This window comes from Streptomyces paludis, assembly GCF_003344965.1.
GTDB classification, from domain to species: domain Bacteria; phylum Actinomycetota; class Actinomycetes; order Streptomycetales; family Streptomycetaceae; genus Streptomyces; species Streptomyces paludis.
Window position 1 is genome coordinate 1543651 of sequence record NZ_CP031194.1, and the last position, 114303, is coordinate 1657953.

Annotated in this window: 96 protein-coding genes and 1 pseudogene (1 of these 97 only partly in view); 54 read left to right on the forward strand and 43 right to left on the reverse strand. The window is 71.8% G+C overall.

Annotated features, from left to right (window positions below):
* On the reverse strand, positions 1 to 2086 hold the 5' portion of the coding sequence (locus DVK44_RS06720; RefSeq protein ID WP_114658804.1) for a S8 family serine peptidase. The gene continues 1418 nt to the left of window position 1, outside the view; the window shows 2086 of its 3504 coding nt (coding positions 1-2086); its start codon is at positions 2084 to 2086; its stop codon lies beyond the left edge, outside the window.
* A gap of 591 nt (positions 2087 to 2677) precedes the next feature.
* Between DVK44_RS06720 and DVK44_RS06725 the strand changes: the two genes are divergently transcribed.
* Complete coding sequence (locus tag DVK44_RS06725) at positions 2678 to 3358, forward strand: phosphotransferase (RefSeq protein WP_114658805.1); 681 nt, start codon at positions 2678 to 2680, stop codon at positions 3356 to 3358.
* 443 nt (positions 3359 to 3801) lie between these two features.
* Here DVK44_RS06725 and DVK44_RS06730 read toward each other — a convergent pair whose 3' ends face one another.
* Positions 3802 to 5022, reverse strand: a complete 1221-nt coding sequence (locus DVK44_RS06730; protein ID WP_114658806.1) for a methyltransferase domain-containing protein — start codon at positions 5020 to 5022, stop codon at positions 3802 to 3804.
* Positions 5023 to 5131: 109 nt separating this feature from the next.
* Between DVK44_RS06730 and DVK44_RS06735 the strand changes: the two genes are divergently transcribed.
* Complete coding sequence (locus tag DVK44_RS06735) at positions 5132 to 6313, forward strand: epoxide hydrolase family protein (RefSeq protein ID WP_228447017.1); 1182 nt, start codon at positions 5132 to 5134, stop codon at positions 6311 to 6313.
* A gap of 5 nt (positions 6314 to 6318) precedes the next feature.
* On the opposite strand, the gene DVK44_RS06740 is transcribed toward DVK44_RS06735, so the two are convergent.
* Positions 6319 to 6969, reverse strand: coding sequence for a TetR/AcrR family transcriptional regulator (locus DVK44_RS06740; RefSeq protein WP_114658807.1), 651 nt, complete (start codon positions 6967 to 6969; stop codon positions 6319 to 6321).
* A 127-nt stretch (positions 6970 to 7096) separates the two neighbouring features.
* Between DVK44_RS06740 and DVK44_RS06745 the strand changes: the two genes are divergently transcribed.
* Together DVK44_RS06745 and murJ are read left to right on the forward strand one after the other, a co-directional pair.
* Positions 7097 to 7675, forward strand: coding sequence for a cysteine hydrolase family protein (locus DVK44_RS06745; RefSeq protein WP_181957414.1), 579 nt, complete (start codon positions 7097 to 7099; stop codon positions 7673 to 7675).
* Between the two features lie 64 nt (positions 7676 to 7739).
* A complete protein-coding gene (gene murJ, locus DVK44_RS06750) occupies positions 7740 to 9539 on the forward strand; it encodes a murein biosynthesis integral membrane protein MurJ (RefSeq protein ID WP_408055294.1) in 1800 nt (599 codons plus the stop codon).
* Positions 9540 to 9661: 122 nt separating this feature from the next.
* Here the strand turns inward: murJ and DVK44_RS06755 are convergent, their stop codons facing one another.
* The 5 genes from DVK44_RS06755 to DVK44_RS06775 all read right to left on the reverse strand — a co-directional run bounded on the left by DVK44_RS06755 (position 9662) and on the right by DVK44_RS06775 (position 16260).
* Positions 9662 to 12829, reverse strand: a complete 3168-nt coding sequence (locus DVK44_RS06755) for an efflux RND transporter permease subunit (protein WP_114658810.1) — start codon at positions 12827 to 12829, stop codon at positions 9662 to 9664.
* A gap of 178 nt (positions 12830 to 13007) precedes the next feature.
* Complete coding sequence (locus DVK44_RS06760) at positions 13008 to 13694, reverse strand: response regulator (protein ID WP_114658811.1); 687 nt, start codon at positions 13692 to 13694, stop codon at positions 13008 to 13010.
* Positions 13691 to 14989, reverse strand: a complete 1299-nt coding sequence (locus DVK44_RS06765) for a sensor histidine kinase (protein WP_181957415.1) — start codon at positions 14987 to 14989, stop codon at positions 13691 to 13693. The genes DVK44_RS06760 and DVK44_RS06765 overlap by 4 nt, the downstream gene beginning before the upstream one ends.
* Positions 14990 to 15177: 188 nt before the next feature.
* Positions 15178 to 15459: a PspA-associated protein PspAA gene (pspAA, locus tag DVK44_RS06770; protein ID WP_114658813.1), complete on the reverse strand. Its 282-nt coding sequence runs from the start codon at positions 15457 to 15459 to the stop codon at positions 15178 to 15180.
* A gap of 9 nt (positions 15460 to 15468) precedes the next feature.
* Positions 15469 to 16260, reverse strand: a complete 792-nt coding sequence (locus DVK44_RS06775; RefSeq protein ID WP_181957416.1) for a PspA/IM30 family protein — start codon at positions 16258 to 16260, stop codon at positions 15469 to 15471.
* Positions 16261 to 16566: 306 nt separating this feature from the next.
* Between DVK44_RS06775 and DVK44_RS06780 the strand changes: the two genes are divergently transcribed.
* From DVK44_RS06780 to DVK44_RS06795, 4 genes are all read left to right on the forward strand, one after another.
* Positions 16567 to 17163, forward strand: coding sequence for a DUF3043 domain-containing protein (locus DVK44_RS06780; protein ID WP_114658814.1), 597 nt, complete (start codon positions 16567 to 16569; stop codon positions 17161 to 17163).
* Between the two features lie 50 nt (positions 17164 to 17213).
* A complete protein-coding gene (locus DVK44_RS06785) occupies positions 17214 to 17957 on the forward strand; it encodes a class I SAM-dependent methyltransferase (RefSeq protein ID WP_408055389.1) in 744 nt (247 codons plus the stop codon).
* Positions 17958 to 18047: 90 nt separating this feature from the next.
* Complete coding sequence (locus tag DVK44_RS06790) at positions 18048 to 19889, forward strand: ABC transporter ATP-binding protein (RefSeq protein ID WP_114658815.1); 1842 nt, start codon at positions 18048 to 18050, stop codon at positions 19887 to 19889.
* A 293-nt stretch (positions 19890 to 20182) separates the two neighbouring features.
* On the forward strand, positions 20183 to 21271 hold the full coding sequence (locus DVK44_RS06795) for a S1C family serine protease (RefSeq protein WP_114658816.1): 1089 nt from the start codon (positions 20183 to 20185) through the stop codon (positions 21269 to 21271).
* Positions 21272 to 21365: 94 nt separating this feature from the next.
* On the opposite strand, the gene DVK44_RS06800 is transcribed toward DVK44_RS06795, so the two are convergent.
* A complete protein-coding gene (locus tag DVK44_RS06800) occupies positions 21366 to 21575 on the reverse strand; it encodes a hypothetical protein (RefSeq protein ID WP_114658817.1) in 210 nt (69 codons plus the stop codon).
* A 93-nt stretch (positions 21576 to 21668) separates the two neighbouring features.
* On the opposite strand from DVK44_RS06800, the gene DVK44_RS06805 reads away from it, so the two are divergent.
* The 4 genes from DVK44_RS06805 to DVK44_RS36265 all read left to right on the forward strand — a co-directional run bounded on the left by DVK44_RS06805 (position 21669) and on the right by DVK44_RS36265 (position 26717).
* A complete protein-coding gene (locus DVK44_RS06805) occupies positions 21669 to 22925 on the forward strand; it encodes a bifunctional adenosylcobinamide kinase/adenosylcobinamide-phosphate guanylyltransferase (protein ID WP_114658818.1) in 1257 nt (418 codons plus the stop codon).
* Between the two features lie 93 nt (positions 22926 to 23018).
* Complete coding sequence (gene cobT / locus DVK44_RS06810) at positions 23019 to 24110, forward strand: nicotinate-nucleotide--dimethylbenzimidazole phosphoribosyltransferase (RefSeq protein WP_114658819.1); 1092 nt, start codon at positions 23019 to 23021, stop codon at positions 24108 to 24110.
* A gap of 82 nt (positions 24111 to 24192) precedes the next feature.
* Entirely contained in the window at positions 24193 to 26022 is a 1830-nt protein-coding gene (locus DVK44_RS06815; protein ID WP_114658820.1) for a phosphatidylglycerol lysyltransferase domain-containing protein, read from the forward strand.
* A 44-nt stretch (positions 26023 to 26066) separates the two neighbouring features.
* Positions 26067 to 26717 carry a hypothetical protein gene (locus DVK44_RS36265; RefSeq protein ID WP_181957614.1) on the forward strand — a complete coding sequence of 217 codons (651 nt, stop codon included), beginning with the start codon at positions 26067 to 26069 and terminating at the stop codon, positions 26715 to 26717.
* Here DVK44_RS36265 and DVK44_RS06825 read toward each other — a convergent pair.
* Entirely contained in the window at positions 26681 to 27421 is a 741-nt protein-coding gene (locus DVK44_RS06825) for a hypothetical protein (protein WP_114658821.1), read from the reverse strand. The genes DVK44_RS36265 and DVK44_RS06825 overlap by 37 nt on opposite strands.
* Positions 27422 to 27544: 123 nt before the next feature.
* Between DVK44_RS06825 and DVK44_RS06830 the strand changes: the two genes are divergently transcribed.
* The 8 genes from DVK44_RS06830 to DVK44_RS06870 all read left to right on the forward strand — a co-directional run bounded on the left by DVK44_RS06830 (position 27545) and on the right by DVK44_RS06870 (position 39076).
* Positions 27545 to 28318, forward strand: coding sequence for an adenosylcobinamide-GDP ribazoletransferase (locus tag DVK44_RS06830; protein ID WP_114658822.1), 774 nt, complete (start codon positions 27545 to 27547; stop codon positions 28316 to 28318).
* A gap of 220 nt (positions 28319 to 28538) precedes the next feature.
* Positions 28539 to 30056: a leucyl aminopeptidase gene (locus tag DVK44_RS06835; protein WP_114658823.1), complete on the forward strand. Its 1518-nt coding sequence runs from the start codon at positions 28539 to 28541 to the stop codon at positions 30054 to 30056.
* Positions 30057 to 30455: 399 nt separating this feature from the next.
* Positions 30456 to 31844, forward strand: coding sequence for a dihydrolipoyl dehydrogenase (gene lpdA, locus DVK44_RS06845; protein WP_114658825.1), 1389 nt, complete (start codon positions 30456 to 30458; stop codon positions 31842 to 31844).
* A gap of 57 nt (positions 31845 to 31901) precedes the next feature.
* Positions 31902 to 33701 (forward strand): 2-oxoglutarate dehydrogenase, E2 component, dihydrolipoamide succinyltransferase, encoded by a 1800-nt coding sequence (sucB, locus tag DVK44_RS06850; RefSeq protein ID WP_114658826.1) that lies wholly within the window; start codon positions 31902 to 31904, stop codon positions 33699 to 33701.
* Positions 33702 to 33822: 121 nt separating this feature from the next.
* Positions 33823 to 34446: a GntR family transcriptional regulator gene (locus tag DVK44_RS06855; RefSeq protein WP_114658827.1), complete on the forward strand. Its 624-nt coding sequence runs from the start codon at positions 33823 to 33825 to the stop codon at positions 34444 to 34446.
* Between the two features lie 222 nt (positions 34447 to 34668).
* On the forward strand, positions 34669 to 37338 hold the full coding sequence (gene aceE, locus DVK44_RS06860; protein ID WP_114658828.1) for a pyruvate dehydrogenase (acetyl-transferring), homodimeric type: 2670 nt from the start codon (positions 34669 to 34671) through the stop codon (positions 37336 to 37338).
* A 135-nt stretch (positions 37339 to 37473) separates the two neighbouring features.
* On the forward strand, positions 37474 to 38445 hold the full coding sequence (locus DVK44_RS06865; RefSeq protein WP_114658829.1) for a helix-turn-helix transcriptional regulator: 972 nt from the start codon (positions 37474 to 37476) through the stop codon (positions 38443 to 38445).
* A 97-nt stretch (positions 38446 to 38542) separates the two neighbouring features.
* The gene (locus DVK44_RS06870) at positions 38543 to 39076 is read left to right on the forward strand and encodes a DUF4240 domain-containing protein (RefSeq protein WP_114658830.1); all 534 of its coding nucleotides are present in this window, start codon (positions 38543 to 38545) and stop codon (positions 39074 to 39076) included.
* A gap of 5 nt (positions 39077 to 39081) precedes the next feature.
* On the opposite strand, the gene DVK44_RS06875 is transcribed toward DVK44_RS06870, so the two are convergent.
* Positions 39082 to 39588: a GNAT family N-acetyltransferase gene (locus tag DVK44_RS06875; RefSeq protein ID WP_114658831.1), complete on the reverse strand. Its 507-nt coding sequence runs from the start codon at positions 39586 to 39588 to the stop codon at positions 39082 to 39084.
* A 35-nt stretch (positions 39589 to 39623) separates the two neighbouring features.
* On the opposite strand from DVK44_RS06875, the gene DVK44_RS06880 reads away from it, so the two are divergent.
* Positions 39624 to 40520, forward strand: coding sequence for a TIGR01777 family oxidoreductase (locus DVK44_RS06880; RefSeq protein WP_114658832.1), 897 nt, complete (start codon positions 39624 to 39626; stop codon positions 40518 to 40520).
* 447 nt (positions 40521 to 40967) lie between these two features.
* Positions 40968 to 42320 carry an NAD(P)/FAD-dependent oxidoreductase gene (locus tag DVK44_RS06885; protein ID WP_114664954.1) on the forward strand — a complete coding sequence of 451 codons (1353 nt, stop codon included), beginning with the start codon at positions 40968 to 40970 and terminating at the stop codon, positions 42318 to 42320.
* A 122-nt stretch (positions 42321 to 42442) separates the two neighbouring features.
* Here DVK44_RS06885 and DVK44_RS06890 read toward each other — a convergent pair whose 3' ends face one another.
* Entirely contained in the window at positions 42443 to 43969 is a 1527-nt protein-coding gene (locus DVK44_RS06890; protein WP_114658833.1) for a regulator, read from the reverse strand.
* A gap of 271 nt (positions 43970 to 44240) precedes the next feature.
* Between DVK44_RS06890 and lipB the strand changes: the two genes are divergently transcribed.
* The 4 genes from lipB (at position 44241) to DVK44_RS06910 (ending at position 47477) form a co-directional block, all read left to right on the forward strand.
* Positions 44241 to 45065, forward strand: coding sequence for a lipoyl(octanoyl) transferase LipB (gene lipB / locus DVK44_RS06895; RefSeq protein ID WP_114658834.1), 825 nt, complete (start codon positions 44241 to 44243; stop codon positions 45063 to 45065).
* Positions 45066 to 45190: 125 nt separating this feature from the next.
* Complete coding sequence (lipA, locus tag DVK44_RS06900; protein WP_114664955.1) at positions 45191 to 46156, forward strand: lipoyl synthase; 966 nt, start codon at positions 45191 to 45193, stop codon at positions 46154 to 46156.
* A 375-nt stretch (positions 46157 to 46531) separates the two neighbouring features.
* A complete protein-coding gene (locus tag DVK44_RS06905) occupies positions 46532 to 46768 on the forward strand; it encodes an SCO2195 family GlnR-regulated protein (protein ID WP_114658835.1) in 237 nt (78 codons plus the stop codon).
* A gap of 10 nt (positions 46769 to 46778) precedes the next feature.
* On the forward strand, positions 46779 to 47477 hold the full coding sequence (locus DVK44_RS06910) for a DUF4191 domain-containing protein (RefSeq protein ID WP_114658836.1): 699 nt from the start codon (positions 46779 to 46781) through the stop codon (positions 47475 to 47477).
* A 137-nt stretch (positions 47478 to 47614) separates the two neighbouring features.
* Here the strand turns inward: DVK44_RS06910 and DVK44_RS06915 are convergent, their stop codons facing one another.
* Positions 47615 to 48082, reverse strand: coding sequence for an RDD family protein (locus DVK44_RS06915; RefSeq protein ID WP_114658837.1), 468 nt, complete (start codon positions 48080 to 48082; stop codon positions 47615 to 47617).
* Positions 48083 to 48289: 207 nt separating this feature from the next.
* Between DVK44_RS06915 and glnA the strand changes: the two genes are divergently transcribed.
* Positions 48290 to 49699 (forward strand): type I glutamate--ammonia ligase, encoded by a 1410-nt coding sequence (glnA, locus tag DVK44_RS06920; RefSeq protein ID WP_114658838.1) that lies wholly within the window; start codon positions 48290 to 48292, stop codon positions 49697 to 49699.
* Positions 49700 to 49838: 139 nt separating this feature from the next.
* On the opposite strand, the pseudogene DVK44_RS06925 reads toward glnA, so the two are convergent.
* Positions 49839 to 50237: pseudogene (locus tag DVK44_RS06925) on the reverse strand (nitroreductase family deazaflavin-dependent oxidoreductase); the annotation flags it as partial.
* A gap of 295 nt (positions 50238 to 50532) precedes the next feature.
* Here DVK44_RS06925 and DVK44_RS06930 point away from each other — a divergent pair.
* Both DVK44_RS06930 and eno read left to right on the forward strand, forming a co-directional pair.
* Positions 50533 to 51120, forward strand: a complete 588-nt coding sequence (locus DVK44_RS06930) for an inorganic diphosphatase (RefSeq protein WP_114658840.1) — start codon at positions 50533 to 50535, stop codon at positions 51118 to 51120.
* A 3-nt stretch (positions 51121 to 51123) separates the two neighbouring features.
* Positions 51124 to 52422 (forward strand): phosphopyruvate hydratase, encoded by a 1299-nt coding sequence (gene eno, locus DVK44_RS06935; RefSeq protein ID WP_114658841.1) that lies wholly within the window; start codon positions 51124 to 51126, stop codon positions 52420 to 52422.
* A gap of 21 nt (positions 52423 to 52443) precedes the next feature.
* Here eno and crcB (DVK44_RS06940) read toward each other — a convergent pair whose 3' ends face one another.
* Genes crcB (DVK44_RS06940) through crcB (DVK44_RS06950) form a run of 3 tightly spaced genes read right to left on the reverse strand, consistent with a single transcriptional unit; the run spans position 52444 to position 53614 of the window.
* A complete protein-coding gene (gene crcB / locus DVK44_RS06940) occupies positions 52444 to 52818 on the reverse strand; it encodes a fluoride efflux transporter CrcB (RefSeq protein ID WP_114664956.1) in 375 nt (124 codons plus the stop codon).
* Positions 52819 to 52826: 8 nt separating this feature from the next.
* On the reverse strand, positions 52827 to 53183 hold the full coding sequence (locus tag DVK44_RS06945; protein WP_114658842.1) for a DUF190 domain-containing protein: 357 nt from the start codon (positions 53181 to 53183) through the stop codon (positions 52827 to 52829).
* Positions 53180 to 53614 carry a fluoride efflux transporter CrcB gene (gene crcB / locus DVK44_RS06950; RefSeq protein WP_114658843.1) on the reverse strand — a complete coding sequence of 145 codons (435 nt, stop codon included), beginning with the start codon at positions 53612 to 53614 and terminating at the stop codon, positions 53180 to 53182. The genes DVK44_RS06945 and crcB (DVK44_RS06950) overlap by 4 nt, the downstream gene beginning before the upstream one ends.
* Before the next feature lie 220 nt (positions 53615 to 53834).
* Between crcB (DVK44_RS06950) and DVK44_RS06955 the strand changes: the two genes are divergently transcribed.
* Both DVK44_RS06955 and DVK44_RS06960 read left to right on the forward strand, forming a co-directional pair.
* Positions 53835 to 55673, forward strand: a complete 1839-nt coding sequence (locus tag DVK44_RS06955; RefSeq protein WP_114658844.1) for an SMI1/KNR4 family protein — start codon at positions 53835 to 53837, stop codon at positions 55671 to 55673.
* An 11-nt stretch (positions 55674 to 55684) separates the two neighbouring features.
* Entirely contained in the window at positions 55685 to 56281 is a 597-nt protein-coding gene (locus DVK44_RS06960; protein WP_408055390.1) for a GNAT family N-acetyltransferase, read from the forward strand.
* A gap of 162 nt (positions 56282 to 56443) precedes the next feature.
* On the opposite strand, the gene DVK44_RS06965 is transcribed toward DVK44_RS06960, so the two are convergent.
* A complete protein-coding gene (locus DVK44_RS06965) occupies positions 56444 to 56758 on the reverse strand; it encodes a hypothetical protein (protein WP_181957417.1) in 315 nt (104 codons plus the stop codon).
* Between the two features lie 207 nt (positions 56759 to 56965).
* Here DVK44_RS06965 and DVK44_RS06970 point away from each other — a divergent pair, with 207 nt between their 5' ends.
* A complete protein-coding gene (locus tag DVK44_RS06970; RefSeq protein ID WP_114658845.1) occupies positions 56966 to 57655 on the forward strand; it encodes an RlpA-like double-psi beta-barrel domain-containing protein in 690 nt (229 codons plus the stop codon).
* 63 nt (positions 57656 to 57718) lie between these two features.
* Here DVK44_RS06970 and DVK44_RS06975 read toward each other — a convergent pair whose 3' ends face one another.
* Positions 57719 to 58636, reverse strand: coding sequence for a Gfo/Idh/MocA family protein (locus DVK44_RS06975; RefSeq protein ID WP_114658846.1), 918 nt, complete (start codon positions 58634 to 58636; stop codon positions 57719 to 57721).
* A gap of 232 nt (positions 58637 to 58868) precedes the next feature.
* Between DVK44_RS06975 and DVK44_RS06980 the strand changes: the two genes are divergently transcribed.
* The 4 genes from DVK44_RS06980 (at position 58869) to DVK44_RS06995 (ending at position 63792) form a co-directional block, all read left to right on the forward strand.
* The gene (locus tag DVK44_RS06980; protein WP_114658847.1) at positions 58869 to 60386 is read left to right on the forward strand and encodes a hypothetical protein; all 1518 of its coding nucleotides are present in this window, start codon (positions 58869 to 58871) and stop codon (positions 60384 to 60386) included.
* Positions 60359 to 61597: an ARPP-2 domain-containing protein gene (locus tag DVK44_RS06985; RefSeq protein WP_114658848.1), complete on the forward strand. Its 1239-nt coding sequence runs from the start codon at positions 60359 to 60361 to the stop codon at positions 61595 to 61597. Before DVK44_RS06980 ends, DVK44_RS06985 begins: the two co-directional genes overlap by 28 nt.
* 144 nt (positions 61598 to 61741) lie before the next feature.
* On the forward strand, positions 61742 to 62761 hold the full coding sequence (gene glnII, locus DVK44_RS06990; RefSeq protein ID WP_114658849.1) for a glutamine synthetase: 1020 nt from the start codon (positions 61742 to 61744) through the stop codon (positions 62759 to 62761).
* A 392-nt stretch (positions 62762 to 63153) separates the two neighbouring features.
* Entirely contained in the window at positions 63154 to 63792 is a 639-nt protein-coding gene (locus DVK44_RS06995; RefSeq protein WP_114658850.1) for a winged helix-turn-helix domain-containing protein, read from the forward strand.
* 75 nt (positions 63793 to 63867) lie between these two features.
* On the opposite strand, the gene DVK44_RS07000 is transcribed toward DVK44_RS06995, so the two are convergent.
* The gene (locus DVK44_RS07000) at positions 63868 to 65442 is read right to left on the reverse strand and encodes a PepSY-associated TM helix domain-containing protein (protein ID WP_114658851.1); all 1575 of its coding nucleotides are present in this window, start codon (positions 65440 to 65442) and stop codon (positions 63868 to 63870) included.
* A gap of 57 nt (positions 65443 to 65499) precedes the next feature.
* A complete protein-coding gene (locus DVK44_RS07005) occupies positions 65500 to 66195 on the reverse strand; it encodes a hypothetical protein (RefSeq protein WP_114658852.1) in 696 nt (231 codons plus the stop codon).
* A gap of 278 nt (positions 66196 to 66473) precedes the next feature.
* Here DVK44_RS07005 and DVK44_RS07010 point away from each other — a divergent pair, with 278 nt between their 5' ends.
* Entirely contained in the window at positions 66474 to 68087 is a 1614-nt protein-coding gene (locus DVK44_RS07010) for a DUF1996 domain-containing protein (RefSeq protein WP_114658853.1), read from the forward strand.
* 166 nt (positions 68088 to 68253) lie between these two features.
* On the opposite strand, the gene DVK44_RS07015 is transcribed toward DVK44_RS07010, so the two are convergent.
* Together DVK44_RS07015 and DVK44_RS07020 are read right to left on the reverse strand one after the other, a co-directional pair.
* A complete protein-coding gene (locus tag DVK44_RS07015; RefSeq protein ID WP_228447021.1) occupies positions 68254 to 68700 on the reverse strand; it encodes a hypothetical protein in 447 nt (148 codons plus the stop codon).
* A gap of 104 nt (positions 68701 to 68804) precedes the next feature.
* Positions 68805 to 69209, reverse strand: a complete 405-nt coding sequence (locus DVK44_RS07020; protein ID WP_181957418.1) for a hypothetical protein — start codon at positions 69207 to 69209, stop codon at positions 68805 to 68807.
* Between the two features lie 52 nt (positions 69210 to 69261).
* Between DVK44_RS07020 and DVK44_RS07025 the strand changes: the two genes are divergently transcribed.
* Positions 69262 to 70008, forward strand: a complete 747-nt coding sequence (locus tag DVK44_RS07025; protein WP_114658854.1) for a TetR/AcrR family transcriptional regulator — start codon at positions 69262 to 69264, stop codon at positions 70006 to 70008.
* Here the strand turns inward: DVK44_RS07025 and DVK44_RS07030 are convergent.
* The 7 genes from DVK44_RS07030 to DVK44_RS07060 all read right to left on the reverse strand — a co-directional run bounded on the left by DVK44_RS07030 (position 69999) and on the right by DVK44_RS07060 (position 79837).
* Positions 69999 to 70682, reverse strand: coding sequence for a DUF4230 domain-containing protein (locus DVK44_RS07030; protein WP_114658855.1), 684 nt, complete (start codon positions 70680 to 70682; stop codon positions 69999 to 70001). The two genes, DVK44_RS07025 and DVK44_RS07030, sit on opposite strands and share 10 nt — an antisense overlap.
* Positions 70683 to 70823: 141 nt before the next feature.
* On the reverse strand, positions 70824 to 72887 hold the full coding sequence (locus DVK44_RS07035; RefSeq protein ID WP_114664961.1) for an ATP-binding protein: 2064 nt from the start codon (positions 72885 to 72887) through the stop codon (positions 70824 to 70826).
* 179 nt (positions 72888 to 73066) lie between these two features.
* Positions 73067 to 74776 carry a carbohydrate-binding module family 20 domain-containing protein gene (locus tag DVK44_RS07040; protein ID WP_114658856.1) on the reverse strand — a complete coding sequence of 570 codons (1710 nt, stop codon included), beginning with the start codon at positions 74774 to 74776 and terminating at the stop codon, positions 73067 to 73069.
* A 113-nt stretch (positions 74777 to 74889) separates the two neighbouring features.
* Positions 74890 to 76575: a glycoside hydrolase family 13 protein gene (locus tag DVK44_RS07045; protein ID WP_114658857.1), complete on the reverse strand. Its 1686-nt coding sequence runs from the start codon at positions 76573 to 76575 to the stop codon at positions 74890 to 74892.
* Positions 76576 to 76636: 61 nt separating this feature from the next.
* Complete coding sequence (locus DVK44_RS07050; RefSeq protein WP_228447574.1) at positions 76637 to 77488, reverse strand: sugar ABC transporter permease; 852 nt, start codon at positions 77486 to 77488, stop codon at positions 76637 to 76639.
* A gap of 44 nt (positions 77489 to 77532) precedes the next feature.
* A complete protein-coding gene (locus tag DVK44_RS07055; protein ID WP_114658859.1) occupies positions 77533 to 78561 on the reverse strand; it encodes a carbohydrate ABC transporter permease in 1029 nt (342 codons plus the stop codon).
* Between the two features lies 1 nt (position 78562).
* On the reverse strand, positions 78563 to 79837 hold the full coding sequence (locus DVK44_RS07060; protein WP_114658860.1) for an extracellular solute-binding protein: 1275 nt from the start codon (positions 79835 to 79837) through the stop codon (positions 78563 to 78565).
* A gap of 295 nt (positions 79838 to 80132) precedes the next feature.
* Here DVK44_RS07060 and DVK44_RS07065 point away from each other — a divergent pair, with 295 nt between their 5' ends.
* From DVK44_RS07065 to DVK44_RS07075, 3 genes are all read left to right on the forward strand, one after another.
* Positions 80133 to 81185, forward strand: a complete 1053-nt coding sequence (locus tag DVK44_RS07065) for a LacI family DNA-binding transcriptional regulator (RefSeq protein WP_114658861.1) — start codon at positions 80133 to 80135, stop codon at positions 81183 to 81185.
* A gap of 96 nt (positions 81186 to 81281) precedes the next feature.
* A complete protein-coding gene (locus tag DVK44_RS07070) occupies positions 81282 to 82220 on the forward strand; it encodes a phosphatase PAP2 family protein (RefSeq protein WP_114658862.1) in 939 nt (312 codons plus the stop codon).
* Positions 82221 to 82242: 22 nt separating this feature from the next.
* Positions 82243 to 82839 carry a hypothetical protein gene (locus DVK44_RS07075; RefSeq protein ID WP_114658863.1) on the forward strand — a complete coding sequence of 199 codons (597 nt, stop codon included), beginning with the start codon at positions 82243 to 82245 and terminating at the stop codon, positions 82837 to 82839.
* 138 nt (positions 82840 to 82977) lie between these two features.
* On the opposite strand, the gene DVK44_RS07080 is transcribed toward DVK44_RS07075, so the two are convergent.
* A complete protein-coding gene (locus tag DVK44_RS07080) occupies positions 82978 to 86025 on the reverse strand; it encodes a bifunctional [glutamine synthetase] adenylyltransferase/[glutamine synthetase]-adenylyl-L-tyrosine phosphorylase (RefSeq protein ID WP_114658864.1) in 3048 nt (1015 codons plus the stop codon).
* A gap of 164 nt (positions 86026 to 86189) precedes the next feature.
* Here DVK44_RS07080 and DVK44_RS07085 point away from each other — a divergent pair, with 164 nt between their 5' ends.
* Positions 86190 to 86732, forward strand: coding sequence for a pyridoxamine 5'-phosphate oxidase family protein (locus tag DVK44_RS07085; protein ID WP_114658865.1), 543 nt, complete (start codon positions 86190 to 86192; stop codon positions 86730 to 86732).
* Positions 86733 to 86868: 136 nt separating this feature from the next.
* On the opposite strand, the gene DVK44_RS07090 is transcribed toward DVK44_RS07085, so the two are convergent.
* The gene (locus tag DVK44_RS07090; protein WP_114658866.1) at positions 86869 to 87222 is read right to left on the reverse strand and encodes a hypothetical protein; all 354 of its coding nucleotides are present in this window, start codon (positions 87220 to 87222) and stop codon (positions 86869 to 86871) included.
* A gap of 87 nt (positions 87223 to 87309) precedes the next feature.
* Between DVK44_RS07090 and DVK44_RS07095 the strand changes: the two genes are divergently transcribed.
* Both DVK44_RS07095 and DVK44_RS07100 read left to right on the forward strand, forming a co-directional pair.
* Entirely contained in the window at positions 87310 to 87762 is a 453-nt protein-coding gene (locus DVK44_RS07095) for a GntR family transcriptional regulator (protein ID WP_114658867.1), read from the forward strand.
* Positions 87759 to 88892, forward strand: coding sequence for a DUF1648 domain-containing protein (locus tag DVK44_RS07100; protein WP_162793686.1), 1134 nt, complete (start codon positions 87759 to 87761; stop codon positions 88890 to 88892). The genes DVK44_RS07095 and DVK44_RS07100 overlap by 4 nt, the downstream gene beginning before the upstream one ends.
* An 84-nt stretch (positions 88893 to 88976) precedes the next feature.
* On the opposite strand, the gene DVK44_RS07105 is transcribed toward DVK44_RS07100, so the two are convergent.
* Complete coding sequence (locus DVK44_RS07105) at positions 88977 to 90338, reverse strand: glutamine synthetase family protein (protein ID WP_114658869.1); 1362 nt, start codon at positions 90336 to 90338, stop codon at positions 88977 to 88979.
* 263 nt (positions 90339 to 90601) lie between these two features.
* Positions 90602 to 91183 (reverse strand): MarR family winged helix-turn-helix transcriptional regulator, encoded by a 582-nt coding sequence (locus DVK44_RS07110; protein WP_114658870.1) that lies wholly within the window; start codon positions 91181 to 91183, stop codon positions 90602 to 90604.
* Between the two features lie 176 nt (positions 91184 to 91359).
* Here DVK44_RS07110 and DVK44_RS07115 point away from each other — a divergent pair, with 176 nt between their 5' ends.
* The 4 genes from DVK44_RS07115 (at position 91360) to DVK44_RS07130 (ending at position 95097) form a co-directional block, all read left to right on the forward strand.
* Positions 91360 to 91737, forward strand: a complete 378-nt coding sequence (locus DVK44_RS07115; protein WP_228447022.1) for a hypothetical protein — start codon at positions 91360 to 91362, stop codon at positions 91735 to 91737.
* Between the two features lie 72 nt (positions 91738 to 91809).
* Positions 91810 to 92457 carry a DUF3105 domain-containing protein gene (locus tag DVK44_RS07120; RefSeq protein WP_114658872.1) on the forward strand — a complete coding sequence of 216 codons (648 nt, stop codon included), beginning with the start codon at positions 91810 to 91812 and terminating at the stop codon, positions 92455 to 92457.
* 65 nt (positions 92458 to 92522) lie between these two features.
* A complete protein-coding gene (locus DVK44_RS07125; RefSeq protein WP_114664962.1) occupies positions 92523 to 93248 on the forward strand; it encodes a DUF305 domain-containing protein in 726 nt (241 codons plus the stop codon).
* Between the two features lie 91 nt (positions 93249 to 93339).
* On the forward strand, positions 93340 to 95097 hold the full coding sequence (locus tag DVK44_RS07130) for an NAD+ synthase (protein ID WP_114658873.1): 1758 nt from the start codon (positions 93340 to 93342) through the stop codon (positions 95095 to 95097).
* 84 nt (positions 95098 to 95181) lie between these two features.
* On the opposite strand, the gene DVK44_RS07135 is transcribed toward DVK44_RS07130, so the two are convergent.
* The 4 genes from DVK44_RS07135 to DVK44_RS07150 all read right to left on the reverse strand — a co-directional run bounded on the left by DVK44_RS07135 (position 95182) and on the right by DVK44_RS07150 (position 100538).
* The gene (locus DVK44_RS07135) at positions 95182 to 96417 is read right to left on the reverse strand and encodes an MFS transporter (RefSeq protein WP_114658874.1); all 1236 of its coding nucleotides are present in this window, start codon (positions 96415 to 96417) and stop codon (positions 95182 to 95184) included.
* 234 nt (positions 96418 to 96651) lie between these two features.
* Positions 96652 to 97773: an endonuclease/exonuclease/phosphatase family protein gene (locus tag DVK44_RS07140; protein ID WP_228447023.1), complete on the reverse strand. Its 1122-nt coding sequence runs from the start codon at positions 97771 to 97773 to the stop codon at positions 96652 to 96654.
* 256 nt (positions 97774 to 98029) lie between these two features.
* A complete protein-coding gene (locus tag DVK44_RS07145) occupies positions 98030 to 98713 on the reverse strand; it encodes a TetR/AcrR family transcriptional regulator (protein ID WP_228447024.1) in 684 nt (227 codons plus the stop codon).
* A gap of 133 nt (positions 98714 to 98846) precedes the next feature.
* Entirely contained in the window at positions 98847 to 100538 is a 1692-nt protein-coding gene (locus DVK44_RS07150) for an MFS transporter (RefSeq protein WP_114658876.1), read from the reverse strand.
* A 188-nt stretch (positions 100539 to 100726) separates the two neighbouring features.
* On the opposite strand from DVK44_RS07150, the gene panB reads away from it, so the two are divergent.
* From panB to DVK44_RS07165, 3 genes are all read left to right on the forward strand, one after another.
* Positions 100727 to 101641: a 3-methyl-2-oxobutanoate hydroxymethyltransferase gene (gene panB, locus DVK44_RS07155; protein WP_408055295.1), complete on the forward strand. Its 915-nt coding sequence runs from the start codon at positions 100727 to 100729 to the stop codon at positions 101639 to 101641.
* Between the two features lie 176 nt (positions 101642 to 101817).
* Positions 101818 to 102837 (forward strand): ATP-binding cassette domain-containing protein, encoded by a 1020-nt coding sequence (locus DVK44_RS07160; RefSeq protein WP_114658878.1) that lies wholly within the window; start codon positions 101818 to 101820, stop codon positions 102835 to 102837.
* A 122-nt stretch (positions 102838 to 102959) separates the two neighbouring features.
* Positions 102960 to 103769 (forward strand): ABC transporter permease, encoded by an 810-nt coding sequence (locus tag DVK44_RS07165; protein WP_228447575.1) that lies wholly within the window; start codon positions 102960 to 102962, stop codon positions 103767 to 103769.
* 26 nt (positions 103770 to 103795) lie between these two features.
* Here the strand turns inward: DVK44_RS07165 and DVK44_RS07170 are convergent, their stop codons facing one another.
* Positions 103796 to 107332 (reverse strand): AfsR/SARP family transcriptional regulator, encoded by a 3537-nt coding sequence (locus tag DVK44_RS07170; RefSeq protein ID WP_114658880.1) that lies wholly within the window; start codon positions 107330 to 107332, stop codon positions 103796 to 103798.
* Positions 107333 to 107677: 345 nt separating this feature from the next.
* On the opposite strand from DVK44_RS07170, the gene DVK44_RS07175 reads away from it, so the two are divergent.
* Positions 107678 to 108481 (forward strand): site-2 protease family protein, encoded by an 804-nt coding sequence (locus tag DVK44_RS07175; RefSeq protein WP_114658881.1) that lies wholly within the window; start codon positions 107678 to 107680, stop codon positions 108479 to 108481.
* Positions 108482 to 108516: 35 nt separating this feature from the next.
* On the opposite strand, the gene DVK44_RS07180 is transcribed toward DVK44_RS07175, so the two are convergent.
* The 3 genes from DVK44_RS07180 to npdG form a co-directional block, all read right to left on the reverse strand.
* A complete protein-coding gene (locus tag DVK44_RS07180; protein WP_114658882.1) occupies positions 108517 to 109479 on the reverse strand; it encodes an SDR family oxidoreductase in 963 nt (320 codons plus the stop codon).
* Positions 109480 to 110588: 1109 nt separating this feature from the next.
* Complete coding sequence (locus tag DVK44_RS07185) at positions 110589 to 110768, reverse strand: hypothetical protein (protein WP_114658883.1); 180 nt, start codon at positions 110766 to 110768, stop codon at positions 110589 to 110591.
* Positions 110769 to 110946: 178 nt separating this feature from the next.
* The gene (gene npdG, locus DVK44_RS07190) at positions 110947 to 111753 is read right to left on the reverse strand and encodes an NADPH-dependent F420 reductase (RefSeq protein ID WP_114658884.1); all 807 of its coding nucleotides are present in this window, start codon (positions 111751 to 111753) and stop codon (positions 110947 to 110949) included.
* A 93-nt stretch (positions 111754 to 111846) separates the two neighbouring features.
* Here npdG and DVK44_RS07195 point away from each other — a divergent pair, with 93 nt between their 5' ends.
* Both DVK44_RS07195 and DVK44_RS07200 read left to right on the forward strand, forming a co-directional pair.
* Positions 111847 to 112503 (forward strand): hypothetical protein, encoded by a 657-nt coding sequence (locus tag DVK44_RS07195; protein ID WP_114658885.1) that lies wholly within the window; start codon positions 111847 to 111849, stop codon positions 112501 to 112503.
* A 140-nt stretch (positions 112504 to 112643) separates the two neighbouring features.
* A complete protein-coding gene (locus tag DVK44_RS07200) occupies positions 112644 to 113951 on the forward strand; it encodes an MFS transporter (RefSeq protein WP_114658886.1) in 1308 nt (435 codons plus the stop codon).
* Between the two features lie 11 nt (positions 113952 to 113962).
* Here the strand turns inward: DVK44_RS07200 and DVK44_RS07205 are convergent, their stop codons facing one another.
* Positions 113963 to 114250, reverse strand: coding sequence for a hypothetical protein (locus DVK44_RS07205; protein ID WP_114658887.1), 288 nt, complete (start codon positions 114248 to 114250; stop codon positions 113963 to 113965).
* Between the last annotated feature and the right edge of the window lie 53 nt (positions 114251 to 114303).

Genomic DNA, 114303 nt, shown 5'->3' on the forward strand with positions numbered 1-114303 from the left:
GCATCGCCTGGGCCGGCGCGCCGTTCTCGTCGATCAGGTCCATCGTGACGTCGTAGGACTCCTCTTCGCGGATGACGCCGAAGGCGGTCCGCACGCTCTGGCCGCTCGTGGCGGCCTTCGCGCCCGAGGTGGCCTCCGCGCCTTCGGTGGCCGTCGCGCCCGAGGTGGCCTCCGCGCCTTCGGTGGCCGTCGCGCCCGAGGTGGCCGTCGCCACCACCGCGCCGGAGAAGTCGCCGTACCCGTCGGCGGCCCGGGTGTTCGCGGTCAGCGCGACGCGCGCGGTGGCGCCGGGCTGGACGGTGATCCGCTCGGCGCCGACCGTGAACATCCCGTCCGGCGCGGGCTTGCCGTCCGGCCCGAGCGCCTCCGGCCGCAGATCGAGGGTGACCGCCTCGGTGCCGTCGTTGCGGTAGGTGATGCTCTTCGTCACCGGGTCGGAACCGGCCGGCGACCAGCGCTGCAACCCGAAGTCGACCGACGTCTGTTCGGTCACGACCGTCTGCGCGAGGGCCTTCGCCACATCCGCCCGGCCGTTGCCCTGCTGGTAGGCCCGCAGCCCGGGGTTGCCGACGGCGGAGGAGGTGAGCGCCTGCTTGATCCGCTCACCGCTCCAGTCCGGGTGCCGCTGCGCGACGATGGCCGCCGCGCCCGCGACATGCGGCGCCGCCATTGACGTACCGCTCATGGAGAGATAGCCGTCCGATGCCGGGGTGCCGATGGCCGCGTGGGCGGCCCTGGCCGCGACGATGTCCACGCCGGGCGCGGTGATGTCCGGCTTCAGGGCGTTGACGGCGGTCGGGCCGGTGCTGGAGAAACCGGCGATGCTGTCGTCACGGTCCACCGCGCCGACCGTGAGCGCGGCGGGCGCGCTGCCGGGCGACCCGATGGTCCTGGCGCCGGGCCCGTCGTTGCCCGCCGAGACGACGAACAGGATGCCGCTGCTCGCGGAGAGCGACTCGACCGCCTCTTCCAGCGGGTCGGTCTCCGGGGTGTCGTACGAGCCCAGGCTCATGTTCGCCACCTTGGCGCCCCGGTCGGCCGCCCACTGCATGGCGGCGAGGATGCCCGAGTCGCTGGCGTACCCGTCGGAGTCGAAGACCTTGGCGTCGAGGATCTTCGCCCCTGGCGCGACGCCCTTGTAGACGCCGCTGGCCTTGGCGCCACTGGCCCTGGCGCCGCTGCCCGCGATGGTGGAGGCGACGTGGGTGCCGTGCCCGATGTAGTCGACGACGTCGCCCTCGTCGGAGAAGTCCTTCTCCTCGATCTCGGCGCCCGCCAGGTCCGGGTGGGTCTCGTCCACCCCGGTGTCGATGACCGCGACCTTCACACCGTCGCCGTCGTAACCGGCCTCCCAGGCCGCGGGCGCGCCGATCTGGGCCGTACTCCTGTCCAGGTTCACCTGGCGGCGGCCGTCCAGCCATACGCGGCTGATGCCGGGGGCGGCGGCGCGGAACTGCGCGGTGTCGGGCTGTGTCGTCTCTGCGGTGAGCGCGTCCCACACCTCCGAGGCGTCGTCCTTCGGTACGGAGACGGCTTCGCCGTTCAGCGCGGGGAGGTTGCGCTCCACCGTCGCCCCGGCCTCCACGACGTCCGACTTCGCCGCGGCCTTCAACTTCGCCCGCGCGGCGCCCTTGGGGTGGGCGACGATCAGCGGCAGCTTCTCGCGGGCGGCGTCGTCGAGGCCGTCCTCGATCAGCCGGGTCACATCGAACAGGCGCCGGTCGACCGTGCCGTTGCCGACCAGCCGCACGGCGTCGGCGGGGATCACGTACGTACGGTCGCCAAGGCTCCGCACCGACACGGGGATGTGCTCACGGCCCGCGCCGGGCCGTACGGAGGTCACCCGCCCCTTCGCGTCCACGTCGACGCGGTCACCGGTGATCAGGGTGACGGTGGCCTTGCGCGAGCCGGACATCTGACCGGCCTCGCCCGCCTTTCCCGCACCGGCCCCCTGCTGCCCTAAGCCGCGGACACCATCGGGCGGCGCGGCAACGGCTCCGGTCACCGTTCCAGCGGCGAGCGCCACCGCGACGGCGATAACACTCGCGCGGTATCCGCCCGCGCGGTATCCAGTGGGTCTGCGCATCAAAGCTGCACCAGCCTTCTCGTTGGGTGTGGGACGAAGGCTGATGCGGGAATGTGATCATCACTGGCCCAGCCGGTCACGGTTGGATAACGCGGCGGTGGCGGGCGTTGTGCGGAGTGGGGCCGCCCCTCCTGGTGTGAGTGTCGCGTCTCCAGGTCAGGAGTAAAGGGCGCTCCTTCGTCGCGTCGGCTGCGCCGATTCCGCTTCGCTGCACCCTTGACACCTGCCCCGGAGTCGCAAGTGCGGCTTATCGGGAGGGGCGGCCGGGTGGGAGGGGGTTGCCCGGGGGGTGCGCCGCTCTTCTGGCCGGTTCAGGGTCCGGCGGGCCGGTGGGCCCTGCGGGGCGACGCGGCAGAGGAGTGGGGGCGACTCGGCCCCGGCTCAGCGGCAGACCGTCCGTCGCTGGTTGCGACTCATGACCCGCTGGGCGCCGTGGGGTGGGAGGAGGGGCTGGTGGGACTCGTGTGGCGGCAAGTGGGGCGCTGAAGGCCGCCCATGCGTCCGGGAGTGCCGCTAACGCACCTGAGGACACATGTGCCTTAACAGGCAACCCTGTTGGCAGGTAACGGGCGCCAAGACAGACTGCTCGGCATGGAGTTGATCGCACGGGGGCGGGACGCTGATGTGTTTGCTCTGGATGCGTCCAGGGTGCTGCGACGGTATCGGCACGAGGGGCGGCCAACGCATCTGGAATCGCGCTTGATGACTCACCTGACTGCGTGCGGGTATCCGGTGCCGAAGGTGTACGAGGTCACCGATACCGACATGGTTCTTGAGCGGCTGACCGGACCGACGCTGCTGGAACTGCTGGCCCAGCGCCCGTGGCGGGTGCGTGACCTCGGTCGCGTGCTGGGTGGCCTCCACGATCGACTTCATGAGGTGCCGGCACCGGCGTGGCTGCCCAAGCGGTTCGGCACCGCAGATGATGACCGGGTGCTGCACTTGGACTTGCATCCGGGCAACATCATTCTGACCGGGCGCGGCCCGGTGGTGATCGACTGGAGCAATGCGGGCGCCGGTGATCCCGCTGCCGATGTGGCGATGACCATGGTGACCGTCGGCAGCGCAGATGTCCCCGGGCTCGCCGCGCGTCTGGGGCGGGGCCTGCTGCTACGAGCCATCCGGGGCGGCTGCGGGACGGATCCCACCCCACGGGTTCAGGAGGCGATCGACGTCAAGCTGGCCGACCCGTATCTCACCACCACAGAGGCGGCATGGCTGCGGAACCGTGCCGCCGACACGGACACGGACGGTCGCCGAGTCCGGCGCTGACGCGATGGCTTGCCCCGGAGGCTTGGCGGCAGCACATGTGTCCTGAGGTGCATAAGACGCCCTCCTCAACGCAAAGCCTCCCTTCGGGAGCCCACTTGCCGCCACACGAGTCCCACCAGTCCCTCCCCCACCCCACGGCGACCAGCGGGGCATGAGTCGCGACCAACAGCAGACGGTCGGCCGCTGAGCCGGTGTCGGGCCGCCCCACTCCTCTGCCGCGTGCCCCGCAGGGCCCACCGGGCCGCCGGCCCCTGAGCCGAGTGGCAGGACAGCGGGCCCCCCGGGCAACCCCCTCCCACCCGGCCGCCCCTCCCGCACCTGCACTTGCGGCTCCGTGTCAGGTGTCAAGGGTGGGCGCAGCCCATCGCGCAGCGACGCGACGAAGGAGCGCCCTTTACACCTGACACGGAGACGCGACACTCACACCAGGAGGGGCGGCCCCATCACCCCGCAATCCCCGCCACCGACCCACCCCACTCGGCTTCGCACTGACCCGAGGCGGCTGTCCAGCGGGGGCCGGTGTCCTTGTCGCCGGTCCAGATGAACTGCTGGTCAGGGGTGCGGGTCATGCCGAAGTCGTAGAGGCTCGGCTCCCCGGCGGTCAGCCATTTCTCCATCGTCCGGCTGGTCTCATCGGCCAGGCGACGGGGGCCGCCCTGGCACGCCACGGCCGGGTCTCCCGCCCGCGCGTCGAGGGTGGCCCACGACGCACGGCCGTCGTGCAGCCAGGCGCTCACACCGTCGTCGTACGCCCGCGTGGTGATCCGGACGTCAGGGAGCACGACGCGCAGGGCGAACAGCAGGCTCACCTCGTCGTGCAGGCGTCGCAGGGGTTGCTGGAAAGGGCCCGCCGTCCCGGCCGGGACGGTGCCACGAATCCGGTCCCAGGGCAGGCCCTGGCCGGTGCCGCGACTCGGCATGAACGTCGCCAGTCCCTGCATCCAGCCGCTGGCCGAACGGCCATCGTCCGCCACCGTGAGCGCCACATGCCCGAGCCGGCCCCAGGGAGTGACGATCCGGCCGCCGGGCCGGGTCTGCTCCACCCATGCCCACGGCACCTCGTCGACCGCGTACGTCGCGATAAGGCGGTCGAACGGCGCGCTCTCGGCCCAGCCGTGGGCGCCGTCGCCGGTGACCACGTTCACCTCTGCCCCTGCCGCGCCAAGACGCGCTCGCGCCGCCTCCGCGAGCCCGGGGTCGACCTCCACGCTGGTGACCCGCCCGGGACCGGCCCGGGCCGCCAGCAGAGCGGCGTTCCAGCCGGCCCCGGTGCCCAGTTCCAGTACGCGGTGGCCCGGCTCGGGCATCAGCGAGTCGAGCATGTCCACCACGACGGCCTGACAGGACAGGCTGGAGGTGGCCAGCCCGTCCGTGACCTGTGTGACCGTGGCCTCGTCCGGCTGCGGATAGACGAGTTCGGCCCAGCGTCCGGGATCCGCCGTACGGTCCACCGGAACATAGGTGGAGCCGTCCCAGACCCATACCCGGTCCGGGGCGAAGAGGTGCCTCGGCAGATCCTCAACTGCCCTGCGAACCCATGGCGAGTCGGCCGGCCAACCGCGCTCAGCTTCCAGGGCGCGATCGAGCCGGTGCCGGAGTTCGGGGTTTCCGGGCGGCGGCTTCGCCTCGCCCACATCCGGTTCCGGCTTGCGATGATCACCCATGGGGAAATCCCTTCCCTCAACCGACAGATCGGACAGAGCGGTTCAAGAGTGCCGCATCGCCGTCCGGCGTGTGAGCCGCCTCCGCCCCAACAGAATCTGCGAGCATCCCGTGACCCACCGGACCTACGCGGCGCCCGCCGCGTCATCCCCGCCCCTGATCGCCGTCAGCGACGCCGAGCTGAGCGAGCTGCGCTCCCGGCTGCTCGCCACCCGGTGGCCGGCGCCCTGGCCCTCCGGCGGACGGGGCGCCGGGGAGTGGGACGCCGGCACCGACCCCGGTGAGCTGCGTCGTCTCGTAGACCGCTGGGCCTCCGGCTACGACTGGCGCGCCCAGGAGGCCGCCATCAACGCGCTCCCGTCCCGCTTCGCGGACATCGACGGAACGCCCGTCCACTACCTGCGTTTCGACGGGGAACACCCCGGCGCCCTGCCCATCGTCCTGACCAACGGGTGGCCCAGCTCCTTCCTCGAACTGACGGCCCTCGCCGACCGGTTGGCCACACCGTCGCGGTACGGGGGTGACGCCGTCGACGCGTTCACCGTCATCGTCCCCTCGCTGCCCGGGTTCGCCTTCTCGCCTCAGCGGCCCTCGCTCTCGGAGCCGCCCCAGACCCACGAGATCTGGCACCGGCTCATGCGCGACGAACTCGGTTTCGCGCGCTACGCGGCCCACGGCGGCGACCTCGGCGCCGGGATCACCTCGCGGCTGGCCGAGGCCCACCCCGAGGCCCTGGTGGGCATCCACCTGATGGCGGTCGCCCAGCCGGTCGCGTACGACGCCGCCGGTGTGACGCCCGAGGAGCGGGCGTACCTCGATTCCGTGGCGGCGTGGTCGGCCGAGGAGGGCGGATACATGCACGAACAGAGCACCCGTCCGCTGACGTTGAGCTACGGGCTGGCCGACTCACCGACCGGGCTGCTCGCCTGGATCGTCGAGAAGTACCGGGCGTGGAGCGACTGCGGGGGCGATCTGTCGTCGCGCTTCAGCGACGACTTCCTTCTGACGCAGGCGTCGCTCTACTGGTTCACCGGGACCATCTCGACCTCGTTCCGGCCGTACTACGAGTACGGCCGGGGGCTGACCCGGCGGGTGGAGCGCGTGACCGTGCCCACGGCCGTGGCCCTGTTCCCGGCCGATCTCACGCAGCCGCCCCGCAGTTGGGCCGAGCGTACGTACAACGTCACGCGGTACACGCGGATGGCGCGCGGCGGGCACTTCGCCGCGCACGAGGAGCCCGCGCTGCTGGCCGGCGACCTCACCGCGTTCTTCCGTACCCTGCGCGAGCGATGAGCCGATCAGGGCTGGGACGGGGGCGGGGGCTGGGGCGGCAGTAGCGCGTTCACGATGTCCTGGAGTGGGGCGAGCAGGTCGTCGGGGGTCGCGTCGCGCAGGGGCTGGAGGCCGACGGAGGAGCGTACGACGGCGACGCCGACGCCCAGCGCGACCAGGAGCTGAGCCCTCAGCAGGCGTTCGGTGTCCTCCTCCCCCGCCGGGCCGGCCGGAGACGAGGACGCCTCCCGTACGCGACGGCTGAAGTCCTCCAGCGCCCGTCTGCGCAGGGCGTCGGTCTGCTCGTCGCCGGAGGGGCGCAGCAGCATCAGGACCGGGTGCTCGCCGAACTCGGGCCAGGCGTCGGCCGACAGCTGGCGGCTGAGCGCGCCCGCGAGGGCCTCGCGGCCCTCGGGGAAGTCGCCCTCCCGCCCCAGGAACCGGGGCGTGGAGGTCAGCGCCGCCTTGAACAGGCCCTCTTTCGAGTCGAAGTACCGCTTGATGAGCGCCAGGTTGACCCCGACGTCGCCCGCGACGTCCCGGAGTGTCGTGCGCTCGTACCCGAGGCGGATGAAGCGGCTGTGCGCGGCTTCCAGGAGCGCCTGGCGGGTCGCCGCCGCGTCCCGTCGCCGGGGTGCCCCGGTCTCGTCCCCCTCGCGGGTCTCTCCCGTTGCCACGCCGACCCCTAAGTAATCACTCGTTGACTTAGCTCTGAAGCACGGTTACGTTACCAAGCAACAAGTAATCAACTGTTGACTTGTTCTTCTCGCGGTACGGCCGTACCGCCGTACGGAAGGAATGACCGTGGCCCAGCACGCTCTCCTCGTCATGGATGTCCAGCGCGCCGTCGTCGACCGCTACCCCGATCCCGCCTACCTCCCGCGCCTGCGCGAGGCCGTCGACGCCGCGCGGGCGGGCGGTGTTCCCGTGATCCACGCCGTCGTCGGGTTCCGCCCCGGGTATCCGGAGGTCAGCGCCCGCAACCGGATGTTCGGCGGCCTCCTGCGCGCCGGGGCCCCGGCCGGTGCCGACGCCACCGCCACCGCCGCCGCCGAACGGGCCACCGCGATCCATCCCGACATCGCGCCCGAACCCGGCGAGACCGTCGTCACCAAGCGCCGCGTCAGCGCCTTCGCCGGGAGCGATCTGGACATGGTGCTGCGGGCGGGCGGGATCGACCACCTCGTCCTCACCGGTATCGCCACGAGCGGTGTTGTGCTGTCGACCCTGCGCCAGGCGGCGGACCTCGACTTCGGTCTCACCGTCCTGTCCGACGGCTGCCTCGACGCCGACCCGGAGGTGCACCGGGTGCTGACGGAGAAGGTGTTCCCGCAGCAGGCGGAGGTCACCACCGTGGCCGACTGGGCGGCGAAGATACGCTGACGGGCCGTCCTGCCCCGCCGCCGTACGCACCCGCACGCGGTCTCGTACCCGCTCACTCAATGGCATGGTGTGTCGGCACAAACGATCACGCGTGAGCGAGCGAGCGAGGCAGGAAATGAGCACGTCCAGCACACCCGGCGCAGCCGGCACGGCCAGCACGGCCAGCACGGCCCACGATCAGAACAGCGCGCAACCGGGCGGGGCCTTACGCTCCGACAGCGCCGGCAAAGGATCCTCCAGCCTCCTGAAGTCCAGCGCCCTCATGGCCGCCGGCACGATCGTCTCCCGTATCACCGGGTTCCTGCGCACCCTCGTGATGGCCACCGCCATCGGTGTCGGCGCGCTCAACGACTCGTACCAGGTCGCCAATGTCCTGCCCACCATGATCTACGTGCTGGTCGGCGGCGGCGCGCTCAACGCCGTGTTCGTGCCGCAGCTCGTACGGGCCATGAAGCGGGACGACGACGGGGGCGAGGCGTACGCCAACCGGCTCTTCACGCTGGTCATCACCGGGCTGGCGGTGGTCACGGCGCTCGGGGTGCTGGCGGCCCCGCTGCTCGTGCGGATGATGTCGCCGGACATCGCCTCCGATCCGGAGCGCATGGCCATCACGGTGACCTTCGCGCGGTACTGCCTGCCCACCATGTTCTTCATGGGCGCGCATGTGGTGCTCGGGCAGATCCTGAACGCCCGGGGCCGGTTCGGCGCGATGATGTGGACCCCGGTCCTCAACAACCTCGTGACGATCGCCACGTTCGCCGGATTCATCTGGGCCTTCGGCGCCTTCACCGAGTCCGGCGTCGGCCCCTCGACCGTCACCCCCGGGGCCGTGCGGCTGCTCGGGCTCGGCACACTGCTCGGGCTCGCCGTGCAGGCGCTGGCGATGCTGCCGTATCTGCGCGGTGCCGGTTTCCGGCTCCGGCCGCGCTTCGACTTCCGGGGGCACGGGCTCGGCAAGGCCATGGGGCTGGCGAAGTGGACGCTGGCCTTTGTGCTGGCCAACCAGGCCGGTCTGGTGGTGGTCACCCAACTGGCCACCGAGGCGGGCTCGCTGGCCGAGCGGGCCGGTTACCCGGGGTCGGGGATCACGGCATACAACTACGCGCTGCTGCTCTGGCAGATGCCGCAGGCCATCATCACCGTGTCGGTGATGACCGCCGTACTGCCCCGGATCTCGCGCGCCGCCCACGACGACGACACGGCGGCCATACGGGACGACATCTCGTCCGGGCTGCGGACCTCCGCCGTCGCCATCGTGCCGTGCGCGTTCGCCTTCCTGGCGCTGGGCGTACCGATGGCGACGCTGCTGTACGCGGGGTCCGGCGCGGAGGGGGCGCGGGGGATCGGGTACGTCCTGATGGCCTTCGGCCTCGGGCTCGTTCCGTACTCGGTGCAGTACGTGGTGCTGCGCGGTTTCTACGCGTACGAGGACACCCGCACGCCCTTCTACAACACGGTGATCGTCGCCGTGGTCAACGCGTCCGCCTCCGCCCTGTGCTTCGTCCTCCTGCCGGCGCGCTGGGCCGTCGCCGGGATGGCCGCCTCGTACGGTCTGGCCTTCGCGGTCGGGGTCGGGGTCGCCTGGCGGCGGCTGCGCAAGCGGCTGGGCGGGGATCTGGACGGCTCGCGCGTCGTACGTACGTATGTACGGCTGATCGTGGCGTCGGCGCCCGCGGCCTTCGCCGCCTGGAGCGCGGCCCGCGCGGTGACCGGCGAGCTGGGCGACGGCGCCGGGGGTTCGGCCGTGGCGCTGGCGGCGGGCGGGGCGGTACTGGCGGTGGTCTTCCTGGGGCTCGCCCGGCTGATGCGGCTGCCGGAACTCGACGCGCTGATGGGCGCGGTACGCGGCCGCCTGGGGCGCTGAGCCCCCGCTCCACGCCAACGCCCCGGTACGGACCTCGCTTTCGGTCCGTACCGGGGCGTTCGGCTTCCGCTTCGGCTTCGGCTCAGCCTTCGGCCTCCGCTTCCGCTTCCGCCGGGTGGCGGTTACGCGTTGACCGGCTCCTGGTCCGGCTCCGTCGCGGGGGCCCCGGCGGCCGGGGTCTCCTTGGCGGCGCGCTTCGCGGCCTTCTTGTCGGCGCGGCGCTCCTTGCGGAGTTCGACCATCGCGTAGAGCGTCGGTACGAGCAGCAGCGTCAGGACCGTGGAGGTCGTGAGGCCGCCGATGACGACCACCGCCAGGGGCTGGCCGATGAAGCCGCCCTCACCGGTGACGCCGAGGGCCATCGGCACCAGCGCGCAGATGGTGGCCAGGGCGGTCATCAGGATCGGGCGCAGCCGGTGCCGGCCGCCCTCGATGACGGCTTCGACGATGCCGAAGCCCTGGGCCCGGTACTGGTTGATCAGGTCGATCAGCACGATCGCGTTGGTCACGACGATGCCGATGAGCATCAGCATGCCGATCATCGCCGGGACGCCCATCGCGGTGCCCGTGATCAGCAGCAGTCCGATCGCGCCGGTCGCCGCGAACGGGACCGAGACGAGCAGGATCAGCGGCTGGATCAGCGAGCGGAAGGTGGCGACGAGGAGCATGAAGACGATCGCGATGGCGGCCAGCATGGCGAGGCCGAGCTTCACGAAGGCGTCGTTCTGGTCCTCGGAGACACCGCCGATGGAGGCGCTCGCGCCGTCCGGGAGCTTCAGCGAGTCGATCTTCGAGGCCAGCGCGGTGGAGACCGCGCCGGTGTTGTCGCTGGTCGGCCGGGCCGTGATGGTGGCTGCGCGGGCACCGTCGATCCGGGTCATGGAGACGGGTCCGGGGACCAGCTCCACATCGGCGATCTGGCCGAGCTTCACGGGGCCGAGCGGCAGGGCCTTCAGCTCGGCCATGGTGGTGGCCGGCTCGGCGGAGGTGATGACGACATTGCGCTCGGTGTCGTCCAGCATCGCGCGGGCGGCGGTGGTGCCGCGTACGGCCTGGCCGACGGCCGCGCCGAGGGTGGCGTCGTTGAATCCGGCGTCCGCGGCCTTGGAGTTGGCCGTGACGGAGATACGCGGGACGGACTGCGACAGGTCGCTCTGGACGTCGGTGACGTCGTCGAGCTTCTTCACGGCGGCCTGGACCTGGTCGGCGGCCTCGCGCAGGGTGTCCGGGTCGGACGCCTTGACGACGACGCTGAGGTCCTGGCTGCCGAAGCCGTCACCGGCGGCGATGGTGGTGTCGCCGATGCCGTCGAGACCGGCCAGCTTCTTCTCGATCTCGTGCTGGGCGGACTCGTAGTCCTTGGCGTCCTTCAGGGTGATCTGGTACGACGCCTGGTTGGCGCCCGTACCGCCGCCGAAGGCCGCCATGAAGCCGGAGGAGCCGATGGTGACCTGGTAGTCCTTGATGGCCGGGACGGTCTTGAGGACCTCCTCGACCTTTCCGGCGGCGGCGTCGGCCGCGTCCAGGCTGGTGCCCGGCTCCAGCTTCTGCTTGATGGTGAGGACTTCCTGCTCGCCCTGGTCGAAGAAGTTGGTCTTCAGGAAGGGCACCATGCCGAAGGTGCCGAGCAGAACGGCGACCGCGATACCGGCGCTCATGAGGCGGCGGCGGGTGGCGAACTGGAGCACCGGCACGTAGAAGCGCTGGAGACGGCTCTGCGTCTCCTTCTCCTCGGCCAGCCGGCGCGCCTCCTCGGCGTCGACGCCGTCCGTGTCCGCCGGGGCCCGCAGGAACCAGAAGGAGAGGACGGGGACGACGGTCAGCGAGACGAGCAGCGAGGCGAGCAGCGCCGCCGTGACGGTCAGCGAGAAGGAGCCGAAGAGCGCGCCGACCATGCCGCCGACGAGACCGATCGGCAGGAACACCGCGACGGTGGTCAGGGTGGAGGCGGTGATCGCGCCCGCGACCTCCTTGACGGCGGTGAGGATGGCGGCCTCGCGCTCCTCGCCGTAGCCGAGGTGCCGCTTGATGTTCTCCAGGACGACGATCGAGTCGTCCACGACGCGGCCGATCGCGATGGTCAGCGCGCCGAGGGTGAGCATGTTGAGCGACAGGTCGCGCGTCCACAGCACGATCAGCGCCAGCAGGATGGAGAGCGGGATGGAGACCGCGGTGACGATCGTGGAGCGGATCGAGGCCAGGAAGACCAGGATCACGAGGACCGCGAAGACCAGGCCGAGCGCGCCCTCGGTGGTGAGCCCGGAGATGGCCTTGGAGACGGCGGGGCCCTGGTCGCTGACGACGGTGAGGGTGGCGCCGGAGCCGAGGTCCTTGCGCAGCTCGGGCAGCTTGTCCTTGACGGCGTCGGAGATGGCGACGGCGCTGCCGTCCTTGTCCATCGTGGCCATGACGGCGAGGCTGGGCTTGCCGTTCGTCCGGGTCAGGGACGTCGCGGGGGCCGGCTGCTGCTCGACGGTGGCGATGTCCGCGAGACGGACGGCCTTGGGGGCGTCGGTCTGACCCGCGCCGCCCGCGCCCGCGCCGGCCGGGGGCGCGATACGCAGGTCCTTGATCTGCTGGAGCGAGGTGAACCCGCCGCCGACCTGGACCGTACGGCTCTTGCCGTCCTCGGTGAACGAACCGGCGGGCAGTGCGGCGCCGCCGGCCCGGAGCGCCTCGGCGAGCGTCATGGTGTTGAGGCCCGCGGCGGCGAGCTTCCTGTCGTCCGGGGTGACGGCGACCTGGAGTTCACGGACGCCGTCGACGGTGACCTGGCCGACGCCGGAGATGTCCTGGAGCGCGGGGACGACCGTACGGTCCAGCTGTGCGGCGAGCGCCTGCTGGTCCTTGTCGGAGGTGACGGCGAGGACGACGGTCGGGATGTCGTCCGTCGAGCCGGCGATGACCTGCGGGTCGACCTCGCTCGGGAGCTGGGACCTGGCGCGGTTCACGGCCTGCTGGACATCGGCGACGAGCTGCTTGGTGTTCTCACCGCCGAAGTCGAAGCTGGCCATGATGATGGCGCTGCCCTCGCTGGCCGTCGAGGTGATGCTCTCAAGGCCGTCGACGGCCTTGAGGGAGTTCTCCAGCGGCTCGATGACCTGCTTCTCGACCACATCGGGGGAGGCGCCCTGGTAGGGGGCGAGCACCGACACCATCGGCAGTTCGATGGAGGGCAGCAGCTGCTGCTTGAGCTGGGGTATCGCGATCGCGCCGAACACGATCGCGACGATCGACATCAGCCCTATCAGGGCCCGTTGCGCGAGGCTGAATTTGGACAGCCAGGACATTGGGGTCTCTCTTCTGTGGTGTACGCGGCAGGCAGAGGAGCGCTGCGCCTCTGGAAGCGACCGGCACATGGGGACGGTGCTGCTTATACGATCAGCCATCCGCGAGCCGGATCCGTCGCCCCCAGGTCCCCATTCTTTATCTGCCGCATACCGCGCCTGGAGTACGGCTCAGGTGCGCTCAGTCCACCCTCGGGCGTACCAGTCCCGACTCGTAGGCGATGACGACGAGTTGGGCGCGGTCCCGGGCGCCGAGCTTCGCCATGGCCCGGTTGACGTGCGTCTTTACGGTCAGTGGGCTGACCTGGAGGCGGCCCGCGATCTCGTCGTTGGACAGGCCGCCGGCGACCTGGACCAGCACTTCGCGCTCGCGCCCGGTCAGCGCGCTCAGCCGCTCGGTGTGGCCGCCGGGGTCGCGTTCGGCGGTGGCGCCGCCGCCCTGCGCGAGGAAGGTCGCGATCAGGCCCTTGGTCGCGGCCGGGGACAGCAGGGCGTCGCCCGCCGCCGCGATCCGGATGGCGCTGAGCAGCTCCTCGGGTTCGGCGCCCTTGCCGAGGAAGCCGGAGGCGCCGGCGCGCAGCGACTGCACCACGTACTCGTCGACCTCGAAGGTCGTCAGCATGACGACCCGTACACCGGCGAGGTCGGGGTCGGCGCTGATCGTACGAGTGGCGGCGAGGCCGTCCGTGCCGGGCATCCGGATGTCCATCAGGACGACGTCCGGGCGGGCGGAGCGGGCGAGGGCGACGGCCTCGGCGCCGTCGGCGGCCTCCCCGACGACCTCCATGTCGGGCTCGGAGTCCACCAGGACATGGAACGCGCTGCGCAGCAGCGTCTGGTCGTCGGCGAGCAGCACCCTGATCGTCATCTGGTCCCCCCGTGTGCCGCGCGGTCCGCGCGGTGGTCCGCGCGGTCGTCCACGCGGCCTTCGACGGGCAGTATCGCCTGGGTGCGGAAGCCGCCGCCGAAGCGGGGTCCGGCGGTGAGGGTGCCGCCGAGGGCGGTGACGCGCTCGCGCATGCCGATGAGACCGTGGCCGCCGCTGTCGGGGGCGGGCGTCCTCAGGTCGCCACCCACACCCCCGCCCGCGCCACCGTCGCCGCCGTTGTCGAGCACGGTGATCTCGACGGTGGATCCGATCCGTACGACGCTGACCTCGGCCTTCGCACCCGCACCCGCGTGCTTCCGCACGTTGGTCAGCGCCTCCTGGATGATCCGGTACGCGGCGAGATCGACGGCGGCGGGCAGTTCACGGCGCGGGCCGGGGCCGTCGACCAGGAACTCCACGGGCAGGCCCGCGTTGCGGAAGGTGTCGAGGAGCCCGTCGAGATGGGCGAGTCCGGGGGCGGGCTCGGTGGGGGCCGTGGGGTCGCCGGACTGGCGGAGCAGACCGACGGTGGCGCGCAGCTCGTTGAGCGCGGAGCGGCTCGCCTCCCGTACGTGCGCGAGCGCCTCCTTGGCCTGGTCGGGGCGCCGGTCCATGACATGCGAGGCGACACCGGCCTGCACATTGACCAGGGCGATGTGATGGGCGACGACATCGTGCAGGTCACGGGCGATACGCAGCCGCTCCTCGGCGACACGGCGGCGCGCCTCCTCCTCGCGGGTGCGTTCGGCGCGTTCGGCGCGCTCGCGGATGGCGTCGACAAAGGCGCGGCGGCTGCGGACGGCGTCCCCGGCGGCGCCGGCCATGCCGGCCCAGGCGAAGATCGCCAGATTCTCCTGGGCGTACCAGGGGGCGCTGCTGACGGCCATCGCGACCGCCGTGAGGACGGTCATGGTGGCGAGGCCGACCCGCCAGGTGGTGGGGCGGTCGGTGTGCGCGCCGACGGTGTAGAGCGCGATGACGGCGGTGATGACGGCGGGCGCGGGCGGGTGGAGGACGACCAGCCCGAGCAGGGTCAGCCCGGCGGTGCCCAGCAGTACGGGCATGGGCGCGCGGCGCCGGAAGACCAGCACGGCGGCGCTGAGCACCATGAGGAGCACCCCGAAGGGCTCGGGCGTACGGTTCCCGAAGACGGGTCCCTCGGGCCCGCCGTGGTCGGCGAACGACCCCACGATCATGCAGCAGAGCGCCCCGGCCGCCAGCACGGCGTCCGAAGCGAGGGGATGCGCGTGCGCCCGGTCCCGTGAGCGGGCGTACACCTCTCCGAGAGTCGTCACGTCTCGCAACGGTACGCGCCCCCCGCGCGGGCGTCCCCCGTACGAGTGCCCTGTGTGCCCGTGCCCCATGGGGGCCGGACGCGCGCGTGCCCCGCACCGGTGGGTGCGGGGCACGCGGAGTCGCTGGAGTGGAGTCCGGGTCCGCCCGGGCTTTCGGCCGCGGGTGTCCACGGGGTGTCTACGGGTGTCTACGGGGAGGGGATCAGGCCCTCGTCGTCGAGCATCTCGCGGACCTCTTCCATCGTCGCGCCGGGCGCCGGGAGGATCAGCTCGGACGGCTCCAGGGAGTCGTCCGGCAGCGGCTCGCCGAGTTCGCGGACCTTGTCCAGGAGCGCGTGCAGCGTGCGGCGGAAGCCGTCCGCGTCACCGTCCCTGACCTCGGCCAGCAGCTCGTCGTCCAGCTTGTCCAGCTCGGCGAAGTGGCTGTCCGCCAGCCTGACCTGGCCCTCCCCCATGATCCGTACGATCATGACGCGCCCCTACTGCTTGTCGAATTTGTTGGTCGACGGCTGGGCGTCCTGCGTGCCCGTACCGCCGGTGCCGCCCTCGATCGCCTGGGTCGACGAGCCGCCGGCCAGCTCCGCCTTCATGCGCTGAAGCTCCAGCTCGACGTCCGAGCCGCCGGAGATACGGTCCAGCTCGGCGGCGATGTCGTCCTTGGCCATGCCGGACTGGTCGTCCAGCGCGCCGGAGGCGAGCAGTTCGTCGATCGCGCCGGCCCGCGCCTGGAGCTGCGCGGTCTTGTCCTCGGCACGCTGGATGGCGAGGCCGACGTCGCCCATCTCCTCGGAGATACCGGAGAACGCCTCCCCGATCCGGGTCTGCGCCTGCGCGGCGGTGTAGGTCGCCTTGATGGTCTCCTTCTTCGTACGGAAGGCGTCGACCTTGGCCTGGAGGCGCTGGGCGGCGAGCGTCAGCTTCTCCTCCTCGCCCTGGAGCGTCTGGTGCTGTGTCTCCAGGTCGGTGACCTGCTGCTGGAGCGAGGCACGGCGAGACAGCGCCTCACGCGCCAGATCCTCCCGGCCGAGCGCCAGCGCCTTGCGGCCCTGGTCCTCCAGCTTGGACGACTGGCCCTGCAACTGGTTCAGCTGCAATTCGAGCCGCTTGCGGGACGTGGCCACATCGGCGACGCCCCGGCGCACCTTCTGAAGCAGCTCCAGCTGCTTCTGGTACGAGTAATCGAGGGTCTCGCGCGGATCCTCGGCCCGGTCAAGGGCCTTGTTGGCTTTCGCGCGGAAGATCATCCCCATACGCTTCATGACACCGCTCATGGGCTTCGCGCGCCCCCTTCTGACGGACTCCGGACTACAGCACTCCAACAGAACCCACAGTACGGGCCCTGCCTCTATTACCGCACTGTTCCAGCGCGGATGCGCTCCTCCCCAAGGACGAGTGACCTCCGCCGGACTCGGGCGGAGGGAGTAGACGACCACGGAGGACGATCAGGAAATACCGGGCGAATTCTGATCTTTCACCCGCGCTTTCCCTGTCTTCTTCCCGGAAGAGACGCAGGACGTTGCGGGATCGTTCCCCGCGGGGGTGGGGCCGAACCACGTCACCCCGTACCCTTGGGTTTTGTGTTCCGAAGCCGCTCCAAGGAAGAGAAGGCCACCGCCACCAAGGTGACGGCGGACCTCTCCACGCAGCCCCGCGACCCGCAGGCCCCCAAAGGCCGCCCGACCCCCAAGCGCAGTGAGGCCCAGTCGCAACGACGGCGCGCCTCGACGACGCCGACCGACCGCAAGACGGCCATGAAGCGCCAGCGCGAGGCCCGCCGGGAGGACCTGGCGCGCCAGCGCGAGGCACTGGCCAGCGGCGACGAGCGTTATCTGCCGGCCCGCGACAAGGGCCCGGTGCGCCGTTTCGTCCGCGACTTCGTGGACTCCCGGTTCGCCATCGCCGAGTTCTTCCTGCCGCTCGCCGTGGTGATCCTCGTGCTGAGCATGGTGCGGGTCGGCGCCCTCCAGAACATCGCGCTGCTGCTGTGGCTCGGTGTGATCGTGCTGATCATCATCGACTCGATCGGTATCTGGCTGCGGCTGAAGAAGCAGCTCGCCGAGCGCTTCCCGGACACCCCCAAGCGCGGCGCGGTGGCCTACGGCCTGATGCGTACGCTCCAGATGCGCCGACTGCGGCTGCCGAAGCCGCAGGTCAAGCGCGGAGAGCGGCTCTGAGCACGGAGGTCTCCGGCTTCTCGGCGGCCCGGGTCAACTGGCTGGCCGGGCTGGGCGGGCTCCGTAACGTCGTACGTCAGGAGCTGGTCGCGCGCCAGCTCGACGAGCAGATCGCCGCCCGCTTCCCGGTGGGACAGCGGCTGCGGGTGCTCGACGTCGGGATGGGTCAGGGCACCCAGGCCCTGCGTCTCGCCCGCGCCGGACACACCGTGACCGGCCTGGAGTCCGATCCCGGGATGCTGGCCACGGCACAGGCGGCGTTCGCCGACGAGCCCGCGGGCATACGCGAGCGGGTGCGGCTGATCGAGGGCGACGGCCTGGAGACCGGGGTCCACTTCCTGCCGGGCAGCTTCGACGTGGTGCTCTGCCACGGCGTGCTGATGTACGTCAACGAGCCGGACGCGATGCTGGCCGGGCTGGCCCGGATGCTGGCGCCGGGCGGACTGCTGTCCCTGCTCGTACGGAACGGTGACGCGCTGTCCCTGCGGCCGGGGCTGGCCGGGGACTGGCCTCAGGCGCTGGAGGCGTTCGACTCCGCCACGTACACCAACCGGCTGGGCCTGCGGGTCCGGGCGGACCGGCTGGAGTCGCTCACGGCGACCCTCGCGGGGATCGCCGCGCCGCTGCACGCCTGGTACGGCGTACGGGTCTTCACGGACGGCGCCGCGGGAGACGTGGAGCCGCCGACGGGCGAGGAGCTGGAGCGGTTGCTGACGGCGGAGGACCGGGCGGGCCGGCTGGAGCCGTACCGCAGGGTGGCGGCGCTGCTGCATCTGTGCGGAGTCCGTGGCTGAGAGCGTTAAAGCGGAGTCCGTGGCTGAGATCGCCGGAAACCGGGCCGGTTCTCTGTCAGGCGCGGGGCGCTTTTCCGCGTCCTCACTGAAATGAGCGGCACAGAAGCGGTCGGCGTCGACGCCGGCCCGAACGAGACAAGCGCGCCCGCGGCCGGCGCGCGGGAGACACCTCAGCTGCCCGCCCGGGAGACCTGGGCGGCCCTCTACCGGCACTTCCGGCCGCACCGCGGGACGGTGGCCCTCGGCGCGCTGCTGGCGCTGATCGGCACGGCGACCGGACTGGCCCAGCCGCTCGCGGCGAAGGCCCTGGTCGACCGGCTCGGCGACGACGGCTCGATCACCGGGGTCCTGCTGCTGCTCACCGGGCTGGTGGTGTTCGGTACGGCGGTCCAGGCGCTGGGCTCGTATCTGCTGGAGCGGACCGCCGAGTCCGTGGTGCTGGCCGCCCGGCGCACCCTGATAGGGCGGCTGCTGCGGCTGCGGCTCCCCGAGGTGGAGCGGACGCAGCCCGGCGATCTGATGTCCCGGGTCACCTCGGACACCACCCTGCTGCGCGCGGTGACGACCCAGTCGATCGTCTCGGCGGCGACCGGCAGTCTGGCCTTCCTGGCGACGATCACCCTGATGGGGCTGATGGATCCGGTGCTGCTGGGCGTCACGCTCGGGGTGATCGTGGTGATCGGCGCCGCCGTGGCGCTGGTGATGCCGAGGATCTCGCGGGCGGCGAAGCGGTCCCAGGAGGCGGTCGGCCATATCTCCGCGGTGCTGGAACGGGCCTTCGGGGCGTTCCGTACGGTCAAGGCGTCGGGCGCGGAGGACCGCGAGACGGCGGTGGTGGAGACGGCGGCCCGGGACGCCTGGCTGCACGGGGTGACGGCGGCCAAGTGGCAGACGGTGGCCGGGGCTTCGGTCGGGCTGGCCGTGCAGGTGTCGTTCCTGGCGGTGCTGGGAGTGGGCGGGGCGCGGGTGGCGTCGGGGGCGATCTCCGTGTCGACGCTGGTGGCCTTCCTGCTGTTCCTGTTCTATCTGATCGACCCGGTGTCGAGTCTGGTGGGCGCGGTGACGCAGTACCAGGTGGGTACGGCGGCGGTGGCCAGGATCGTGGAGGCGGAGCGGCTGGAGACCGAGGCGCTGGAGACCGGGACGCTGGAGACCGGGACGGCGGACGCCCGGCCGCAGGCCTCCCGTAAACCCGCTTCGATCGTCTTCGACGACGTCTCCTTCCGCTACCGCGACGATCTCCCGTACGTCCACAGCGGTGTCTCCTTCGAGGTGCCCGGCCCCGGTATGACGGCCTTCGTCGGCCCGTCCGGCGCGGGCAAGACGACGGTCTTCGGGCTGGTGGAGCGGTTCTACGAGCCGGCCGGCGGCCGGATCCTGATCGACGGGCGGGACATCCGCGAACTGCCGCTCGCCGAACTGCGCGCCGCCATCGGCTATGTCGAACAGGACTCCCCCGTGCTGGCCGGGACGCTGCGCGAGAACCTCGTCTTCGCCGCGCCGGACGCCTCCGACGACGAGATCCGGCAGGTGCTCGTACGCGCCAGGCTCGACACGCTGGTCGAACGGCTGCCCGACGGGCTCGACACGCTCGTCGGCCACCGCGGCTCCAAGCTATCGGGCGGCGAGCGGCAGCGGGTGGCGATCGCGCGGGCGCTGCTGCGCCGGCCCCGGCTGCTGCTCCTCGACGAGGCGACGTCACAGCTGGACGCGGTCAACGAGATGGCGCTGCGGGACGTGGTCGCGGAGGTGGCCCAGGAGGTCACCGTGCTGGTGGTGGCGCACCGGCTGTCGACGGTGACGCTGGCGGACCGGATCGTGGTGATGGACGCGGGGCGGGTCCGGGCCGTGGGCACGCACGAGGAGCTGGTGGCGGGGGACGCGCTGTACGGGGAGCTGGCGGCGACGCAGTTCCTGGCGGCGGCGCGCTGAGGCGGCGCGGGGGCGAGGGCGTGTTTCGAAAGTAGCGCCGTCCGCCCGCAGGGCGGGCCTGGCGGCGTCTGGTGCGTGCGATCGCAAGGCGGAGGGTCGCCCCAGTACTGGACGTACTGGGGTGATCCCGACAACGCGGCGAGCGTGCGTGCCAGGCGTCGCCAGGCAGGCGGGACTTTCGAAACACGCCCTAGGCGTCGCTGAACGTCCCGCCTCCGCGCCGGCCCGTCCCGACCCCCTGATCGGCGGCGTACCGCAGGCCACCCCATGGGGACAAACGGGATACTCCGGGCATGACTGCTTCTCTTCGCCGCCGCGCGCTCCGGATCCCGTCGGCCCTGACCGCCGCGGCCTGTCTGGCCGCACTGGTGGGCGGCTGCTCCGGCTCCGCCGCCCCGGGCTCCGGTACGTCGCTGTCCCACGCCGTTCCGAAGGCCGCCGGGGTCGAGCGGCGCGCGGGCGACGATCTCCAGACGTCCTACGAGACGGTGATCAAGGACGTACTGCCGTCGGTCGTGCAGATCGAGTCGGGGGACAGCCTGGGCTCGGGCATCGTCTACGACGCGCGGGGCCATATCGTCACCAACGCCCATGTGGTGGACCGGCAGCGGACGTTCACGGTGACCGTGGCCAACAGTGAGCAGCCGCTGCGGGCGACGCTCGTCTCCAGCTATCCGCAGCAGGATCTCGCCGTGATCAAGCTCGACTCCGTGCCGAGCGGGCTGCGGGCCGCGAAGTTCGGGGACACGTCGAAGGTCGCGGTGGGGCAGATCGTGCTGGCGATGGGGTCACCGCTGGGGCTCTCCGGCAGCGTCACCCAGGGCATCGTCTCGGCCGTCGGACGGACCGTCAGCGAGGGCTCGACGGGCGGCGGTACGGGCGCCACGATCCCCAACATGGTGCAGACCTCGGCCGCCATCAACCCGGGCAACAGCGGGGGCGCGCTGGTCGATCTGGACGGGCAGGTCATCGGCATCCCGACCCTCGCGGCGGCCGACCCCCAGCTGGGCAGCGGCGCGGCGCCCGGGATCGGCTTCGCCATCCCGGTCTCCATGGTGCGGACGGTCGCCGACCAGATCATCAAGAACGGCCGGGTCACCGACTCGGGCCGGGCCGCCCTGGGCATCACGGGCCGTACGGTCCTGGGCGCCGACCTCCAGCCGTCCGGCGTCGCGGTCGTCGAGACCGTCCCGGGCGGCGCGGCGGCCGGGGCGGGGATCCGGTCCGGCGACATCATCACGAAGGTGGACGGCGCGGCGGTGACTTCGATCGAATCGCTCTCGGAGCTGCTCGCGGCGGACCGGCCGGGGCAGCGGGTCAAGGTGACGTTCAGCCGGTCCGGGACGGCGAAGACGGTCGAGGCGACACTCGGTGAGATGTGAAACGGGGCGCCGGCCCGGAGCGCGGAACGGCGCCCGCGTACCCCTCGTACGAGAGAGTGCGCGGGCGCCGTTCCGTTCTCGGGGGCCGGACCCGTCAGTCCCCCTCGGCGCGCAGGCTCATCGGGCCGTAGATCTTGCTGCCGTCCTCGAAGAGCGTGACCTGTTCGGCGCCCCCGCCGAGCAGGTCCTTCCACGCCTCACCGACCCATGACTCGGCGTCCCCCTGCGTGGTGAACTCCTCCGGCTCCACCGCCGGGGGGACCTCCGTCCCGTCGGCCTTCTCGAACCGCCACGTCCACGCCATGTGCGCCTCCCGGATCCCGCGGAACTGATCGATTTCCTGCCCGCAGCGTAGCCGGGCGCGCACCGTGAGCGGTGACGCGGGAGGATCGTCTCCGTGGAACTGACTCTGCTCGGCACCGGAGCCCCCGCCGGGCTCCCCCGCCCCGACTGCCCGTGCGCCGCGTGCGCGACCGCCCGCGGTACCCGGGCCCGCGCCGCCACCTCGCTGCTGGTGGACGGCGTCCTGCTGCTGGACCTGACCCCGGGGGCGCCGCTCGCCGCCGCCCGCGCCGGGCATTCGCTGGCCGGGGTGCGGCAGGTGCTGCTCACCCATCCGCACGACGGGCCCGCCGTGGAGCTGCCCGCCGGGCTGCCGGCCGCAGGCCGGGTGGCGGACGGCCGGGTGCTAACGCTGCTGGGCGGGCACCGGGTGCGGGCCGTGCCGATGGACGCGCCGGGCACCGGGTACGAGGTGACGGCGCCCGGCGGCGAGCGGCTGCTCTACCTGCCGCCGGGCGGCGCGCCCGCCGGGGTGCCGGCCGGGGTGCCGGCCGGGGCCAACGGCCATGGCCGGGGCGCTCCGCCGCCGGCCGTGACCGCCGCGTACGACATGGTCGCCGCGGATGTCACCGGGCGGCCCGACGCGGTGGCCCGGCTGCGCGCGGCCGGGGCGATCGGGCCCGCGACCGATCTCGTCGCCGTCCATCTGGACCACGATGTGCCGCCCGGCGCCGAGCTGGACCGGCGCCTCGCGGCGGCGGGCGCGCGGGCGGTGCCGGACGGGACGACGCTGACGGTGGGCGCGTACCACCCCGTACCGGAGGTGCCGCGCCGCACGCTGGTGACCGGAGGGGCGCGTTCCGGGAAGTCCTGGGAGGCCGAGCGGCGGCTCGCCGCGTTCCCCGACGTGCTGTACGTGGCGACGGGCGGCGGGCGCGACGGCGACCCGGAGTGGGACGCGCGGGTCCGGCTGCACCGCGAGCGCCGGCCGGCGTCCTGGCGTACGACGGAGACGTGCGACCTCGTACCGCTGCTGCGCGTGGACGGGCCGCCGCTGCTGATCGACTGTCTGTCGCTGTGGCTGACGGACGCCATGGACCGGGCGAACGCGTGGTCGGCCGACTCGACCGCGTGGGCGGCGGGCGGTGAGAAGGCGCTGCGCGAGCGGACGGCCGAACTGGCGCGCGCGGTACGGGAGACCGGCCGCACGGTCGTCGCGGTGACCAACGAGGTGGGCGGCGGGGTGGTCCCGGCGACGCTCTCGGGCCGCCGCTTCCGCGACGAACTGGGCCGGCTGAACGCGGCGGTGGCGGCGGAGTGCGAGCAGGTGCTGCTGGTGGTCGCGGGACAGGCGCTGCCGCTGCGGGGGTGAGGGTGGCCGGAAGCCGACAGGGCCCGGCGCGACGGCCGCCCTCTCCCGGGAGGACCCGGGAGAACACCGGGAACGGGACGGTACTGTCGGCGGATGAGTTCGCTTAATCTCGACGACTTCTCCGATCTGATCGAGCGCCCCGACAGCGGTACGCGGCGTGACGCCGAGGAACGCCGGGAGCGGCTGACCGTGCCGCCCGGGTCGCTCGGGCGCCTCGACGAGCTGGGCGAGTGGCTGGCCGCCGCCCAGGGCGCCGTACCGGTCAAGGCCCTGAAGCAGCCGCGGGTGGTGCTGTTCGCCGGGGACCACGGGGTGGCCTCGCTCGATGTGTCGGGCCGCCCCGCGGGCTCCGCGCACCGGCTGGTGCGTGCCGCGCTGGAGGGCGAGAGCCCCGTCGCGGTGCTGGCCCGGCTGGCGGATGTGCCCGTACGGATCGTGGACGCCGGGCTGGACTGCGATCCCTCGCTCCTGCCCGACGAGGTCGTACGCCACCGGGTGCGGCGCGGCAGCGGGCGGATCGACATCGAGGACGCGCTGACCGCCACGGAGGCGGAGATGGCCGTCCGGCTGGGGATGGCGATCGCGGACGAGGAGGCCGACTCCGGTACGGATCTGGTCGTCCTGGGCGATCTGAGCGTCGGCGGCACCACGGCGGCGGCCACCCTGATCGCCGCGCTCTGCGGTACGGACGCCTCGGTGGTCACCGGGCGCGGCGGCGCGGGCATCGACGATCTGGCGTGGATGCGCAAGTGCGCGGCGGTACGGGACGCGCTGCGCCGGGCCCGGCCGGTCCTCGGTGACCAGCTGGAGCTGCTGGCGACGGTCGGCGGCGCGGATCTGGCCGCGATGACGGGCTTCCTGCTCCAGAGCGCGGTGCGGCGGATGCCGGTGATCCTGGACGGGGTGGTCTCGGCGGCGTGCGCGCTGGTGGGGCAGCGGGCGGCGTTCCGGGCGCCCGACTGGTGGCTGGCGGGCCAGCTGAGCGGTGAGCCGGCACAGGCGAAGGCGCTGGACCGGATGGCGCTCAACCCGCTGCTCGACCAGGGCGTCACTGTGGGGGAAGGGTCCGGGGCGCTCCTCGCGCTGCCGCTCGTACGGGCCGCCGCCGCGCTGGCGGCGGAGCTGCCGGAGAAGGCGGCGGAAGCGGCGGAGGAGGAGCCCGCGGAGCCGGTCACCACGGAGTGAGGCATCGGACGTGGCCACGCGGTGCGCGGCCACGTCATCCGTCGCCCAGTACGGAGCACGATGCCCCATATGATCGTGTTTCATGGGAGATGTTCAGGTGCCTGCCGACCGACCGAGCCGGGGTCCCGCCCCGGTACAGGCCAGCGTTCCCGCCCGGGGTCCCGCCCCGGGCGGCAGCACGGTCCGTTCGCGGCGCTGCGCGGCGTTCGCCGTCTGGTATCTGCGCGCCGTCGCGTTCCTGAACTTCCTGGGCGCCGTCTGGGTCTCCTTCGGCCAGGACGTACGGCGGCACAACGTCAACAACTTCTTCACCCCGTACCTGCTCACGGCGGGCTTCGCGTCGGGCGCCTTCACGCTCTTCCTGGCGATCACCATGCGGCGCCGCAAGCGCGCGGCGTGGATCCTCAACATGGTCATGTCGGGGCTCTTCCTGCTGCTGCTCTGTCTGGTGATGCTCCTTCCGGAGATCCGGCACTATCCGCAGAACTGGGTCTCGTTCGCGCTGACGGCCGCCTTCGTGGCCGCGCTGGCGGCGGGCCGCCGGGAGTTCTACGCGAAGGGCGACCGGTCGAATCCGAAGCTGGCCGCCGCCGTGGCCGCCGGCGGGCTGCTGGCCGCCTCGCTGCTGGCCGGGCTGCTCGTCACGGTCACCAACACCGGGCACGGCGCCACGACCTTCCTGGAGCGCTGGCAGTACGGCGCGCTGCGGCTGATCTGGCTGACCGACAGCGACCGGTTCCCGCACATCTCCACGCCGGGCTGGGCCAATGTCTCCATCAACGTGCTCTCCACCCTGCTGCTGCTCGCCGTGCTGTACGCGGCCTTCCGCTCGCGCCGGGCGGTCGATCCGCTGACCGAGGAGGACGAGTCGCGGCTGCGCGTCCTGCTCGACAAGTACGGCGAGCGCGACTCCCTCGGCTACTTCGCGCTGCGCCGCGAGAAGAGCGCCATGTGGTCGCCGAGCGGCAAGTCCGCCGTCACCTACCGGGTGGTCGGCGGGGTCTCGCTGGCGTCCGGCGATCCGATCGGTGATCCGGAGGCGTGGCCGGGCGCGATCGACGCCTGGCTGGCCGAGGCCCGGGAGCACGGCTGGACGCCGGCCGTGATGGGCGCGAGCGAGGAGGCCGGCACGGTCTACGCCCGGCACGGCCTGGACGCGCTGGAGCTGGGGGACGAGGCGATCGTGGAGACCGCCGAGTTCACCCTGGAGGGGCGGGCGATGCGGACCGTGCGCCAGGCGTACAACCGGGTCGCGCGGGCCGGCTACCAGGTCCGGGTCCGGCGCCACGAGGACATCCCCGCCGACGAGATGGCGGAGCTGCTGCGCCGCGCCGACGACTGGCGCGACGGCGCGACGGAGCGCGGCTTCTCGATGGCGCTCGGCCGGCTGGGCGATCCGGACGACGGCCGCTGCGTGATGCTCGAATGCCGGGAGAACGGCCCGGAGGGACCCGGCACGGGCGAGCTGAAGGCCGTACTGAGCTTTGTGCCGTGGGGGCCCGAGGGGCTCTCGCTGGACCTGATGCGCCGCGACCGGGACAGCGAGAACGGCCTGATGGAGTTCATGGTCATCGAACTGCTCCAGCACGCGAAGGAGATCGGGATCACTCAGGTCTCGCTCAACTTCGCGATGTTCCGGTCCGTCTTCGAACGTGGCGCGAAACTGGGCGCGGGGCCGGTGCTCCGGCTGTGGCGTTCGCTGCTGAGCTTCTTCTCCCGCTGGTGGCAGATCGAGTCGCTCTACCGCGCCAACGCCAAGTACCGGCCGATCTGGGAGCCGCGGTTCATGCTGTTCGAGAAGAGTGCCGACCTGCTGCGCATCGGGGTCTCGGCGGGCCGCGCCGAGGGCTTCCTCGAAGCGCCGGGCCTGCCCCGGTGGCTGCACCGCCGACGGCTGGAGAGCCGCCGGTGAACGCTGCGCGACCGCGTGAGATCGCGCGCCGCGAATGGGGGCCGATGCTCAGGGCCGTACGGGCGGCGCTGTCCGAGCGAGGGGCGCGGGCCCTTCCGATAACGCTCACGGCGGTGTTCCTGACGGCTCTGCTCCAGTACGCGCAGAACCAGCCGTGGGGCTACCGGGCGGTGATGGACCTCGGCGCGGTACGGGCCGAGGACCCGCTCGTGGCGGCCCTGCTGCGGACGCCCCTGTCGCTGTGCGTACCGGCGCTCGATCTGCCGGTGTGGGGCGCGCTGGGGCAGATCCTGGTGGTGTTCGGGCTGGCGGAGATATGTCTGGGCCGGTGGCGGACGCTGCTGGTCGCGTACGTGGCGACGCTGGCCGGGACGCTCTACGCGCGGGTGGGCATCGCGCTCGGCCCGAAGTCCTTCATCGGGCTGCCCGCCTCGGACGCCGTGATCGTGGACACCGGCCCCTCGGCGGCGGTCGTGGGCCTCGGTGTCTTCCTGTGCTGGCGCTACCGCGCGTGGTGGACGGGCGGGGTGCTGGTGGCCGCGCTGGTCGTCGAGTGCGTCGTCAAGGACAACCTGGCGGGCCGGGAGCATCTGGCGGCGGTCGCGGCGGTGGCCGTGATCTGCGCCGTCCTCTCCCGCCGCCGGCGCGGCGGCGGCGGTCACTCGCCGTCGGGCGTGCCGCCGATCCAGTCCTGAATCCTGCGGCGGGGCCCGGCCCAGCGCCTGTCCCGCCGGTACACCCGCAGGGCCGCCCTGGCCCGCGCCCTGGGGCGGCGGCGGTAGAGATGACGGGCGTACGGGGACGACGGCCTGGCCAGCCGGATCGCGCCGACGAGCGCGACGAAGGGCACCAGGGTGCCGACCAGCGCCATCCGCAGCTTGCCCTTGAGCAGGGTGATGAGCACGAACACGAAGTTGACCAGCAGCGTCACGACGGCCGAGACCCGGCCCTGCTGCTCCTCCTGCGAGAGCGACCCTACGTCCAGCGGCGAGAAGCCGCTGAGCACGAGCAGCGCCAGCGCGGCGGCCAGGATGACGGCCTCCACGCTCTGCCGGCCCTGCTCGGTCCAGTAGACGTCGCTGAGGTGGAGGATCAGCGCGAACTCGTCCAGCACGAGCCCGGCGCCGATTCCGAAGATCACCGCGCAGACGGCGGCCCCGACGCCGTGCCGGCCGCTGCCCACGGCGCCGAACCCGCCGATCACGGTGAGGATCACCCCGGGCACCACATGGTGGATATGCACCCCGCCCGGCGCGATGTCGCGGAACGGCCCCTTCCCGGCGCGGATGAGCCGGGTGACCGTACGGGTCAGCAGGAAGGTCAGGACGAAGGAGGCGAGGGCGAGCAGGGTGGGGAGCTTGCCCGGTCCGACGATGTTCTGGTGAAACCAGTGGCCCATGCGGTCTGCTTCCGAGCGGCGGAATGCGTGCGATGCCAGATATCCGCCAATTTAGCGCCGCAGCCCCGCTCCTGGGTGCGTCCCGGTCCGGGCGCCGGGCGCCGCTCGTCGTAGGCTCGCGCGATGAGCACCATCGACGGCCCGCGCTTCGCGTTCGGCACCCTCACCGTGCTGCCCGTCCGGGTGACGCGCTGGGACCGTACCGCCGCCCGCGCCGGAATGCTGTGGGCGCCGGCCGCCGGGCTGGTCGTGGGCGGTGCGGCGGCGGTCGTCGGCGGGCTGTTCCTGCTCGCGGGCGCGGCCCCGCTCCTCGCGGCCGTCGCCGCCGTCGCCGTGCCCGCCGTCCTCACCCGCGGACTGCACCTCGACGGGCTCGCCGACACGGCGGACGGCCTGGGCAGCGGCCGGCCGGCCGAGGACGCGCTGCGGATCATGAAGCGGTCGGACATCGGGCCGTTCGGGGTGGTCACCCTGCTGCTGGTGCTGCTCGGCCAGACCGCCGCGGTGGCCGCGCTGTACGAGACGGGCTGGGCGCGCGGCACGGCCGCCGTCGTCCTGTCCGGGGTCACCGCCCGGATCGCGCTCACCCTGGCCTGCCGTACGGGCGTCCCGCCGGCCCGGCCCGACGGTCTGGGCGCCGCGGTGGCCGGCACCGTGTCCGTACGGGCCGCGGCGCTCGTCGCGGTGCTCGCCTGCGCGGCCGGCGCGGCGGCCGGGGCGCCCTTCGGCCCGGCCGGCGCGGTCCACCACGCGCTGGCCGTCCTCGCCGCGCTGGTCTGCGCGCACGCGCTGCTGCGGCACTGCGTGCGCCGCTTCGGCGGGGTCACCGGCGATGTCTTCGGCGCGCTCGCGGAGACCGCGGCGACCGCCGTCGTGGTCGTGCTCACATTTGGCTGACAAGATCATCAGCGGGTGAGGCGGCACGGGGCGCGCAAACACGGAAAAGGCGCCCACCGAACCGTGAACCGCCGCCCCGGTGAGCGACGTATATCACTCAGCGTAGGCTCGATCCCGCCACGGACCGCGTCTGTGGCCGTCCGGTCGTTACGATGCGGCGGGCTCGGTCGGCCCACCCCTCGACCGCCAAAGAACTCTACGGAAGCGAGATTTCACCACCGTGACTGCTCTCACTCTCAGCACCTCCAGCGCGGCGACGCTGCGCGCCGACGCGATCGTCGTCGGCGTCGCGAAGGGCACCAAGGGGCCGGTGGCGGCACCGGGCTCCGAGGCCGTGGACCAGGCGTTCGACGGCAAGCTCGCCACCGTCCTGGAGACCCTCGGCGCCTCCGGGGCCGAGGGCGAGGTGACGAAGCTGCCCTCCCCGGCCGGGCTCAAGGCCCCGGTCGTCCTCGCGGTCGGGCTCGGTTCCGTACCGGACAAGGACGAGACGTACGGCGCCGAGACGCTGCGCCGCGCCGCCGGGTCCGCCGCGCGCGCCCTCTCGGGCGTGAAGAAGGCCGCGTTCGCGCTGCCCGTCGAGGCGACCGTGGACGTCGAGGCGATCGCCGAGGGCGCCCTCCTCGGCGCGTACGCCTTCACGGCGTACCAGGGCGGCGGCAAGAAGGCGAAGAAGGGCGAGGGCCCCAAGCAGCCCCTCGCCGAGGTCGCCCTGCTCGGCGCCAAGCCGCGCGACAAGGCCCACAAGGCCGCGGCCGACCGCGCGATCGCGCTGGCCGAGGAGGTCAACCGCGCCCGTGACCTCGTCAACACCCCGCCGAACGACCTCAACCCCGAGTCCTTCGCCGCCGTGGCCACCGCCGCCGGCAAGGAGAACGGCATCAAGGTGCAGGTCCTCGACGAGAAGGCGCTCGCCAAGGGCGGCTACGGCGGCATCCTCGGCGTCGGCCAGGGCTCGGAGAACCCGCCGCGCCTGGTCAAGCTCGCCTACACGCACCCGGACGCGGTCAAGACCCTCGCCCTGGTCGGCAAGGGCATCACCTACGACTCGGGCGGCATCTCGCTGAAGCCCGCCGGTCACAACGAGACCATGAAGTGCGACATGGCCGGCGCCGCCGCGGTGTTCGCCGCGGTCGTGACCGCCGCCCGGCTCGGCCTGCGCGTCAACGTCACCGGCTGGCTCGCCCTCGCCGAGAACATGCCGTCGGGCTCCGCCACCCGCCCGGGTGACGTCCTGCACATGTACAGCGGCAAGACCGTCGAGGTCCTCAACACCGACGCCGAGGGCCGCCTCGTCCTCGCCGACGCCCTCACCCGCGCCTCGGAGGAGGCCCCGGACGCGATCGTCGACGTGGCCACCCTCACCGGCGCGATGGTGCTGGCGCTGGGCAACCGTACGTTCGGCATCATGGCGAACGACGACGCGTTCCGTACCTCCCTGCACGAGATCGCGGAGGAGGCGGGCGAGGCGTCCTGGCCGATGCCCCTCCCCTCCGACCTGCGCAAGGGCATGGACTCCCCGACGGCCGACCTGGCCAACATGGGCGAGCGGATGGGCGGCGGCCTGGTCGCCGGCCTCTTCCTGAAGGAGTTCGTCGGCGAGGGCATCACCTGGGCCCACCTCGACATCGCGGGCCCGGCCTTCCACGAGGGCGCGCCGTACGGCTACACCCCGAAGGGCGGCACGGGCTCGTCGATCCGGACGCTGGTAAAGCTCGCGGAGCGTTTCGCGGCGTAGCCGGGGCCGTCCCGGGCGCGGGCGCGTCTGTCCCGTGCCGGGGGCCGGGGCACTCCGGAGGCGCATCCCCGGATGCATGATTTACGCCGCGTGCGGCATATCGGCCGACTGCACGCGCATACAGCGGCACAAATCACGCTCTACATCCGGGGACGTCACCTCCTGCGACCCCGGCCCCCTCCCGCCGGTGGTCACGGCCTTGCCCGGGGTGGTGCGGATGAGGGGCGGCCGGGGCGTTGTGCCCCTGGACACCCCCGACCCCGTCCCACCCCGGCGCGTGCAAAGATGGGTAACCGGCAGGACAGGGCCCCCACCACAGGGCCGAAGACATAGCGGCCGAAGACAAGCCGCCGCCCGGTCAGCGGACCGCGCCCGGCGCACATGCATGGAGGACGTGACGTGGCGAACGACGCCAGCACCGTTTTCGACCTAGTGATCCTCGGCGGCGGTAGCGGCGGTTACGCCGCGGCGCTGCGCGGAGCGCAGCTGGGCCTGGACGTCGCACTGATCGAGAAGAACAAGCTGGGCGGCACCTGCCTGCACAACGGCTGCATCCCCACCAAGGCCCTGCTGCACGCGGGCGAGGTCGCCGACCAGGCGCGCGAGAGCGCGCAGTTCGGTGTCAAGGCCACGTTCGAGGGCATCGACATCGCGGGTGTGCACAAGTACAAGGACGAGGTCGTCTCGGGCCTGTACAAGGGCCTCCAAGGGCTCGTCGCCTCGCGCAAGGTGACGTACATCGAGGGCGAGGGCCGGCTGTCGTCGCCGACGTCCGTGGATGTGAACGGGCAGCGGGTCCAGGGCCGTCATGTCCTCCTCGCGACCGGTTCCGTACCGAAGTCGCTGCCGGGTCTGGTGATCGACGGCGACCGGATCATCTCGTCCGACCACGCGCTGACGCTGAACCGCGTCCCGGAGTCCGCGATCATCCTGGGCGGCGGCGTCATCGGCGTCGAGTTCGCCTCGGCGTGGAAGTCCTTCGGTACGGACGTGACGATCGTCGAGGGTCTCAAGCACCTCGCGCCGCTGGAGGACGAGAACAGCTCCAAGCTGCTGGAGCGCGCCTTCCGCAAGCGCGGTATCAAGTTCAACCTCGGCACGTTCTTCGACAAGGCCGAGTACACGGAGACCGGCGTCCGCGTGACGCTGGCCGACGGCAAGACCTTCGAGGCGGAGGTGCTGCTGGTCGCGATCGGCCGCGGCCCGGTCTCGCAGGGGCTCGGTTACGAGGAGCAGGGTGTCGCGCTCGACCGCGGTTATGTGGTCGTCGACGAGTACATGCGGACGAACGTGGAGACGATCTCCGCCGTCGGTGACCTCGTCCCGACCCTCCAGCTCGCGCATGTCGGCTTCGCCGAGGGCATCCTCGTCGCCGAGCGGCTGGCCGGTCTGAAGACCGTGCCGATCGACTACGACGGCGTGCCCCGGGTGACGTACTGCCACCCCGAGGTCGCCTCCGTCGGTATCACCGAGGCGAAGGCCAAGGAGATCTACGGCGCGGACAAGGTCGTCGCCCTCAAGTACAACCTCGCGGGCAACGGCAAGAGCAAGATCCTCAAGACCGCCGGCGAGATCAAGCTCGTCCAGGTGAAGGACGGCGCCGTGGTCGGCGTCCACATGGTCGGTGACCGTATGGGCGAGCAGGTCGGCGAAGCACAGCTGATCTACAACTGGGAGGCTCTGCCGGCCGAGGTCGCGCAGCTCATCCACGCCCACCCGACCCAGAACGAGGCGCTCGGCGAGGCCCACCTGGCCCTGGCCGGCAAGCCCCTCCACTCCCACGACTGATGCTTCAGTCCGGGCGCGACGACCACTTCCGCACATCTGTTAGGAGCAACTGAAACCATGGCGGTTTCCGTAACCCTGCCGGCGCTCGGCGAGAGCGTCACCGAGGGCACTGTCACCCGCTGGCTGAAGGCCGAGGGCGAGCGCGTCGAGGCCGACGAGCCATTGCTGGAGGTCTCCACCGACAAGGTCGACACCGAGATCCCGGCGCCCGTCGCCGGTGTCCTGGCGTCCATCAAGGTGGCCGAGGACGAGACCGTCGAGGTCGGCGCCGAGCTGGCGATCATCGACGACGGTACGGGGGCCCCGGCCGCCGCGCCGGCTCCCGTCGCCGAGCCCACCCCTGCCCCGGCTCCGGCCCCGGCCCCGGTCGCCGAGGCCCCCGCGGCTCCGGCGCCCGTCGCCGAGCCCGCGCCCGCCGCCGCTGCCGCCGCTCCGGCGGGTGGCGCCTCCGGTACCGATGTCACGCTGCCCGCGCTGGGCGAGTCGGTCACCGAGGGCACCGTCACCCGCTGGCTGAAGGAGGTCGGCGAGGAGGTCGCGGAGGACGAGCCGCTGCTTGAGGTCTCCACCGACAAGGTCGACACCGAGATCCCCGCCCCGGTCGCCGGTGTGCTGCTGGAGATCGTGGTCGGCGAGGACGAGACCGCCGAGGTCGGCGCCAAGCTCGCCGTCATCGGCGCTCCGGGCGCGGCTCCGGCCGCTCCGGCCCCCGCCGCCCCGGCGGCTCCCGCGCCCGCCCCGGCTCCGGCCCCCGCGCCGGCCCCGGTGGCCCCCGCGCCCGCTCCGGCCCCGGTGGCCGCCGCTCCGGCGCCCGCGCCGGTGGCTCCGGCCGCGCCCGCCCCCGTACCGGCGCCCGCTCCGGCCGCTCCGGCTCCGGTCACCCCGGCGCCCGCGCCGGCCGCGACCGCCGGTGACGACGGCGCGTATGTCACGCCGCTGGTCCGGAAGCTCGCGTCGGAGAACGCGATCGACCTGAGCGCGGTCAAGGGCACCGGCGTCGGTGGCCGGATCCGCAAGCAGGACGTCATCGCCGCCGCGGAGGCCGCCAAGGCCGCCGCCGCCAAGGCGCAGGCCCCGGCCGCCGCGCCCGCTCCCGCCGCCGCGTCGAAGGCGCCGAAGCTGGAGGCGTCCCCGCTGCGCGGGCAGACCGTCAAGATGACCCGTATGCGCAAGGTCATCGGCGAGAACATGATGAAGGCGCTGCACACGCAGGCCCAGCTGACCTCCGTGGTCGAGGTGGACATCACCAAGCTGATGCGGCTGCGCGCGCAGGCGAAGGACTCCTTCGCCGCCCGTGAGGGCGTCAAGCTGTCCCCGATGCCGTTCTTCGTCAAGGCGGCGGCCCAGGCGCTGAAGGCCCACCCGGTCATCAACGCCCGGATCAACGAGGACGAGGGCACCATCACGTACTTCGACTCGGAGAACATCGGCATCGCCGTGGACTCCGAGAAGGGTCTGATGACGCCGGTCATCAAGGGCGCGGGCGATCTGAACATCGCCGGTATCTCCAAGAAGACCGCCGAGCTGGCCGCCGCCGTCCGGGCGAGCAAGATCACCCCGGACGACCTGGCCGGCGCGACCTTCACCATCAGCAACACCGGTTCGCGCGGCGCGCTGTTCGACACGGTCATCGTGCCGCCGAACCAGGTCGCCATCCTGGGCATCGGTGCCACCGTCAAGCGTCCCGTGGTCATCAACCACCCGGACCTCGGCGAGACCATCGCGGTGCGCGACATGACGTACCTGGCGCTCTCCTACGACCACCGTCTGGTGGACGGCGCCGACGCCGCCCGCTACCTGACCGCGGTCAAGGCGATCCTCGAAGCGGGCGAGTTCGAGGTCGAACTCGGCCTGTAGGGCTGATCCACCACGCCCTAGGGGCGCTGTACGGCAACGACGCCCCCGCCCGGAATCTCCTCCGGGCGGGGGCGTCGCCGTATCGTTGTCCATCGACCGCTGATCCCCGAGGAGCCCCTTCATGACCGCGCCCGTCGTCCACTCGCTGCGCGAACAGATCCGCGAGCACATCGTGGAGGGGATCGTCAGCGGGCGCTGGAAGCCGGGCGAGCGCATCGTCGAGCGGCGGATCGCGACCGAGCTGGAGGTCAGCCAGACCCCCGTACGGGAGGCGCTGCGCGAGCTGGAGAGCCTGCGGCTGATCGAATCGGCACCGAACAAGGGCGTACGGGTACGGAATCTGACCGCGGCCGATCTGGAGGAGAGCTATCCGGTCCGGGCCGGGCTGGAGCAGATCGCGGCCGAGCTGGCGGCCGAGCGGCTCGCCGCCGACTGCTCGGCGCTGGAGCCGCATGTCACCGCGCTGTACACGGCGGACCGGCTGGCCGACGGCACGGCGCAGGTGCGGCACACGGTGGGCTTCCACCGGGAGCTGGTGCGGGCGGCCGGGAACGGGGTGCTGCTGCACACCTGGGAGGGGCTCGGCATCGAGGTCTTCACGGCGCTGTCGATCCGCTGGCTCGGGACCGTACAGAAGTCGTACGCGGAGGAGCACCAGGAGCTGGTCGAGGCGTTCCGACGGCGGGACCCGGCCATTGGCGCACTGGTGAAGGACCATGTGCTCGGATGCGCACCGCGCGCCTGATTCGACCCTGTATGTCATGAATTTTCGAGCGTCACTCGGTGCCCACTATCACGGCACGGGATGCCAATTCCTTGAGTTCGAGAAGTTTTGCCGTTCAACCCTTTGATCGATCATCGATCAACGACTTACAGTCGACGACGGGCTGCACCCAGCCCGTCGCCCTGTCCTGCCAGACAAGGCCATCTCTCCACCCCCCTCCAGTCAGTCCGGAAGGCGGCGACCATGCCCGACCCCGTAGGCAAACTCCCGAGCGAGCTGGACCAGCTCCCGGACCGTGACACCGAGGAGACCGCCGAATGGGCGGCCTCCCTCGACGCCGTCACCGAACACGCGGGGCCCCACCGGGCCGCGTACCTGATGCGTCGTACCCTCCAGCACGCGGGATCGGCCGGGGTCCCGGTGCCGGCGCTGCTGGAGACCGATTATGTGAACACCATCCCCACCTCCGCCGAGCCCGTCTTCGACGGCGATGTGGAGATGGAGTCCCGGATCACCGCCTGGAACCGCTGGAACGCGGCGGCGATGGTCACCCGCGGCGCCCGCTACGGCGTCGGCGGTCATATCGCCACCTTCGCGTCGGCCGCCTGGCTGTACGAGACGGGCTTCAACCACTTCTTCCGCGGCAAGGAGGGGGACGGCTCCGGCGACCAGCTCTACATCCAGGGCCACGCCTCCCCCGGCATCTACGCCCGCGCCTTCCTCGACGGCCGGCTCACCGAGACCGACCTCGACCACTTCCGCCAGGAGTCCGGCGGCAAGGGCCTGCCCTCGTACCCGCACCCGCGCCGGCTGCCCTGGCTCTGGGAGTTCCCGACCGTCTCGATGGGTCTGGGCCCGCTCTCCGCGATCTACCAGGCGCGCTTCAACCGCTATCTGACCAACCGCTCCATCAAGGACACCGCCAACTCGCACGTCTGGGCGTTCCTGGGCGACGGCGAGATGGACGAGCCCGAGTCGACGGCGGCCCTCGCCCTCGCCTCCCGTGAGCAGCTCGACAATCTGACCTTCGTCATCAACTGCAACCTCCAGCGGCTCGACGGTCCCGTCCGCGCCAACTTCAAGATCGTGCAGGAGCTGGAGGCCCAGTTCCGCGGCGCGGGCTGGAATGTCGTCAAGTCGCTGTGGGGCTCCGCCTGGGACGAGCTGTTCGCGCTGGACACCACGGGCGCGCTGGTACGCCGGCTGCGCCAGGTCCCGGACGCCCAGTTCCAGACGTACGCGACCCGTGATGTCGCCTACATCCGCCAGCACTTCTTCGGCGTCGACCCGGCGCTGATCGAGCTGGCGAAGCTGCTGCCCGACGCGAAGATCGCCGAGTGTTTCTTCACCTCGCGCGGTGGCCACGAGGCCCGCAAGGTGTACGCGGCGTACCGTGCGGCGCTCGCCCACAAGGGCGCGCCGACCGTGATCCTCGCGCAGACGGTGAAGGGCTACACGCTCGGCGCCGGCTTCGAGTCGCGCAACGCCAACCACCAGATGAAGAAGCTCTCCGGCGAGCAGTTCCGCGCCATGCGCGACCTGCTGGACCTGCCGATCCCGGACTCCAAGCTGGACGAGAGCCTCGTCCCGTACGGCCACCCGGGCGCCGACTCCCCCGAGGTCCGCTACCTCCAGGAGCGCCGCGCCGAGCTGGGCGGTCCCGCGCCGGCCCGCCGGGTGCACGCGGTGGCGCTGCCCGAGGCGCCCGACAAGCCGTTCCAGGCGGTCTACAAGGGCTCCGGCAAGCAGTCCGTGGCGACGACCATGGCGTTCGTCCGTCTGATGAAGGACCTGATGCGGGACAAGGAGACCGGCAAGCGCTGGGTCCCCATCGTCCCGGACGAGGCGCGCACCTTCGGTATGGAGGCGCTGTTCCCGTCGGCCGGTATCTACTCGCCGCTGGGGCAGACGTACGACCCGGTCGACCGCGACCAGATCATGTACTACAAGGAGGCCAAGGACGGCCAGATCCTCAACGAGGGGATCACCGAGGCCGGCTCCATGGCCGACTTCATCGCCGCCGCCACGTCGTACGCGACGCACGGCGAGACGATGATCCCGTTCTACATCTTCTACTCGATGTTCGGCTGGCAGCGCACGGGCGACCAGATGTGGCAGCTCGCCGACCAGCTCGGCAAGGGCTTCATCGTCGGCGCCACGGCCGGCCGTACGACCCTGACGGGTGAGGGCCTCCAGCACGCGGACGGCCACTCGCACCTGATCGCGTCCACCAACCCGGCGTCGCTCAACTACGACCCGGCGTTCGCGTACGAGATCGCGGTGATCGTCAAGGACGGTCTGCGGCGGATGTACGGGCCCACGCCCGAGGATGTCTTCTACTACCTGACGGTCTACAACGAGCCGATGCCGCAGCCCGCGATGCCCGAGGGCGTCGAGGAGGGCATCCTCAAGGGCCTGTACCGCTTCAAGGAGGGCACCCCGGCCGCCGCCGACGCCCCCCGTACCCAGCTGCTGGCGTCCGGTACGGCGATCCACTGGGCCCTGGCGGCTCAGGAGCTGCTCGCCGCCGACTGGGGCGTGACGGCCGACGTCTGGTCCGCCACCTCCTGGACCGAGCTGCGCCGGGACGCGCTGGAGGCCGACGCGGCGCTGCTCCGCGGCGAGCAGCGGGTGCCGTACGTGACGCGCGCGCTGTCCGGCGCGCCGGGTCCGGTGCTCGCGGTCAGCGACTGGATGCGGCAGGTGCCGGACCAGATCAGCCAGTGGGTCGAGCAGGACTACACCTCGCTCGGTACGGACGGCTTCGGCCTCTCCGACACCCGCGACGCGGCCCGCCGGCACTTCGGTGTCGACGCGCAGTCGATCGTGCTGGCGGCGCTGGCGCAGCTGGCCCGCCGGGGCGAGGTCAAGCCGGAGCAGGTCGCGGAGGCCCGGGCGCGCTACGGTCTCTGACCGTTTTTGACGGTCTTTGACTGTCTTTGGACCATCTCCCGACGGTCTACTGACGGTCTCTGACGGCGCATGTGTATATAGCAGGTTGGGGAGCCCCTGTCACTCGGTGTCAGGGGCTCCCTGCATGATGGATATATGCGTGCTGCCCGGCTCATCAAGATGGTGCTCCTGCTCCAGTCCAGACCCTCCATGACCGCGGGCGAACTGGCCCGTGAACTCGAAGTCTCCGAACGGACCATCACCCGCGACGCGCAGGCCCTCTCCGAGGCCGGGGTGCCGGTGTACGCGGACCGGGGCCGGACCGGCGGCTACCGGCTGATCGGCGGCTACCGCACCCGGCTGACCGGGCTGGCGCGCGGCGAGGCCGAGGCGCTGTTCCTGTCCGGGGTGCCGGGCGCGCTGCGCGAGATGGGGCTCGACGATGTCTCCTCGGCGGCCCGGCTGAAGGTCTCGGCGGCGCTGCTGCCGTCGCTGCGGGACGCGTCGGACACGGCGGCGCAGCGCTTCCATCTGGACGCGCCCGGCTGGTACCAGGAGCCCAGGACGCCCGAGCTGCTGCCGGTGGTCGCCGAGGCGGTCTGGGGCGACCGGCTGCTCTCGGCGCGCTACCGGCGCCGGGACGCCGAGGTGGAACGGCGGCTGGCACCGTACGGCCTGGTCCTGAAGGCGGGGGTCTGGTACCTGTGCGCCTCCGTCTGCGCCGAGAAGGCTTTCCGGGTGTACCGGATCGACCGGTTCACCGCGGCGGAGCCCTTGCAGGAACGTTTTTCTCGGCTGGAGTCCTTTGACCTCCCCGCTTTCTGGGACGAGCGCGCCGCCGAGTTCGCCCGCTCGCTGCTGTGCGCGGAGGTCGTCGTACGGCTCACCGCCGAGGGCGCGCGCAGACTCCCGCAGGTCGCGGACCGGGTGGCCGCGTACGAGGCCCTGGCGGCGGCGGCGCCGGACGCGGCGGGTCTGCTGACGGTCACCCTGCCGGTGGAGTCCCTGGACGTGGCGTACGACCAGCTGCTCGCGCTGGGCCCGGAGGCCGAGATCCTCGAACCGGCCTCGCTGCGAATCCGCTTCGCGGAGACGGCGGACCGGATGCGGGGACTGTACGACACATGACGGCGCCCTCTCCGGCCCTCCCCCTCACCCTCCTCTCAGCGGCGAAACAGCGGCTCCGCGTGCGCGGCCCCGCGCCAAGCACGATGCTTGACCCGTGATGGACGAGACGGAGTTCTGGGAGATCGTCGACAGCACCCGCGAGGCCGCCGGCGGCGACCCCGTGGACCATGCCGATGTGCTGGTCGAGCGGCTCCTCCAGCTCGACCCCGACTCCGTACTGGACTTCGCGCGGCACTTCGAGGCCCGCTACAACCGCGCGTACCACTGGGACCTGTGGGGCGCGGCGGCGGTGCTGCTCGGCGGCGCGAGCGACGACGCCTTCGACTACTTCCGCTGCTGGCTCATCGGCCAGGGCCGGGAGATCTTCGAGGGCGCGCTGCACGACCCGGACAGCCTCGCCGAGCTGCTGGACGACTTCGACGAACGGGTCGACGGCGACGGCGAGGAGCTGGGCTACGCGGCGGACGAGGCGTACGAGCAGCTGACCGGCGTCGTCGCCCCCGCCCTCGGCATCCCGCCCCAGCCCGCCGAGCCGACGGGCGCCCCGCTCGACTTCGAGAGCGACGCGGCGCTCGCGGAGCGCTTCCCGAGGCTGTGGGAGCGCTTCGGCCCGGAGATCGGCCCCACATGACCCGCTCAGGTCAGCGGAAGCGCCATGGACACATCGTCCACATACACGCCGTCGAGCAGGAACTCCTCGCGCGCGACGCCCTCCACCACGAACCCCTCCGACGCGTAGAGCCGCCGCGCGGCCGTGTTGTGCCCCAGCACACGCAGCGTCAGCCGGCGCGCCCCCTGGTTGCGCGCGTGCAGCGCCCCGGCGCGCAGCAGCGCACGGCCCACCCCGCGCCCGCGCGCCCACTCCTGGACGGCCAGGCCCTGTATCTGCCGTACGTGCGCGTTGCTGACGAGCGGCGAGGGCCTGCCGATCCGGATGTACCCGGCGAGCGCCTCCTCGCCCCCGCCGTCCACCGCCTCGGCCACCAGGAACTGTTCCGGCGGATGCCGCGCGTCGAAGAACGGCCCGTACGGAACCTCCGGCCGCGGCGTCACCGCGTGCAGCGTCGACCACACCGCGCGGTCGACCAGGTTCAGCGCCTCGTCGTCGGAGCGGGCTGCCGGGCGAATCCGCGGGACGTCCATGCCGCAACTGTGCCACGGGGCGCGGGAGAGGCAGGATGGAACCCATGAGGATCGCGGTCACCGGTTCCACCGGGCTCATCGGTACGGCGCTTGTGCGCTCCCTGCGCGCGGACGGTCACGAGGTGGTCCGTCTGGTCAGACACCCGGCCCGGGAGGCCGACGAGATGACCTGGGACCCCGAGCGCCAGAGCATCGACGCCCGCGCCCTCAACGGCTGCGACGCCGTCGTCCACCTCGCCGGCGCGGGCATCGCGGGCCGGCGCTGGAGCGACGCGTACAAGAAGCGCATCCGCGACAGCCGGCTCCTCGGCACCGCCACGATCGCCGACGCCATCGCCTCCCTGGACACCCCGCCCCGGGTCTTCGTCTCCGGCTCCGCCATCGGCTTCTACGGCTACCAGGGCGACCGCGAACTGGACGAGGGCGCGCCTCCCGGCGACGGCTTCCTGCCCTCCCTCTGCGTCGAGTGGGAGGAGGCCGCCCTCGCCGCGGAAGAAGCCGGCGTACGCACCGTCCTCGCCCGCACCGGCCTGGTCGTCTCGGCGGCGGGCGGCGCCTGGGGCAAGCTCTTCCCGCTCTTCCGCGCGGGCCTGGGCGGACGGCTCGGCGACGGCCACCAGTACTGGTCCTTCATCTCCCTCCACGACGAGGTGGCCGCCCTGCGCCACCTCATCGACACGGACACCCTGGAGGGCCCGGTCAACCTCACCGCGCCCCACCCGGTCACCAACCGCGAGGTCACCACCGCGATGTCCCAAGTCCTCCACCGCCCCGCCCTCTTCCCGGTCCCGGCACCGGCGCTGCGCCTGGTCCTGGGCGACCTGGCGGCCGACATCACCGGCAGCCAACGAGTCCTCCCGAAACGCCTCTTGGACTCCGGATTCACCTTCGCCTTCCCAACGGTGGCCGAGGCGGTACGAGCAGCCGCGTAGCGGCGGTTATTGGCCGGCGCCCGCCCCGGGACGTCTGGGCGCCGGCCGTCCACCGGCGGGAGGGGGCCGGGGTCGCAGGAGGTGACGTCCCCGGATGTAGAGCGTGATTTGTGCCGCTGTACGGCCCGCAGTCGGCCGATATGCCGCACGCGGCGTTCGGGGGTCCGGGGGTGTCCCCCGGGAAAGCACAGCATGCATCCGGGGATGCGCCTCCGGAGTGCCCCGGCCCCCGGCACCGGGACAACCGGGCCCAGCCCAAACCGACGCCCAGACCACGGCCCCCCAGCCGGGAGGCGCGACCGCCCCCCATGCATCGGTGACCCCCGCCGCGCGCGTACGCCCCGCCCCCCTTAGGTCCCTAGTCTCGGGCTCGACTCGGACGTTCCGGGGGCTCGCCCCCGGCCTAGCCGCGCCGACCTCGGGGAGGGGCACGTGCTCAGCACCGCCATGAACGGCGCGCCAAACGCGCCGAGCGCGCCAAGCGCGCATCACGCGGACGTCGTCATCATCGGCGCCGGCATCGCGGGCCTGTCCACGGCCCATCACCTGACCAGCGCCGGCGTAACAGTCGCCGTCCTGGAGGCCGCCCCTTACGTCGGTGGGCGGATGGCGACCGACGAGGTGGACGGTTTCCGGCTGGACCGCGGGGGGCGTCCGCTCATCACCTCGTACCCCGAGCTGCTGCGGACGCCGGGGCTGGAAGGCGCCGCGGTGCGGATGTTCGCGCCGGGCGTCCTCGTGCACAGTGACGGACGCAACTACCGCACCGGTGCCGTCGGAAGCACCCGGAGCGCACGGAGCGCACTGACCGTGGCGCGCGCCCTCGCGAGCGCCCCCCGCCCGCCGCTCGGCGGGGCCGGTGGCGCGCTCGACCAGGCACGGCTGAGCGCCGCGCTGGGCCGGCTCGCGGCGACGCCGACGGACCGGCTGCTGGCCCGGCCGGAACGTACCGCGCGGGAGGCGCTCGCGGCGCGCGGGCTGCCGGCCCGTACGGTCAGCGGCTTCGTCCGGCCGCTGCTGTCCGCGCTGCTCTGCGACCCGGAGCTGACCACGTCGAGCCGGTGCGCGGATCTCGCGCTGCGCGCGTTCGCGCGGGGGCGGCTGTTCGTCACCGCGGGCGGCGCCGCGACGCTGCCCGAGCTGCTGGCGCGGACGCTGCCGCCGGGCACGGTCCGTACGGGGGTGTGTGTGACGGACGCGTCGATCAACAACGTCACGACCAAGGAGCACGGCGAGATCGGCTGCCGTTCGCTCGTCCTGGCGACCGGCGCGCGGGCGGCGGCCGAGTTACTGCCGGGGCTGCGCGTGCCGGACTTCCACGCGGTGACGGTGCTGCACCACACCGCGCCGACGCCCCCGTTGACGGATCCGCTGCTGCTGCTGGACGCCGACCGGGGCGGCCCCGTCGCGCACACGGCGGTGATGAGCGCGGTCGATCCGTCGCGCGCGCCGCGCGACCGGGTGCTGATCTCGTCGGCGGTGCTGGGCACCCCGCCCCCGGCGGCCGAGCTGGACCGTACGGTCCGGGCGCATCTCGCGCGGCTGTACGGGACGCCGACGGACGACTGGGAGCTGCTGGCGGTCCATCACGACCCGGAGGCGGTGCCCGCCATGTCGCCGCCGCACGATCTGCGCCGGGCGGTCCGGCTGCTGTCCGGGCTGTATGTGTGCGGCGATCACCGGGACACGAACACGGTGCAGGGGGCGCTCTTCTCGGGCCGCCGCGCCGCCCACGCGGTCCTGCGCGATCTGGGCGTACGCCCGGCGCGCGAACAGGCGTCGCTGTCCGCCGTGGCCTGACGTCCCGGGCCGCGACCACAACCACGGCCGCGGCCACGACAACGGCCACGGCGAGCACCCAAGTCTCCGGTCCCGTCCGGGCGTCGACCTACCCCGGGCGGGACCGGCTCAAGCCACACCCGTCAGCCGAGCGCCGCGACCCGCTCGCGGTAGCCCCGTACGGCCGCCGCGTCGCGGTACGGCTCCAGCCGCCGTTCGAAGTCGCGTACGTACTCGACGGCGCGCGCGGAGCGCATCTCCGCGGCCTGCTGCGCCGCCTCCGCGCCCAGCAGGCACGCCTGGTCCAGCTCGCCGAGGCCCAGGCGCCCGCAGGCCAGCACCACACGGCAGAAGAGGCGGCTGCGCGCGAAGGCGGGCGCGCGGAGTTGGAGGGAGCGCTCGGCGTGCTGCACGCACGCGCGGTGCTGCCCGAGATCGCGGTGGCAGTGCCCGAACTCGTCCGCGAGCTGCGCCTCGTCGAAGAGGCGCGCCCAGCGCGGCACGTCGTCGCCCGGCCGCGCCGCCTCCAGGGAACGCTCGGCGCGCACCAGCGACGACTGGCACGCGCGCGTGTCGAGCAGTACGCCGTGCCCGCGGGCCTCGGCGGCGTGCAGCAGCGCCTGGACGGCCGGGGGCGCGGAGGCCCCGATGCCCTGCTGGGCGACGCGCGCGAGCTGGACGGCCTCCCGGCCGTGGCCGAGGTAGACGGCCTGGCGGCTCATGGTGATCAGTACGTACGAGCCGTACGCGCGGTCCCCGGCCGCCTGGGCGAGCCGCAGCGCCTGGACGAAGTAGCGCTGGGCGAGGCCGTGCGCGGCGATGTCGTACGAGGTCCAGCCGGCCAGCCGGGTCAGCTCGGCGGCGGCGCCGAAGAGCCGGCGCCCGGTGGTCTCGCCGTAGACGCCGCGCAGCATCGGTTCGGCCTCGTGTTCCAGATAGCGGATGAGGGCCTGCCGGGCGTGGCCGCCGCCGTACGCGTCGTCGAGGGTGCGGAAGAGGTCGCCGACGGAGCGCAGGGCCTCGACGTCGCCGGGGGTGACCTTCTGGCCGACGGAGCGCTCGGTGCGCTGCCGGGGGACGACGGGAGGGCCGGCCGAGAGGGCCGGGACGGCGGCTGAGAGGGCGGCGGAGGGCCCGGGGTGGCCGGGGACCGTCCCCGGCGCCGTACGGCCCTGGACGGGCACGCGCACGGCGCCGCGGGCGGCGGCGAGAGCGGGGTGGCCGACGCGTTCGTCGGGGCGGCCGATCAGCCAGTCCCGGCTGGGCACGACCAGCCCCGCCGGGGTGAACGCGATCTTGCGCAGTTCGCTGTGGCTGCCGGAGTCCTTGCGCCAGAGGCCACCGACGATATCGACGGCCTCCTCGGGGCTGGACGCGAATTCGAGACCCGCGTAGACGGGCGCGCAGGCGTCGAGGCCCAGGTCCTGCGCGGAGAGCCGGCGGCCGAGCCGCCGGGTGAAGACCTCGGCGATCAGTGCGGGGGTCGTGCCGCGTGGCTGCTGGCCGCGCAGCCAGCGCGTCACCGACGTCTTGTCGTACCGCAGGTCGAGGCCGTGCTCCAGGCCGAGCTGGTCCACCCGGCGGGCGAGCCCCGCGTTGGAGAATCCGGCTTCTGCGATGAGCGCGGCGAGCTGGCGGTTGGGGATGCGCTGCGGAGGTCGTTCCGACATCAGCTGTACGGTCTCCTGCCTTCCGGGCCCGGAAGCAGCCCTCATGGAACGGCGCGAATTTAGTAGCCACAACCGCCTCTGCCACCAACTTCGCCCCACATTCATCCGATCGTGTGAGGATCGCTGGCGCTGCCTGACCCCTGTATGACCGGTGGCCGGACAGGAGCTATGCCACACACACCTGCCCGGCCGGTCGCGGCGGTGCCGCCGTACAGTGGCAGGGGCGCTTCCGGTGCCCGTGAAGTCTTCAGGGAGTCAGGGAGGCACTGGCGTGAGTGAGCTGCGGTACATCCATCTGGGGTTCGGCGCGGAAGCCGTCGAGTACCAGGAGGCATGGCAGGAGCAGCGCCGGGTGCACGCGGCCCGCTTCGCCGACGAGATCCCGGACACCTGTCTGCTGCTGGAGCACCCGCCGGTCTACACGGCCGGACGGCGCACGGTGGAGAGCGAACGGCCGCTGGACGGCACCCCGGTCGTGGACGTGGACCGCGGCGGGAAGATCACCTGGCACGGCCCCGGCCAGCTGGTGGGCTATCCGATCCTCAAGCTGCCGCGTCCCGTCGATGTCGTCGCGCATGTCCGCCGGCTCGAAGAGGCCATGATCCGTACGGTCGCGGACTTCGGTCTGGCGACCACCCGGGTCGAGGGCCGCAGCGGGGTGTGGGTGCTCGGCGACCCGGTCGAGGACCGGCCGGGGGCGGGCGGTGGCCTCACGCTGGACTTCGATCCCCGGGTCGCGGACGAGGAGTTCGACCCGCGGCTGAACGGCCCGGAGTACGCGCCCTCGAACGCCGGCCAGCGCCGGGAGGACCGTAAGCTCGCGCAGATCGGGATCCGGGTGGCGAAGGGGGTCACGATGCACGGCTTCGCCATGAACGTGAACCCGGACAACACCTGGTTCGACCGGATCGTGCCGTGCGGCATCCGCGACGCGGGCGTCACCTCGCTCGCGTACGAGCTGGGCCGTGACATCGGCGTCCGGGAGGTCGTGCCCGTACTGGAGAAACACCTGCGGGAGGTGCTGGCGGCGGCGGAGCCGAGGCCGCGTGAGATCGACCGCGGGGTCGAGCGCGATCGTGAGCGGGCGAACGCTTAGCCCGCACGGGGGAATGCGCCCCATCGGCCACGGGTTGGCCAGACGTAATGCCACGTAATTAACGGGCGTAACCTGGTGTTCGCCGAAGAATCGAATGCCGCGCCAGCAGAGAAGAGGTGCCGGACGTGTCCGCTGTCGCACCCGACGGACGCAAGATGCTGCGTCTGGAGGTCCGGAACAGCCAGACCCCCATCGAGCGCAAGCCCGAGTGGATCAAGACCCGGGCGAAAATGGGCCCCGAGTACCAGCAGCTCCAGAAGCTCGTGAAGAGCGAGGGGCTGCACACGGTCTGCCAGGAGGCCGGCTGTCCCAACATCTTCGAGTGCTGGGAGGACCGCGAGGCGACCTTCCTCATCGGCGGTGACCAGTGCACGCGGCGTTGCGACTTCTGCCAGATCGACACGGGCAAGCCCGAGGCCCTGGACCGTGACGAGCCGCGCCGGGTGGGCGAGTCCGTCGTCACGATGGACCTGAACTACGCCACGATCACCGGCGTCGCCCGCGACGACCTGGCCGACGGCGGTGCCTGGCTGTACGCGGAGACCGTGCGCCAGATCCACGCGCAGACGGCGGGGCGCGAGGCGGGCGGCACCAAGGTCGAGCTGCTGGTCCCCGACTTCAACGCCGTGCCGGAGAACCTGGCCGAGGTCTTCTCCTCGCGTCCCGAGGTGCTCGCGCACAATGTCGAGACGGTGCCGCGGATCTTCAAGCGGATCCGCCCCGGGTTCCGGTACGAGCGCTCCCTCGAAGTGATCACCCGCGCCCGTGAGGCGGGGCTGGTCACGAAGTCCAATCTGATCCTGGGCATGGGCGAGACGCGCGAGGAGGTCAGCGAGGCGCTGGTGGATCTGCACGCGGCGGGCTGCGAGCTGATCACGATCACGCAGTATCTGCGGCCCTCGGTACGGCACCACCCGGTCGAGCGCTGGGTGAAGCCGAACGAGTTCGTGGAGCTGAAGGACGAGGCCGACGCGATCGGCTTCTCGGGCGTGATGTCGGGACCGCTGGTGCGTTCGTCGTACCGCGCGGGCCGGCTGTACCAGCAGGCGATCGAGCGGCGCGGCGCGGCGGTGGCGAGCCAGGCGGTCTGACCGGTGGGCCGGCCGACGCTCTTCCTGTGCAGCAGCGCTGTGTGAATCCGGTCACGAGTGGCTACCTCTGAGTAACTCGCGGCATCGACGCGGCCCGTACGCTCCCCCGCAGGCCGGGGCGGGGGTACGGGCCGCGCCCGTGTTTCCGGGGGGCATGACCGTACGCGTAGCAGGGTTTCATTCGCGTTTGACCGGTCGGTCACGCCCTGGTAACACCGGGGAGTGACCCTGGACCCACGCACCGCGCACACGCGCTCTTGCCTTCACCTCTCCGAGGGGACCGCCACCATGCAGGCCGCGCCGGCACGACGCATAGACCGAACCACAGGCCGTACCACCGGCGGGACAGCGGGCCGTACCGCGGGCAGCGGGACGATGGGCCGGATCCTTCCCGCCGCGCCCGCCCTGCCCGCGATTCCCGCGATCCCCGCCCTGCCGTCCCTCTCCGTGGCCCTGCGCGCGATGGAGTCCCTCCTGCTGAGCGGCGGCCAGCGCACGGCGCGCCGCAACGCCTGGACGGCCGTCCTGGAGGACCGCCGCCGGGCCAAGGACCGGGTCGAGACGGAGCACGTTCTGGAGGCGGTGTCGGAGGCCCCTTCCCGCGCCACGTAAACTTCCAGTTATGGCGAGGAAGGAAAACGCAGACACTACTGCGAACCCGGGGCGACTGAAGCAGATCGCCCTTACCTACAAGATGACCCGGAAAGCCGACTCGAAAGTCGGACTTGTCCTCGCGGGTGTGGGAATCGTCACCTTCGGTGTCTTCCTCGCGATCGGTTTCTTGATCAACCACCCCATCTATCTGGGCATCCTGGGTTTCATCCTGGCGTTCCTCGCGATGGCGATCGTTTTCGGCCGCCGTGCCGAGCGGGCCGCCTTCGGTCAGATGGAGGGCCAGCCGGGCGCCGCCGCGGCTGTGCTGGACAACGTGGGCCGTGGCTGGACCACGACGCCCGCGGTCGCGATGAACCGCAGCCAGGACGTCGTCCACCGGGCCGTCGGCAAGGCGGGCATCGTGCTGGTCGGCGAGGGCAACCCGAACCGGGTGAAGAGCCTGCTCGCCGCCGAGAAGAAGCGGATGGCGCGGATCGTCGTCGATGTGCCGGTGCACGACATCATCGTGGGCGACGGCGAGGGCCAGGTCCCGCTCAAGAAGGTCCGTACGACCATGCTGAAGCTGCCGCGCGTGCTGGCGGGCCCGCAGGTGACGGCGGCGAACGACCGGCTGCGGGCGATGGGCGACCTGATGAGCAATATGCCGCTGCCGAAGGGGCCCATGCCCAAGGGGATGCGGATGCCGCGCGGCGGCAAGATGCGCTGACGTCCGAACGCCGACGCGAACGCTGACGTCCGAACGTAATCGAGGGTGGCCGGTAACCGTACGACGGTTACCGGCCACCCTCACCGATTTCAGGGACGCTGATCTCGGGGACGCGTCAGGCAGGCGTGCGACGCGTGTCAGCTGCGCACCTGTACGGCCCGGGCGAGCCGGTCGTGGAGGCCGCGTCCGTCGCGGTCCCAGACGAGCGCCGGGATGGCCAGGCAGAGCAGCGCCGTACGGACGAGGACGCGGCCGGGGCCGATCCGTCCGCCGTTCTCGGCGATGACCCGGAGGCCGAAGAGGCGCTTGCCGGGGGTGAAGCCGACCGTACCGACGGTGAGCACGCTGAGTACGAACAGGACGCCCAGCGCCCAGTTGCCCGATGCCTGCCAGTTACCGCCGGAGAGCAGCCCGTATGCGATCAGCATGCAGAGCGCCCAGTCGGTGAACAGTGCGCCGAAACGCCGGCCGAGGGGGGCGACGGAGCCGGGTCCGTGCTCCGGCAGACCGAGCCGTTCACCCCGATAGCCGAAGTCGACGCCCATCTCCTCGGCCGCCGCGCGCGGTCCGGAGAGCCACGATCCCACTGCTTGCCTTTTGTCCACCCGTACACGGTACTGCGGCGGGGTTCGCGCCCGGGTGCGGGGGCGTCGTGCGCCTGGCGCGGAAGGCGGCTGGTTAACTTCGGCGAAACAAATGGGTCATGCTGGAGAAATCCCGGAAACCTAAGGTCGGGTCCAGCGTGTGCCACCGCACTGGCCGCACGACCGATAGCCCCCGCCCCACCTCGGGTCGGGAGGAGGAGGAGCTGGATGTTCCAGAACGCCGACGACGCCAAGAAGTTCATCGCGGACGAGGACGTGAAGTTCGTAGACGTCCGCTTCTGCGACCTGCCTGGTGTCATGCAGCACTTCACGATCCCGGCGAAGGCGTTCGACCCGGACGAGGAGCTGGCCTTCGACGGCTCGTCGATCCGCGGCTTCCAGGCCATCCACGAGTCGGACATGGCGCTGCGCGCGGACCTCTCGACGGCCAGGGTCGACCCCTTCCGCCGCGACAAGACCGTGAACATCAACTTCTTCATCCACGACCCGATCACGGGCGAGCAGTACAGCCGCGACCCGCGCAACATCGCCAAGAAGGCGGAGGCGTACCTCGCCTCCACCGGCATCGCGGACACCGCGTACTTCGGCCCGGAGGCCGAGTTCTACGTCTTCGACAGCGTGCGTTTCAACACCACCGCGAACGAGGGCTTCTACCACATCGACTCCGAGGCCGGCGCCTGGAACACCGGCGCGGTCGAGGACAACCGCGGCTACAAGGTCCGCTACAAGGGCGGCTACTTCCCGGCCCCGCCGGTCGACCACTTCGCCGACCTGCGCGCCGAGATCTCCCTGGAGCTGGAGGCGTCCGGCCTCCAGGTCGAGCGCCAGCACCACGAGGTGGGCACCGCCGGCCAGGCCGAGATCAACTACAAGTTCAACACGCTGCTCGCCGCGGCCGACGACCTGATGCTCTTCAAGTACATCGTGAAGAACGTCGCCTGGCGCAACGGCAAGACCGCGACCTTCATGCCCAAGCCGATCTTCGGTGACAACGGCTCCGGCATGCACGTCCACCAGTCGCTGTGGCAGGGCGGCGTCCCGCTCTTCTACGACGAGCAGGGCTACGCGGGCCTCTCGGACACCGCCCGCTACTACATCGGCGGCATCCTCAAGCACGCCCCGTCGCTGCTGGCCTTCACGAACCCGACGGTGAACTCGTACCACCGCCTGGTGCCGGGCTTCGAGGCGCCGGTCAACATGGTCTACTCGCAGCGCAACCGCTCCGCCGCGATGCGTATCCCGATCACGGGCTCGAACCCGAAGGCCAAGCGCGTCGAGTTCCGCGCCCCGGACCCGTCCTCCAACCCGTACCTGGCCTTCTCGGCCCTCCTCCTCGCGGGCCTCGACGGCATCAAGAACAAGATCGAGCCGGCCGAGCCGATCGACAAGGACCTCTACGAGCTGGCCCCGGAGGAGCACGCCGGCGTCCCCCAGGTCCCGACCTCCCTCCCGGCCGTCCTGGAAGCCCTTGAGTCGGACAACGAGTACCTCCAGGCGGGCGGCGTCTTCACGTCGGACCTGATCGAGACCTGGATCGACTACAAGCGCACCAAGGAAATCGCCCCCATCCAGCTCCGCCCGCACCCGCACGAGTTCGAGCTGTACTTCGACATCTAAGAGGCGCGGGGAGCGGTCGCTCCCCCACCCGGCACATTCTGCGCGGCGAGGCCGCCGTCCCGTTCGGGGCGGCGGCTTCGCCGTTCGGCGTTGTGGTCGCGGTTGCGGTTGGTCAGGTGAGGTTCAGGTGGGCCGGGGTTTCCAGGGCGATCACGGGGATCACTCGGCGTGTTTGGGTCTGGTAGTCGGCGTAGCCGGGGGTGATGGACGTGATTCGTTCGAAGAGGTGGTCGCGGTGGGGGCCCGTGGCGGGGACCGCGATCGCTTCGTACCGTTCGGTGCCGATCTCCACCTGGACCGCGGGGTGGGCCAGCAGGTTGTGGTACCAGGCGGGGTGCCGGTCGGCGCCGCCTGCGGAGGCGACGAGGAGGAGCAGGCCGTCGGCGCGAACATAGCCGAGCGGGACGGTGTGTTCCGCTCCTGACCGTGCGCCGGTGGTGGTGAGCAGGAGAAGGTCGCCGCCCTCGAAGGGGCCGCCGACCTTTCCTCCGTTGGCGCGGAATTCCGCGATGACCGAATCGTTGAAAGACATGGGCATGCCGGGTGGGCTCTCCGGGATGGGGTGGGTGGTGGGGTCGTCAGGTGGGACGGGTGCGTACGCGCTGTATTTGTGCGTACGGGGGGCGCTGTCAGCTGCCCTGGGGACTCGGTCAGACGCGAGGCGCGGAGTGTGAACTCATGGCTCGATCCCTCGGTGAAGGTGCTCGCCCGATCACCGGCCCGCCCACTGCTCTTCGGCCGGTGTCACGCGACACGCGGACCATTAGAGCCACTCGCCGTTTCGCTGTCAACGCGCGCCGTCCCCCTGTCCCCCTGTGCCCCCGTGCGCCCGAATGGCCCGCGGGGCTGCGGGGTGTGGCACGGCGTGGTCGGATCCTGGTGTGGAGGCATTCGATGTGACCGTGGAGATTCCGGAGGGGTCCCGCAACAAGTACGAGATGGACCATCGCGCCGGGCGTATCCGGCTGGACCGGACGCTGTTCACCGCCACCCGGTACCCCGCCGACTACGGGTACATCGACGGCACCCTCGGCCGGGACGGGGAGCCGCTGGACGCGTTGGTGCTGGTGGGGCAGGCGACGTTTCCCGGGTGTGTGATCCGGTGCCGGGCCATCGGCATGTTCATGATGCGCGATGAGGCCGGTCCCGACGAGAAGGTGCTCTGCGTGCCCGCCGGTGATCCCCGCCATGCCGGGCTGCGGGAGATCAGCGATGTCCCCGACTTCGATCTGCTGGAGATCACCCACTTCTTCCAGGTCTACAAGGAGCTGGAGCCCGGCAAATCCGTGGAGGGGTCCCGCTGGGAGGGGCGTACGGAGGCGTACGCGGAGATCCGGGCCTCCCGGGAGCGGCTGGCCCGGGAAGCCGGGGGATCCGGGGTCGCTGGGGTCGCTGGTGGTTCTCCGTTCGCAGGCCGCTGACCCATGCTCCGTATCGCCCGCCTCCACGCCATCGAGATCCTCGACTCCCGCGCCCGACCCACCCTCGCCGTCACCCTGGAGACCGACAGCGGGCTACGGCTGCGGGCCGGGGTGCCCGCCGGGGTCTCCACCGGGGCCCGGGAGGCCGTCGAGCTGCGTGACGGCGATCCGGAGCGGTACGACGGGCAGGGCGTACGGCGGGCGGTGGCGCATGTGAACGGCGAGATCGCGCAGGCCCTCACCGGCCAGCGCTTCTCCTCGCTCGAAGAGCTGGACGCCACCCTGATCGACCTCGACGGCACCCCCGACAAGCACCGGCTGGGCGCCAACGCGCTCCTCGGGGTCTCGCTGGTCGCCGCCCGTACCGAGGCCGCGCAGTACGACCGCGCGCTGTGGCAGCAGCTCGCCGCGCTCTCGGGCGCGCCCGCGCTGCTGCCGGTGCCGCACTTCACCGTCGTCGGTGGGGGCGGCGGGGGCCATGGGGGCGGCCGTTTCCGGGAGTTCATGGTCGCGCCGCTCGGCGCGGCCTGCCTCGCGGACGCCGTACGCGCCGGCGCCGAGATCCACGCCCGGCTCGGCGCCCGGCTCATCGCCGCCGCCGACGCGGCCGGGCGCCCCCCGGTCGGCCTGGGTGACGAGGGCGGCTTCGCGCCCGCCATGGAGCGGCCCGAGGACGTACTGCGGGAGCTGGTCGGCGCCATCACCGACGCCGGGTACTCCCCCGGCCGGGACGGTGTGGCCATCGCGCTCGACCCGGCGGCGAGTGATCTCCGTACGGCGGACGGCCGTTACCTCGTCGCGGGCGACGAACTCACCTCCGACCAGCTCATCGACCGGTACGAGGAGATCGTCGACCGCTTCCCCGTGTGGTCCGTCGAGGACGGGCTCGGCGAGGACGACTGGGACGGCTGGGAGCGGCTGACCGCGCGGCTGGGCGGCCGGGTGCAGCTGATGGGCGACGATCTGTTCGCCACGCATCCGGCGCTCATCGCCGAGGCGATCGGCCGGAACGTCGCCAACTCCGCGCTGATCAAGGTCAATCAGATCGGCACGGTCACGGAGACCATGACCGCCATCGGGGTCTGCCGGGGAGCCGGCTACCGGCAGATGGTCTCCCACCGCTCCGGCGAGACGGACGACTCGTTCATCGCTGATCTGGCCGTCGGCGCGGGCTGCGGGCAGCTCAAGTCGGGCGGGCCGGCGCGCGGGGAGCATGTCGCCAAGTACAACCGGCTGCTGGAGATCGCCGACAGCCGGCCGGAGCTGCCGTTCGGTCTCTCCGTGCCGGTGGAGGGGTCCTGACCCCCTGCCCGTGCGTGCCTCTCACCGCCACACCACCGCCGCCAGCGCCACCCCCGCGTACACCGCCCCGAGCCCCGCCACCACACTCGCGACCACATTGGCCACCGCGTAGAACCGCGCGCCGTCCTCCGCCAGCCGCAGCGTCTCGTAACTGAACGTCGAGTACGTCGTCAGCGCCCCGCACAGCCCCGTACCGAGCAGCAGTTGGACGTGGGACGACGCCGCGCCCGCCGTGACCGCGCCGGTGACGACACCGAGGACAAGACAGCCGGCCACATTGACGACGAACGTCCCCCACGGGAAGACGGAGTCGTGCGCGCGCTGCACGGAGCGGTCGGTCAGATAGCGCAGCGGGGCGCCGACCATCGCGCCCAGGATGACGAGCAGCCAGTTCAGCGCCCCGTTCATCCGGCCTCGCCACGTCCCGTGTACCGGACGATCTCGCACGCGTCGAGGGTCACCAGGCCCTCCGCGACCAGCCCGTCGAGCTGCGGCAGAAACCCCCGTACCTTCTCCTCGGTGTCCACGACGACCACCGCCACGGGCAGCTCCTCGCTCAGCGACAGCAGCCGTTGCGTGTGGATCAGGGAGGTCGCCCCGAACCCCTCGATCCCCCGGAACACACTGGCCCCGGCCAGCCCGGCGGCATGCGCGCGGTGCACGATCTCGGTGTAGACGGGCCGGTGGTGCCAGAGATCGGACTCACCGACGTAGACCGTCATCCGCAGCCCCGGCACCACAGCGCCCGCTGGAAATGTCATGTCTGCCTCCACGCCAGTACGCGGCGTGTCAGCCACACCGCACTCCACACCGCGGCGAGCGCCGCGATCAGTGTCAGGCCCAGATACGCCAGCCCCGTGCGGGCCCGTCCGTCGGCCACCAGCCGCTGGACATCCACGGCGTACGTCGAGAACGTGGTGAACCCGCCCAGGACGCCCGTGCCGAAGAACGGCCGTACCAGGGGGTGTGTCCGCCACAGTTCGGTGATCACCACCATGAACACACCGATCACCGCGCACCCGGCCGCGTTCACGGCCAGCGTCGTCCAGGGGAAGGCGCCGGGGGCGGTGGGCCAGATCAGGGACGATCCGTAGCGGGCCGACGCGCCCGCCGCGCCACCGAGCGCGACGACGGCCACGACGGCCGGGGTCCGTGGGGAACGTCCCGGATATCCCAAACGTCCCAGGGGCATCTGTCTCTCCTACTCGCAGGGCGCCCGGCCGGGCGCGCGTCATCGCAAGTAGGGACCGTTGGCGGCGGGTCCGGTACGCGCCGCGGTTCGGGTACGGCGGGCCCCACCGCCGTACGGCCGCCCCGGAAGGCCGCCGTACGGACCAGGTTAGCCCCGGGTCCGCGGGGGCGGCCAGCCGGGCGGGGCGGTGGTTGTCAGTGGGCGCTGGCACCATGACCGCATGAAGACCTACAACTGGCGTCCGTTCCTGGAGCGGTGGAGCGAGGACTGGGCGCGCTCCCCCGTCGCGCGGGAGGAGTCACCGGGGACATGGCTGGGCTTTCCGGCGGCCGGGGAGGAGCGGATCGGCGCGCTGGAGGCGCGGCTCGGTGTGCCGCTGCCGCCGACGTACCGGTCCTTCCTGGCGACGACGGACGGGTGGCGGCCGGCCGGCTCGCGGATACCGCTGCTGGGTCCGGCGGACGGGGTGCGGCCGTACGCGGAGGGGGTGGAGGGGACCGGGGGCGGCGAGTGGGGCTCGGCGGTCCGGCTGTCCGGGGAGTCCGCGGAGTCCACCGATGTGATCGCGCTGCTCGATCCCGGTGAGGTGAACGCCGACGGGGAGTGGGCGGCCTATCTGCACCATGGGCCGGGCTCGCCCGCGCCGGAGCGGTACGAGACGTTCATGGAGCTGATGCAGGCCCTGTTCCGGGAGTTCCACCGGTCGCACCGGGACACGCCCGGTTTCGTGACCGAGACGACGCGCGAGCTGGACGCCGATGTCGAGGACGCGCGCGTGGCCTGTCTGGAGGGCGCGGAGGCCGACGGGCCGCTCGGGCTGCTGGTGGCGGCGTCCGAGTCCGGGCGGGCGCGGGCCCATGGGCTGCGGGCGCAGGTGGAGGCGCTGCTGAGTGGGGGCGATGTAGGGGGCGGTAATTGGGTTGGGGGTTCCTGGGCCGCCGGGAGCCCGGACGATCCGCTGTACGCGCGCGAGCTGCTGCCCCTGGCCGCGTGGTGGCGGCTGCGCGCCGGGCGTGCGGACGGGGGCGGGGACGGGGGCGGGGACGGCGAGGCGCCCGCCGTACTGCGGGAGATCCGCGAGCGTACGTTCCGGTACGAGGCTCCCGGGGCGTTCGGCGTCGCGGTCGTGGCCGCCCGGGAGCAGGCCCGCCGGGGCGCCACGGACGCGGCCTGGCACACGCTCGCGGCGGCCCTGGCCGACTGGGAGCCGTACGGGCCCGAGCAGCTGGCCCCGGTCGGGCTGCTCGCCGATCCGCTGCTCGGTCCGGTGATCACCCCGGAGCGCGGCCGGTACGTCCTGGAGACGCCCCGGGGCGAGGGCCGGTACGTAAACGGGTTGGTGGAAGACGAGGGCGCGTACGACGGCGGGGAGGGCGGCCGGGCGGACGGGCTCTCCTGGCTCGTGGACGACGCGCGGGAGCGTCACCCGTACCGCTTCGTGCTCGTACGGGACATCCCGCCGAGCGAGCTGGCCGGGCGGATCGGCGGCCCTGGAGCGGCGCTGCTGGCTCCGGCCGACGCGCGGGAGGCACGGGAGGCGGGCGCGCTGGCCCGGATCGGCGCGTGCGGGACGCGGGCTGCCGGGGAGGAGGCGAGCGGGTGGAGCTTCGCCTTCGACGTCGACAACGTCACTGGGGAGCCGGGCGGGTTCGGTGACGCGGTGTCGCGGGGCACGGCTGCGGTCACGGTGTGGTGCGACCAGGGCGACGGTGGGAGCGACGACGGCGGCGGCACGTTCCACTTCTCCTACGAGGAGGACGGGCGGCGGGTGTACGGGTTCACGGTCCGCGGCAACGGGATCGAGCGGTGGGGCCCGCTGCCGGAGGGCCTCGATCCGCTGGACCTCTTCCCCGGGGCGGAGCCGACCGAAGCGCCGGATGCCGCGCTGGACCCGGCCGACCCGCTGGATCCGGGTTCCGCGCCGGACCCGGGCGACCCGTTGGATCCGGACGACGAGTTCGAGGCTCTGGACGCCGTCGCGGAGGAGTTCGGGGTCTCGCTGCCGCGCTTCGCGATCGAGCGCGGCCGGCTGCACGCCGTGGCGGGTGAGCCCGCGTGACGACGATCCGTCTGACGCCTCTGCGTACGACCCCCATCGAGACCGCGCGGCTGACGCTGCTGCCCCTGAGCGTGGAGCACGCCGAGGAGATGGCCGCCGCTCTCGCCGACCCCGCGCTGCACACCTTCATCGGCGGGGAGCCCGCGACGGCGGAGGAGCTGCGCCGGAAGTACACCGCGATGGTCGCGGGATCGCCGCTGCCGGTCATCTCCTGGTGCAACTGGGTGATCGGCGTCAGGCGGCCGGACGTCCCTGACCGGACTGACGGGACTGACGGGACTGACCTGCCGGAAGGGCGGGACGGCCCGGACGGCCCGGACCCGCTGGCCGGCTACGTACAGGCGACCGTCGCCCCGGGGCGGCACGGCGCCGGGCCCGTCGCGGAGATCGCCTGGGTCGTCGGCACCCCGTGGCAGGGGCGCGGCTTCGCCAAGGAGGCGGCGCGCGGGCTCGTCCGCTGGCTGGAGGAGCGGGGCGTACGGACGCTGCGCGCGCATATCCACCCGGACCACCGGGCGTCGGCCGCCGTCGCGGCGGCGGTCGGGCTGGCGCCCACCGATGAGTGGTACGACAACGAAGTGCGCTGGCAGCGGCACCTCGACGGATGAGCGCGCGGTGGGCCGGCCGGCGGAACCCGGCCGGCCCACCGGCGCTGCTCGGCCGATCGGTCGAGTCAGCCGAGCAGTTGGGCAGTTGGGCAGTTGGGCAGTTGGGCAGTTGGGCAGTTGGGCAGTTGGGCAGTTGGGCAGTTGGGCAGTTGGGTCAGTACGTCAGGCGATCAGGGTGCGCACCATGCGGCAGGTGGTGTTGGACGGCCGGTGGATCCCGATCCGGGCCGCCGTGCTCCGTATCCGCCGGTTGTTCGCCTTCTCCGGCAGATACACGCCCGAGTCGAGCAGGGCGATGGCCAGGCGCATGGCCTTCAGACGGCGGTTGTGCGTCTCGTACCACTCGCGGGGCCGGCCCGCGGGCAGGGGCGCGCGCTTCAGGGGTGACGGTGTCCTGCCCGGCTTGCGGGCGGACGTACGGACCGGCTTGCTCACGGACTTCCCGGCGGACTTCGTTGTGATGCTGGCAACAGCCATCGGCGACCTCCCGGCACGGTGGTGGAACCCTCACGAACTACCCCCATTCTATCGCCCACCACTGACAATCGCCCCTGGCCAGAGGGGATTTGACGGTCTCGGGGAAGGGTTGGTTGAGCGGACGGGGCGGGCCGCGCGTATGTAACGGCGCACCGAATCCCCCCACCGGCCCCGCCCGTGCGCGGCCGGGAACAGGAGCCCCCACCCATGTCCCGTAAGAAGACGTTCAGCGGCAGGAAGAAGCTCGCTCTGCTCGCCGGTGCGGTGGCGCTGGCCGGCGGTACGGCGGTGATCATGACCGGTACGAGCCAGGCGTCGGTGGTCTGCGACGGACTGGCCACGGCGCTGCGCAACAACGAGGACTTCATCGCCGCCCAGCGCGCCACCCCGGACGCGCTCTCCGAGGCGCGGATCGCCAACCGTGTCGCGGTCATCGAGGAGATCCGGCTGAAGCAGAGGGCGTCCGGCTGCGATTCCGAGGCCGGAGGGGAGAGCGGCAGCGAGGACGCGAACGCGGGAGGGAACGCGGGCACGGGCGCGGATACGGGCGCGACCGGGGGCGGCGGCGACGCCACGGCCGCCCCCACCGACCCGGCGGGGGCGGCCGGCGAGGTCGTCTGCGCCGGTTCGACCGTCACGCTCTCCGGCGAGGCGGGTCCCCCGGCCGCGTCCAGCAATCAGTTCCCGGCCGGCACCGTCCTCCGGGTGACCAACCTCGACAACAACAAGTCGACGACGGTAGAGGTCACTTCGGTCTCCGGCAGCTGCGCCCTGCTCAACGACGCGGCGTTCGAGCTGGTCCGCGAGGACGGCAAGTTCCTGATCCGCAGAGCCCTGATCGAGCGGGTCCAGAGCGTCGAGTCGACGCCTCAGGAGCCGATCCGGAGCGTGAACTGACGGAACGGACCGAGGAGCGGGGGCAGGGCTAGGGTAGGGGTAAGGGGCGAGGAAAGGCTCCCCCTACTCCGCCCCCTGCGCGGCCACCTGCTCCTCCGCCGCCGCGAGGATCTCCGTAAGCCGCAGCCCGAACCGTACGTCGCAGGCGTGCGGCTGTCCCGTACGGACCGCTTCCAGCAGCGCGTCGACCGCCCGGCCGAAGGAGTCCACCGGATCGCCCCAGCCCTCCGGCAGCTCGGCCGTGCCGTGTTCGCCGCGGACTTCCAGCCCGGTGCCCGCGGCGGCGTGCGGCGCGCTCAGGCTCAGCGCCGCCGTGCTGGCCGCCCCCGACACATGCCGCAGCACGAGATGGGTGAGGTCGGGGCCGGTACGTGTCGCCCGTACCTCCGTGACATCGCCGAGCAGCGGGATCAGCGCGGACAGCGCGTGCGGTCCGACGTCCCACAGGCCGCCCTTCTCGCGGCGCCAGGGCGAGTCGGCGTACGGGCTCTCCGAGCCGGGCGCGAAGAGGCCGCCGAGCCAGTAGGCGTGCGCCGTGTACCAGCCGCCGCGCGCGGCCTGCTTCTCGACCCACTCCGCGGTCTGCGCCGCGAACCGCAGCGTGCAGAAGACCACGGACGCGACCCCGGCCTCCGCCGCCGCGTCCGCCACCGCGCGGGCGCCCGCCACGGTCGTCGCGACCGGCTTGTCCATGATCAGGTGGCAGCCCGCGGCGGCGGCCCGTACCGCCAGCGGCGCCTGGATGTCGGGCGGCAGCGCGAAGGCCACGGCGTCGCTCTCCGCGAAGAGGACATCGAGCCCCGCCTCGCCGGAGTGCGCGGTGGTGCCGTGTGCGGCGGCGAGCGCGGCGGCGGCCTCGGGCCGCCGCCCCCAGATGCCGCTGAACTCGATTCCGGGATGGGCGGCGAGGGCCGGCGCGTGGGTGTGTTCCGCCCAGGGGCCGGTGCCGAGGAGTCCGATACGTGGCTTGCTCGTGGTCATGACGGCCAGTGTGCCGGGTCGGAGCGGAGAACGGCACACCGCGCAGCGGGAAAACCGGTGGCCGCGCCCGCCCACGCCGGTGTTACGTTGCGGAGGCCGGCCGCGGGCCTTCGGCGCGACTTCCGGGACATGCCTCTGAAGCGTTGATTTCGCTGTTCGTGCCTCCATGCCCCGGCCGGCACCCGGGCACACCCGGGCACACCCGGGCACACCCGCGGGGGGAGGGAACACGGTGGCGGAGACCTTCGCCGAGCTGGTCGCGGCCGAGGACGTCCTGCTCTTCGTCAACGCGGCCGTCACCGCGACGGGCCAGCGCGAGTTCCGCTCCGGGCAGCGGGAACAGCGGCTCTCGCTCGCCTTCCTGCACGACTACGTACGGGTCAACTACCGCCCGGTCTACGCGGCGACGCTCGCCCTCGACATCAACGACCACAACGCGTGCCGGATCATCGAGGAGCTGCTGCGGACCGCGCGCGAGGCGACCCCCGAGGAGAAGCGGACCGAGGGCCGGCTGATTGCCGCCCGGCTGGCCGCGCTGCCGCCGCAGCGCGTCTACCGGCTGCTGCGCGCGCTCAGGACCGCCGGTGTCGGCAACCGCCGTACGCGCGCGATCGTGCGCGACTGGCTGGCGGCGCGGCCGGATCCGGCGTACGACGCGGTGAAGTACCGCGCCGGGCTCAAGGACGCCGCGCGCCATTTCCACCTGCCGCTCGCCCCTCCCCCGCTCGCCCCTCCCCCGGCCGTCGCATCCTCACCCTCCTCGCCCGGCGGCAGTGAGCTGGGCGACTTCCTCTTCGCGCCCGGCCGCCGCAAGAAGTACGCGCACCCGCTCCTCGACGCCCACCGCCGCGCCCACTTCGAGCAGGGCGCGCTGTACGAGCTGCCGTTCACCGCCGCCGAGGGGTTCGCGGCCCGGCACGGGATCGCGCGGGAGGTCTTCCTGACCCGGATGGCGCCCCGGATGACCCGCCTGGAGCGGCTCCGCACCGAGCGGTCAAACGCGGATAAAAGCCACCGCGGCCGTACGGACCTGGCCGTCATGCCGCTCACCCGGCTCGCGCTGTACGTCCTGTCCCTGCGCCGGGCCGAGCGCGCCGGCCGCCGGGCGGAGCTGACCGGGGCGCTGCGCGCGGCGGCCGGGCGCGTGGCCGGACCGTACGCGGGGACCTGGGGGCGGGTCGCCGCCGTACTGGACGACAGCTACTCCTCCTCCGGTTCGGGCGAGAAGCGCCGACGCCCGCTGGCGACCGCCCTGGCCTGCGGTTATCTGCTGGAGGCGCTGGCCGCGCCGGGAGCGTACGCCGCTCACTGGACCTCGGGCGGGACGGATCCGCTGCTTGTCGCGCCGTACGGCCCGACCCCGCTCGGCAGCCGGATCCTCGACGCGCTGGAGCACGCGCCGGAGCGGCTCGTCATCGTCTCCGACGGCTGGGACAACGCCCCGCCTGGACTGGCGGGCGAGGTGCTGCGGGTGTGGCGCACCCGGCTCGACCGGGAGCGGCGGACGGCCGTCACGCATCTGAACCCCGTATACGACGCGGACGTGTTCGATGTGCGCCGGCTGGCTCCGGGCGTGCCGACCGCGGGGATACGGGACGCCGAGGATCTGCCGGCCCTGGTGGAGATCGCGCGGTTCGCGGAGGGGCGTACGGACCCGGCGGAGCTGCGGGCGTATCTGGACGGGCGCGTGCGGCGGTTCCTCACGCGGGAGGAGGTGCGGCGGTGCCCCGGCTCGATCTCGACGGGCTGACCGCCCGTCCCGCGCAGGTCTGGGGCGGGATCCGCCTCGTACCGCTGGTGCGGGAACAGCCGATGGCCGGCCTGCGGCTGCGCCGGGAGGTCTACGGCGACACCGGCGGCGGCGCCGGTGACGAGGTGCTGGTGGATCCGGGGACGCGTTACGTGTCGTACATACCGCACGGGTTCGTCGCCGACTGGTCCGGCGAGGGGCCCGAGACAGGCGGCGGGCCGGGCGCCGCGTACGGCACCCAGCTCGGCAGCGGGCGGCCCGAGACCGTACGTGTGCACCGCCATCACCGGATGGTGAAGCGCCTGCCCAAAGACTCAAGGGCAGCCGGGGGCTCCGGGGGACCCGTCACGCGCGCCCGCTTCCTGCCGCTCCACCTCGCCCTGGAGGGCTATCTCGCGCTGCACTTCGGCGGCCCGTCCATCGCCTGGGACGAATGGTCCCGGCAGGCGGTACGGCACGGGCTCTCGCCGCGCGCCGAGGACGCGTATCTCGGGCTCACCGTCCGGGGGCTCGGTGACGCGCTGCGCGTCTTCGAGATCCACCCCGGGCAGTGCGGCGTGCTGATCCACACGGCGGACGCGCTCGCCGCCGCCTTCGTGGTGCCGCACCCGGACGACTACCGCGCCCTGCACCCCAGTCTGCTCCAGGACCTGTTCGGGGAGCTGGTGCACCAGTACGCGTTCTACGGCGGCCGGGTGCCGGAGTTCGGGGCCCGGATCCGCGACGGACGGCGGCTGGAGACGCTCGCCGATCTGCGGGCGGCGGCGCGGGAGCAGGAGCGGGCGTGGGCGCGGTCGTACACGCCGCTGCTGGCCCAGGGGCTGCTCTCCGCGTCGTACTCCTTCGAGCGGGTCTACCGGATGGGGGACTTCACGCTGCGGCGCTTCCTGCCGTCGTTCCACCGGGGTGACGCCGCAGGGCGGGCCGGGCGGCGCGAGACGGAGCAGCACATCGGGGAGGTGATCAGCGACCACAAGGGGCGGACCGCGTATCTGAAGACGTTCCGGCTCTCCGACGCGCAGATCAGGCGGGGCCATCTGCTGTCCCGGCTGGCCGCGCACGACTGGCAGCTGGACCGGACGGCGGAGGCGCTGGGCACGGGGCGCGAGGAGCTGGTGCGGCGGATCCACGCGGCGGGCTTCGGGGCGCTGCTGAACGCACAGCTGCTGAACACCCACGTCCGAACACCCATGTCCCGAACGCCCACGTAACCCGCACACAGCATGAACCGCACACATCCGCGCGGAACAAATGAAACCTGAGTAACACGCGGTTCACCGAGGAGCAACGGTAGGGAAATCACATATTGCGAGGCTGTCGGTCAAACCTGCTGCACCCGCAAAGGATGAGGCCCCGTGACGTTCAAGGCTGAGTACATCTGGATCGACGGAACCGAGCCGACGGCCAAGCTGCGCTCGAAGACGAAGATCCTCAGTGACGGCGCCGAGCTGCCCATCTGGGGCTTCGACGGGTCGAGCACGAACCAGGCCGAGGGCCACGCCTCCGACCGCGTGCTCAAGCCGGTCTTCTCCTGCCCGGACCCGATCCGCGGCGGCGACGACGTCCTCGTCCTGTGCGAGGTCCTGAACATCGACATGACGCCGCACGAGTCCAACACGCGGGCCGCGCTGACCGAGGTCGCGGAGAAGTTCGCCGGCCAGGAGCCGATCTTCGGCATCGAGCAGGAGTACACGTTCTTCAAGGGCGCCCGCCCGCTCGGCTTCCCCGAGGGCGGTTTCCCGGCGGCGCAGGGCGGCTACTACTGCGGTGTCGGCTCGGACGAGATCTTCGGCCGGGCGATCGTCGAGGCGCACCTCGACAACTGCCTGAAGGCGGGGCTCGGCATCTCCGGGATCAACGCCGAGGTCATGCCCGGGCAGTGGGAGTTCCAGGTCGGCCCGCTGGCGCCGCTGGTGGTCGCGGACCAGCTGTGGATCGCCCGCTGGCTGCTCTACCGCACCGCCGAGGACTTCGACGTCTCCGCGACGCTCGACCCGAAGCCGGTGAAGGGCGACTGGAACGGCGCCGGCGCGCACACCAACTTCTCGACGAAGGCCATGCGCGAGGGGTACGACGCGATCATCACCGCGTGCGAGTCGCTGGGCGAGGGCTCCAAGCCGCTCGACCACGTCAAGCACTACGGCGCGGGCATCGACGACCGGCTGACCGGGCTGCACGAGACCGCCCCGTGGAACGAGTACAGCTACGGCGTCTCGAACCGCGGCGCGTCCGTCCGTATCCCGTGGCAGGTCGAGCAGGACGGCAAGGGGTACATCGAGGACCGCCGCCCGAACGCCAACGTCGACCCGTACCTGGTCACGCGGCTGATCGTGGACACCTGCTGCTCGGCTCTGGAGAAGGCCGGCCAGGTCTGACGACCCACGGCACCATGATCCGATCCGCGGCTCCGCGCCGCGCCGGCTCCCTCGGGGGGCGACCGCCGACACGGTGGTCGCCCCCCGCTGCCGTGCGACGCCGGTGTGTGTTCGTATCGACAGATGAAAGGGGCGTGCTGAGGGACGGCGATGTCTGCTTCAATGGAGCCATGGCCAGCTTCCAGCACACCGTGACAGGTCGTCGTACCGACCTGGAGCCGTTCTGGCCGTCCCGGCAGCATCACGACTTCGACCGGGTGTGTTGCCGCGCGAGGAACGCGTCGGCCCTCTAAAGCCATTTTCTGGCCTTCGGCCGCCGCGCAGACGTACGTCTCTCCCGTCCGTCCTCCTGTCGTTCCGGCGACTCCTCCGCGCGAAAGAGCTGACCCCTCATGGCGAACTCCCTTTCCTTCTCGGCCGCCACCGCCACCGCACCCGCTCACTCCGGCTCCGCCCACCCCGGCTCCGCCGCGCCCTCGCTCGGCCGGGGCAGGCTGCGGGCCGTGGACCGCGACGAGACCGCGCCGCCCGTACCGGCCGCCGTGCCCGTACCGGCCCATGTCGTGGACTTCCTGCCGCCCGGTGCCACCTGGCTGCCGGCGCCTCAGCACACGCTGCCGTCCCTGCCGGGGCAGCCGCCGATGATCGGCTATCTGGTGCTCGTACCGGCGGACCAGCACACCGCCGTCACGGCCGCCGCCGCTGCTCCGTACCCCGCGGGGCACCCCGCCGGGCGTACGGAGCCGGACGGCGGGCCCGTGCTGGTCGACAGCGTCCAGCGGACCGCCGCCGTGGACGGCGAGCGGCTGGATCTCACGTACCTCGAATTCGAGCTGCTGGCGCATCTGGTGGCGCATCCGAACCGGGTGCACACGCGCGACCAGCTGGTGACGACGGTCTGGGGCTACGGCCATGTCGGCGACGGCCGGACCGTCGATGTCCATGTGGCGCGGCTGCGGCGCAAGCTGGGCGCCGCGCACCGGCACACCATCCAGACCGTACGGCGCGTGGGGTACAAGTACACGCCCTGACAGGGCTGTTACGGGTGTTACGACAAGCGAGCCCCGGCCGACCGGACTTCTCCGGCCGGCCGGGGCTCCGTCGTGCTACGCGTCCACCGGGACGTCCTTCCCGCTCTTCTCGCCGTTCCCGCCCTTCCTGGCCCGCGCGACCACACCCAGCACCCCGTCCACGACGAGGAACACGAGCAGGCTGATCCCGAGCAGCGGGAGGAACCAGCCGACCAGCGCCGTCACGGCCACGAGCGGCAGCAGCAGGGTCAGCGGCACCTTGCGCCAGGCGCCGCGCGGTATGGGCCGGCCCGCGCTGAACGCACGCTCCTTGGTGGGGCGGCGCAGCCACCACATCCGGTAGCCCCAGATGATCAGCACGATCAGGGAGACGGCCAGCGCGGCGAGCGCGAGCTGGTTGACCATGCCGAGGTACACGCCGGTGTGGGCGTCGATACCGATCCGGGTCAGCTTGGCCAGCAGGGGGTAGTCGGCGAAGCGCAGTTCGTCGATGACCTTGCCGTTGGCGGGGTCGACGGCGATGGAGTCGAGACGGACGGGGAACTGCCTGTCGGTCTCCGCGATCACATAGCCGACTCCCTCGGTCGGCAGCGTCACCTGGATCGGCCCGTCCAGACCGGCCTGCCGGGCGGCGACCACGGCGAGGTCGACGCCGATGTCCTCGCCGTCCGCCGAGTGGTCCATTCCGGGCATGCTGGCGCCGGATCCGTGCCCGCTGTGATCGTCTCCCCCACCGGAGCCGCCGCCGTCGAGGGACGCCGAGACGGACGGGGTGGAGCTGCCGAGCTGGTCCTTGATCTCGGAGATGTTGGCGCCCGCGTACTTCGACCAGGTCAGCCCGGTGGCGGAGAGCAGGACGAGTCCGGTGACGGCCCACAGTCCGAGCGTGCCGTGCAGTGAGAGCGTCCTGCGCCGGCCGGTGGTGCCGCGCTCGGGGAGGATCAGCGCCCGCTTCGAGGCGCGCTTGCGGCCGATCCAGAGGAAGAGTCCGCCGAGTGCCACCACCCACAGCCAGCTGGCGGCCAGCTCGCTGTAGAAGAGACCGGGCTCACCCAGCTGGAGGTGGCGGTGGAACTCGGAGAGCCAGCCGCGCACCGGCAGGGCCAGGGAGCTGCCGTAGGTGTCCAGCGCGCCCCGTACCTCGGCGGTGTACGGGTCGACGAAGACGGCGAGGGAGTGGTGCTCCTTCAAGCCGGGCGCGGACATCATGACCTTGGTGGTCTCTCCCTTCTCCGACGGCAGGCGTACGGAGGTGACGGTGCCCTCCGGGTGGGCGGCGCGGGCGGCGGCGATCTGGTCGGCGACCGGCTGGACGCGGTCACCGACCGGGGCGCGCAGCTCGTGGCGGTAAATGACCTTCTCGGCCTGGAAGGAGAGCGAGTAGAGGAATCCGCTGGTGGCAGCCACGAGCAGCAGGGGCGCTATCAGCAGGCCCGCGTAGAAGTGGAGCCGCAGGACGAGGGGGCGCAGCGCGCTCCATCCGGAGGCCCTGGGAGTCCCTGAGGCCCCTGCCGCGGCACCCGAGGGTGGTGCGGCGGGGGTCTTCTTCGGCTCGGCGGGATCCTTCTTCGGCTCGGTGGCGGTCTTCTTCGGCTCGGCGGCGGTCTCGTCATCGGTACCGGTCCCCTGTACGGGGTCGTCAATGGCCATGACTGTCCTAAGAGTTGGCGTCGGCATGGGGAAGGCAGCCCCGGCCGTCGGCCAACGTCAGGCAGTGCTGAGGGCGGCGGCTCCCGGGGCTGTGGCGCGGGCAGTACGGCCGGCCGGCGGGCCACGCCGCGACAGGGCGTGCGCGAGGACGGCCCCGCGCAGCCTGTGCGCCACGGGGGCGCCGGCGCGGGGCCTCGGCCGCCGGGGCGCCGCGGGCGGCCGGACGGTGGCGAGGAGCAGCCGCAGCGGGGCGAAGGCGAGCGCGCGGGCGGCGCGGCCGAGCCGGAACAGGGCGGCCTCGCCCCGGGCCAGCCAGAGGGCGCAGAAGAGGGCGGCGAGGACGTGGGCGGCGATCATCGCGGCGGAGCCGCCGAGAAGACCGTCCGCGGCGGCCACCGCGGCGGGATCGGCACCGGTGGTGGTGCCGCTCATGTCCATACCGGTGTGCGCGGCCGTCGACATGGATGTGGACAGTCCGTACGGCAGCGCCCCGGCGAGGATCAGGTGCAGCAGCGCCTGGACGGTGAGCAGCCCGGCGCCGATCGACCCGGCACCCCGGCGGCGTCCGGCCGCGAGCCACGCGACCACCCCGGTCACGGCGAACGCCGTCCACAGCGCGCCGGGCGCCGGCGCGTGCGCGGAGGCGCCCGCCGGTCCGGACGCCAGCGCGTGCCCGATCGCCGCGAGCGTCACGCAGACCGCGGCGAAGGCGGCGGCGCGCAGGGCGCGTATCGGTGACCGGGCGTCTGTCATGGTCCGCACATGCTCCCATCCCCGCGTAGTGCCCGGACACTCCCCGGCACCGGGATATACGGACGACCCCGGCCGCGCGCTCACCGGTCCCCGGCCCCTCAGGTCCGGACCTGTTGGGGTGATTGCCGGGGTACGCCCGGTTTGTTGATGGAGATTTCTATGAATTCCCGGAGCGGCTGAACACCTCCTGTAGGAAGCCCGTATGGAACGGAGCGCTTCGCTTCTCCCCCTGCCGCGATTTTCCTGTAACCGGCAACGAAGCTTGAGGAGTTAGTTCCATGGCACGTACATCGAGAAAACGCTCCACAACGGCAAACCGGGCGATCGCCGCCGGGGCTGCCTTGCTCCTTGGCGGGGGCGGGCTGGTAGCGGCCAACGTCTACGCGTCTGCGGGGGAGAACAAATCTTCCACGCAGAGCCAGAACGTCGCGCAGTCGTGGTCGACCATCAGTTGCCCGGACATCGCCACGCAGAGCCAGCTGGCGAACGTACCGGAGGCTGCCCGGCCCGAGGTCGACCGTAACCTCGCCCTGCTGGACACGCAGATCACCGAGGCGTACAAGCGGTTCGCCGACGAGAAGGCGCAGATCGCCCGCGATCCCGGGTTCGCCCAGAGCGCCATCCTGGGTCCGCTCCAGTCCAAGCGTTTCGCCACCATCGACCGGATCGCCATCGCGATCGGCCGGGTCGCCCAGAAGCCGACGGGTCTGGACGCGCTGTCCGCCTGCAAGCTCCAGGCCGACAACACCCCGAAGGCCGGCAACGGCAACAACAACGGCGGTGGCAACAACAACAACGGTGGCCAGAACAACGGCAACAATGGCGGCAACAACGGCGGCCAGAACAACGGCGACAACGGCGGTAACAACGGCGGCCAGAACAACGGCGGCGGCGACCAGGGTCAGAACGGCGGCCAGAACGGCGGTCAGGGTGACGGTCAGAACCAGGGTCAGGACGGCGGCCAGAACGGCGGCCAGGATGGCGGTCAGGGCGGCGGCCAGGGCGGTAACGGCCCCGAAGCCTCCGACTTCGTCGACATCACGAGCGTCCAGCCGAACGTCAAGAACGTCCGTAACGGCCGGGGCGGTTCGAAGGGCACCTTCAGCAGCGACTGCGGTGTCAACGAGAACCGGATTTTCAACTCGGACAATGTGATCGTGGCGCCCGGTGTGACCAATGGCGCGCACCACTTCCACGACTACATCGGCAACCAGAACAACGACGCGTTCGCGACCGACGAGAGCCTCGCCAACGGCTCGACCTCCTGCAAGAACCAGGGCGACAAGTCCTCGTACTTCTGGCCGGTCGTCCGTCTCCAGAACGGTGAGAACGAGGAAGACGCCAACAAGGACGGCGGCGGCCTCGAAGGCAACGTCGGCAAGATCCAGCGTCCCTCGCAGGTGACGAACGTGTTCGTCGGCAACCCGAAGTCCAAGGTTGTCGCCATGCCGCGGCTGCTGCGCATCATCACCGGTGACGCCAAGGCGTTCGTCAACGGCAACGCCAACGCCAACGCGTCGTGGAGCTGCACCGGGTTCGAGAACCGCCAGCTGAAGGACAAGTACCCGATCTGCCCGCAGGGCAGCCAGGTCGTCCGTACCTTCAAGTTCCAGAGCTGCTGGGACGGTCAGAACATCGACAGCGCCAACCACCGTACGCACGTCGCGTTCGCCGGTGCCGACGGCCGCTGCCAGAACGGCTTCCAGGCCATCCCGCAGCTGGTCCAGCGCATCGTCTACAACGTGCCCCCGGGCCCGGGCTTCGCGGTGGACTCCTTCCCGGAGCAGCTGCACAAGCCGGTCACCGACCACGGTGACTTCATCAACGTCTTCGACGAGAACCTGATGAACACGCTCGTCAGCTGCATCAACGAAGGCCGTAAGTGCAAGTAGGGCACCAGCGGCGCCGGCCGGCCGACGCGTAGTCGGCCGGCACCGGCACCGGCGGTGGTGAGGGAGTGGGCCGGGCCCCGATCGGACGGATTCCGACCGGCCGGGGCCCGGCCCACTCCCCCTCCCTCTGCTCTCCCCCCACACTCCCCACAGCCGCGCTGCGCGGTCAGCTCATGTCGTGACCCGAATGCTCCTCGTCCCCCCCACTGTCGCCGCTCTCCCCCGAGTGGTGCGACGAGCCGCTCTCCACGGTCCCGCCGAGTTGGCCGCGCAGCGCTTCTATGACCTTCTCCTCGCCGACGGCGACCCACTTCCTGCCGACGAGGTAGGAACCGCCGTAGTCCTTGGCCTCGTTGATCCACTCGCGCAGACCGCGGTCGGTCGCGAAGGTGGCGAGCACCCATTTGCCGTCGTCCGTATCGCAGTTGGCCTGTCGCAGCTCGGCCGACTCGGCGCTTATGTGCGGCTTGCACTCCGCCTGCGCGGCGATCTTCTCCAGGCTCCCGGTCGCCTCTTTCGGCGTCTCGGGAGCCTTCTCGTCGTTCGCGCCACAGCCCGCCGTGAGAAGCAGGGTCAGGGCCGCCAGTACCACCAGGGATCGTTCCTTACGCATACGCACATCGTCCCCCGTAACTCCGCTTCCGCGCCCATGATCGGGCGGGATATGGGAGAGATATGGGGCACGCGGCGAGACATGCGGTGAGGCACCCGGCGGTGTTACGGCAGCAGCAGCCAGTCCGCGCCCAGCGCCGCCACCAGGGTCAGCCCCAGCAGCCAGGTGCCCAGCCGGGTACGCCCGTGCCGGCTCAGCTCGATCACCACACCGCACATGATCATCGCGATCCCGTACACCCCGACCACCAGCACCGAGGTGCGCTCCGCGAGCCGGACCACCAGCAGCGCCGCCAGTCCGGTGAGGAACACCGACGCGACCGCCACTCCGAGCAACCGCGCCTGACGGGGCGTCAGCCCGTCGTACTCCGGATCCGCCGGGTCCATCGCCGGGTCGGTCACGAGGCCGACCGCCGGGTCCGCAGACCGGTCCGCCGGCCGCTCCGGCGCCGGGCCCTCAAGGTCCGGAATCGGGGTGTCAACGGCCGCGTCCTGGTCAGATGTGCTCATGGAGCGCGAGCGTATCCGAGATCCCACCGGCCCCGCCGGTTAGGCTGTTGGTATGACGACCGGGGTACGCCGCAGGATGGGCGTCGAGGAGCGCAAGCAGCAGTTGATCGGGGTGGCCCTCGAACTCTTCAGCCACCGCTCCCCCGACGATGTCTCCATCGACGAGATCGCCTCGGCCGCCGGTATCTCCCGCCCGCTCGTCTACCACTACTTCCCCGGCAAGCAGAGCCTGTACGAGGCGGCGCTGCGCCGGGCCGCCGACAAGCTGGCCGCGAGCTTCGTCGAGCCGCGCGAAGGCCCCCTGGGCGCGCGGCTGCTGCGGGTGACGGGGCGCTTCTTCGACTTCGTGGACGATCACGGCCCGGGTTTCAGCGCGCTGATGCGCGGCGGCCCGGCGGGCGGCTCCTCCACGGCCAACGCCATGGTCGACGAGGTGCGGCAGGCCGCGTACGGCCAGCTCCTGTGGCATCTCGACGTCGATCCCGCCGGGCCGCCCGCCCGGCTGGAGCTGGTCGTACGGTCCTGGGTGTCGCTGGCCGAGACGACGGCGCTGCTCTGGCTCGACGGGCGCCGGATCCCGCGGCGCGAGCTGGAGTTGCAGCTGGTGCACGACTTCGGGGCGCTGGCCGCGGTGAGCGCCGCGTACGACGCGGAGATGGCCGCGATCCTGCTGCGCGGGGTCGCGGACGAGCCGGCCGACGGCGCGTTCGCGGATCTCCTCGGCCGGCTGTCCCTGCTGGGCACGGGCGGTACGGCCCCGCCCGCTTCGGGCGTCCCGGGTCAGCGCGTTCAGGCGTAGACGACCGTCACCTGGGTGAAGCCCAGCGAGTGCAGCAGCCCCTGGAGCATGGCGGTGGTGTTCTTCTCGGCGCGGCCGGTCAGTTCGCTCTCCTCGGCGGCCTCGCCGATGTGCCGGGCGGCGAGCTGGTTCACGGCGCGTTCGTCGGCCGGGTTGTCGGAGAAGAGATCCCCGAGCCGGTCGAGCAGTCCGCGCTGCTTGGATACGGCGTAGGAGCGGTCGGGGTCCATCGCCGGCTTGCCGAGCACCGCGTGGGGCAGCCGGATCGTCGCGGTGGTGCGGTCGCCGTTGACCTGGACGCTGTCCTCCCCGATACCGCCGAAGTCGACGTACGAGGAGACCGTGCCCGCGCCCACGAAGAGGGTGCGGGTGCCGCGGAGGGCGTCGGGCAGATACTTGGTGTCCTTCTCCAGGTCCACGACGACCTGGAAGTTGCCCGAGGCCGCTTCGTAGCGGTCCAGATCCTGGATCGATTCGAGCAGGGTCGGTCCGGTCCGGTCATGGGTCTCCTCCCCGAACAGGTTGCCGAATCCGGGCAGCAGGTCGAGCCGGCTGCCGAGGAACAGCAGCGCGGCCACGGTCACGAGGACCAGGGGAACCTTTCCCCACCAGGGCAGCCGCGCGGAACGCTGCTCGCGACGGCTCTCTTCCGGTTTCGCGTCGGTGGACGTCATACCCACCTGATGTCCCGCACGGCTCCGTTCACACGGTCACAAAGTAAGTGTTTCGTCTCAAGTTCCTTGATCCACAAGGAACTTGAACAAAAAGCGTGGTCACAGCCCGGTACCCACCGCCCGGTACTCACCGCCCGGTCCTCACGGCTCCGGAAAGTGCCCCTGGAGCGCGCGGGCGAGCCCGCTCTCCCCGTCGTCCACCATCCCCCGGTGGAAGGCGTCCTCGTACGCCGGGTTCCCCGCCGCCGCGCGGGCCTGGCGTTCGCACTCGGCGCGTACGGTGGCCAACTCGGGGGTGCCGCGCTGGGGGTGGCCGACCATGCGCCAGAACGCCTGGCCCGTACCGTACGCGTACGCGGCCCGCTCGCCGTCGCCCTGCGCGGCGACGGCGGCGGCCAGCAGATCGAGGCCGAGCGCGATACCGAAGCTGTCGCCCAGCTCCTCCTTGCCGCTGACCATCGAGCGGGCGTGGGCCTCGGCCTCGTACGGCCGGTTCTGGAGCAGATGCACCAGCGCGAGCTGGTAGTCGGTGTAGGCGCGGGTCCAGCACTCGCCGCGCTCCATACAGACCCGGCGCAGCTCGGTGGCCTCCGCGCGGGACTCGTCGAGCCGGCCGAGGGCGGTGAGCGCGAAGATCCGCACCAGCCGGCAGCGCAGCTGGGACGGTGAGTCGAAGGGGCCGGCGGGCCGCTCGCGCAGCGCGCGGTCCGAGACCGTGAAGCCGGCCTGGGCGCGGCCCATCATGAGACAGGTGAGGCTGAGGAGGTACGCGGCGGAGAGCATCGACTCGGGGTCCCGGTCGCGCCAGGCCGCCTTGGTGCACCGCTCGCCGAGCCGGTGGGCGCTCTCGTGGTCGCCCTGGAGCATGACGGTGACCCCGAGCGCCCAGAGCGCGCGGGTGCGGTGCGGGCCGCGGGTGCGGGCGCCGTCGAGGGCGCGCTCCAGATAGATCCGGGCCTCGTGGAGATGGCCGCAGCAGGTCCAGTAGAAGCCGACGCGGCCGGCCATCTCCACGGCGGCCTCGGGGTCCGTGTCGAGGAGGTGGTTGAGCGCGGCGCAGAGGTCGGCGTGGCTCTCGGTGATCCTGGCGTACCAGGTGACCTGCTCGGGGCCGATCCAGCCCGTGTGGGCGCGGCGGGCGAGGCCGGCGAAGTGGGCGGCGTGCCGGTCGGCGAGGCGCTTCTCCTCGCCGAGTTCGGCCAGCCACATCGCGCCGTACTCGCGGATGGTGTCGAGCATCCGGAACCGGCCGCCCTCCCGGCTCAGCACGGACTGGGCGACGAGCCCGGCCAGCGCCCGGTCGACGGCGTCGGGGGTGAGCGGTCCGCCGGCGCAGACCGCCGCCGCGTCCGCCGCGCCGATGGCACCGCGGAAGACGGAGAGCCGGGCCCACAGCAGGCGCTCCAGGGGCGCGCACAGCTCGTGGCTCCAGCCGATGGCGGTCCGCAGGGCGCGGTGGCGCTGGGGCCAGCCGGTGTCGTGGACGAGTGTGTCGAGCCGGGAGCGGAGCCGGGAGGTCAGCAGGTCGGCCATGTGCTCGATGGAGGCGGGGGCGTTGGCGTTGTCGAGCTGGGCGCAGGCGAGTTCGACGGCGAGCGGGACGCCTTCGAGCCGGTGGCAGATCTGGACGGCCGCGGCGGCGGTCCCGGGGTCGTCGAGCGAGAGCCGGGGGGCGGAGGCGGCGGCGCGGTCGCGGAAGAGCTGGAGGATCTCGTCGTCGGCCTCCAGCGGCAACGGCCCTACGTCGAGGCGGTGTTCGTCCCGGCCGTCGAGGGGCTGCCGGCTGGTGGTGAGGACGGTGAGGCCGGGCGCGGCGGTGAGCAGTTCGCCGACGAGGTGGCGGCAGGCGTCGGCCACGCGTTCGCACGAGTCGAGGACGAGCAGCACGCGCCGGTCGGCGAGCCACTCGCAGAGCGCCTCGACGGGGGTGCGCAGCGAGTGGTCCCAGAGGCCGACGGCGTCCGAGACGGCGCTGAGCAGGGAGCGTTCGTCGTAGAGCGGCGAGAGGTCGGCCCACCAGACGCCGTCGGGATAGCGCGCGCTGCCGCGCGCGGCCTCGGCGGCCCGCAGCGCGAGCCTGGTCTTGCCCACGCCGCCGCTCCCGGTCAGCGTGATCAGCCGGTGTTCTTCGAGGGCGCGCGCCAACTGGACCAGCTCGGTCCCGCGCCCCACGAAGCTGGTCGTCTCCTCGGGAATGTTCCCCACCACGGGGACAGTCTGAACCTGTTTCACGCCATGACCGACACCCCTGCCAGTGCACGGTCAAAAACGACCGAGAGTCATTCCCCCGCGCTCAATTAGGCCGGAAAACCGGTCAATGAGCCGCCCGGCGCGGTGTACGCCGGGCGGCCTTGTGTCAAACGGGTCCGAGGAGCCGGCGGCGGTCAGCCGCGCCAGGTGTCGGAGAGGGTGACCTTTCCGGTCGCGGGCACGGTCGCCGTACGGTTGGCGCCGCTCTCCCAGGTGACATTGCCCGCCGCGTCCTTGCGGACGTACTTGTACTGGAAGGACGTGCCGGCCGGCAGCGCCACATCGAGCTTCCAGACCGGGTAGGCCGCCGGGTCGAGCTTGAGCGCGCCGCCGGTGTTCCAGCCGCCGAGCGCGGCGTGGTCGCCGGTGACGTAGATGTTCTGTCCGGGCACCGTGGTCGCGGTCACCCCGAAGGACGCGCCCGAGGTGCCGGTGCCGGGGGTCGCGGCGCAGGTCCGCGCGCCGGTGTGCAGCGCGAGTGCCGTACGGGCGCCGAGGGTGGCGGTGAACTGGCCGGAGCCGTTGACCGTGACCGCCCGGCCGCTCTGCACATCGCAGTAGTCGCCGCCGGGCAGCGAGGTCTGGAAGGTGCGGGTGAGCGCGGATCCCTCGTGGTTGAGGGCGACGTAACCGGCCGAGCCGCGGCCGAAGGCGATCTGGTTCGCCCCGTTGTCCCACCAGTTGGTGACGGACTGGCCGCGCGTGGTGTTGCGGAAGCCGATCATCGACGCGATCTCGCGCCAGGCGTGCTGGCACTTCCAGCCGTCGCTGTAACAGGCGTTGACCGTACCGCCGTTGGGCGGGCCCGCGTCCCGGTCGGTGAACTCGTAGCCGGAGTGCACATCGGGCGAGCCGTAGGGCCAGGCCAGCATGAAGACGTTGGCGAGGGTGTAGTGGGCGCCGTCCTTGTAGCTCAGGGTGTCGCCGCCGCGCTCGGTGTCGTGGTTGTCGACGAAGACGGCCGACCTGCCCGACTCCATATAGCCCCAGCTCTCGCCGAAGTTCTTCAGATAGGCGAGTTTCTCGTTGTTCAGGACCCGCTTGAGGTCGCGCGCGTAGCGGAACTCCTGGACATCGCCGGTGCCGAGGTACTCGCTCGGTGAGACGGCCTCGCCCGCGCCGTGTATCGCCTCCTGCTTCCAGTAGGCGCCCGGATCGCTCAGCCTGCTCTTGATGTTGGCGAGATCGGTGGCCGCCATGTGCTTGGCGCCGTCGATACGGAAGCCGTCGACACCGAGGGAGAGCAGGTCGTTCAGGTACGCGGCGATCCGGCCGCGTACATAATCGGCACCCGTGTCAAGGTCCGCGAGGCCGACCAGTTCGCAGTTCTGGACATTCGAGCGGTCGTTGTAGTTGGTGATGTCCGACCGGCAGGTGTGGAAGTCCGCGTTCGAGTAGACGCCCGGGTAGTTGTACTTGGTGTACGGGGAGCCGCCGGTGCCGGTGCCGCTGCCGGCCGTCATGTGGTTGATGACGGCGTCGGCGACGACCTTGACACCGGCCGTGTGACAGGCGCTGACCATGTTCGCGAAGGCGGCGCGGTCACCGAGCCGGCCCGCGATCCGGTAGCTGACCGGCTGGTACGAGGTCCACCACTGGGCGCCCTGGATGTGCTCCTGGGGCGGTGAGACCTGGACATAGCCGTAACCGGCCGGGCCGAGGGTGTCCGTGCACGCCCTGGCTATGGAGTCGAACTTCCACTCGAACAGTACGGCGGTGACGTCCTTGGCGCCCGGGGGCGCCGCCTGGGCGGTCTGGGCCGGGACCGTCAGGGCGACGGCCGCGCCGGCCACGAGGGCCAGCGCGGCGGCCAGGGGTCTCCGGACGCGGACTCTGCGAGCCATGTCATTCCTCCAACAACACTGGTGGGGAAGGTGCGGGTGCAGTGCGGGTGGATCCGGTCGTGCGGAGGGTGCGGTGGTGGTGCGGGTGGTGCGTCAATGGGGGGATGGGCCGGTCACACGGCCCACCACACCGTGGTGTCGGCGGGCAGTTCGGTGTGGCCGTCGTCGGCCTCGCCGGCCGCGATCGGGCCGCTGGCCAGCAGCGGACGGCCGGGGGTCGCGATGCGTACCGGCGTGTCCGTCGTGTTGACCGTGCAGCGGAAGCCGGGCCGGCCGAGCACGAGTACGCCCTCGGGCGCGTCGTACCACTCCACGGCCGTGCCCGCGCCGAGCCCCGGGTGCTCCTTGCGTACGGTCAGGGCCGCCCGGTACAGCTCCAGCGTGGAGTCAGGGTCGCCGGTCTGGGCCTCGACCGAGTGCGCGCCCCAGCCGGCCGGCTGCGGGAGCCAGCTGCCGCCCGTACCGAATCCGTACGAACTGCCCTCGCGCGTCCAGGGGATGGGCACACGGCAGCCGTCGCGGTAGCCGTCCTGGCCGTCCGCGCGGAAGAACGACGGGTCCTGGCGGGCCTCGTCGGGCAGGTCGGTGACGTCGGGCAGGCCCAGTTCCTCGCCCTGGTAGAGATAGGCGGAGCCGGGCAGGGCCAGCATGAGCAGCGTCGCCGCGCGGGCCCGGCGCAGTCCGAGCGTACGGTCGCCGGCCTGCCGGGTCTGGGTGCCGACGCCGGGCGGGCTCGCGAAGCGGGTGGCGTGCCGGGTCACGTCGTGGTTGGAGAGCACCCAGGTGGCGGGGGCGCCGACCGGGCGCATCGCGGCGAGCGAGACCTCGATGACCTCGCGCAGCGCGGGCGCCTGCCAGGAGGTGCCCAGATACTGGAAGTTGAACGCCTGGTGGAGTTCGTCGGGGCGTACGTAGTTGGCGGTGCGCTCGACGGTCGGGGTCCATGCCTCGGCGACGGCGATCCGGTCGCCGGGGTACTCGTCGAGGATCGTGCGCCACTGCCGGTAGACCTCGTGCACCCCGTCCTGGTCGAAGAACGGCATGACGTCGTTGCCGAGCAGCCGCAGCTGGCCGCCCGCGCCGATGTCGGGCAGCCCGGCCGCCTTGACCAGGCCGTGGGCGACATCCACCCGGAAGCCGTCGACGCCCATGTCGAGCCAGAAGCGCAGGATGGAGCGGAACTCGTCGGCGACGGCCGGGTGGTCCCAGTTGAAGTCGGGCTGCTCGGGGGCGAAGAGATGGAGATACCAGTCGCCGGGGGCGCCGTCCGGGTCGGTGGTCCTGGTCCAGGCGGGGCCGCCGAAGATGGACTCCCAGTCGTTGGGCGGCAGTTCACCGTCCGGGCCCTTTCCGGGCCGGAAGTGGTAGCGCTCGCGCAGCGGGGAGCCGGGACCCTCGCGCAGGGCGCGCTTGAACCACTCGTGCTCCGCCGAGGAGTGGTTGGGGACGAGGTCGACGATGATCCGCAGATTCAGCGCGTGGGCGTCGCGGATCAGCGCGTCGGCGTCCAGCAGGGTGCCGAACATCGGGTCGATGGCCCGGTAGTCGGCCACGTCGTATCCCGCGTCGGCCTGCGGGGAGGCGTAGAACGGGCTGAGCCAGACGGCGTCGACGCCCAGCCCGGCGAGGTACGGGAGGCGGCGCCGCACCCCGTCGAGGTCGCCCATCCCGTCGCCGTTCCCGTCGGCGAAGCTGCGTGGATAGACCTGGTAGATCACCGCGTCCTGCCACCAGCCGCGGCGGTGGCCCGGGGCGTCGTCGGACGTGCCGGAGAAAGGGGCAGCGAGGTGCTGGGTCATGGTGTCCCTGGGTGTCTGGAGTGTCTGACGTATCTGGGGTGTGCGGGAGGCGTACGGCCAGTCAGCCCTTGACCGCGCCGGCGGACATGCCGGTGACGAGATGCCGCTGGGCGAAGAGGAAGACCACCGCGGCGGGGATCGCGATCAGTACGGACGCGGCGGTCATCGGGCCCCACTGGGCGCCGTACTGGTTGACGAACTTCTGGAGGCCGCCGGCGAGGGTGAGGTTCTCGTCGCCGACCATGAAGGCCGACGCGTAGGCGACCTCGCCCCAGGCGGTGATGAAGGAGTAGAACGCGGTCACGGCGAGCCCGGGCCGTGCGAGCGGCAGGATCAGCCGGAAGAAGGTGCCGAAGGGGGTCAGCCCGTCGACCATGCCGGACTCGTCTATCTCCCGGGGGATGGTGTCGAAGAAGCCCTTCATCATCCAGGCGCAGAACGGCACGGAGATGGTCATGTACGTGATGACCAGGCCGGCGGACCGGTTGAGCAGCCCGAGCCCGGCCATGATGTTGTAGATCGGCACGATGAGGACGGCGACCGGGAACATCTGGGTGACCAGCAGCGTCCACATCAGTCCGCGCTTGCCCGGGAAGCGGAAGCGGCTGACCGCGTAGCCGGTGGTGGCGGCGGTGAACACACCGAGGAGCGTGGTGAGGCCGGCGATGAGCAGCGAGTTGCCGAACCAGGTGAGGAACGGGGTGTCGCGCAGCAGCCCGGTGTAGTTCTCGAACGTGGGGTCGCGGAAGAAGTCGGTGGTCGTCGCGTAGCTCGCGGGCTTGAGCGAGGTCAGGAAGACCCAGAGCACCGGGAAGACGGCGATGACGGACGCGACGACGAGCGTGGTGTGCAGCGCGACGGAGGCGAGCGGCGAACGCCGGCCGCGCCGCGGGGTGTTGGCGGCCGGGGCGATCGCGGGGACGGTCGCCGGGGCGGGTACGGGGGCGGTGGCGGTGGTCACCACGTATCTCCCTGCTTGCGGAGGACTCGCCGGTAGACCGCGGCGAAGAGCATCAGGAGGACGAGGATCAGCACGCCCCAGGTGGAGGACTGCGCGTAGTCGCGCGGGCTGATCTCGAAGGAGAACTTGTACGCCTGGGTGACCAGGATCTGGGTCGCCTCACCGGGCCCGCCCCGGGTGAGCAGGAAGATCACCGGGAACATGTTGAACGTCCAGATGGTGGAGAGCAGGATCACGGTCGTGCTGACCGGCCGCAGCCCCGGCATCGTGATGTGACGGAACCGCTGCCGGGCGTTCGCGCCGTCCATCTCGGCGGCCTCGTACATCTCCCCGGAGATGGACTGGAGCCCGCCGAGCAGCGCGACCATCATGAAGGGGACACCGAGCCAGACGTTGACGGCAATGACCGAGAACTTGGCCCAGGTGGGGTCGTTGAGCCAGGGCACGGCGTCGATGCCGCCGCCCGCCAGCAGCTTGTTCAGGAGGCCGCGGTCCTCGTTGTAGAGAAAGCGCCAGGCGAAGACGGAGACGAAGCCCGGCACGGCCCAGGGCAGGATCAGCAGCATCCGGTAGAGGGAGCGGCCGGCGATCCGGCGGTTGAGCAGGGTCGCGAGCCCGAGGCCCAGCGCGAAGGTGACGGAGACGCAGGAGACCGTCCACACCAGCGTCCAGCCGAGCGTGCCCAGGAACTGACTGCCCGTCAGAGCGTCGGTGTAGTTGTCGAGTCCGACGAACTCGTACGTCGCGGGGAGGTGGTTGACCCCGATGTTCCGCTCGACGTTGCGTTCGTTGGCGTCGGTGAGCGACAGATAGACGCCGCGCAGCAGCGGGTATCCGATGATCACGCCGATCACGACGACGACGGGGGCGACCATCGTCCAGGCGTACCAGTGGACCGAGAGCGCGCGCCGGAGCCCGCCGGGGGGCCGGGTCTTCCCGGCCGGGCCGCCGGCGCCGCGGCTCCGGCCGCGGACGGGGGTGCCGTCCGCCGCCGGAGCCACGGACGGGCCGGTGTGGACAGCCATGCTACTTCCAGCCCTTGAGGAGCTTGCGGTACGCGTCGCCGGTCGACGTGACGCCCTTCTCCGGGGTGGTCTGGCCGGTGAGGACCTTGGTGTACTCGGTGACGAGCGGCGCGAACAGGCTGCCGGTCTCCGGGATCCAGGGGCGCTCGATGGCCTTGTCCACGACGGGCTTGAAGAAGCCGACGATCTCGTTCTTCGCGACCTCGGGGCGCTCGTAGACGGAGGTACGGGTCGGGAGCAGGCTCAGCTCCTCGGCGACCTTGGCCTGGCTCTCGGCTGACGTCATGTACGCGGTGAAGGCGTAGGACGCGTCGAGGTTCTTGGAGCCGGCGTACACCGCGAGGTTGTGGCCGCCCTGCGGGGCGCCCTGGGCGACGGATCCGGCCGGTACGGGCGCGATGCCGAGGTTGGCCTTGTCCTTGAACTGCGCGCCGCCGTAGGTGTCGGCGACGGCCCACGGGCCGTTGATGATCATCGCGACATCGCCGTCCTTGAACGACGCCTGCATGTTCTCCCAGCCGTCGGTGGCGTCGGTCTTGGCGGCGCCGGAGTCGACGAGGTCCTTGACGACGGCCATGGCCTTGGCGCCGGCGGGGTCGTCCACGGTGACGGTCTTCGACGCGGCGTCGACCAGATTGCCGCCCTCGCCGTAGAGGAACGACAGGAACCAGTAGGCGTCGTCGCCGCGCAGATAGAGGCCGGTCTTGCCGGTCTTTTCCTTGATCTTCTTCGAGACGCTCTTCAACTCGGCGACGGTGCCGGGCACTTCGACACCCGCCTCCTTGAAGATCTTCTTGTTGTAGAAGATGCCCATGGAGTCGATGACCTGCGGCGCCGCGTACGTCTTGCCGGCGTACTTCGTCGAGGCGGCGGCCTGCGGCAGGAAGTCCTTCTCGTCCTTGAGCGCGGGGGTGCCGTCCAGCGGCGCGAGATAGCCGAGGTCGGCGAACTCGGGGGTCCAGGCGACCTCGGAGCGGATGACGTCGGGGGCGCCGGAGCCGGACTGCGCGGCGTTCTTGAACTTGTTCTGGGCGTCACCGAAGGGCACGTTGACGTAGTTGACCTTGACCTTCGGGTGCTGGGCGGTGAAGCCCTCGGCCAGCTTCTTGAAGACCTTGTCCTCGCTGCCGACGGTCGAGGTGTCCCACCAGGTGACCGTCCCCGACAGCTCACCGCCCTTGCCACCGGCGCTTCCTGAGTCGCCGTCACTTCCGCAGGCGGTCGCCGCGAGGGCCAGGATCGCGGCCAGGGCGGTGGCCGTTATGCCACGTCGCATACGAACTCCTTCAACTGCCGTACCGCTCCGTCGCGGCGCCGGGTCGGTAGGTGAAGTTAACAGCGATGCAAGAACGCCGAAAGACCTTGCGGAAGATTTCTGCAAGAAGTGCCGATCGTTACCGGGGTGTGTCCCCTGCGTGCGTTGGCGAGTGTTGGCCAATCCCTTGACTCGCAGACCAAGAGCTGGCAGGGAGATCGGTGACGGATCCGCAAGATCTTGCAAGAGCTTGCTGCCCCGACCGGACACCATGCGTGGTGGGCAATCCGACACCCGCCCGGTACAGTCCACTCACATGACCGCACGGCTTGCCGATATCGCAGCTCAGGCGGGGGTCAGCGAAGCGACGGTCAGCCGCGTTCTGAACGGCAAACCCGGGGTTGCCGCGACCACCCGCGAGTCCGTACTCGCCGCGCTCGATGTGCTCGGATACGAACGCCCCGTACGTCTGCGCCGCCGCAGCGCGGGGCTGGTCGGGCTGATCACCCCCGAGCTGGAGAACCCGATCTTCCCCGCGCTCGCCCAGGTCATCGGCCAGGCGCTGACCCGCCAGGGCTACACCCCGGTGCTGGCGACCCAGACCCCCGGCGGCTCGACCGAGGACGAGCTGACGGAGATGCTCGTCGAACGGGATGTCTCCGGCATCATCTTCGTCTCCGGGCTGCACGCCGACACCTCCGCCGACATGCGGCGCTACGAGAAACTGGGCGCCCAGGGCGTGCCGTTCGTCCTGGTGGACGGCTTCTCGCCGAAGGTACGGGCGCCGTTCATCTCCCCCGACGACCGCGCCGCCGTCCGGCTCGCGGTGACCCATCTCGTCTCGCTCGGCCACCAGCGGATCGGCCTCGCGGTCGGCCCCCGGCGGTTCGTCCCCGTACTCCGCAAGATCGAGGGGTTCCGTACGGTCGTACCGGAGCTGCTCGGGCTCTCCGCCGAGGAGACCGAGGAGCTGATCCAGCAGTCGCTGTTCACCCTGGAGGGCGGCCAGGCGGCGGCCTCGGCGCTGATCGAGCGCGGCTGTACGGCGGTGGTGTGCGCGAGCGACATGATGGCGCTCGGCGCGATCAGGGCCGCGCGCCGGCTCGGTCTGGAGGTGCCCAGGGATCTGTCGGTCGTCGGTTTCGACGACTCGCCCCTCATAGCGTTCACCGATCCGCCGCTGACGACCGTCCGCAAGCCGGTGCCGGCGATGGGCCAGGCCGCGGTACGCACGCTCCTGGAGGAGATCGGCGGGACACCCGCGCCGCACAGCGAATTCGTGTTCATGCCGGAACTGGTCGTGCGCGGTTCCACCGCCTCGGGCCCGGTCCCCGGAATCCCGGGTACCGCGGGAGGAACGCGTACCTGAGGAGCCGGGAACTCGTACCTGGGTAGGAGCGAATGCGCCGGGAACAGGACCGAGGGATGATCGGTCGAGGGCCCGAATCTGGCAGACTTTCCCACCATGGGTGAATCCACCGTGAACGCACAGGAAAGCCGAACGGCCACTCCTCCGTCACCCATCCCTGACGGGGCGGCCAGCCCGGCGGCGACCGACGGGACGGCCGACGAGGCGACCGGCATCACGCCCGGCCGGCGCCGGTACGGGCTCCCGCGCCAGGCGCTCCAGCGCCTGCGGACCCCCCGCCGCCCGCGCATCTGGTTCGAGATCCTCCTGATCGCGGTGAGTTACTACACCTACTCACTGATCCGTAACGCCGTTCCGGAACAGAAGGTGAAAGCGCTCAGTAACGCGGACTGGATCTGGCGCACGGAACATACGCTCGGCATTGCGGTGGAACGTTCGATCAATCACGCGGTGGATTCGGTGACGTGGTTGATCATCGGCATGAACTACTACTACGCGACCTTGCATTTCATTGTCACGATCGGCGTACTGGTCTGGCTTTTCCGGAGCCATCCCGGCCGTTACGCGGCGACCCGCCTGGTGCTCTTCTCGACCACCCTGGTGGCCCTGCTCGGTTACTACCTGTATCCGCTGGCACCGCCGCGCCTCATGCCCGGGCTGGGCTTCATCGACACCGTCGCCCACCACGAGACCTGGGGCTCGATGGCCTCCGGCAACCTCAAGAACATGTCGAACCAGTACGCCGCGATGCCGTCGATGCACATCGGCTGGTCGCTCTGGTGCGGGCTGACCATCTTCGCGCTCGCCAAGGCGCCCTGGGCGAGGATCCTCGGTCTGCTCTACCCGGCGGCCACCCTGGTGGTGATCGTCGCCACCGCCAACCACTTCTGGCTGGACGCCGTGGGCGGCATGATCTGCCTGGCGTTCGGCTTCGCCGTCTCGGCCCTCTGGTACGGCGCGCTGCCGTACCGTCTGCCACGCCGGGTCGCGACAGGGCGCCCGGAACGCCCCGCCGGGAGACGCGCGGCGTACTGATCTCTCCACCACAGGAGTCGTCTTGGCACCCCGCCCGGAAACCGGCCGCTACGGCCGCTGCGCCGCACTGCTGCTGTCACTGATAACGGCGACCGGAGCCCTCACCGGCTGCGACCTTCTGGACGCCGCGCTGGACCGGGGCTGCGAGGACAGCAAGAGCCGGATCGAGGAGGCGGAGTCGTACAGCATCCTCGGCTCCCACCCGGAGGGCGCCATCGTGCCGAAGGGCTTCGAGGACATCGACTCCGGCTGCTGGGCGGACAGCGGCGACGCGTGGGTGTACGCCAACCAGATCTATGTGTTCCCCGGAGACAGGGGCGACAAGACGGACGTGACCGAGTACTACCGGGAGGCGGCGAAGCGCGACGGCTGGAAGCTGTTCGGCGCCTACGATCCCGCCGGCTCAGGGAATCGGGCGAAACCGGGGGAACCGGCGGATCTGTGCTTCACCCTCGGCAAGGAGGACAAGAGCACGATACTGAACGTCGCGTTCGGGAGCGGGGACGAACTCACTCTCAGCGAAGAGCGCAAGCCCGGGACCGAATTCAGCTCGGGTCACGGCTACCGCGTGACCATCGACTCCACGGCCGACGGCTCCCCGAACGGCTGCCCGGACTGAAGCGCCCTCCCCGCCGGCGCCCCCGCCGGAACGGCGGCCGTGAACATCGTCAATGCCGCCGACAGTGACCTGGAGATCTGTCGGCGGCCTGCGGCCGTAGACCGTGTGGAGCGTCCGGCGGACGGGCCGGGCAGCCCCTCACCCCGTCCCGTAGAACAGCTTGTCCACCACCGCGCGCGCCCGGCGCGTCGTGCGGCGGTAGTCCTCCAGCATGTCCCCGCTGTACGAGGCGGGCGCGGCCGGCGGCCGGGTGCCCTGGGGGGTGGTGGGGCCCGGCGCGTAGCCCAGGTAGCGGCCCATCGCGCCCAGTTCGCGGGCGTCCGAAGGGAACGTGTCGCCCGGGCGGCCCCGTACCAGCATCGCGCCGTTGCGCACCCGGGTCGCCAGCACCCACGCGTCGTCGAGGATCCGGGCGTCCTCCGGCGCGAGCAGGCCCGCCGCGCCGGCCGCCACCAGGGCCGCGCGGGTGCGGGTGGTGCGCAGGGCGGGCACCGCGTGGCCGTGGCGCATCTGGAGGAGCTGGACGGTCCACTCGACGTCGGAGAGCCCGCCCCGGCCCAGCTTGGTGTGGAGCGTACGGTCCGCGCCGCGCGGCAGCCGCTCGGTCTCCATGCGCGCCTTGAGCCGGCGGATCTCCCGTACCGCCTCCTCGCCGAGGCCCTCGGCCGGATAGCGCAGCGGATCGATCAGCTCGATGAAGCGGCGGCCCAGCTCGGCGTCGCCCGCCATCGGCTCGGCGCGCAGCAGCGCCTGGCTCTCCCACCCCAGCGACCAGCGGCGGTAGTACGCGGCGTACGAGGCGAGCGTGCGGACCATCGGGCCGCTCTTGCCCTCCGGACGGAGATCCGCGTCGATCAGCAACGGCGGTTCGGAGGACGGCACTTGGAGCAGCCGCCGCATCTCGGTCACCACCGCGTTCGCCGCCTGGGCCGCCTCGTGCTCGCCGACGCCCTCGCGCGGCTCGTGGACGAAGAGGACGTCCGCGTCCGAGCCGTATCCCATCTCGTGCCCGCCGAACCGGCCCATGCCGATGACCGCGAACCGGGTCGGCAGTGTGTCGCCCCACTGGGTGCGTACGACGGCGCGCAGCGCGCCCGCGAGGGTGGCCGCGTTGAGATCGGTGAGCGCGTTCCCCACCCGGTCGACCAGCGCCCCGGGGTCCTTCTCGGCGGGGCTCTCCTCCGTACCGTACGAGCCGATGATGTCGGCGGCCGTCGTACGGAACAGCTCCCGCCTGCGCACCCCGCGCGCGGACTCGACCGCGCCCTCGGACGTGTCCGCGCGGCCGACCGCCGCGAGGACCTCCTGCTCCAGATGGTCCCGGCCGCGCGGGGTCAGCCCGTGGGGGTCGCCGAGCATGGCGACCGCCTCGGGCGCCCGCAGCAGCAGATCGGGGGCGAGCCGCCCGGCGGAGAGCACGCGCGCGAGGTTCTCGGCCGCGGCCCCCTCGTCGCGCAGCAGCCGCAGATACCAGGGCGTCTTGCCGAGCGCGTCCGAGACCTTGCGGAAGCCCAGGAGCCCGGCGTCGGGGTCGGCCGAGTCCGCGAACCAGCCGAGCAGCACCGGCAGCAGCGTCCGCTGGATCGCCGCCTTGCGGGTCACACCGGACGACAGCGCCTCCAGATGGCGCAGCGCCGCCACCGGGTCCGCGTACCCGAGTGCCTCCAGCCGCTGGCCCGCCGCCTTCGGGGAGAGCCGGGTCTCGCCGGGCGCGAGCTGGGCGACGGCGTCGAGCAGCGGCCGGTAGAAGATCTTCTCGTGCAGCCGCCGGACGACGGAGGCGTGCCGCTTCCAGGCCCGGTTCAGCTCGGCGACCGGATCGCCGCGCAGCCCGAGCGAGCGCCCGAGCCGCCGCAGGTCCGCCTCGTCCTCCGGCACCAGGTGGGTGCGCCGGAGCCGGTAGAGCTGGATCCGGTGCTCCATCGCGCGCAGGAAGCGGTACGCCTCGTCCAGCTGCGCCGCGTCCGTACGGCCCACATAGCCGCCCGCCGCGAGCGCGGCCAGCGCGTCGAGCGTGGAGCCGCCGCGCAGCGTGGGGTCACTGCGGCCGTGCACCAACTGGAGGAGCTGGACGGCGAATTCGACGTCGCGCAGTCCGCCGGGGCCGAGTTTCAGCTCGCGCTCCACCTGGCCCGGCGGGATGTTGTCGACGACCCGGCGGCGCATCTTCTGCACGTCGGGGACGAAGTGGTCGCGCTCGGCGGCCTGCCAGACCAGCGGGGATACGGCGTCGATGTAGCGCGCGCCGAGCGCCGGGTCCCCGGCGACCGCGCGGGCCTTGAGCAGGGCCTGGAACTCCCAGGTCTTGGCCCAGCGCTGGTAGTAGGCGAGATGGCTGCTGAGGGTCCGTACGAGCGGACCGTTGCGCCCCTCGGGCCTCAGATTGGCGTCGACCGGCCAGATCGTGCCCTCCATGTTGGACTCGGAGCAGATCCGCATCAGATGCGATGCCAGCCGGGTCGCCGCCCGGATGGCCCCGCCCTCGTCGACGGCGCCGTCCGCCGACTCGACCGGCTCCCCGACGAAGATCACGTCCACGTCGGAGACGTAGTTCAGCTCGTGGCCGCCGCACTTGCCCATCGCGATGACCGCGAGCCGGCAGGCGGCGGCGTCCTCGGGGGCGGCGGCCTTGGCGATCGCGAGGGCCGCGCGCAGGGTCGCCGTCGCGAGGTCGGCCAGCTCGGCGGCGGCCTCGGCGACATCCGTCGTACCGCAGACGTCCCTGGCCGCTATGGCCAGCAGGCTGCGGCGGTAGGCGATGCGCAGCGAGACGGGGTCGGTCGCCGCGGCGAGGACGCGCTCGAACTCGGCGACGCCCGGGTGCAGGTCCGCCGGCTCGTACGTCTCCAGGACGTGCCAGTCGCCGGGGTGCCGGGCCAGATGGTCACCGAGCGCCTCGGAGGCCCCCAGCACCCCAAGCAGCCGGTCCCGCAGGGGCTTCGCCGTCACGACCGTGTCCAGCAGCACCCGCCGCTCGTCGGGGCGCTGCGCCTCGGTCAGCCGGACGAGCGAGCGCAGCGCGAGATCGGGGTCGGCGGCGCCGCCGAGGGCGTCGAGCAGCATGGGATCGGACCGTACGGGCGCCATCTCGGGCAGGTCGAGCAGCCGCTCGGCGGCGGACGGGTCGGTGAAGCCGTGCCGCAGCAGGCGGGTGAACGTACTGCTTCTGCGTCCCGGCAGTGCCATGTGTCGCCGTCCGTCCCCTGTCCACGCTCCGGATGTCCTCGCACTCCGGAAACCCTGCGACGGAGCCTAGCCCCGGCACCGATGAGTCGCGGCGACGGGCACGGTCAATACATGCGAAAGCCCGTACACACGTCGGCACACACGGAACGAGAGGCGGCTGCCCCATGTCCAAGGACTCCTCGCACCCCCCGGAGCACCCCCCGAAGGTCCCCCGCACCGAGCTGGATCCCCGCTACGGCGACCCGGCGGCCGAGCCCCTGCCCTGGCCGCGGGCGGTGGAGCTGCTGGCCGGGGCCGAGGTCTTCTGGCTGACGACCGTACGGCCCGAGGGCCGCCCGCATGTCACCCCGCTGCTGGCCGTGTGGTGGGACGGCGCGCTGTACTTCTGCACCGGCGCGGACGAGCGCAAGGCCCGGAACCTCGCCCACTGCCCGGAGGTGGTCCTCACCACGGGCACGAACACCCTCCGCGCCGGCTGCGACCTGGTGGTCGAGGGTACGGCCGTACGCGTGGCCGACGAGGGCCGGCTGACCGCGCTGGCGGAGGCGTGGGAGGCCAAGTACGGCCCGGACTGGCATGTCGACGTACGGGAGGGGGCCTTCGTCGTCGGCGGCAGCCATCCGGCGCTGGTCTTCGCGGTCTTCCCCCGTACGGCCTTCGGCTTCGCCAAGGACCCGTACGGCCAGACGCGCTGGCGCTTCTCGTGAATCGGCTTCGCGTGAATTGAGTGGCGGCGAGGGCGCCGTCCGGTCCAGGATGGCCGACCATGGGGCCGGCAGCGACGGGGGTGCTGCCGGCGCCCCACGATCGCGCCGCTACCCGCCCCGCCGCCATCCCGCGCGGCTAGCGCCTCGCGCCTTCTATAGCGGCCAACGTCCGCGCCGGATCGGCGACTTCGAGGACGAGCCGGTCGTACTTCTCCCCGCTCAGCTCCACCACGATGGCGCGCGCCGGATCGCGGACGTCCCAGAAGGTACGACGGCCCGCGCGGCGGAACGAGCCGAGGGTGATGACGCCGGGGAAGTGCGTGGCGACGCCCCAGCGGGCCCCGGGGTACGCGCGGGCGACGCGCTCGTCGGCGTACACCTGCTGGACGTTGGCCCAGGGAATGGTCAGGGGCCGGCGCCGGCCGAAGGTACGGCGCAGCCCTTCCAGCCGGATCACGAGTGCGGCGGGGGTGGTCTCGGCGAGTGCCATGAATGCGTCTCCTTCTTCACCCTGTCGATCTCTTGAGCTATCTCTTGCATCTGTTCTACGACATGTATAACAGCTATAGTTCGGAGCGTGCAACTGAGCCTTGACGCCGACAGCGAGACGCCGATCTATCAGCAGATCCGGGACCGGATCGTGGAAGCCATCGCCACCGGCGAGCTGGTGGCGGGCTCGGCCCTGCCCTCGACCCGGCAGCTGGGCACGGATCTGGCCATCAACTTCCACACCGTGAACAAGGCGTACGACCTGCTGCGCCAGGAAGGGCTCATCCGGGTCAACCGCAAGAGCGGTGCCGTCGTACGGCGCGATCCGCGCTCCGGGCCGCCCGAGGCGCCCTTCCCGGACGACTGGCAGGCCCGGCTGCGCACGCTGCTCGCCGAGGCCGCGGCCCAGGGGGTCGACCAGGACGAGGTACGGCGGCGGGTGGGGGGTGTGCTGGACACGTTCACCGCGCGCGACCTCACGGAGACGGAAACGGAAACGGAAGTGGAAGCGGAAACGAAAACGGAAGGGGCCAGGGCGTGACCATGCCGCTCGTCACCGATCTGCTCGCCATCACGCTGGTCACCGTCCTCGGGTGGTCGCTCCCCCTGCTCACCCGCCCGGAGCTGCCCTTCGGCGTACGCGTGCCACCCGGGTACGCCGCCGATCCGGCGGTCGTCGGGGAGCGGCGCCGCCACGCGCGCCGGGTGCTGGGCCTGGGCGCGCTCGCCGCGGCGGTGACGGTCGTGGCGAGCGCGGCGGCCCCGGACCCGTACGGCACCCCCGCCGTCACCCTGGCCCCGGCCCTTACCCTCGCCCTCGCCGACGCGCTCCTCTACGGGCTGGCGCACCGCCGGATCCGGGCGGCGAAGGCCCGGGAGGGCTGGTACGCGGGCACCCGCCAGGGCATCACCGCCGACACCCGCCTCCGTACCGAACGCGTACGCCTGCCGTGGCCGTGGCTCGCGCCCGCCGTGCTCGTCCTGCTGGCGACGGCGGCCGTGGGGATCGCGCGGTACGGCGGGCTGCCGCCGACGCTGCCCACCGCGCACGGCCTGGCCGTGGACGCCTCGGACCGGGTGCGTACGACACTCATGACGGCGTTCGCGCCCGTACTGGTCCAGGCGGCCCTGACGCTGCTGATGCCCCTGCTGACCGCCGTACTGACCCGGGCGCGCCCGGACCTCGACGCCGCCCGCCCGGCGGGCTCGGCCCGGCGCTACCGCGCCTATCTGGCCCGGCTGGTCCGGCCGATCGCCTTCGGCACGGCCTGCGCGAATCTGACCGTGCTCCTGCTCGCCCTGCGCCTGTGGGAGACCCGGCCCCTCGCCGGACCGCTGCCCCCGGGCCCGGCCACGGCCCTCACGTGCGCGCCCCTGGCGCTCGCGGTCGTGGCGTGGCTGGTCTTCGAGTTCCGCGTCGGCCAGGCCGGACACCGGCTGCCCGCCACCCCGGAGGAGGCGGCCGAGACATCCCCCCTGGTCCAGCGCGAGGACGACCGTCACTGGCACCTGGCCGGCTTCGTCTACGCCAACCGCACCGACCCGGCCCTCTTCGTCCACCAGCGCTCCGGCGGCCCCACCTGGACGATGAACCTGGGCCACCCCGCCACCTGGACCCTCATCGCCGCACTCACCCTGCTCGCCCCACTCGCCCTGACGGCCACGCGCTAGGAACAGCGCGGCGGGCCGGCGGAGAGCCGAAGCCCCCGCCGGCCCGCCGGCCGGAACAACACACCGAACACACCCACCCGCCGGTTACAGCACCGGCAGGTTCTTCTTCAGCTCGAAGGCCGTGACCTCGGAGCGGTACTCCTCCCACTCCTGCTTCTTGTTGCGGAGGAAGAAGTCGAAGACGTGCTCGCCGAGGGTCTCGGCGACCAGTTCGCTCCGCTCCATCAGGGAGATCGCCTCGCCCAGGTTCTGCGGGAGGGGCTCGATGCCCATCGCACGGCGCTCGGAGTCGGAGAGGGCCCAGACGTCGTCGTCGGCGCCCGCCGGGAGTTCGTAGCCCTCCTCGATGCCCTTGAGGCCGGCGGCCAGGAGCACCGCGTACGTCAGGTACGGGTTGGCGCCCGAGTCGATCGAGCGGACCTCGACACGGGCGGAGCCGGTCTTGCCGGGCTTGTACATCGGGACGCGGATCAGCGCGGAGCGGTTGTTGTGACCCCAGCAGATGTACGAGGGGGCCTCGCCGCCCGAGCCCGCGGTGCGGGACGAGCCGCCCCAGATGCGCTTGTACGAGTTGACCCACTGGTTGGTGACGGCCGAGATCTCCGCCGCGTGGCGCAGCAGCCCCGCGATGAAGGAGCGGCCGACCTTGGACAGCTGGTACTCCGCGCCGGACTCGTAGAACGCGTTGCGGTCTCCCTCGAAGAGGGAGAGGTGGGTGTGCATGCCGGAGCCGGGGTACTCGGAGAACGGCTTCGGCATGAACGTCGCCTGGACGCCCTGCTCCAGGGCGACCTGCTTCATGATCAGGCGGAACGTCATGATGTTGTCGGCCGTCGACAGCGCGTCCGCGTACCGCAGGTCGATCTCCTGCTGGCCCGGGGCGCCCTCGTGGTGGCTGAACTCCACCGAGATGCCCATCGATTCGAGCATCGTGATCGCCTGGCGCCGGAAGTCCATCCCCACGTTCTGCGGGGTGTGGTCGAAGTAGCCGGAGCTGTCGGCGGGGGTGGGGCGGCTGCCGTCGACGGGCTTGTCCTTGAGCAGGAAGAACTCGATCTCGGGGTGGGTGTAGAAGGTGAAGCCCAGGTCCGAGGTCTTGGCGAGCATCCGCTTGAGCACATAGCGCGGGTCCGCGAAGGACGGCGAGCCGTCGGGCATCAGGATGTCGCAGAACATCCTGGCCGTGCCGGGGGCCTCCGCGCGCCAGGGCAGGATCTGGAAGGTGCCCGGATCGGGCTTGGCGATCATGTCGGACTCGTACACCCGGGCGAAGCCCTCGATGGCGGAGCCGTCGAAGCCGATGCCTTCGTCGAAAGCCTGCTCCAGCTCCGCGGGTGCGACGGCGACCGACTTCAGGAAGCCGAGAACATCGGTGAACCAGAGACGCACGAAGCGGACGTCCCGCTCCTCCAGCGTGCGGAGAACAAATTCCTGCTGCTTGTCCATATTAGTTGTCCTACCCATCCTTGCTGGTCAGGCCACCTGCTCCCATGCCGCGGGGCACGTTGGGGCACATGAGCATCCCACCACACGATTTCGGTCGCGTTGCGAACCCCCGTCCAACGTTCCGCATCATGTGCGTGTCGGACTCCCGCCCATAGTGCCTGTACGTGTGGTGCCCGAGAAACAGCCGACCACAATCCAGCTGGCCCAAGATCACTTCTGGCGACTGTCCGCCACCCCAACGGCGACCTTCGGACAGCAATTGGCTACTTTGCGTTACTCGGCCAGTCCGGCGGATACGGGTACGGGTACGGCTCTGCCGGGGGCTCGTCGCCCGCCTCCGTGAACGCGGCGAGCGCGCCGACCAGGGCGACACGCTGTGCCGGGGCCATCCGCGCCACGATCGCGGCGATCTCCCGGTGGCGCGCGGCGGTGACGCGTTCGACCAGGGCGTGACCGGCCGGGGTGAGCCGCAGCCTTGTGCGGCGGCGGTCGTCGGGGTTGCTCTGCCGGTCGGCCAGCCCGGCGGCGATCAGCCGGTCGAGCATGCGCATGGCGGTCGACGGATTCACCCCGAGCCGCTCGGCGACCTCCACGAGCTTGGCGTCGCCATGGGCGGCGAGGACCACGAGCAGCCGCAGCTGCGGCAGGGTGACCGGTTCGCCGACGGAGGCGAGGCAGCGTACGGAGATGTCGACCAGCAGGCGGGACGCGGCCAGCACCGCGTGGGTCACCTCGTCGACGCCCGCGTCGGAGGCCGGATCGGGCGCCGGATCGGGCGCCGGGTCGCGGGCCGCGCCGGGCGCCGGGTCGGGCGTCACCGGTCCGCTCTTCGCTTGCTCGGCCATGCCCCTTTGTACCCCGCTCCTGACCGTTTCGTACCCCTATCCGCACCCGTTCCGTTACGGCCCGCGCCCCGATCGGTGCCACCGGCCTGCCGCCACCCCCTCCCCACGCACTACGATCTGCGCCCATGGGGGGTTCGCGGCGCGGCCATATACGCGGAACGCGTCCCACGGCGCTGGTGAGTGCTGTGGCGACGCTCTTCGCCGCGTTCCTCATCTGTCTCGGCGGCGGGTCCGGCGCCGTCTCCGCCGCCCCCTCGGGCGCTTCGGGCGCCTCGGATGTCGCGTACGTCACGCACGAGGGCGGCACGGCCCACACGGTCACGGCTCCCGCCGAGGCCGGGGCCCGCTACATCTGCCCGTACGGCAAGGGCGACTGCGGGTTCTTCCCGCATCTGAGCCCGGCCGTACTCACCGTCCCGCCGCCCGTCGCCCCCCTCGCCGACGGCGTACAGCTCTCGCATCTCACCGTGGCGCACCCCGTCGGCCGGGCGCCCCGCTCCGGAGCGCACGCCCGCGCGCCGGATCTCCACGTCCTTCAAGTGCTGCGGACGTAGCCGGGCCCCACCCCCGCTGATCACCACGTTCCGCCTCCACCGCACACACGTATCCCCAGAAGGACACACATCATGGCTTCCAAGTCCCAGTCCGCCGAGCGCAAGGCCCGAATAGAGGAGATGCGCCGCGCCGAGCGCGCCCGTGAGCGGCGCAGCCGCATCATCACGATCACGGCGAGCGCTCTCGTCGTGGCCGCGCTCGTCGGCGGCGGCGCCTTCCTCCTCAACAAGGAATCCGACAAGAAGGCGGCCGAGAAGGCCGCCGTGGCCGCGCCCGTGACCGGCGAGAAGTCCTGGGACGCCGAGAAGCTCGGCCGCAACCACGTCACCAAGGCGGTCACGTACCCGATGACCCCGCCGGTGGGCGGTGACCACGACCAGGTCTGGATGAACTGCGACGGCGACGTCTACGACAAGGCCATCCCGGACAAGAACGCCGTCCACTCGCTGGAGCACGGCGCGGTCTGGGTCACGTACAACGACAAGGCGTCGGACGACGACGTGAAGGCGCTCGCCGAGAAGGTCAAGAAGACCAAGTACTCGATGATGAGCCCGGTCCAGGACCAGAAGGGCGCGATCATGCTGAGCGCCTGGGGCAAGCAGGTCACGGTGGACAGCGCGGACGACTCGCGCGTCGACCAGTTCCTCACGAAGTACGTCCAGGGCGCGCAGACCCCCGAGCCGGGCGCCGCCTGCACGGGCGGGCTGGACGCCGCGTGACCGGGGCCGCCGGGGACGAGAAGGGGACCGCGGAAGGGGCCGAGGACGGGTCCGAGGAGGAGTACGTGCCCGCGCCCCGTCGCCGTGTCACCCGTACGCAGTGGGCGGCCGGTGTCGCCGTCGTCCTGGCGCTGGTCTTCGCCGGTACGGCCGCGGTCGCGTCGGCCGGGCGCGACAGCGGCTCCGGCGCGTCCGGTGCCCGTACCCCGTCGTCGGACTCGGCGGACGCGGGCTTCGCCCGTGACATGGCCGTCCACCACCAGCAGGCGGTGGAGATGTCCTTCATCGTCCGGGACAGCACGGACGACGAGGAGATACGCCGGCTGGCGTACGACATCGCCAACACCCAGGCGAACCAGCGCGGGATGCTGCTGGGCTGGCTGGACCTGTGGGGGCTGCCGAAGCTGGAGTCCGGTACGGAGCCGATGGCCTGGATGGCCGCGTCGGCCTCCGGGGACGGGGACGCGCACAGCTCCATGGACAGCATGGAGGGCATGGCGGACGACCACGGCGCCTACGAGGCCCACGACGGCTCCCTGATGGCCGGCATGGCCACCAGGACGGAGCTGGAGAGCCTCAGGAAGGCCCGCGGCAAGCAGGCCGAGATCCTCTACCTCCAGCTGATGACCGACCACCACAAGGGCGGCGTCACGATGGCGCAGGGCTGCGTTCAGCTCTGCGCGGTCGATACGGAGAAGAGCCTGGCGGCCGGCATGGTCGCCGCGCAGGAGTCGGAGATGAAGCTGATGGCCGACCTGCTGGCGGCGCGGGGCGCGAAGCCGCGCGCGTAGCAGCACGCAGCACCTGTGGGGCGTCCCGAGTGGGGCGCCCCACACAGCCGCTCCAGGACATCATGTCAGTCAGACGATTACACTGGGCGGCGTGCCTCAACTACGTCTCGCCCTGAATCAGATCGACTCGACCGTCGGGGACCTCGCCGCGAACGCCGAGGCGATCGTGCACTGGACCCGGCACGCCGCCGAGCAGGGGGCGCACCTCGTCGCGTTCCCCGAGATGGCGCTGACCGGTTACCCCGTCGAGGATCTCGCGCTGCGGTCGTCCTTCGTCGAGGCGTCCCGGGCCGCCGTGCGCGCGCTCGCCGTCCGGCTCGACGAGGAGGGCCTCGGCGAACTGCCCGTCGTCGTCGGCTACCTCGACCGCGCCGCGGAGTCCCAGCAGCGGTACGGGCAGCCCGCGGGCGCCCCGCGCAACGCCGCGGCCGTACTGCACCGCGGCGGGGTGGTGCTGAATTTCGCCAAGCACCATCTGCCGAACTACGGCGTCTTCGACGAGTTCCGGTACTTCGTACGGGGCGACACGATGCCCGTCGTCCGGGTGCACGGGGTGGATGTCGCGCTCGCCATCTGCGAGGACCTGTGGCAGGACGGCGGGCGCGTGCCGGCCGCCCGGTCCGCCGGGGCCGGGCTGCTGCTGTCGATCAACGCCTCGCCGTACGAGCGCGAGAAGGACGACACGCGGCTGGAGCTGGTCCGTAAGCGTGCCCAGGAGGCAGGCTGCACGATCGCGTTCCTCGCGATGATCGGCGGCCAGGACGAGCTGGTCTTCGACGGCGACTCGATCGTCGTCGACAAGGACGGCGAAGTGATCGCGCGGGCGCCGCAGTTCGCGGAGGGCTCGGTCATCCTGGACCTCGACCTGCCGGCCGCCGCCGCGGAGCCGCCCACGGGCGTCGTGGACGACGGGCTGCGGATCGACCGCGTCGTCCTCTCCGCGGACCCGCTGCCCGCGTACGAGCCGGAGCTGACCGGCGGCCACGCGGACCGGCTCGACGACGACGAGGAGATGTACTCGGCGCTGGTCGTGGGGCTGCGCGCGTACGCGGCGAAGAACGGCTTCCGGTCGGTGCTGATCGGGCTCTCCGGCGGGATCGACTCGGCGCTCGTCGCCGCGATCGCCTGTGACGCGCTGGGCGCGGCGAACGTGTACGGCGTGTCCATGCCGTCCAAGTACTCGTCGGACCACTCGAAGGGCGACGCCGCCGAGCTGGCACGCCGTACGGGCCTCAACTTCCGGACCCATTCCATCGAGCCGATGTTCGACGCGTACATGGGTTCGCTCGGGCTGTCCGGGCTCGCGGAGGAGAACCTCCAGGCGCGGCTGCGCGGCACGATGCTGATGGCGATCTCCAACCAGGAGGGCCATATCGTGCTGGCGCCGGGCAACAAGTCGGAGCTGGCGGTGGGGTATTCGACGCTGTACGGCGACTCCGTCGGCGCGTACGGCCCGATCAAGGACGTCTACAAGACGTATGTGTTCCGGCTGGCGCGCTGGCGCAACCGGGCCGCCGAGGAGCGCGGCCAGACGCCGCCGATCCCGGAAGCCTCGATCTCCAAGCCGCCGAGCGCCGAACTGCGCCCCGGCCAGGTCGACGCGGACTCGCTGCCGGACTACGACGTACTGGACCGGATCCTGGATCTGTACGTCGACCGGGACCAGGGCATGGACGCGATCGTGGCCGCGGGCTTCGACGCCGAGCTGGTCGCGAAGACGCTGCGGATGGTGGACACGGCCGAGTACAAGCGGCGCCAGTACCCGCCGGGGACGAAGATCTCCGCGAAGGGCTTCGGCAAGGACCGCCGGCTGCCGATCACCAACCGCTGGCGCGAGACGACGGCCTGAGAGCCTGCGCCCCCATGACGGCGCGCGGTGGTGCCGCACGTAACAGCACATGCGGCACCACCGCGCGCCGCGCGGGTATCAGCTTCAGCCCACGCGCTCCACGGCCTCCGCGGGCGCGCTCACCCCGCCCGAGGCGACGACGCGCGAGCCCTCCGGCGCCGTACCCCGGCCGCCCCGGCCGCCGCGGTCGAGGAATCCGGCCGTGACCGCGATGGCCAGCCCGACGGCCGCCAGGACGGCGCCGACCAGTGTCGGGGACATCCAGCCCCAGCCCGCCGCGATGGCCGCGCCACCGGCCCAGGCGCCGCCCGCGTTGGCCAGGTTGAAGGCCGAGTGGTTCGAGGCGGAGGCCAGCGTGGGGGCGTCCTTGGCCTTGCTCATGACGAGCATCTGGAGCGGCGTGGTCGTCATGAAGCCGACCGCGCCCAGGATCACCACCGTCACCAGCGCCGCCCACTGGATGTGCACGGTGAAGCGGAAGGCGACCAGCACCACGGCGAGGGTGCCGAGCGACCCGTAGAGCGTGGGCCGCAGCGCCCGGTCCGTCAGCGGTCCCGCCGCCAGCGCGCCGAGGGTCATGCCGATGCCGAAGAGCGCGAGCACCAGGGTGACGGAGGACTCACCGAAGCCCATCACCTCGGTGGTCATCGAGGCGAGGTACGAGTAGACGGCGAAGACCCCGCCGAAGCCCAGGACGGCCGTCGCGAGGCCCAGCAGCACCTGCCGGTCCTTGAGGGCGCGCAGCTCGCGGCCGACGCTCTGGTGGGCCTCCACGGGTACGTACGGTACGAGCCGGGCCAGCGCGGCCAGCGCGACCAGGCCGATCACCGTGACGACGAGGAAGGTGGCGCGCCAGCCGAGGTGCTGGCCGAGCAGGGTGGCGGCCGGGACACCGATGATGTTGGCGACGGTCAGCCCGAGGAACATGGTCGCCACGGCCCGCGCCTGGCGTCCCTCCGCCACCAGCCGGGCGGCGACGACCGCGCCGACCCCGAAGAACGCGCCGTGCGGCAGCCCGGCGAGCACCCGCCCGGCGAGCAGCCAGCCGAAGTCGGGGGCGAGCGCGGAGGCGAGGTTGCCGACGACGAAGAGGACCATCAGCAGGAGCAGCATCCGCTTGCGCGGGACTCGGGAGCCGACGGCGGTGAGCAGCGGGGCGCCGATGACGACGCCGATCGCGTAGGCCGACACCAGATAGCCGGCGGTCGGCACGGAGGTTCCCAGATCGTCCGCCACGTTGGGCAGCAGGCCCATCATGACGAACTCGGTCGTCCCGATGCCAAAGGCACTGACGGCCAAGGCGAGCAGGGCGAAGGGCATGACAAGAGACCTTTCAAAGGGCTGCGCGCCGCGGCGCGCGCGAGGGGACGACGTACGACGGCGTACGAAGAGGTACGAGGACGTACGGATGAGCCGCACGGATGAGCCGCACAGATTAGTACCCTCGCGGAACAAAGTCTCTCAGGTCATGTATTCCGGGAGATGAACACGGGATTGCGGCAAGCGCTCCCGCGGCGATCGGAATCAGGCCGATCTGAATGCAGGAGGTGACGCTCAGGATCTGGCGTCGTTCTCCGTCAGATCCACCCGCGCCGCGATCGGCAGATGGTCGCTGCCCGTCCTCGGCAGGCTCCAGGAGGAGGTCGGCTCGACGCCCTTCACCATGATCTGGTCGATCCTGGCCAGCGGGAACGCGGCCGGCCAGCTGAACCCGGGGCCGTGTCCGGCCGCGCCCTGGGTGGAGCGCATCTGGGAGGTGACGGCGTTCAGGGAGCGGTCGTTCATCGTGCCGTTGAGGTCGCCGAGCAGGATCACCCGGGGCAGCCGCTCGTCCGCGATCGCCTCGCCCAGCGCGTCCGCGCTCTTGTCGCGCTGGTTGGCGGTGAAGCCCGCGTGCAGCTTGACCCGTACGGAGGGCAGATGCGCCACATAAACGGCGACGGGGCCGGACGGAGTGGTGACCGTGGAGCGCATGGCGCGGACCCAGCCCAGCCGGATGTCGACGGGCCGGGTGCCGCTCAGCGGGTACTTGCTCCAGAGGCCGACGGTGCCCTGGACGGAGTGGTACTTGTACGTGCCGGCCAGCGCCGCCTCGTACACCGGTACGGCACTGGCCTTCAGCTCCTCCAGCGCGAGGACGTCCGCCCCGGACTCCGCCAGGTCGGCCGCGGTGCCCTTCGGGTCGGGGTTGTCCGCGTTGACGTTGTGGGTCGCGACCACGAGGTCGCCGCCGCCGCCGGACTTGTCCGTGACGAGTCCGCCGAACAGGTTCGCCCAGACGATCGTGGGGAGCAGCAGGGCGATGAGCGCGGTGGCGGAGCGGCGCACCAGCGCGAGGATCAGGAGCAGCGGGACGAAGAGTCCGAGCCAGGGCAGGAAGGTTTCGGTGAGACTGCCCAGGTTGCCGATCTTGTTGGGGATCTGCGCGTGAAGGATCATCAGCAGGGCGATGGCCACGGCGAGTACGGCGATGATGATGCCGCGCCGCCAGGTCCCGGGGTCCCTGCGCCAGCGGTCCAGACGCGCCAGGAGGGCTCTGCCGCGCGAGACCGGACGGGCTTCTCCGGCGCCTTCTCCGAAGCCGTCCCCGGCCCCGTTCCCGGCGCCGCCGGGACCGTACGGCCCGCCGCCCTCCCCGCCGTTAGCCATCGGCTGCGCCGTGTACTCCTGCGTCATTCCGCCGCCCTCACTGCCCTTGCCCGTGCACGCCCGCCCCTGACACTAAGGGATGTGAGGCCGCTTTCTCCGCCGTCCGAAGACGGCCGTACTGGCTCGGAGACGAAGGGCGTGGGGCGGGAAGTTCCGGCCAGGGACGAACAACCAGCAGGTGTGACAGAACGATCACACGCGGCGGGGGTTCCGACGGGGGTCCGGGGGCCCGGCCGGTACGGGTGTGATCAGCCTCACCGGCCGGGCGTTTCGCGTACGGAAGTCACGGGAGCCGGCCCCCGGAACGGCTCGCTCCGGTGGCCGCGGCCGGGGCCGCCGCAGAGGCCGCCGCCGGGTGCTGAGGGCTGAGGCCCTGGAGGGCGGCGTCGAGGATCCGGTCGGGGAGGTCCTCGTCGAGCGACGCGCCCGGCCGGTGGAGGGTGCGCATGATCATCGGGCCGACCAGCAGGTCGTGGACCAGCTCCGCCTCCAGGTCGTCGCGGAGTTCACCGGTGGCGATCCCCCGGCGGATCACCGCGAGGGTGGCCTCGCGCCGGGGGCCGATGACCGTCTTGTGGTACTCCGCCCAGAGGTTGGGGCTGCTCTTCATCTCGGCCGCCGCGTTGTGCAGCATGGCCGAGTTCCGCTGGGCGAGGCCGCGCCGGCGCATCGACTCCAGCAGGATCCGGAGATCCGCCAGCGCCGATTCGCCCGGCAGTTCGGGATCCGGCGGCTCGATCGCGCGCAGAACCTCGACGAACAGCTCCTCCTTGCCGGGCCAGCGCCGGTAGATGGTCGCCTTGCCGACACCCGCCGTACGGGCGATGCGTTCGACGGAGAGGGAGCCGAGCGGGACGCCGTCCTCCAGCAGGACCACGACGGCCTCCAGGATCGCCCGCTCGACGGCCTCACTGCGTGGCCTGCCGCGCCGGTGTTCCGTCTCGGCCCCGTGGTCCCGTTTCCGCACCTGTTCCGCCTCTCGCCGCGCTCGCACCGTCCGTTGTGCAGATTGTCTTACACGGACGGTCCCGTACGCGGTCGTACGCCGGTCGTACGCCCGTTGCACGGCGCTCACGTGCGCCGCCCGTGCGCCGGTCGCGTCAGCCGCGCGCGGCGCCCGCCTGTTCGGGACGCGGATCGCTCCCGCGAGCGGCCGGATCCCCCGCTTCCGCCGCGTCCGCCGCGTTCCCCGGCGCCGGGGGCCGGCCCGGCAGGAACACCGCGACCACCACCGCCCCGATCGCCGCGATGCCCGCCGAGGCGAACGCCGTGACGTGCATGGCGTCGAGGAACGCCTCGTACGCCGCGCCGATCAGCGGCCGGCCCGCCTCCGGGGCGAGCCGCGCCGCGGCGCCGAGCGTCGCCTCGATCGACTCCCCCGCCGCGTCCCGCGCCGCCGCCGGGACCCCGTCGAGGTGGCCGTCGATCCCGCTCCGGTACGTCGCGGAGAGCACCGAGCCGAGGACGGCCACGCCGAGCGCGCCGCCGACCTGACGGAAGGTGTTGTTGATGGCCGAGCCGGAGCCCGCCTTCTCGCGCGGCAGCGCCTGCATGATGGCGACGGTGACCGGCGGCATGATGTGGGCCATTCCGGTGCCCTGGACGAAAAAGACCACGCACAGCACCCAGACGGGGGTGGTCTCGTCGAAGAACCCGAAGGCCGCGAGCCCGGCACCGACCAGCAGCAGCCCTGCCGTACAGACCGCGCGGGCGCCGAAGCGGTCCACGACCAGCCGGGCGCGCGGCGCGAAGACCATCTGCGCGGCGGCGAGCGGCAGGATCAGCAGCCCGGACTGGAGCGCGCTGTAGCCGCGCACGCTCTGGAGGTAGAAGGCGGAGAAGAACGTCACCCCCATGAGCGCGAAGAAGACCAGCGCGATGGCCGCCACGGCCGCGGAGAACGCCGGCTTCCTGAAGTAGGAGACGTCCAGGGCCGGATGGTCGCTGCGCTTCTCGTGCCACACGAAGAGCGCCAGGACGGCCAGCCCGCCGAGCACCGGCACCAGCACCCCGGCGCCGGTGAAGTCGGCCAGCTCGCCGCCGCGGATGATGCCGTACACCAGCAGGACGAGTCCGACGATGGAGAGCAGGACCCCCAGCGGGTCCAGCCGGCCCGGCGCGGGGTCCCGCGAGTCCGGCACGAGCAGCACCATGGCGATCAGCGCGACGATCGCCACGGGCACGTTGACGAGGAAGATGGAGCCCCACCAGAAGTGCTCCAGCAGCACACCGCCGGTGATCGGCCCGATCGCGATGCCGAGGCCAACGCTGCCCGCCCAGATGCCTATCGCCTTGGGCTGCTCGTCGCGCTCGAAGACGTTCATGAGGACGGAGAGGGTGGCGGGCATCACAAAGGCGGCGCCGAAGCCCATGAGGGCGCGGTACGCGATGAGTTCACCGGGTGAACCGGACATCGCGGCGAGCGCGGACCCGAGCCCGAAGACGGCGATGCCGAAGAGCAGCACCTTCTTCCGGCCGATCCGGTCACCGAGCAGGCCCGAGGTGAAGAGCAGCCCGGCGAAGACGAGCGTGTAGGAGTTGATCGCCCACTCCAGCTCGCTCTGGGTGGCGCCGATCCCGGTGGGCGCGGGGGAGGCGATCGTCCTGACCGCCACGTTCAGGATCGAGTTGTCGAGGACGACGATCAACAGGCTGAGCATGAGCACGCCGAGGATGGCCCAGCGACGGCGGTGAACCGCCTCGGGGACCCGGGACTCGGGAGGGCGGGAGCTGGGCACGGGGGAAGCGGGCACAGGGGCTGCGGCGGCCGGGCCGCCGGACGGGTTGGGCATGACGGACAGCCTAGACCCGTTTCGATACGAGACCGTCTCGTATTGGAAAGTCTTTAGGGTCATGACGCGGCGCCCCTGGCCGCGGCTCACACCGCCCCCACTTCCCGTGGACCGTCCCGGGATGCCACCATGGAAGGGATCTGGGGACGCCGTCAGGGTGCCTCAAGATGACGAAAGGGCCTATGGCCATGACTGCTCAGGACACCGCTGCGGCCTCGGCCGCCCAGCGGCCGCCCGCATCCGCGGCAGACTCCCCCGGCGGCGGCGCCACCGGGAACCCGAAGGCGCTGTACGGCGGGACCCGCTCGCGCCGTATCACCGTCCACGACATCACCGCCGCCAAGGAGCGCGGTGAGAAGTGGCCCATGCTCACCGCCTACGACGCGATGACCGCCTCCGTCTTCGACGAGGCCGGCATCCCCGTGATGCTGGTCGGTGACTCCATGGGCAACTGCCATCTGGGGTACGAGACGACCGTGCCGGTCACGCTCGACGAGATGACGATGCTCTCCGCCGCCGTCGTACGCGGCACGAAGCGCGCCCTGATCGTCGGTGACCTGCCCTTCGGCTCGTACCAGGAAGGGCCCGTACAGGCGCTGCGCAGCGCCATGCGGCTGGTGAAGGACGCCGGGGTCGGCGCGGTGAAGCTGGAGGGCGGTGAGCGCTCGCACGGCCAGATCGAGCTGCTGGTGCGCTCCGGCATCCCGGTGATGGGGCACATCGGACTCACCCCGCAGTCCGTCAACACGCTCGGCTACCGGGTGCAGGGCCGTGGCGAGGAGGCCGCGCAGCAGCTGCTGCGCGACGCCAAGGCGGTGCAGGACGCGGGCGCCTTCGCGGTCGTGCTCGAACTCGTACCGGCCGAGCTGGCCGCCGAGGTGACGGGCCTGCTGCACATCCCGACCATCGGTATCGGCGCGGGGGTGGACACCGACGCGCAGGTGCTGGTGTACACGGACATGGCCGGGCTCACGCCGGGCAAGGCGCCGCGCTTCAGCAAGAAGTACGTGGACCTCCGCCGGGCGCTGGGCGACGCGGCGCGGGAGTTCGCGGACGAGGTGACGGCAGGAACGTTCCCGCAGGCGGAGCACACCTTCCACTAGGAATTCGGGGGCCACTGCCAGGAACATTCAGGGCCACCGCCGGGAAATCCAGAAGCCACTGCCCGCACGGACGACAGCCCGCCGATCTTCCCCCGTCGGCGGGCTGTCGCACGGTTATCCACAGGTTGTCGGCGGAATGTCGGCGGGATGTCGGTGGCGGCTGTTCCACTGGGGTCATGACACGAATCGACAAGAACCCCAGCGGCGGCCGGACCGGCAACGCCGTAGAGGTGCGGGGGCTGGTCAAGCACTACGGCACCACCAAGGCGCTGGACGGCGTGGATCTGGAGGTGCGCGAGGGCACCGTCCTCGGCGTGCTGGGACCCAACGGCGCCGGAAAGACGACGCTCGTCCGCATCCTCTCCACCCTCGTCCAGCCGGACGCCGGCACCGCCGTGGTCGCGGGGTACGACGTGCTGCGCCAGCCCCGCCAGCTGCGCCGCACCATAGGTCTCACGGGGCAGTACGCCTCGGTCGACGAGAAGCTCTCCGGCCGGGAGAACCTGTACATGATCGGCCGGCTCCTCGATCTGTCCCGCAAGGACGCCAGGAGCCGCGCCGACGAGCTGCTGGAGCGCTTCTCGCTCACCGAGGCGGCGAAGAAGCCCGCGATGCAGTATTCGGGCGGTATGCGGCGCCGGCTCGACCTGGCCGCCTCGATGATCGGCCGGCCGTCGGTCCTCTATCTGGACGAGCCGACGACCGGGCTCGACCCCCGGACCCGTAACGAGGTCTGGGACGAGGTGCAGCGGATGGTCGCGGAGGGGGCCACCGTCCTGCTCACCACCCAGTACATGGAAGAGGCGGAGCAGCTCGCGAACGAGCTGACCGTCATCGACCGCGGCCGGGTCATCGCGCGCGGCGGGGTGGACGAGCTGAAGGCGAAGATCGGCGGCCGTACGCTCCAGATCCGGCCGTCGGACCCCGCCCAGCTGCCCGCCATGGCGCAGGCGATCACCGACTCCGGCCTCGACGGCCTGGCCGGCGCGCAGGCCGTCCCGGACGAGGCAATGCTGTACGTGCCGATCCTCAGCGACCAGCAGCTGACCGCGGTCGTGGCCCTCCTGGGCGAGCGTGGCTTCGCCATCGCCCATATAGGCACCCATCTGCCCAGCCTGGACGAGGTGTTCCTCGCCATCACCGGCCAGAAGACCGGATCCGAGTCCGACATCGCCCTTGAGGAAGCCGCGGCATGAACACCTCTGCACCCACGAACACGAGCACGACCACCCGCCCCTCGTCCGGCCCTGGAGCCGGGGCCGGAGCGGGAGCCGACAGCGGCGCCGGTGTCACGCCCGGGTCCGCGCCGTCGTCCGCCATGGCGCCCGCCGCCGGCTCCGACGAGGGCCGGATCGGGCTGCGCGCCAATATGCGGCACATCGGCGCGCTGGCCCGCCGTAACGCCCTCCAGATCAAGGCGGATCCGGAGTCGATGTTCGACGTCCTGCTGATGCCGATCATCTTCACGCTGCTCTTCGTCTACGTCTTCGGCGGCTCGGTGGGCGCCAGCCTCGGCGGCGACCGCGACGCGTATGTGAACTACGTGGTGCCCGGACTGATGGCGATGATGGGCATGAACATCGCCATGGCCGTCGGCACGGGAGTCAACGACGACTTCCGCAAGGGCGTCATGGACCGGTTCCGTACGATGCCGATCGCCAGATCCTCCGTGCTGATAGCCAAGATCGTCGTTGAGCTGGGCCGGATGCTGATAGCCATCACCATCCTGCTCAGCATGGGCTTCCTGCTCGGCCTGGAGATCAAGACCTCGGTGATCGAGCTGCTCGCGGCCGTCGGGCTCTCCGCGGTGTTCGGCGCGTCACTGATGTGGATCTTCATCCTGCTGGGTCTGACGATGAAGACGGCTCAGGCCGTGCAGGGGGTGGCGATGCTCGTCATCATGCCGCTCCAGTTCGGCTCGTCGATCTTCGCGCCGACGGCCACCATGCCCGGCTGGCTCCAGTGGTTCACCGACTACAACCCGCTCTCCGGCCTCGCCGACGCGGCCCGGGGGCTGATAAACGGCGGCCCGGTCGCGCACTCGGTGTGGATGACGCTGGCCTGGTCGGCGGGGATCACGCTGGTGACGGCACCGCTGGCCGTGGCCAAGTTCCGCAAGAAGTCATGAGCCGACGGCGCTGACGCCGACCGGCGTCACCACCTGGGGGCCTCGGGGGTTTCGGGGGTTTCGGGTCTCCCCGGGGCCTCGGGGAAGGCGTCGGGGACGACGAGGGCGACGGCGGCCTCCAGGGTCAGCCGTTCGCCCTCGGCGAGCGCCTCCTCGTACACGGACGGGTCGAGGAGGGGCGCCACCGTCCGGCGCGCCTCCCGCAGGGTGATCCGCTCGACGAACGTACGGAAGTGCCGCTCGGGCAGCAGCGTCCCGTACGCGCCGATCAGCACGGCGGCGGTCCTCGCCGGGTCCGCCGGAAGACCGTCCGCGAGGAGGCCGTCCCCGGCGGCGCGGGGAGAGGAGGACGAGTGCGTGGACAACGCGTCGGTGGCGAGGCCGCCCAGCGCCCAGGCCGCCGTCAGCAGATGGAGCGCGGACATCTCCGGGGCGACCATCCGCGCCAGCGGGAGTACCGCCGCGATCTGGGCCTGGCGCGCCAGGGCGAGCCCCTCGGCGTACCGGCCCTGCGAGCAGTCCAGCCACGCGTACATCCCGTGCACAAAGCCCAGGAAGATATCTATGGTGTCGGCGCTGAACAGTTCGTACGCCTCGGCGAGATGCTCACGGGCCTCGTCCTGACGTCCCGTGCTGCCCAGCCACATCGCGAGGAGGAGCCGGGCCGCCGGCACCGCGTGATGCACCCCTTCGCGGTACTCCGCGACCACCTCGCGGAGCATCCGCTCGCCCTCTTCACCCCGGCCGGTCTCGAACATCGTCGCCGCCAGCCGCGCCCGCAGCAGCGCCACCTGGCTGCGCGCGCCCAGCTCCTGGGCGAGCACGACGGCCGCCGCGTAGTCCTCGGCGGCGAGGGCGTGCTCACCGGCCTTCTCCCGGGCCTCGCCCCGGGCGGAGAGCGCCTCCGCCGCGCCCCACGAGTCACCGAGCCGCCGGTAGATCACCAGACTGCGGTCCGCGTCCCGGCTCGCCTCGCGCGCCCAGACGCTCCGGTTCGCCAGGACATTGGCCCGTACGTGCAGGGAGCCGGCCAGCTCCCACTCGAAGCCGAAGTCCTCACAGGCCCGTACGGTCTCGTCCATGGCCCGGCGCAGCTCGTCGGCGTCGCCGGTGAACATGATCGCGAAGTACCAGAGCATGCCGGGGAACCGGCAGGTCTGGGGCAGCCCCGGCCGGTAGGCGTCGGCGACGGTCCGCAGCCGCGCCAGGCCCTCGGGCTTCGTCCACGCGTCCATCTCGTGGTCGATGCTGGCCAGTTCGACCAGCCGGACCTCGCGGCGCGCCTCCATGAGCATCTCGGCCGTCATCGGCGGCGGCGTGTCCGTGCAGCGCTCCATGATCGGCGGAGCGGGCTGTACGGGCGCGGCGAACGGGTCGGGACCCAGACCGGCCGCGACGCCGGACCACTGCCGGGCGTCGCTCCGCAGATCGAGCATCTGCCAGTACCAGGCGAGGGAGAGCACGAGACAGAGCGTCTCCTGCTCGTCGCGCAGGGCGACGGCCCGGCGCAGCGCGGTGCGCAGATTGCCGTACTCCAGCCGGAAGCGGGCGATGGCGGCGTGCTGTCCGGCGCCGCGCAGCTCCGGGTCCGTGGTCCGGGCCAGCTCCCGGTAGTGCACCAGATGCCGCCGCTCGGTGGCGGCGCGCTCACCGGCCTCGTCCAGCCGCTCGGCGGCGTACTCGGCAACGGTCTCCAGCAGCCGGTAGCGCATGTCGGCGCCGTCCGGGGTGGGCGCGGCGACGACGAGGGACTTGTCGATGAGGGAGCCGAGGTGCTCGGCGACATCGTGGGACGCGACGCCGCCGTGTGCGCCTTCGTCACCGCTGTGTGCGCCTTCGGCGTCCGCGCAGACCTCCTCGGCCGCCGTCAGCCCGCAGCCGCCCGTGAAGACGGAGAGCCGCCGCAGCACGGCCCGCTCGGGGGCGTCCAGCAGCTCCCAGGACCAGTCCACGACGGCGCGCAGGGTCTGCTGGCGCGGCAGTACGGTCCTGCTGCCGCTGGTCAGCAGCCGGAACCGGTCGTCGAGGCGGTCCGCGATCCGGCGCGGGGTGAGCATCCGCAGCCGGGCGGCGGCCAGTTCGATGGCGAGCGGCAGTCCGTCGAGCCGCCGGCAGATCTCGGCGACGGCCTCGGTCTCACCGGCCGGGTCGAAGTCGGGGCGTACCGTACGGGCCCGCTCCGCGAACAGCCGGTGCGCCGGATCGGGCGGCAGCGGCCCCACGGGGCGCACGATCTCGCCGGGCACACCGAGCGGCTCGCGGCTGGTGGCCAGGACGGTCAGCTCGGGGCAGTGCGCCAGCAGCTCATGGGCGAGGGCGGCGGCGGCCTCGATCACATGCTCGCAGTTGTCGAGGAGCAGCAGCATGCGGCGGCGGGCGCAGTGCTCGACCAGCCGGACGAGCGAATCGGTGGCGTGCCGGTCCACGACCCGCAGCTCCTCGGCCCCGGCGCCGCGCAGCACGGTCTCCCGGGCTCCGAGCGCGGTCAGTACGGCCTCGGCGACCGCCTCCGCGTCCTTCACGGGCGCCAGCTCGGCCAGCCACACCCCGTCCGGCCACTGCTCGGCCACCGTCTCGGCGGCCTCCTGCGACAGCCGCGTCTTCCCGGCGCCACCGGGCCCCAGCAGGGTGACGAGCCGGGCGCGCCCGAGGTCGCCCCGGATGGCCTCCATGTCGCTCTCCCGGCCGACGAAGCTGGTGAGCCGGGCCCGGAGATTGCCGGAGGGGGCGGGGACGGGGGCGGGAACGGCGGCGGACAAGGGGGAATGCGCCGGGAGCATGCGGTCGTCAGTACCGCTGCCGTTGAGGCTGTTGCCGTTGAGGGTGCTGCCGTTGATGCTTCCCGCCCCGCGCAGCAACTCCCCGTGCAGGGAGCGCAGTTCCGGGCCCGGGTCCGTGCCGAGGCGGCCGGCGAGCGCGCGGCGGACCTCGTCGTACGCGGCGAGCGCCTCCGCCGGGCGCGCCGCGTCGCGCAGCGCGCGGATCCGGAGCGCCTGGAGCCGCTCGTCCAGCGGGAAGCGCCCGCAGAGTTCGACCAGTTCGGGGAGCGCCTTCTCGGCCTCGCCGAGCGCGAGGGCGGCGGTCAGCCGCGTACGGCGGGCGTCCAGCCGCCGGGTCTCCCAGCGGGCGGCCTCGGCCGTACGGTCGGGGAGGTCGGCGAGGGCGGGACCGCGCCAGAGCGCGAGCGCGTCGTCCAGCAGCCCGGCCGCCTTGACGGCATCCCCCTGCGCCAGACAGCGCGCGCCCTCGTCCAGGAGGGTGCCGAAGCGGTGGATGTCGATGTCCTCCGCGCCGACGCACAACCGGTATCCGCCGTCGTCCGAGGCCACGGCGGCGGCTCCGATCGTCCGCCGCAGCCGCCCGACCAGCGCCTGGAGCGCCCCCACGGCGTCGGCCGGCGGATCGGCCGCCCAGACCTCGTCGACAAGCACCCCGACCGGGACGGTACGGCCGGGCCGCAGCGCGAGCACGGTCAGCAGCGCGCGCAGCCGGCTGCCGCCGAGGGCCGCGGGAGCGCCGTCGGCGTGGAAAGCCCTGGTGGTACCGAGGACGGAAACACGCATCCGTCCATTGTCGGTGACGGCGCTCAGAACAGCCGCCCCGCATCCCCGGAAGCACCGGCTCCGAATCGACGGCCGTACGGCACGGCCGGGGGTTCGTCGCGGCACTTCATCCGCCGACCTCCGGCCTTCCGTCGTATATGCCCTTCTTCCACAGCCCCGCCATAGGTACAGCATTCCTGGAACTCACTCCCACAAGCGAGACGTTTTTGACGTGCACGCGCGCGTGCGTGCCGTGCGCGTGCCGTGTGCGCGTCCGCGTGTACGTGCCGTTCGCGGCGTCGCAGCGGCCTGTACCGTCGGTCGGGCACGACCGTCGGCCTCACCACCATCGCGGGAGATCCACTGATGACCACCGCCATCCGGAAGAGCGACCGGCGCGTCTCCCCCGTGTTCCTGGGCATCGCCGCCGTCACGGCCGTCTCGGGGTGGGCCGTCTGGACGGACTACGCGGCGAGCCTCGGGGTCGCCGTCTTCCTGTTCGTCACGGGCTGCTGGATCGTCTCGCTCTGCCTGCACGAGTACGCGCACGCGCGCACCGCGCTGCACAGCGGTGACATCACGATCGGCGCGAAGGGCTATCTGACCCTCAACCCGCTCAAGTACACGCACGCGCTGCTCAGCATCGTGCTGCCGGTGATCTTCGTGATCATGGGCGGTATCGGTCTGCCCGGCGGCGCGGTCTTCATCGAGCGCGGCCGGATCCAGGGCCGCTGGAAGCACAGCCTGATCTCGGCGGCGGGCCCGCTGACGAACGTCCTGTTCGCGCTCGTCTGCACGGCCCCCTTCTGGCTGCACGCCCTGGACGGCGTCCCGCCGGCCTTCCGCTACGCCCTGGGCTTCATCGCCCTCCTCCAGGTCACGGCGGCCATCCTCAACTTCCTCCCGGTGCCGGGCCTCGACGGGTACGGCGTGGTCGAGCCGTGGCTCTCGTACAAGGTCCGCCGCCAGGTCGAACCCTTCGCGCCGTACGGCCTGCTGGTCGTCTTCGTCCTGCTCTTTTTCATCCCGGAGGTCAACGCGGCCTTCTTCGACGCGATCCACGCGATCCTGCGCGGCCTGGGCGTCTCGGAGCTGGACAGCTACTGCGGCCGGAACATCTTCAGCTTCTGGATGAGCCGGGACGGGTTCGTCTGCGGAGCGGCGGGGTAGCGGGGAGCGGCGGGGCGCACGCCCTTTGTTGTTGCTCAGCGGTAGCCGGTCACGTCGGCGGGCTTGCCGGGTCCCTGGACCTCGACCAGGTAGCGGAACGCGTCCGGCCGGCTGCCGTCGAGGTCGGAGAAGCCGTACTCCTGGGCGAGTTGGCCGCTGGAGAGCGACCCGCCGTTCCAGCGGGCCACCTCGGGATCGGCCGCCAGGGCGGCGACGGCGCGGCCGACGTAGGACGGCGTCTCGGAGATCGCGAAGTGCGGTTCGGCCTTCAGCGCGTCCCGCCAGGTCTCCTCGGTCACCCCGAAGTGGTCGAGCATCAGCTCCGAGCGCAGCCACCCGGGCGTGAGCGCCACGGCGGTGGCACCGCGCGGTCCCAGCTCGTGGCCGAGCGAGAAGCCCATCCGGAGCACGGCGGCCTTGGCGAGGTCGTAGAAGAACGAGTCGCGGTAGGTCTTCCCGTTGTACTCGGCGGTGCCGTCGGTCATCTCGACCACCAGCCCGCCCGGGGTACGCAACAGCAGCGGGAGCGCGTGGTGGCTGGTGATCGCGTGCGTGTCGACGGCGAGCCGGAGCATCCGGAGGCCGTTGTCGAGGTTGTGCTCCCAGAGCGGCGTGTCCCACTCGACGAGGAGTTCGCCGCCCCAGATGTCGTTGACGAGGATGTCCAGCCGCCCCTGCTCGGTCTCGATACGGTCCACCAGGGACCGGACCTGTGCCGGTACGAGGTGATCGACCGGCACGGCGATCCCCCGGCCGCCCGCTGCGGTGACGAGGTCGGCGGTGTCCTCGATGACCTCGGGCCGGTTGTACTCGGAACGCCGCTCACGCGTACTGCGCCCGGTGACATAGACGGTGGCCCCCGCCGCCCCCAACTCCACGGCGATCCCGCGCCCGGCACCCCGGGTCGCCCCGGCGACGAGGGCGACTTTGCCGTCGAGCGGGGGGTGGGGCTGGGGGTGGGCGTGCGGGTGCGACTGGGGATGCGCTGCTGCTGACATGGCTGTCTCCGTGTCCAGGTCTGTTCTGTTCGGTCTGTTCCAGCAAGAGTGCCCGGAATACTGGACAGCTTCTGTCGCCTTTTCCGTTCGGGTCGGGTGCAGGTCAGAGCAGCGCTGAGCGGGGTGGGTCGGTGGCGGAGGTTGTTGGGCGTGGGGCCGCCCCTCCAGCTGTGAGTGTCGCGTCTCCGACGGAGGAGTAAAGGGCACTCCTACGTCGCGTCGCTGCGCGATGGGCTGCGCCCACCCTTGACACCTCCCCCGGAGCCGCAAGTGCAGGTGCGGGAGGGGCGGCCGGGGGGAAGGGGGGCCCAGGAGGCACACGGGAGCGCGGGCCGGTTCAGGGTCCGCCGGCCGGCGGACCCTGCGGGGCCACGCGGCAGAGGAATGGGGCTGCCCGGCCCGTCTCAGCGGCTGACGGCCGCCTGTTGGTTGCGACCCAAGCCCCGCTGGTCACCGAGTGTGGGTGGTGGGGTTACTGGGACACGGGTGGCGGCAAGTGGGCCCTTGAAGGCCGCCTATGCGTCGCGGAGTGCCGCTTATGCACCTGAGGACACATGTGCCGCCCGAGGAGGCCCCCAATCACCTTCCAAATCACCCGATATGGGACAGGTGGGCAGGGTATACGGCCCGCAGACCCGGCCAGACAGCAGAACCCGCCCACCTTCCGGGCACCACAACGCAACGGTGACCAGCGGGGCTTGAGTCGCAACCAACAACGGACCGTCAGCCGCCGAGACGGGGCCGAGTCACCCCACTCCTCTGCCGCGCAGCCCCGCAGGGCCCACCGGCCCGTCAGCCCCTGAGCCGAGTGGTAGTGCAGCGGACCTCCCGGGCCCCCCTTCCCCCCGGCCGCCCCTCCCGCACCTGCACTTGCGACTCCGGGGGAGGTGTCAAGGGTGACCGGAGGTCATCGCGCAGCGACGCGACTTTAGGAGCGCCCTTTACACCTCCACCGGAGACGCGACACTCACAGCTGGAGGGGCGGCCCCACACCCAACAACCCCCACCACCAACCCACCCCACTCAACGCCGCTCTAACCCGCACCCGACAACCGGCGGCCAGCGTCAGCCGCCGAGACCAGCCGGCCCACCCCGGACACCCCTCGGCACTAACCCGTCGTGTTGCCCGTGACCTTCGCCCTGCGGAAGTAGTACCAGGCCATGTTGGACGACAGGCCCGCCAGCAGGACCCATACGATGCCGAGCCAGCTGCCCTGGATGAACGAGACCACGGCCGCCATGACGGCCAGGGCGCAGAGGGTGAGCGCGTACAGGGCTAGACGGGGCATGGGGGCGGCTCCTGTCGGGGGTTTCCGGGGCCGGGGCCGGGTCCGGCGGTGGCGGGGGTACAGGCACAGGCGTAGACGTACGGGTCCAGTGTCCCCCATGGCCTCCGCCCCCGTACGCCCGCCTCGTACCTCCGTATCTCCGTACCTCCCCGGCCGCCCACCCCCGTACCTCCCCCGCCTACACGTCCGTGACCCGCAAGCCCGCGTGGGCCTTGTAGCGGCGGTTCACCGAGATCAGGTTGGCGACCAGCGACTCGACCTGGTGGGCGTTGCGCAGTCGGCCCGCGAAGATGCCGCGCATGCCCGGGATCCGGGACGCCAGCGCCTGTACGAGGTCCGTGTCGGCGCGGGCCTCGCCCAGGACCAGTACATCGGTGTCGATCCGCTCGACCGACGGGTCCTGGAGCAGGACCGCCGACAGGTGGTGGAACGCCGCCGTCACCCGGGAGTCCGGCAGCAGCAGGGCCGCCTGCTCGGCGGCGCTGCCCTCCTCGGGCTTCAGGGCGTACGCGCCCTTCTTGTCGAAGCCGAGCGGGTTGACGCAGTCGATGACGAGCTTGCCCGCCAGCTCCGCCCGCAGGGACTCCAGGGTCTTGGCGTGGCCGTCCCACGGTACGGCCACGATGATCACGTCGCTGCGGCGCGCGCACTCCGCGTTGTCGGCGCCCTCGATCCCGTTGCCCAGCTCCGTCGCGGCCGTTTCGGCGCGCTCGGCCGCCCGGGAGCCGATGATCACTTTCTGTCCGGCGAGAGCCAGCCGGTACGCGAGGCCACGCCCCTGGTCGCCCGTTCCGCCGAGTACGCCGACGACCAGGCCCGATACGTCCGGGAGATCCCAGGGGTCCTTGGCGGGCGCCTTGGCAGGCGCCGCCGCAGGTGCCGCATCCGCTGCCGCGTCCGGTGCCGTCGCCGCTGCCGCGTCCGGTGCCGTCGCCGCTGCCGCGTCCGGTGCTGTGGGCGTGCTGCCGCTGTCCGTTGAAGTCATGGACCTGACCCTACCTACCAGTAGCGGTCACGTTCGGGTGAACTCCCACCGACCCGCCACGCCCCTCCCTCCCCTGCGGCAGGATGCGGCCCCATGGATGCCGTACGTGTCGCGCTGCTCCGTGAAGTCCTCGCCGGAACGGAGTGGCCGTCCGCCGCCCGCCGCTTCGCGGGTGCCCTGCGGGCCTCCGTGGTGCCGCAGGGGGGCGGGCTGCTGCTGGTCGGGACGGCCGCGTACGAACCCTGGCACCTGGCCGCCCATCTGGTGGACGAGGCCGCGTGGTCCGGTCAGCCGGAGCTGAATCCGATGCTGGTACGGCACCGGGTGCGCCCCCGGGACCCCGCGCACCTCGCCGTCGGCCTCGCCCGGCTCGAAGCGGCGGGCCGGGGCGAGACGCTGCTGATCGTGGCGCCGGAGCGGCCGGACGCCGGGCTGCTGGAGCGCGTACACGACGCCCGGCGCGCCGGCGCGACCGTACTGTCCCTGGACGGCGGGGACTCCGAGATGCGCGGGCTGGCACACGACGCGCTGTCCGTGATCCCGCGACCGGAGGTAACGGAAGTGCCGGCCACTGCTACGGGCACCGCCACGGCTGCCCACCCCGGCGTGGACCTCGACACCGTCCAGCACCTCGTCTCGGCGGCCACCGGCGAGAACAGCCTCCCCGCGCCGCGCGGCCGTCGGCGCTTCCAGGACCGGCTGTCGCGGCTCGCGGATCAGCTGACGGCTCCGCCGCCGTCCCGCTGGTGAGCCCTCCCGACAACCCCGGACCGCCCTCAGCCGCCCCCGCCAGTAGGCTGACCTGCCGGTAAGCACTTTCTGCGAGCGCTGCCGCCAAGCCCAGCCATCCCCTTGCCTTTCCCCATCCCCACAATCGAACATGGCCCCTTGTGATCAGAACGCTCGGCGCGATCCTGCCCGACCTCACCCCCTTCCGCTCCTCCCGGCAATTCCGGTTGCTCTGGTTGCAGGGGCTGGTGACCTACTTCGGCAGCTCCATGGCCATGATCGCGCTGCCCCTCCAGATCAAGGACCTCACCAACTCCCCGCTCGCGGTGGGCGCGATGGGCGCCGTCGAGCTGGTGCCGCTGATCGTCTTCGGGCTGTACGGCGGCGCCCTGGCCGACTCCGCCGACCGGCGCCGCGTCATCCTCCTTACGGAGGCCGGGCTCGGCGTGCTCGCCGTCGTACTCCTCGTGAACGCGCTGATGCCCTCGCCCGCCCTCTGGCCGCTGTACGTGGTCGCCGCCGGTGTCTCCGCGCTGGCCGGGCTGCAACGGCCCGCGCTGGACTCGCTGCTGGCCCGGATCGTCCCGCACGACCAGCTCACCGCCGCCGCCGCGCTCAACTCCCTGCGCTGGCAGATCGCGGCCGTCGCGGGCCCGTCGCTGGCCGGCCTGGTCGTGGCGTACGCGGGCACGCCCACGGCGTACGCCATCACGATCGTCGGCTTCGCCGCCTCCGTCATGATGTGCCTGCGCCTGTCCCCCGCGCCGCCCTCCGGCGCGGCCGACAGCCCGTCGCTGCGCTCGGTCGTGGAGGGCGCACGGTACGCGTGGAGCAAGCCGGTCCTGCTCGGTACGTACGTGATCGACCTGTCCGCGATGTTCTTCGCGTTCCCGCTGGCGATCTTCCCGTTCCTCGCGCAGGATCTGGACGCCCAGTGGTCGCTGGGTCTGATGTACGGCGCGATCCCGCTGGGGTCCATCCTGGTGAGCCTCACCAGCGGCTGGGCCTCGCGGGTCCGGCGGCACGGTCTGATGGTGGTGTTCGGCGCGGCGGGCTGGGGGCTGGGCATCGCGGTGGCGGGCTGGATGTCGAACATCTGGCTGGTGCTGCTCTGTCTGGTGGTGGCGGGCGGCGGCGACGCGATCAGCGGCCTGGGGCGCGCCACGATCTGGAACCAGACCATCCCGGAGGAGTTCCGGGGCCGGCTCGCGGGCATCGAGGTGCTCTCGTACAGCTGCGGTCCCCAGCTGGGGCAGGTACGGGCGGGTGCCATGGCGGGCTGGACCGGTACGCGCACCGCCGTGTGGAGCGGCGGGCTGGCGTGTGTGGCGGCGGTCGGGCTGCTGTCGGCCGTGGTGCCGAAGCTGCTGACGTACCACGCGGACACGGACGAGGACGCGCTGCGCCGCCGCGCCCAGAAGGAGGCGACGGACGCGGCGGACGCTGCGGAGGCGGCGGGAGCCGCGTAAACCTGCGCGGCTTACGTGCCGGTACCCGTCCCGGTGCCCGTACCCGTACCTGTCCCCGTATCCGTGTCGTCCTCGCCGGCCTCAGCCGCCTTTGACGCGTCGTGCCACTTCGGGTCCGTCTCCCACTCCAGATTCCGGTCCTGGGCCGTCTGCATCGCGTGCGACGCCTCCTCCGGAGTCGTGTACGGGCCGAAGCGGTCCTTCGCCGGGCACTCGGGGCCCTCCTCGACCTTCTGGTGCTTCAGGCAGTAGTACCACTCGCCGGGCTTCCCGACCGTGCGCTTCTTGAACAGGGCCATCATCGGCTCCTTCCCATGCCGCCATGCTGCCCCACCGCCGCTCGTTAGACTCG

What these genes read in the sequence shown, in the direction of transcription:
- DVK44_RS06905 (WP_114658835.1), top strand. Translation starts at nt 46,532, where the DNA reads ATGGGCCGGATCCTTCCCGCCGCGCCCGCCCTGCCCGCGATTCCCGCG.
- glnA (WP_114658838.1), top strand. Translation starts at nt 48,290, where the DNA reads ATGTTCCAGAACGCCGACGACGCCAAGAAGTTCATCGCGGACGAGGAC.
- DVK44_RS06795 (WP_114658816.1), top strand. Translation starts at nt 20,183, where the DNA reads ATGACTGCTTCTCTTCGCCGCCGCGCGCTCCGGATCCCGTCGGCCCTG.
- DVK44_RS06815 (WP_114658820.1), top strand. Translation starts at nt 24,193, where the DNA reads ATGGGAGATGTTCAGGTGCCTGCCGACCGACCGAGCCGGGGTCCCGCC.
- DVK44_RS07140 (WP_228447023.1), bottom strand. Translation starts at nt 97,773, where the DNA reads ATGACGCAGGAGTACACGGCGCAGCCGATGGCTAACGGCGGGGAGGGC.
- DVK44_RS07110 (WP_114658870.1), bottom strand. Translation starts at nt 91,183, where the DNA reads ATGGCCGAGCAAGCGAAGAGCGGACCGGTGACGCCCGACCCGGCGCCC.
- DVK44_RS07010 (WP_114658853.1), top strand. Translation starts at nt 66,474, where the DNA reads ATGGCACGTACATCGAGAAAACGCTCCACAACGGCAAACCGGGCGATC.
- DVK44_RS07020 (WP_181957418.1), bottom strand. Translation starts at nt 69,209, where the DNA reads ATGAGCACATCTGACCAGGACGCGGCCGTTGACACCCCGATTCCGGAC.
- DVK44_RS06730 (WP_114658806.1), bottom strand. Translation starts at nt 5,022, where the DNA reads ATGGGTGATCATCGCAAGCCGGAACCGGATGTGGGCGAGGCGAAGCCG.
- DVK44_RS06760 (WP_114658811.1), bottom strand. Translation starts at nt 13,694, where the DNA reads ATGACGATCAGGGTGCTGCTCGCCGACGACCAGACGCTGCTGCGCAGC.
- DVK44_RS07185 (WP_114658883.1), bottom strand. Translation starts at nt 110,768, where the DNA reads ATGCCCCGTCTAGCCCTGTACGCGCTCACCCTCTGCGCCCTGGCCGTC.
- DVK44_RS06885 (WP_114664954.1), top strand. Translation starts at nt 40,968, where the DNA reads ATGAACGGCGCGCCAAACGCGCCGAGCGCGCCAAGCGCGCATCACGCG.
- DVK44_RS06910 (WP_114658836.1), top strand. Translation starts at nt 46,779, where the DNA reads ATGGCGAGGAAGGAAAACGCAGACACTACTGCGAACCCGGGGCGACTG.
- DVK44_RS07025 (WP_114658854.1), top strand. Translation starts at nt 69,262, where the DNA reads ATGACGACCGGGGTACGCCGCAGGATGGGCGTCGAGGAGCGCAAGCAG.
- DVK44_RS06790 (WP_114658815.1), top strand. Translation starts at nt 18,048, where the DNA reads ATGAGCGGCACAGAAGCGGTCGGCGTCGACGCCGGCCCGAACGAGACA.
- sucB (WP_114658826.1), top strand. Translation starts at nt 31,902, where the DNA reads ATGGCGGTTTCCGTAACCCTGCCGGCGCTCGGCGAGAGCGTCACCGAG.
- DVK44_RS06870 (WP_114658830.1), top strand. Translation starts at nt 38,543, where the DNA reads ATGGACGAGACGGAGTTCTGGGAGATCGTCGACAGCACCCGCGAGGCC.
- DVK44_RS06800 (WP_114658817.1), bottom strand. Translation starts at nt 21,575, where the DNA reads ATGGCGTGGACGTGGCGGTTCGAGAAGGCCGACGGGACGGAGGTCCCC.
- DVK44_RS06995 (WP_114658850.1), top strand. Translation starts at nt 63,154, where the DNA reads ATGGCGAACTCCCTTTCCTTCTCGGCCGCCACCGCCACCGCACCCGCT.
- DVK44_RS06725 (WP_114658805.1), top strand. Translation starts at nt 2,678, where the DNA reads ATGGAGTTGATCGCACGGGGGCGGGACGCTGATGTGTTTGCTCTGGAT.
- DVK44_RS06855 (WP_114658827.1), top strand. Translation starts at nt 33,823, where the DNA reads ATGACCGCGCCCGTCGTCCACTCGCTGCGCGAACAGATCCGCGAGCAC.
- aceE (WP_114658828.1), top strand. Translation starts at nt 34,669, where the DNA reads ATGCCCGACCCCGTAGGCAAACTCCCGAGCGAGCTGGACCAGCTCCCG.
- DVK44_RS07205 (WP_114658887.1), bottom strand. Translation starts at nt 114,250, where the DNA reads ATGGCCCTGTTCAAGAAGCGCACGGTCGGGAAGCCCGGCGAGTGGTAC.
- DVK44_RS06890 (WP_114658833.1), bottom strand. Translation starts at nt 43,969, where the DNA reads ATGTCGGAACGACCTCCGCAGCGCATCCCCAACCGCCAGCTCGCCGCG.
- DVK44_RS07175 (WP_114658881.1), top strand. Translation starts at nt 107,678, where the DNA reads ATGACCACCGCCATCCGGAAGAGCGACCGGCGCGTCTCCCCCGTGTTC.
- eno (WP_114658841.1), top strand. Translation starts at nt 51,124, where the DNA reads ATGCTCCGTATCGCCCGCCTCCACGCCATCGAGATCCTCGACTCCCGC.
- DVK44_RS06975 (WP_114658846.1), bottom strand. Translation starts at nt 58,636, where the DNA reads ATGACCACGAGCAAGCCACGTATCGGACTCCTCGGCACCGGCCCCTGG.
- cobT (WP_114658819.1), top strand. Translation starts at nt 23,019, where the DNA reads ATGAGTTCGCTTAATCTCGACGACTTCTCCGATCTGATCGAGCGCCCC.
- murJ (WP_408055294.1), top strand. Translation starts at nt 7,740, where the DNA reads ATGGTGTGTCGGCACAAACGATCACGCGTGAGCGAGCGAGCGAGGCAG.
- npdG (WP_114658884.1), bottom strand. Translation starts at nt 111,753, where the DNA reads ATGACTTCAACGGACAGCGGCAGCACGCCCACAGCACCGGACGCGGCA.
- DVK44_RS07040 (WP_114658856.1), bottom strand. Translation starts at nt 74,776, where the DNA reads ATGGCTCGCAGAGTCCGCGTCCGGAGACCCCTGGCCGCCGCGCTGGCC.
- DVK44_RS07065 (WP_114658861.1), top strand. Translation starts at nt 80,133, where the DNA reads ATGACCGCACGGCTTGCCGATATCGCAGCTCAGGCGGGGGTCAGCGAA.
- DVK44_RS06965 (WP_181957417.1), bottom strand. Translation starts at nt 56,758, where the DNA reads ATGGCTGTTGCCAGCATCACAACGAAGTCCGCCGGGAAGTCCGTGAGC.
- DVK44_RS07195 (WP_114658885.1), top strand. Translation starts at nt 111,847, where the DNA reads ATGGATGCCGTACGTGTCGCGCTGCTCCGTGAAGTCCTCGCCGGAACG.
- DVK44_RS06955 (WP_114658844.1), top strand. Translation starts at nt 53,835, where the DNA reads ATGAAGACCTACAACTGGCGTCCGTTCCTGGAGCGGTGGAGCGAGGAC.
- panB (WP_408055295.1), top strand. Translation starts at nt 100,727, where the DNA reads ATGACTGCTCAGGACACCGCTGCGGCCTCGGCCGCCCAGCGGCCGCCC.
- crcB (WP_114658843.1), bottom strand. Translation starts at nt 53,614, where the DNA reads ATGCCCCTGGGACGTTTGGGATATCCGGGACGTTCCCCACGGACCCCG.
- DVK44_RS07045 (WP_114658857.1), bottom strand. Translation starts at nt 76,575, where the DNA reads ATGACCCAGCACCTCGCTGCCCCTTTCTCCGGCACGTCCGACGACGCC.
- DVK44_RS06945 (WP_114658842.1), bottom strand. Translation starts at nt 53,183, where the DNA reads ATGACATTTCCAGCGGGCGCTGTGGTGCCGGGGCTGCGGATGACGGTC.
- DVK44_RS06830 (WP_114658822.1), top strand. Translation starts at nt 27,545, where the DNA reads ATGAGCACCATCGACGGCCCGCGCTTCGCGTTCGGCACCCTCACCGTG.
- DVK44_RS07080 (WP_114658864.1), bottom strand. Translation starts at nt 86,025, where the DNA reads ATGGCACTGCCGGGACGCAGAAGCAGTACGTTCACCCGCCTGCTGCGG.
- DVK44_RS06970 (WP_114658845.1), top strand. Translation starts at nt 56,966, where the DNA reads ATGTCCCGTAAGAAGACGTTCAGCGGCAGGAAGAAGCTCGCTCTGCTC.
- DVK44_RS07055 (WP_114658859.1), bottom strand. Translation starts at nt 78,561, where the DNA reads ATGGCTGTCCACACCGGCCCGTCCGTGGCTCCGGCGGCGGACGGCACC.
- DVK44_RS07165 (WP_228447575.1), top strand. Translation starts at nt 102,960, where the DNA reads ATGGCGCCCGCCGCCGGCTCCGACGAGGGCCGGATCGGGCTGCGCGCC.
- DVK44_RS06755 (WP_114658810.1), bottom strand. Translation starts at nt 12,829, where the DNA reads ATGTCCTGGCTGTCCAAATTCAGCCTCGCGCAACGGGCCCTGATAGGG.
- DVK44_RS06875 (WP_114658831.1), bottom strand. Translation starts at nt 39,588, where the DNA reads ATGGACGTCCCGCGGATTCGCCCGGCAGCCCGCTCCGACGACGAGGCG.
- DVK44_RS06825 (WP_114658821.1), bottom strand. Translation starts at nt 27,421, where the DNA reads ATGGGCCACTGGTTTCACCAGAACATCGTCGGACCGGGCAAGCTCCCC.
- pspAA (WP_114658813.1), bottom strand. Translation starts at nt 15,459, where the DNA reads ATGATCGTACGGATCATGGGGGAGGGCCAGGTCAGGCTGGCGGACAGC.
- DVK44_RS07180 (WP_114658882.1), bottom strand. Translation starts at nt 109,479, where the DNA reads ATGTCAGCAGCAGCGCATCCCCAGTCGCACCCGCACGCCCACCCCCAG.
- DVK44_RS07015 (WP_228447021.1), bottom strand. Translation starts at nt 68,700, where the DNA reads ATGCGTAAGGAACGATCCCTGGTGGTACTGGCGGCCCTGACCCTGCTT.
- DVK44_RS07150 (WP_114658876.1), bottom strand. Translation starts at nt 100,538, where the DNA reads ATGCCCAACCCGTCCGGCGGCCCGGCCGCCGCAGCCCCTGTGCCCGCT.
- DVK44_RS07170 (WP_114658880.1), bottom strand. Translation starts at nt 107,332, where the DNA reads ATGCGTGTTTCCGTCCTCGGTACCACCAGGGCTTTCCACGCCGACGGC.
- DVK44_RS07135 (WP_114658874.1), bottom strand. Translation starts at nt 96,417, where the DNA reads ATGCCCTTCGCCCTGCTCGCCTTGGCCGTCAGTGCCTTTGGCATCGGG.
- DVK44_RS07105 (WP_114658869.1), bottom strand. Translation starts at nt 90,338, where the DNA reads ATGGACAAGCAGCAGGAATTTGTTCTCCGCACGCTGGAGGAGCGGGAC.
- DVK44_RS07120 (WP_114658872.1), top strand. Translation starts at nt 91,810, where the DNA reads ATGGCTTCCAAGTCCCAGTCCGCCGAGCGCAAGGCCCGAATAGAGGAG.
- DVK44_RS07070 (WP_114658862.1), top strand. Translation starts at nt 81,282, where the DNA reads ATGGGTGAATCCACCGTGAACGCACAGGAAAGCCGAACGGCCACTCCT.
- DVK44_RS07030 (WP_114658855.1), bottom strand. Translation starts at nt 70,682, where the DNA reads ATGACGTCCACCGACGCGAAACCGGAAGAGAGCCGTCGCGAGCAGCGT.
- DVK44_RS07000 (WP_114658851.1), bottom strand. Translation starts at nt 65,442, where the DNA reads ATGGCCATTGACGACCCCGTACAGGGGACCGGTACCGATGACGAGACC.
- DVK44_RS36265 (WP_181957614.1), top strand. Translation starts at nt 26,067, where the DNA reads ATGCTCAGGGCCGTACGGGCGGCGCTGTCCGAGCGAGGGGCGCGGGCC.
- DVK44_RS07005 (WP_114658852.1), bottom strand. Translation starts at nt 66,195, where the DNA reads ATGACAGACGCCCGGTCACCGATACGCGCCCTGCGCGCCGCCGCCTTC.
- DVK44_RS06930 (WP_114658840.1), top strand. Translation starts at nt 50,533, where the DNA reads ATGGCCCGCGGGGCTGCGGGGTGTGGCACGGCGTGGTCGGATCCTGGT.
- DVK44_RS07090 (WP_114658866.1), bottom strand. Translation starts at nt 87,222, where the DNA reads ATGGCACTCGCCGAGACCACCCCCGCCGCACTCGTGATCCGGCTGGAA.
- DVK44_RS07160 (WP_114658878.1), top strand. Translation starts at nt 101,818, where the DNA reads ATGACACGAATCGACAAGAACCCCAGCGGCGGCCGGACCGGCAACGCC.
- DVK44_RS07085 (WP_114658865.1), top strand. Translation starts at nt 86,190, where the DNA reads ATGTCCAAGGACTCCTCGCACCCCCCGGAGCACCCCCCGAAGGTCCCC.
- DVK44_RS06775 (WP_181957416.1), bottom strand. Translation starts at nt 16,260, where the DNA reads ATGAGCGGTGTCATGAAGCGTATGGGGATGATCTTCCGCGCGAAAGCC.
- DVK44_RS06880 (WP_114658832.1), top strand. Translation starts at nt 39,624, where the DNA reads ATGGAACCCATGAGGATCGCGGTCACCGGTTCCACCGGGCTCATCGGT.
- DVK44_RS06865 (WP_114658829.1), top strand. Translation starts at nt 37,474, where the DNA reads ATGCGTGCTGCCCGGCTCATCAAGATGGTGCTCCTGCTCCAGTCCAGA.
- DVK44_RS07060 (WP_114658860.1), bottom strand. Translation starts at nt 79,837, where the DNA reads ATGCGACGTGGCATAACGGCCACCGCCCTGGCCGCGATCCTGGCCCTC.